The sequence below is a fragment of the Rufibacter ruber genome (assembly GCF_014138425.1).
Classification (GTDB): domain Bacteria; phylum Bacteroidota; class Bacteroidia; order Cytophagales; family Hymenobacteraceae; genus Nibribacter; species Nibribacter ruber_C.
On the sequence record NZ_JACJIQ010000004.1, the window covers coordinates 57,672 to 173,014 of the forward strand.

Consider the following 115,343-nt stretch of genomic DNA (forward strand, 5'->3'; position numbering starts at 1 on the left):
ATTCCCTGTCATCCTGAAAGGATCTTAGTGGCAAGCTAGAAAAGCAGAAGAGCAAACGCTACTACTGTTCGCCCACAAGGTCCTTTCAGGATAACAAAAGGGAAGGATGAAAGGATTGGAACTAGTTAAGCATTTCCGGTAAGTCCCTCTTTGAAGGGGTTAGGGGGATGTTAAGAACGCTAGAGGAACCAGAAGCAAATGCTACACGCGAAAAAGGAATGATTCTCGGGAATGTAATTATCAGCAGAAGAATCATCCCCCTACCCCCCTTCAAAGGGGGACGAAATGCGTGAAGCAGCTTTGAATAAGAACAAACAAAGAATGCCGTTTTTGACCTGTTTTTCTTAAAACAGGCCGAAAACAGAAATACAATTTAATAGCCATTTGCTTATGGTTTACACAAATAGCCAGCAGCAATCAACAATAATTTGAAATGGTAAAAATTACGTTTGATGGCATAGAGGTGGAGGTAGAGGAAGGAACTACTATCCTCAACGCAGCCCGCAAAATTGGCGGTGAGGTGGTGCCCCCTGCCATGTGTTACTATACGCCTTTGAAAGGCAGCGGCGGCAAGTGCCGCGCGTGCCTGGTAAAGGTGGCGGCCGGTTCGGCAAAAGACCCGCGCCCCATGCCGAAGTTGGTGGCTTCTTGCGTGACGCCGGTGCAGGACGGAATGGTGGTGGAGAATACCACTAACCCAGATGTGTTGGCTACCCGCAAAGGCGTGGTGGAAATGCTGTTAATCAACCACCCGCTGGATTGCCCTATCTGCGACCAGGCCGGGGAGTGCGATTTGCAGAACTTCGCGTATGAGCACGGTACCTCGGGCACCCGCTATGAGGAAGAGCGGCGCACGTTTGAGAAAGTAGACATCGGGCCACTTATTCAGCTGCACATGACGCGCTGCATTTTGTGCTACCGTTGCGTGTACACCGCCAACCAGATTACTGATAAGCGCGTGCATGGCGTGTTAGGCCGTGGTGATGCCGCCGAGATTGGAACCTACATTGAGAACGTCATCGACAATGATTTCTCCGGAAACGTAATTGATGTGTGCCCAGTGGGTGCCCTGACAGATAAGACATTCCGCTTTAAAAACCGCGTGTGGTTTACCAAACCCGTAGATGCGCACCGTGACTGCCCTAAATGCTCTGGTAAAACAGTGCTCTGGATGCGCGGAAACGATGTGCTACGGGTAACAGCCCGTAAAGACCAGTACAACGAGGTGCAGGAGTTCATCTGCAACGAGTGCCGCTTTGACCACAAAGACCCGAACGACTGGACCATTGAAGGACCGCGCAAAATTGACCGCGCGTCGGTGATTTCTGCCAACCATTATGAGTTGCCGGTATTGAACGTGCCGGTGGTGCCTAACTTACCAGGCTCTACTGAAGAAGACTTAGAATCCACTCCTTTCAACCTAGGAAGACACGTATAATGGAGCTATCCGTATTATTAATCAAAGCACTTATCATTGTGGCCGTTTTTGGGGTCACGCTGTTGATTGCCACCTACTCCACGTACGCTGAGCGCAAAGTGGCCGCGTTCATTCAGGACCGTGTGGGCCCTAACCGGGCTGGTCCTATGGGTTTGCTGCAGCCGCTGGCAGATGCCGTGAAGCTGTTCTTTAAAGAGGAGTTCGTCCCAGCCAATGCAAACAAGTTCCTGTTTATTGCGGGTCCGTCATTGGCGATGTTGACGGCCTGTATGTCCAGCGCGGTGATTCCTTTCGGGAACACGCTCTACATTAACGGTGAGTACATTCCGGTGCAGGCCATTGAGGTGAACATCGGGATTCTCTACATCTTTGGCGTAGTGGCATTGGGTGTGTACGGCATCATGATTGGAGGCTGGGCATCTAACAACAAATTCTCTTTGTTGGGGGCAATCCGCGCAGCGTCTCAGAACATCAGCTATGAACTGGCCATGGGTATGTCTATCATTGCCTTGTTGGTTCTTTCTGGTTCGCTTTCACTACGCGTGATGGCCGAGCAGCAAGGGCAGGATTTGTTCGGAATCTCGGGCATGAACTGGAACATTTTCTACCAACCGCTGGGCTTCCTGATTTTCCTGGTGTGTGCCTTCGCGGAGACCAACCGCGTGCCGTTTGACTTACCTGAGTGCGAGACTGAGCTAGTAGGCGGTTACCACACTGAATACAGCTCCATGGGCATGGGCTTGTACCTGTTCGCGGAGTACGTGAACATCTTCGTGGCCTCAGCGGTGATGGCAACGCTGTATTTTGGCGGTTACAATTTCCCGTTCATGTATGACCTCGGCTTGCCGCACAACGTGGTGACCATCTTGGGTACCGTGGTGCTGTTCGTGAAAATCCTGTTGTTCATCTTCTTCTTCATGTGGGTACGCTGGACCTTGCCGCGCTTCCGGTATGACCAATTGATGAACTTGGGCTGGAAAATCTTGATTCCGTTGTCTATCCTGAACGTGGTGTTGACAGCCGGTACTATTCTGCTGAAAGACGAATTCTTCAAGTAGCAGACGGAAGGCTTCATTTATAGAAGCCTGACAACCTTTTAACGACTGAATGAGATGCAATCATTAAGTAATAGAGCAAAGAAACTGGAGAAAAAGCCCATGAACCTGTCTGAGAGAATGTATCTCCCAGCCATTTTCCAAGGCTTGACCATTACCATGCGTCACTTCTTCAAGAAGAAGGCGACCATTAAATACCCGGAGGAAACCCGCCCCATGAGTGCGGTTTGGCGTGGTTTGCACGTGCTGAAGCGTGATGAGAAGGGAAGAGAGCGTTGCACGGCCTGCGGTTTGTGTGCGGTGGCCTGTCCGGCCGAAGCCATTACCATGGTGTCTGGTGAACGCAAGCGGGGCGAGGAGCATCTGTACCGTGAGGAAAAATACGCGGTAAGCTACGAGATTAACATGTTGCGCTGCATTTTCTGCGGTCTGTGTGAGGAGGCGTGCCCCAAAGCAGCCATCTTCCTGCAAAACGACAAAGTGGCGCCGGCCCGCTATGAGCGCGATGAGTTTATCTACGGCAAAGACCGTTTGGTAGAGCCGCTTCCTATTGAATTAACGGCACCAGCCCCTACTCGCTAATCACCTAGAAAAACTATGACGGGTAATATTTTTTACTTCCTGACCTTCCTGACCCTGATTGCCGCTGTAGGCGTGGTGGTTTCCAAGAACCCTGTGTACAGCGTTCTGTTCATGATTCTGACCTTCTTCGCACTGACTGGGCACTACATTCTGTTAAACGCTCAGTTTGTGGCAGCGGTGAATTTCATTGTGTACATGGGCGCCATCATGGTACTTTTCCTCTTCGTGATTATGTTCCTGAACATGCGGGAAGACACCGAACAGCATAAGCCCATGCTCAGTAAAATTGCAGCGGCTATTGCCGGCGGTATGATGTTTGTCATCATTATTGCCGCCTTGAAAGACGTGGATACCAACGTGTACCACCCGGCGGTGTTTGACTCGCAGATTGGTCTGGTGGAGAACCTGGGCATTGTCTTGTTCAGAGATTACCTGTTGCCGTTTGAGTTGGCGTCTATCCTGTTGCTGGCGGCTATGGCCGGTGCGGTGATGTTGGGTAAGCGCGAGCCGGGCGAGCGAAATAGATTCTAAGGGTTCTGTAGAACCCCTAAAAAGGACAACTTTATTTGTTGTCCTTTTTTCATGCCGCTTTGGGTGGTATAAAATAGTAACTGCCGTTTTTGGGCTGTTTTCTGAAAAAGAGGCCAGAAACGCAAGTAACCTCACCATAAATCCCTCTCCCGCGGAGAGGGACTTTTCCGCTGAGGCGTTTTGAGGCTGTTTTTCAGAAAACAGCCTCAAAACGCAAAAGAGTACTCCCCTCTCCGTGGGAGAGGGGCTAGGGGTGAGGTCATATTTTATTGTGGATTTACCAAAAAATGGAAATAACTTTGGCCCCTGTTGCAAGGCAAGGCCAATCCCGTTTCTAAGAACGAATAGTAGACATGAACGAAATTCCTGAGGTCATTAGAACCATTCCGCTGAACTTTTACCTGTATTTCAGCACCGCCTTGTTCATTATTGGAGTCATTGGGGTTCTGACCCGCCGCAACGCCATCATTATCTTTATGTGCGTGGAGCTTATGCTCAACTCCGTCAATCTGTTGCTTACGGCTTTTTCAGCGTACCGTTCTGACCCTAATGGGCAGATATTCGTGTTTTTCATCATGGCGGTGGCTGCCGCCGAGGTGGCCGTTGGGTTAGCTATTATTGTAATGATTTACCGTAACCTGCGCACCACAGACATCAATTTCCTGAACAAACTGAAATGGTAAGGCGGGTTTCCCGCTCTGCTGAATCTATAAAGAGTACCGTTCCATTTACGCTTTAACAAATGCAAGAATTTATTTTGCCGGCAAACAACGCTGAGATGACTTGGGTCTGTTTGCTGATTCCGCTCCTGCCGTTCATCGGGTTTCTGATTAACGGCCTGGGGAACCGGAAATTGCCGAAAGGGCTGGCGGGTCTGGTGGGTTGTGCCACCGTCATCGGGTCATTTGCGCTGTCTTTGTTCCTGTTCTTCGGGTTTGAGGGCTACGGAAACCGTCCGTACACCACAGATATCTTCAACTGGATTAACGTGGCGGGGCTTCGCATTCCGTTCTCGTTCCAGATTGACCAGCTGTCGCTCATTATGTTGCTTCTGGTAACGGGTGTGGGTTCGGTGATTCACATTTACAGCGCCGGCTACATGCATGATGACGAGAACTTCGGGAAGTTCTTCGCTTTCTTAAACTTGTTCGTGTTTTCCATGCTCCTGCTGGTGATGGGCTCTAACTACGTGATGATGTTTGTGGGCTGGGAAGGCGTGGGGCTCTGCTCGTACCTCTTGATTGGCTTCTGGAACAAAGTCACTCCGTACAACAACGCCGCTAAGAAAGCTTTCATCATCAACCGTATTGGTGACTTAGGCTTCTTGCTCGGTATCTTCTTAATCTTCATCACCTACGGTAGCGTGAGCTACGGCGAGGTGTTCAACCAAGCTTCTCAACTAAACGAGGTGAATGACGGCATAGTGGTAGCCATTACCCTTTTGCTGTTTGTAGGTGCCATGGGTAAATCAGCGCAGTTGCCATTGTACACTTGGTTACCAGACGCGATGGCGGGTCCAACTCCGGTTTCAGCTTTAATTCACGCCGCTACCATGGTGACCGCTGGTATTTACATGGTGATTCGTTCTAACGTGTTGTACACGCTAGCACCAGATACTTTAGAGGTAGTGGCCATTATTGGTTTAGCCACAGCGTTATTCGCCGCTACCATTGGTCTCTTCCAAAACGACATCAAAAAAGTATTGGCGTACTCTACTGTGAGTCAGTTGGGCTATATGTTCCTGGCGCTGGGCGTGATGGCATATTCATCGTCGCTGTTCCACGTATTGACGCACGCGTTCTTCAAAGCGCTTCTGTTCTTGGGTGCGGGTAGCGTGATTCATGCCATGTCTGGTGAACAGGATTTACGCCGCATGGGTGGCCTGAGAAAAGCGCTTCCTATCACGTTCATTACCTTCTTGATTGGTACGCTGGCCATTTCTGGTATTCCGCCGTTTGCGGGTTTCTTCTCTAAGGATGAGTTGCTGGCGCACGTATTCCAGCACAGCAAAGTGATGTGGGCGTTTGGTCTGTTGACTTCGTTCATGACGGCTTTCTATATGTTCCGGTTGCTGTACCTGGCCTTCTTCGGAAGTTTCAGAGGTACGGAGGAACAACGCCATCACCTGCACGAATCTCCGGCGGTGATGACCATTCCGTTGATTATTCTGGCTATTCTTTCCACCGTGGGTGGATTCATGGGCTTGCCGCCGGTCTTCAGCGAAAACCACATGCTGGCCAACTTCCTGTCGCCGGTATATGAACTGGCCAGAAGAGCGGTGCCAAGTGCGTTTGAAGTGCATCACCTGTCCCATGAACTGGAATACACCTTGATGGCGGTTTCCGTGGCCGTAGCAATTGTTGCTATTATTCTGGCGTACGTGATTTACGGAAAGAAAAGAGCCGTTCCCGGCGAGGAAGGCACTGCCACTGGCCTGCACAAGCTGGTATACAACAAATATTATGTAGATGAACTCTACAATGCTCTGTTTGTAAAACCCATCATGGGCTTGTCTGTGGGCTTGTACCGCTTCGTGGAAAAGGGCATCATTGACCCCATTGTAAACGGATTGGGCAAAGGCGTACTGGGTGGCGGACGTTCCCTGCGTCTGGTGCAGAGCGGGGCCATTGGGTCTTATATCCTGATTATGGTGCTGGGCATCGCGTTAATCTTATTGCTGAACTTTATTATCTGATAGGCCAAACATGTTAACCGCATTCTTAATCTTATGGCCTGCGCTGGCGGCGTTGCTGGTTCTGTTGGTAAAAGGACAGGGCGCCAAGAAAGTCGCGTTTGGCGCGGCGTTGTTGGAACTGGTGGTAGGCGTATGGGCTTGGGTCAACTTTAATCCTACGCTCACTAGTCCGCAGTTTTTATTGAATGAACCATGGGTGGCCTCAGCGGGCATCGCCTTTAAGGTAGGCATGGACGGCATCAGTTTGTTGATGGTGCTGTTGACCGTGTTCCTGGTTCCGTTGATTATCCTGGCCTCTTTCAAGAATGACTACGAGAAACCGTCTTCGTTCTACGCTCTCATTCTGTTCATGCAGACCGGTTTAGTTGGGGTATTCACCGCTCTAGATGCATTCCTATTCTATTTCTTCTGGGAAGTGGCGTTGATTCCCATCTACTTCATTGCCGCACTTTGGGGCGGTGCCGATAGAATCAGGGTCACGTTCAAATTCTTCATCTATACCGTATTTGGCTCGCTATTCATGCTGGCCGCGTTTGTGTATCTGTATTTCCAGACGCCGGGCACGCACAGTTCAGAGGAAGTGGCCTTCTATCAACTGGTTTTAGACTCTGGCACGCAAAGCTGGCTGTTCTGGTTCCTGTTCATTGCCTTCGCCATTAAGATGCCGGTATTCCCATTCCACACCTGGCAACCCGACACCTATACTGAGGCACCTGCCGCCGGTACTATGCTGTTGTCTGGTATTATGCTGAAGATGGGTATTTACGGTGCGCTGCGCTGGTTGCTGCCGGTGGTGCCCTTGGGCGTGAGTCAGTGGGCCGATGTGGCGTTGGTGCTGGCTATCATTGGTATTATCTATGGCGCTATCATTGCCATTCGTCAGCATGACATGAAACGGGTGGTGGCGTTTTCGTCTATCTCGCACGTGGGGCTGATTGCCGCTGGTTTGTTCACGTTGAACGAGCAAGGTTTGCAAGGGGTGATGATTCAGATGCTGAGCCACGGTGTGAACGTAGTAGGTTTGTTCTTCATTATTGATATTATTCAGCGCCGCATAGGCACCCGGGAGATTGCCGCCATGGGCGGAATCACGCAGAACGCGCCGTTCATGACGGTGTGCTTTATGGTCTTGATGCTGGGCGCGGTGGCGTTGCCATTGACCAACGGGTTTGTGGGCGAGTTCCTGCTCTTGATGGGCGTGTTCCGGTACGAAGCCTGGATGGGCGCGGTAGCCGGTATCACCATCATCTTGGGAGCCGTGTACATGCTGCGCATGTTCCAGCGCGTGATGTTTGGCGAGAAAAACGAAATCACTCAGGCTTTCACAGATTTGACCTTCACTGAGAAAGCCGTGCTGGTACCGTTGGTGGTGATGGTGTTCTGGATTGGTTTGCACCCAAACACGTTCCTGAGCATTTCTGAACCAGCCATTCTGAACCTGCTGGAAGTAATCAAGCGCTAAGAATTTAAGACATACAGGAGAAATCACCTGCACATGACATCTATTATACTACTTTCTGTTTTCGGGATAGTGAACCTCTTTCTAGGGTTCATGAAATCTAAAAAAGCGTTGCTTCCGCTGGTGCTGCTGTTCTTGCTGGTGGTGCTGGGCGCAACCGTGTATGACTGGGGCCAGAACAAGACCTTCTTCAACAACATGCTGGCCGTAGACAACTACACCGTTGGGTTCACGGCGGTGATGGTGCTGTCTACTATTTTCATTCTGCCGTTCTCCCGCCGCTACGTGGTGGGCGAAGAAGCCAACCTGGCTGAGTACTACTCTCTGCTTATTTTCTCTCTGGTAGGCGGTGTGATGATGGTGGGGTATGAGAACCTGCTCATGCTGTTCCTGGGCATTGAGATTATGTCCATTCCTATGTATGTATTGGCAGGCGCCGACAAGCGCAATATTCTCTCCAACGAGGCCGCTATGAAGTACTTCCTGATGGGCTCGTTCTTCACCGGCGTGATTCTGTTTGGCATGGCCTTGATTTATGGGGCCACCGGTCACTTCTATTTAGTAGACATTGCCAACGTTGCCAACAACATTGACCCCAACATGGCCCCGTTGCTCCTGATGGGTATTCTGCTGGTGTTGATTGGCATTACCTTTAAGATTGGGGCTGCCCCATTCCATTTCTGGACTCCTGACGTGTACGAAGGTACGCCAACCCTCTTCACCGGCTACATGTCTACCGTGGTGAAAACCGCTGGTATTGCGGCCTTCTACAAACTGATGAACGTGGCGTTCCCGGCGGTGTACCAGGAGTGGTTCCCCACGGTGGTGGCCATTACCGTGCTGACGTTGCTGGTAGGTAACATTGGGGCTGTGGCACAAACCAGCATGAAGCGGATGCTGGCTTACTCCAGTATCTCACACGCGGGCTATCTGATGATTGCCTTGACCGCGTTCAACGACCGTTCTGAAAACGCTATCCTGTTCTACTCACTGGCCTACGGCGTAGCAACTATCGCTGCCTTTGGCGTGCTGAAATACGTAGCCGATGAGCGGGGTTCAGATGACTACTCCTCATTTAACGGCTTGGGCAAAACGAACCCGTTGCTGGCGTTCGTGATGACCGTTTCTATGCTGTCTCTGGCGGGAATTCCTTTAACGGGTGGTTTCTTCGGAAAGCTGTTCCTGTTCTCTGCCGCTTTAGAAAAAGACATGCTTTGGCTGATTGTGGTGGCGGTGCTGATGTCGGCGGTAGGGATTTACTACTACTTCCGGGTGATTATTGCCATGTACATGCGGGAACCGGTAGGTGCGCGTGTAGCCGTTGACCCGTTTGCTGCCTTTACGTTGATTTCTCTGATAGTCTTGACCGTGCTGATGGGTGTGGTGCCTGGCTTGTTCAGTGATTTGCTGTAAGGCTTACCATTTCTAGATAAAAGAGAAGAGGCGCCCTTGGGCGCCTCTTCTCTTTTATGCGTTTTTGGACTGTTTTGGTAAAAGTAGGTCAAAAACAGGTGAGGGAAAAGACAGGCTCACTACGTGTAGCTTCTCCCCTTGAGGGGAGATAAAGAGGGGTGTTGCACAGGAGAGCACACATTGTTAGGCGTACTTATTTTTCTGTGGCGCGGAAGTTATTTCTGTGCCTAACTAGGAAAATCACGGAAGTAACTTCCGCGCCATAGTTGGGAATGCCATGACCAGCAGGTGTAAACACCCCACTAGCTCCCCTCAAGGGGAGAATCTGCACTTAGCTTGCGCTATTATTTGAAACAATCGGGCAGTTGCAATCAGCAATCAAATTCCCGTTTTTGGCCTGGTTTCTGAAAAACAGGCCAAAAACGCACTTACAGACTCATCAGTTCCTTGAACACCTGGCTCTGTCTTCGGCTTACCTCCACTTCCTCGCCACCTCTTAATTGGATCTTGATGCTGCCGCTGAACCAGGGGTTGATCTGCTCAATGTAATTCACGTTGATGATCTGCTGCCGGTTGGCCCGGAAGAACACCTTCGGGTCCAGACGGTTCTCCAGGTAATTCAGGCTTTTTAAGATGCAGGGCCGCTCCTGGTCAAAGTACAGGAATGCGTAGTTGCCGTTTGATTCTATCAGGCGTACCTGTTTCAGGGCCACAAACCAGCACCGTTCGCCGTCTTTCACAAACACGCGGTCTTCCTCGCTCAGCAGCGTAGGGGCGGCGGCAGGTTTAACAGGCTCATGTTTGGCCAGGGCTTTCTCCACGGCCTGGCGCAGGCGGGGCTCCTCAATTGGTTTCAGGAGGTAGTCCAGCGCGTTCTGTTCAAAGGCTTTGAGGGCGTACTGGTCATAGGCGGTGGTGAAGATGACCTGCGGGATGTACTCCAGCGCCTCCAGCAGCTCAAAACCGTTTTTCTGGGGCAGGTGAATGTCCAGGAACAGCAAATCAGGCCGAAGTTCCTCAATCAAAGCAAGGCCCTCCTCGGCGTTTTCGGCTTCGCCGATGAGTTCCAGCTCCGGGAATTTGCCTAACAGGTGCTTCAGTTCCAGGCGGGCCAGCCGCGAGTCTTCAATGATGCAGATTCTCATATTCTCTGTAGGGAAGGGTGAGGGTGGCGGTCACGTGGTGCTCTGACGTTTGCGCCAGGGCAAATGTCCCTGGCTGCTCCAGCGAATGGCCCACGCGCTCCAGCAGCCGTTCTATGCCAATGCCCGCCGGGGTCAAGGCAGTTGGCAACGTTCCGGTATTCTCTACCTGTACCTGCAGATGCCCGTTCTGCCGGTGCAGGGAAAGGTGAATGCGGCCTCCGTCCAGCTGCGTGCCAATGCCGTGCTTGATGGCGTTCTCCACCAGCAGTTGAATACCCAGCGGCGGAATGGCGGCCTGTTTCACAGCGGCATCTACCTGAGAGGAAAACTGCAGCTTCTCTTCAAAATGAATCTTCTCCAAGGCCACGTAATTGTCCAGAAATTCCAGTTCTTCGGCCACGGGCACCAGGTTGTTTCTATTGTAACCAATCACGTACCGCATCATGGCAGAGAGGCGGGTAATCATCTCCCGCGCCTTGCCCTGGTCTTCCAGCACCAATGACCGGATGTTGTTGAGGCTGTTGAACAGAAAATGCGGGTTCAGTTGTGACCGTATGGCCTGCAGCTCGGCTTCCTTCAAAGAAGCCTGCAGTTTCCAGGCTTCCACTTCCTTTTCCTTCCACCGTCTTATTGCCTGAAACGCGAAGTAGATGGTGGACCAGAAGCTTAGAATCACCAGCCCGTTGGCCGCATACATAACCAGGTAACCGAAGCTGAATTCCTGCCACGTGAACAGGCCAATGCTCAGCATGAACACGCACACCAGCAGCTGGCAGATAATAGAGGCCAGCGCATTGTACGCCAGCACCAGCAGCACCAGTCTACCCAGGGGCAAATCAAGCCAGCGGTATTGGTGGCTCAGGTGCCGTTGTAAATGCGTGAGCACCAGAAAAATACCCGTTCCCACAAACTGCACCGCGTACATGCCCGGCTGCTTTTTAAACCACAGGACACTCATCAGGAGGCCTATGCACAGGTAAAAGGTCCAACCAATTGCCTGGCAGACCCAGTACCATTTTTGTTGACGGGAAGTGGTCATCTAAAACTTTGGAATTACTTTTTCAGGAAAGCGTCTATCTGCGCAAACATCCAGGCGGGCTCGTCATACATGATGAAGTGGCGGGCGGTGTCGGCAATTTTGACTTCAGCCGAAGGCAATTTAGCGAATTGCGCGGTATACATGGTAGTGGTCATGTCTTTGGTCACGCCGTACCCTTTGTAGCCGTACCAGGCGCCCAGCACCAACACAGGGGCTTTAATGGTGGCAATGTCTGCGCGCAGGTCTGTGGTGTACATCTCATACATGGCCAGGCCGGTGGTTTGGTAAGCTGATTTTCTGCCCCACTCTATGATCTTCTTAATATGCGCTGAGTCTTTGGCCATAGTGGTGCCGTAGCTGGCTTCCTGCTGCTTTTGCATCTGCGGGCTGGGTGTAGCCATAGATTTGCGGAACTGCTCAGCCATGGGCTTGATGGTCTCTACCGTGGCACCGGGATTTTGGGCGGCCCCAATGAATGGCAAACCATCTACCACCACTGTTTTCCCAAACAGCTCCGGCGCTTTTACATTCAAGGCCAGCACCAAATAACCGCCTAAGCTGTGCCCCACCAGCACCGGTTTCTTCAGTTTGTTCTCCTGCACGTAGGCAATGATTTCATCGCGCATGGTGTTCAGGAAAGGATCAGCTTTGATGGCCGGTTGGCCCGCAAACCCCGGCAGGGTGAGTACATAGCAGGTGTAGTTTTTTTGATAGTGTTGCACGGTTTCATCCCAGACCTCACCCGCAGAGTTCAGGCCCGGGATCAAAATCATGGCAGGGCCTTTGCCCGTCTTCACCACTTTGAAAGAAGGAGTTTTAGCTTGAGCCGTTAAGGTGAGGCACAACAACAGCGCCAGGAGAGAGGTAAGTTTTGCGTTCATGTTTTTATGGGTTAAAGGTTTCTAGTGCGATTGATGGTCACAAAGGTGCACCGCAGCCAGGCACATGAGAAGCAAAATATGATGAGCGGTAATTGCAAAGGGTGAGCGGTGAAGGGGTAATTTGTTGGTGGTGGCTGTTGGAAAGGGGAATGTTCCGTTTTCGGGCTGTTTTGGGAAAAGTAGGCCAATAACGGCTTTTGCCACAGACGCTCGCAGGTCCTCCTGACGCTACGAGGTCAGAATTGGATTTTCAAGTTTCAAGGAAGATGCCGATAACTCTCTACACTTATATATCCCACGCAGCCCCACGCTGGCGCGAGACTAAAGTCTCGTGACATGGGATGAAGCGAGTCTCCAGACTCGCCGGGAGCCAGCGGCTAAAAAAGTAAAAATGGAGTCTGGAGACTCCACTCACAGTGCGGCACGAGTCTGAAGACTCGCGCCAGATTCTTCAGCCATTCAATAAGCCGCCTTGCACAAAAGACCTCGTAGCGTCCGGAGGACCTGCGAGCGTCTCTGTGCCGTTTGCGTTTTTGGCCTACTTTTCCTAAAACAGGCCAAAAACGCAAAACGGGCGAGATCTCCCAGACCTCACCCGTTTTGAACTAAGAACGAACAACTAATAACGAATAACTACGACTTTAGGCGGACGTCAATCTGCAGCTCATCTAACTGCGCCTGCGCGATAGGAGAAGGAGCATCAATCATGACATCACGGCCACTGTTATTCTTAGGGAACGCAATGAAGTCGCGGATAGAATCTGCCCCGCCAAAGAGCGAGCACAGACGGTCAAACCCGAAGGCGATACCCCCGTGCGGAGGCGCACCGTACTCAAAGGCATCCAGCAGGAACCCGAACTGCGCTTGCGCTTCCTCGGGCGTGAAGCCCAACAGGTTAAACATGCGGCTTTGCACGCCACGATCATGTATCCGGATGGAGCCACCACCCACTTCCACACCGTTGATGACCATGTCATAGGCATTGGCGCGCACGGCGCCGGGGTTGGTGTCAATCAGGTCCATGTCCTCGGGCTTGGGCGAGGTGAACGGGTGGTGCATGGCATGGTAGCGGTTGCTTTCCTCGTCCCACTCCAGGAGCGGGAAGTCCAGAACCCACAGCGTGGAGAACGTGTCTTTGTCCCGCAGGCCAAGGCGGGTGCCCATCTCCAGACGCAGTTCATTTAAAGCTTTACGGGTTTTATCAGCGCCGCCGGCCAACACCAACAGCAAATCACCCGGCTGGGCGTTGAAGGCCTGCGCCCACTGCGCTAAATCTTCTGGAGAGTAGAATTTATCTACGCTTGATTTCACGCTGCCGTCTTCCTGCACGCGGGCGTACACCAAACCGGTGGCACCCACTTGCGGACGCTTTACAAAATCTGTGAGTTCATCCAGTTGCTTGCGGGTGAAATGGGCGCTGCCGCTGGCGTTAATGCCCACCACTAACTCGGCATCATCAAACACTTTGAAACCTTTGTTCTTTACCAGGTCATTCAGCTCCACAAACTGCATGGCAAAACGGGTATCAGGTTTGTCTGAACCGTAGAGGCGCATGGCATCAGCATACGTCATGCGGGGGAAGTCTGTTAATTCAATGCCTTTCACGGTCTTGAACAGGTGCTTCACCAGGCCTTCAAAGGTGTTTAGGATGTCTTCCTGCGTCACGAAAGACATTTCGCAGTCAATCTGGGTGAACTCCGGTTGGCGGTCGGCGCGCAGGTCCTCATCTCTAAAGCATTTCACAATCTGGAAGTACTTGTCAAACCCAGATACCATCAAGAGCTGCTTGAACGTCTGCGGAGACTGTGGCAGGGCGTAGAACTCGCCGGGATTCATGCGGCTGGGCACCACAAAGTCGCGGGCGCCTTCAGGCGTAGATTTAATCAAGACCGGCGTCTCTACCTCAATAAAGCCCTGGCCGTCCAGGTAAGAGCGGGTTTGCTGGCCCATGCAGTGGCGCAATTCCAGGCTTTTGCGCACGGGGGAGCGGCGCAGATCCAGATAACGGTATTTCATGCGCAGGTCGTCGCCGCCGTCGGTGTCATCTTCAATCAGGAAGGGCGGCAGTTTGGCGGGGTTCAGGATTTCCAGCGCGGTTACTTTTATCTCAATCTCGCCGGTGGCGATTTTATCATTCTTAGACTCGCGCTCAATCACGGTACCGGTGGCTTTGACCACAAATTCGCGGCCCAGGGTGCGGGCAGTGGCCAGCACCGAGGCCTCAGAAACGCCTTCCTCCAGGCTTAGCTGCGTAATGCCGTAGCGGTCGCGCAGGTCAACCCAAAGCATGCCGCCTTTGTCGCGTGATTTCTGTACCCATCCGGTCAGGGTCACTTCCTGACCAACATTCTCCAGGCGTAATTCGCCGCAGGTGTGTGAACGAAGCATTGTGTCTCTTCTTTAGAACTAAGCTGCAAAGGTACGCATTGTTTTGGGAGTTGATAACAGCGGGCCGGAGAAGGTTGTTGATCTGGCACAGGCTTGTCTATTCCCTTCTTTTAATTTAACAAAATAAAGAATATTATAAATTTAATATATCCTGATAAGAATAGTTTGAATTTATTTGTGGAGCCAAAAGTTCTGGTTTGATTGTTTGCTAACTTTATGCAGAAATGTAGCGCCCCCATACATTAAAATACATTTAAGTTAGAGGAGGGCATTTTATGAAACTTCAGGTAGTGCAGGCAGTTCGCTCTTGGTTCTTGCTTTTTCATTCAAAAAAGAAACATTCAGCTATCTACTACTCAAGTTCAAACTTTTTTGAAAAATATGGTTTTGCTGAGACGTTAACACAGTTGCAAAACCTTTTGTCTGTTCAACATAGACCTGCCTATCAGGTAGAGAGCAGTATTTTCTTTCAAGCCATTCCCTTTGGGGCCACCGTAAGAGAGGTTGTGAAAAAACTGGGGGAGCCGGTTCATACTATGGCCTCTTCTGCAACTGTAGAAGGGCACAGTGCTTTAATCTTCAGGAGAAAAGTAGGAGCGATAGGTGTCACTTCCTGCGTCCATTTTTATGAAGGCAGATTTTTCCTTGCCCAGGAAGTGGTGAGGTATCCTACTGTGATGCAGGCAGACTTCTGTATTGTTTCGGCGGTAAAGGACCTGGCAAGGGTTTGCCTGGAGAGCCTGGGTGCTTCTTCTGTGGTGAGGGGGGCTTGTGGAGCCAGCGTGTCAATAGACCGTTCTGTGTATCTGCGCATTGATTATATCACTGGTGAGCGGCTGGTTTGGCAAAAGCTAACGGGGCAAAGGCAGAAGGAGGCCGGAAAGAGCTTATTCAAAAGCATGGAGTTTTGGGGCAGTCAGCTAATCAAGCAGAGAAGTGAGGTTCCTTTGGGGGAGTAACTTTCCCCCTGGCCTGAACGGGTAACGTGCATACCGTTGCCGTGCTGGCTGAGATAGCTCAAACAGCGCCCCTGCGCCAGGTGTAGAACAGGCTGCCTCCAGGTAACGCATAGTGAAGCAACAGGAGATTGGTTCAGTTGAAGGAGCCCCTGATGGGGAGACAAACGGCATTTAAGAGCTGTTTTCTATAAATCAGATCAAAACAGAGTACTGGAGAGGACAGTGCAACTACGCCGCGTGCCAGTAAACAACCAAGGGAAGAATAGATGTAATAAATCCGGTTGATGTTTTGCACTTTACCGTTGATAAAATAATTGTTAGGTATTTAAGCAAGTATTTATCGGTACTATTTTTATAATATTTGATTTAGCTGCCAGCTCTGAATATATTTGTCTATTGCCTTAAAAAAGTTTCTTTCAGATAACCTGCATTTTTCAAACCAATCCATAAAGCACCAGAGGACATAGCACATGCATCAGTTTTTTACTCTAGTTTTCCAGAAAAACCTTCCATTCCTGAAAGGCAGAAAACGGATGTATTCTGCCAGTTTCACCAAGGACGATTATTTTGAACGGTACAGCTTTGCCGGCACCTTAAACCAACTTCTTAAGGTGCTGCAAGCAACGCCGTCTCCTGTACTGCTTACGCAAGAGAAGGTTTGTTTTCAGAACATTCCCTTTGGCACTTCTTTGAAGGAGGTGGTGAAAGTGATGGGGAAGCCGCAGCATGAGGTATCTGCCCAGGCCGAGGTGCCCGGGCACAAGGCGTTTATTTTTAAAAGGAAAGTGGGCCCCATTGGCGTCACCTCTTGTCTGCATTTCCTGCACGGAAAGTTATTCCTGGCCCAGTGTGTGGTACGGCACCCTTCACCAGAGGAAGTGGCCTATATGGCTTCTGTATTACAGGAGAAGTTTCCGCCCGTGCACCCGCAGGAGGTGAAAACATCTTTTGCGATCTGTGATGGGCTGGGAAACCAGGTGGTGCTGGATCAGACCTCGTACTTACGAATCAATTATATCTGGGCTGATGAAGGAGTAAGATATGCCCTGCATGCGCTAGCCCGCAGGCAAAAGGTTTCTTAAGCCAGGTGTGGCGGGGCAATTTGTTACCCTGCTACGCATGTCTCTTCCTGAAAGGACTATGCAATGACGTTGTGTAGTCCTTTTGCTTTTAGAACCATTCATTCCTGGCGTATGGGCTGCAGAGTATCTGCCAACCCCGAAGCGGTTTCCTGTTTTTTGTAGCGCTGTTACAAGGTTCTAAACCGCATAGGCAGCACCCTGCTCTGGCCAGTGGGGCTTCCAATTCAAATAACCACTAAGTAAGCCGTACCTGCTCTCTGTTTTAGGGCTTGAGCCTGTTTAGTATTTTCTGATCATTGGCGCAAGTGTCTGCTTTTTTGTAGTCTTTTGAAACTATTTGCTTCTGTTTCTGGCCTGTTTTCGCAAAAGAAGAGCCAAAACAGCGACACAAGCGGGTGCTGGCGCCAGTACAGAAGCTATCTAAAGCTCATTTTGGGAAATGCTAAACAGGCTCCTTGTTTAAATTTTGATTTTGCGAGCGAAAATTGGGAGCGAAAGGTTCTGGCGAAGCGTTTTTTGAGCAGCATACGCCCCACTATGGTGCGAGAAAAAGGCAAAGTCAGGTTCTTTTGATACCCGTTTGCAGCGCAAAAGACAAATTTAAACATGCTCTTAGGGCTGTTTTTATGGAAACAGGCTGAAAACAGATTTTTCTCGGGTGCAGCTACCCCAGGCCGAAACTGAGTAAATTTTACGCTACCTGGCTAATGCCTTCTCTCGCAGAAGCTGTAGAGCTCTGGATCACAAAACCTGTAGCCGTAAGCAGGCCTTAAAATTCTCCTACAGCTTTCTTGAAATCCTCTAAGCAGGTGGGGAGAGGCTAACCAATGAACCATGTGGGCCTGCAGTTAATACTTGTTCTAAAATGAGAGGAAAAAATTTTGGCTCATTTTAATAAAAAATTTAACTGGTTTTGCCGGGTTTTGTAGTATGTTAGCAAAATATTGCATCATAAGAGTGGCTTTCAAGGGCAAAGCCAAAAAATGGAGAAATAGATTTGCGCATTCGTCGGGGTAAAAATGATTTTCAACGGGTAAAACGGGGTGATTAACGTCTTTTCAAGTTGATTGAGCCAATTCACGGAATTTTACAGCACTATTTTATGAAAACCATTGCACTTAACTAAAGAATCTCCTTATATTTGTGTCATTCTTGTAACTAGTTGTAATTTTTAGGAGTATAAAAGACTCCTGATTCGCTGGTTAGAGGATTCCCCCGCAGAAGATTGGTTAGAAAAGTCAATAAAAATATCAAGATGATTCAAAATATCAGAATTGTGTTGGCGCTCGTGTGCTTTGCAGCTGTTTCCTTTACTTCAGTTGCTGGCGGTGGCGGAGGAGATGTGGCTAAATCTATGGCCGCCTCAAAAATGCGGGTGAAAGAAATCACCCAGGTGCTGAAGCAAAACCCACAAAATGCTCAGGCATACGCAGACCGTGCGGCTGCTAAGTTGGAGTTGGGCGATGCGTTTGGTGCCATCAAAGATTTTAACGCGGCCGTTGCCATCGCCCCTGAGAATGTTAATTTCCTGCAGGCCCGTGGTAATGCTTTCATCATGGTAGAGGCCTTCAAAGAAGCCTTGAATGATTTCAACGTGGCTCTTTTGAACAACCAATCTGTTGAGCTGATCTATGACCGCGCCGTTGCCAAGTTTCATTTAGAAGATTATGAAGGTGCTTTGAGTGACCTTGACCAAGTGGTTGCCGCGGCGCCAACGCATGACAAAGCCCTTTACAACCGTGCCGTTGTGAAAATGGACATGAAACAGACAGAAGGTGCCATTGCTGACCTGAACGTATTCTTACAGCAGAACCCTAACCATGAGCAAGCCCTCTTTACGTTAGAGCTGGCCAAATCTCAGCTGGAGAAAAAAATAGCGAAGCGATAATTCCATACTTTATATAAAAGCAGAAAGGCGAGATGAAAATCTCGCCTTTCTGCTTTTATGGGCGTAGCTAAATGAGTTGGGCAAAGCATTGGCTGTTTTTGGCCTGTTTTTCTGAAAACAGGCCAAAAACAGAGATTGGCAGGCTTGACTCTGCAACCGAACACCTCAGCGGCCCTACGTGCCACTCTAGAGCGTAGGAGCCAGAAGTTTACTCAGCACATCCCACACCACCACGCCCACGGTCACAGACACGTTCAACGAATGCTTGGTGCCAAACTGCGGAATCTCCAGCACCCCATCAGCGGCCTCTATCACCTCGTCTTCTACCCCAAAGACTTCATTCCCGAACACAAAGGCGTATTTCCCGTCGGCCGCGGGCTGGAAGTGGGGGAGCTCTGTGCTGCCCTCAGCCTGCTCAACGGCCCAAACAGCATAGCCTTGCAGCTTCAACCCCTGCACGGCCTCCAGCGTGGTGGGTACATGCGCCCACTCCACTGATTCGGTGGCGCCCAGCGCTGTCTTGTGAATCTCTTTGTTGGGCGGCGTGCCGGTAATCCCGCAGAGGTAGATCTTCTCCACGGCAAAGGCATCTGCGGTTCTGAAGGTGGAGCCCACGTTGTGCAGGCTGCGCACGTTGTCTAAAACCAGCACCAACGGATTTTTTTGCTTATTTTTGAAGTCCTCCACCGAGTCCCGCTGGAGTTCCTCCATGCTTAATTTGCGCATAGTCAAAAGTGTTTTTCGGCGTAGCCGAAGAATGGAGTGCAAAGGTAACACATTGGGAGGACTGACGCGTTTTTGGCCTGTTTTTCAGAAATGAGACCAAAACCAGCGGCAGGCAAAGGAAGAAACGGGAGAGCCGTTTTTGGCCTGTTTTTCTGAAAACAGGCCAAAAACAGGAAATAGGAAGAGAAAATTCTGACGCGCATTCCGTGCCCCTTTGAAGGGGGTGGGGGGATGACCAAGGCGGTTGAGAGGTGAAAAGCATTAGTTTTACGCCAAAACAGCTGGCAGAAAAGCCATCAGGAACGCCTTTGTCTGCACAAGAAATCAGGCCCCTGCCCCCGTCAAAGGCGGACTGGAGGCGTGATTTTTTCAGAAAGAGCAAAACCAGGCAAAGCCGTTTTTGGCCTGTTTTCTGTAAAACAGGCCAAAAACGCATTAGAAAGAAAAATAAAGAGGTGTCTGATGGGCTAAACCAGGAGCAGAAATTCCAAACGAGCACATCAGTACCTTAAAAATATTAGCACATTACCACCTTGAGTAAATCTGCAGAGTTCAGCGCCACGCCGCTGATGAAACAATACAATGCCATCAAGGCCAAACACCCGGGCGCGCTCCTGCTCTTTAGGGTGGGCGACTTTTATGAGACCTTCGGTGAAGATGCCATCAAGGCCAGCAAGATCCTGGGCATCATGCTCACCAAGCGCGGCAACGGCAGCGCCGCCGAGACAGCCCTGGCCGGTTTTCCGCACCACTCTATGGACACGTACCTGCCCAAGCTGGTGCGGGCGGGGGAGCGGGTGGCCATCTGTGACCAGCTGGAAGACCCTAAAACCGTGAAAGGCATTGTGAAGCGCGGCGTGACCGAGCTGGTGACTCCGGGCGTGTCGTTCAATGACCAGGTGCTGGACCAGAAACGCAACAACTACCTGGCGTCATTGCACTTCGGGAAGGAGCTGATTGGCATAGCGCTGCTGGATGCCTCTACCGGTGATTTCATGCTGGCGCAGGGCGATGCGGGCTACGTGGCGAAGCTGCTCCAGAATTTCGGCCCCGCCGAGGTGTTGTTCTGCAAAGGCAAGAAAGAGACGTTCTTCCAGAGCTTCGGGCCAGATTTCTGCCATTACGGCCTGGACGAGTGGGTCTATAGCTATGACTTTGCGCTGGAGACGCTCACCAAACAGTTCAATACCCAGAGTCTGAAAGGTTACGGGGTGGAAGGCCTCACCGAGGGCATTACCGCCGCGGGCGCCGTGCTGCACTACCTGGCAGAGACCCAGCACCATGACCTGCGCCACATTTCGGCCGTGGGCCGATTGGAGGAAGACCAGTACGTGTGGCTGGACCGCTTCACGGTGCGCAACCTGGAGCTGATTTATCCGCAGCACCCGGAGGGCGTGCCCTTGATTGACGTGCTGGACAATACTATTACACCCATGGGTGCGCGCCTGCTGCGCCGGTGGCTGGTGCTGCCGCTCAAAGACGCGGCGCAGATAAGAAGAAGGCTAGACACTGTGGAAGGGCTGCAGGAACGCCCCGAGCTGCTGCAGGACATCAGCCATTACCTGAAGCAGATCAGTGACCTGGAGCGCCTCATTTCTAAGGTGGCCGTGCGCCGCGTGAACCCGCGGGAGCTGCTGCAGTTGGCGCGGGCGCTGGAGGCCACGCTGCCCATCAAAGAACTGCTGGCGGTGAGCGGCGTGCCCGCCCTGCAAAAAATGGCCGACCAACTGTTGCCCTGTGAACGCATCAGGGACGAAATCAAAGCCATTCTCAAGCCAGACGCGCCCGTGCTCACCAACCAGGGAAACCTGGTGAATGACGGCATTGACGCCGAGCTGGACGAACTGCGGGCCATTGCGTTCTCGGGCAAGGATTACCTGTTGCAGCTTCAGCAGCGCGAGGTGCAGAACACGGGCATTTCATCGTTGAAGATTGCCTATAACAAGGTGTTCGGGTATTACCTGGAGGTGACGCACGCGCACAAAGACAAGGTGCCCGGCTCCTGGATACGCAAGCAGACCTTGGTCAATGCCGAGCGCTACATCACCGAGGAACTCAAAACCTACGAAGAGAAGATTCTGCACGCCGAGGACCGCCTGTATGTGATTGAGCAGCGCATTTTCAACGAACTGGTCTTGAGTACCGCCGAGTTTGTGCCCCAGATTCAGCAGAACGCCAAGGCGCTGGCCGTGCTGGACTGTCTGGCCAACTTCGCGCAGCTGGCCCAGCAGAACAATTACGTGAAGCCAGAGGTGGATGAGAGCACGGTACTGAACATTACCCAAGGCCGTCACCCGGTGATTGAGAAACAACTGCCGCCCGGTGAGCGCTACGTGCCCAATGATATCAGGCTGGATAATGACGAGCAGCAGATCATCATCATCACGGGGCCCAACATGGCGGGTAAAAGTGCCTTGCTGCGACAGACGGCCTTGATTGTGCTCATGGCGCAGATTGGCTGTTTTGTGCCCGCCGAGGCGGCGCAGCTGGGCGTGATTGACAAAATCTTCACCCGCGTGGGTGCCTCAGACAACCTTAGCCGCGGCGAAAGTACGTTCATGGTGGAGATGACCGAGACAGCCAGCATCCTGAACAACCTCTCTGACCGCAGCCTGGTTTTGATGGACGAGATTGGCCGCGGTACCAGCACCTATGACGGGATTTCCATTGCCTGGGCCATTGTAGAGCACCTGCACAACGCGTCCAAAGGTCGGGCCAAAACGTTGTTCGCGACGCATTACCATGAACTGAACCAGCTCACCGAAGATTTCCCCCGCGTGCGGAACTACAACGTAAGCGTGAAAGAGAGCAACGGCAAGATCCTGTTCATGCGCAAACTGGTGGAAGGCGGCAGCGCCCACAGCTTCGGGATACAGGTGGCCCAGATGGCGGGCATGCCCAACAGCGTGGTCATACGCGCCAGCGAAATCATGCACCACCTGGAGCAGGAGAAAATCAGCCATCCGCACCAAGACCCGCAGGAAACCCTAAAAAGCCTGCCCAAGCAGCCGTACCAGCTCAGCATGTTTGAACTCAACGACCCGCAACTGGTGCGCATCAAAGAAGTGTTTGAGAAGCTGGACATTAACACCATTACGCCGGTTGAGGCGCTGCTCAAGCTCAACGAGCTGAAAATGCTGGTAGACAAGAAATAAGGGCCTCGCCCTGGTCCCTCTCCCGCAGAGAGGGGAGCGTGCTTTTCCGTTTTTGGCCTGTTTTGGCGAAAACAGGCCAAAAACGGCATTTACGGGTACTTTCTGGCGCGAATCTCCATACTCGTGGCAAAGGATGAAGCGGGACTCCAGACTCGCCGGGAGGCACTGAAAGAAAACACGGGAGTCTGTAGACTCCACCCACCTTTCGGCGCGAGTCTGGAGACTCGCGCCAGCGTAGCCTAAAAAGGAAACCTTGTTTCTGGGCTGTTTTCAGGAAAACAGCCCGGAAACGCGTGAGGGTAAGAAAAGACTGAAAAATTTTCTGCCTGATTTTCAGAAAGAAATGCGTTTGGTGAAGATTTTTTTATGGGCACCTCTTGACTTTAGAGAAAAAGCGCCTACCTTTGTATCACTAATTCAAACAGCGAGTTAGTAAAAACGCGAAAGTAGCTCAGTTGGTAGAGCGCGACCTTGCCAAGGTCGAGGTCGCGGGTTCGAACCCCGTCTTTCGCTCCAGATAAAAGACGTTGCTTCGGTAACGTCTTTTGTTTATCTACCTACTCCGTTTCTCCTGTAGGAACGGGATGCCGGGATGGTGGAACTGGTAGACACGCAAGACTTAAAATCTTGTGACCATTAGGTCGTGCGGGTTCGATTCCCGCTCCTGGTACGTGAAAAAGCCGCTTTTTTAAGCGGCTTTTTTTATTGGGTCAAACATAGGTCAAACAATTCAGGTTGAATAGTCCAGTTATAAACAATCAATTTTCTGTTATAGGCTCTATTCTGGTGCATCATCTATAAAGCAGTTGCGAGGTAAAATTTGCAACTGCTTTTTTTCATACGACATAGCGCAAGAGAGAGTACCATTGAAGCTTTGTCTCTCAAATGATTAGTTAAATAAGATGATTGGTAAATGACTATCCTTGCAGGTATTCAAGTCAAAGATTATATTTGTTAAGTACCATGCTATTTGTATGCAAGTTATTTGCTTAGAAGAAGAGGCTTTTTATACTCTCATTGACAAAGTAGTTGATAGAGTCAAAGGAAAGAATAACATTCAAGAGGATAAGTGGGTTTCAGGCGAAGAGGCTATGCACAAGCTGCGTATCACTAGTAAAACAACTCTGCAAAAGCTTAGAGACACCGGGGCCATACGCTTTACTCAGCCTGAAAAGAAGATCATTCTTTATGATACAGATTCGATTGAATCTTATCTAAATAAGCATGCGCATAATGCATTATAGTTATGGAAGAGCAGGAAAAAGAAATTTACTTCATCAAAGGTTTTAACAATGGCTATCTGCTAAACATTCACGAGCCGGAGCTATTAGATGGCATACTCAAATCAGGTAATCATAAAAGCGACTATGTGAGGGCAATGGCTCTAGGAAAAAAGCAGCATGAGAAGGAACAGCTCATGGATGAGATGAAGCAGAGCAGGGAGCGGCAAAGAAACATAAAAAGAGGTAGATGAATACTTCTGTTAAAATTAGCCTATTACGTGATCGGGGATTAACTGCTTAGGTGAGGCTGTGCAGTTTTATTTTTAGTGAGTTAGTTTGCAATACCAGAGAGCTCTAATTAATAGGTTTAAAAACAATGCTTTATGACTTTGGTTTGGATACGGCCATTGCCCATCCTTCTTTCATGAAGTTAATCTATGATTATAGGAAATTTTTATCATAAATGTTATAACTAAGTTGGTGTTGAAAAATAAATTGGAAGTAATAAGCGGTTTATTTTACATTAGCTAGAATTACAGCAGGCAAAACAATGGAAGATGATAAGTTTAAGAAAATAGTTGAAAGTTGCCACCTTAACTTCCTTATAGGTTCAGGGGCATCTAGAAATTACTTTGAGACATTAGGGAATGTAGAAAATATTCTAACAGAGCTTTCCGCTGAGCCTGCTTCTAATGAGAAAACGATTGTAGAAGTATCAATCAAAAGCGATTACTTCCAGAAAGCAATATTAGGCAATAGAGGCTTGATTGACAGTGCTTTTGCGACTGACCCTACAGAACTTGCAAATACAAAGCAGAACTATATCGATTTTTTAATAGCTATTAATATTATACTACTTAGGCGAAAAAGCAGCATTATTGGTAAACAAGTAAATTTATTTACAACCAATATGGATATCTTTCTTGATACAACTCTTGAACAACTTAATATTGAATATAATGATGGTTTTTCAGGAAAGCTAAATCCGACTTTCTCCACAAGTAACTATCGCAAAAGTATATTCCAAAAAAGCCCCCATTACGAGAACAAGGCCGAGCTGCCACTTTTTAATCTATATAAGTTACATGGTTCAGTAACTTGGAAAACTGATGCTAATGATATAGTTTTTGATGCAAGCCTAAGCACGTTATCCAAAATCAACAAAGTTAGATTGTCTGGCAAATTGCTATCATCTCTAAAAGATGCCACAGGAAAGGACAAAAAGCTAACTGAGTTGTTCGCTGATGCAAAATCACTGCATATTGACAGTGAGTTTGAAAAATTTATTGCTGCATACCGGCAGCTCGTGATGATAAATCCAACTAAGGATAAATTCGAGACAACAACAATTCAATACACTTACTACGAGCTTCTTCGCATCTATTCGAATGAACTAGAAAAAGAAAACTCTATTTTGTTTGTGTTTGGTTTCTCTTTCGCAGATGAGCATATACGTGAAATTACCAAGCGTGTCGCAAATTCTAATCCTACATTACTGATCTGCATTTTTGCTTATAGCGACAGTTCTAAATTAGATATTGAGGGCAAGTTGCAGATGAATGATTTTAAGTTTCAGAATGTAGAGGTCATCACAAGTGGTGACTTTGCCACATTGAACAAGTCTTGGTTCATTAAATTAGCTCATGAGCTTGATAAAGAATCCTTTGAAAAAAGGAAAGGAGACATAGTTGTAAATGTGACCTTGCCGCCAGCCGTTGTTGCTTGAGATGGAAATAATAGATAGTATCATTAAAGTTGGCGAAGTAATCGCTGTAAGAGGAAGAAGCGTAGAAGTTCGTGTTGATACAACGAAGAACGCATCGCACTTACTCTTTCGTGGCGAGTTATTAAAAAATGTATCAGTTGGTAGCTATGTAAAAATAGCAAAAGGATTTACCTACCTAGTTGGAAAGATTGAAGGCGAATTTATAATTGAAAATAAGTCTGACAATGACCGCATCTATCACAACTACCAAGAAAAAATTAAGCGCGTACTTCAAATTTCACTGATAGGGTACTTAGAAGAAGGTTTATTTAAACAGGGAATAAAAGAATTACCTCTAATAGACAATGAGGTTTCTCTTTTAACTGTGAGCGAATTTAATCTAGTCCACAAATTTGTTCAAACCGGTGAAGAAACTATTACTATTGGTAATCTCGCGCAAGAAAAAACAAAATCAATTGAGTTAAGTGTAGATAGGCTATTCGCAAGCCATATTGGTATTTTTGGTAATACAGGAAGCGGGAAATCATACACATTAGCAAAACTATATCACGAATTAATAAACCGATTTAAAGAAAACAAGAAGTTTCAAACAAATGCCAGATTCTTTGCCATTGATTTTAATGGCGAATATATCAATCCTGATGATACTATTGATGATGACGTTCTGATTGAAGAAAAATACAAATCAGTTTACCGGCTTTCAACCGGAAAAAGCGGTAGCAAAAAAAGATACCCAGTTTCTCTCACAGTCATTAATGACGAACATTTTTGGTCACTAATACTTCATTGCACAGAAAAAACCCAAACTCCATTTGTTTCTAGGACCTTAAAAAATGATTTTTTGGAAAGCAATATCAGGTCGAACTCTGGCTTTTTAAATTTAGTTAAACAGGCATTAGAAACAATAACTACCAAAATAACTCCCAACCAAGAAAAAGGATTGGTTCATAGCTTTCTAGATGAGTTAGCAAAATTTGGTATTATCAATAAAGTAAACGGTCTATCTGCCTTAATTGCAGATTACAAAAGAAACTTGAGTTTCCATTCCGGCAATCGCAATTATTATTATGGAACAACTTACTCTAATACCCCTGCATTTGTGCAGGAAATAATCTATAGAAAAGTAGATGCTCTAACTCCTGATATAACCGAATTGTCAGAAATTCAAGTAATAAGGCTTAAAATATTATTTCAGTTCTATTATGAAATACACAATGGATTTTCAAATAAAGAACACATAGGCCCATTGATGGGAAGACTTGATGATAGGGTTGCGGAACTGGAAAAGGTTGTAAAGATAAAAACTAGCAATGATAGGGTAAATCTTTTAACTGTTGTTTCGTTAAAAGATGTAAATATAAATATGCGCAAGGTTTTGCCTTTGCTTATTTGCAGGCAGATATATGAAGAAAAAAAGCGAGAGGCTAACAAAGAGAAGTACCTTAATATCATTATTGATGAAGCTCATAATATCTTATCTCACTCATCAGATCGTGAAAGTGAAACCTGGAAGGATTATCGTTTAGAGACATTTGAGGAAATTATCAAAGAAGGGAGAAAGTTTGGGGTGTTCTTAACGATCGCTAGCCAAAGGCCATCCGACATCTCAAGTACAATTATATCACAACTTCACAACTATTTTTTACATCGTTTGATTAACAATAAAGATATTGAGGCAGTAGAAAAAACAATTTCATACCTTGATAAAGTTTCTTTTGACTCTTTACCGATACTTCCAAGGGGCAGTTGCATACTGGCTGGATTAGCAGCTCAATTGCCTATTATAATTGAAGTGGGGCGGGTGAATGACCAGTATAAGCCTTTTAATGATACAATGATACTTACTAAGCACTGGCTTGATTGAAATAGTCACATAAACTAATGAAACTAATGAAATTTTGTTTGTCAGTTTTTTAGCAATTTAAAAAAAAGAAGGTTTGTAGAACCCTATGGGAATTGCTTTCGAAGATTGGATAATCATCAACTCAGTTATAATTTAAGAAAAAGGTTTACTAACTTTATAATATAATAGAAAGTTAATAAGAACTTAATGCTAAAACTTTTTCGGTAATGATCTCATTAATTTGAGCTTTCCAAACTGGCGCTTCGTTCTCTCCTCTTAATGTTGTGCAGGATTTTAACAATTCGAGAACATGATTTACATTAATTCTTCCTGATGTAAATATTGCAACGAAAAAGTCTCTAAATTGTTTTAGGGTCAAGGGTATTATATCTAAAGTCATTCGCTCATCATTGGAAGCATACCAAACACCTATTCTAAAGGTTTCTGCAGTATTACTGTCTATCTTATTTGCCATGAAGAGGCCATAAACACTTTTATTAGGATAGCGCGATACAAGATCAGCAACGTGTCTGCGAACTGGCTCACCTTCCGCTGCTTCTTGGCGAGAATTATCTGTAAGTGTTACTTCTCCAACTATAACAAAGTCTTCGAATTCAAAGATGAGGTCTGGGCCTCCACCTGGAGCGGTGCCAACTGGCAAGAAATCCTGATCTATTTTAAAACGGCGAGCCTCATAAGGAGCATTTACTAGGCTGTCAATTGCTAAAAAGGCACGCCACAGAACCCATTCAAAATATGCAGGAGCTTCTGCTTGGGGTACTTCAATTTCTGTTTCATTAGCTAGTGTAAGAGATTTGCGTCTGGTTATTATTAAGTCCATATAACCAACTATTTCTTCCCAATGTGCTACCTGTTGGTCTGCAAACTCTTTTTCTTTTAACTTGAAAAGCTGATCTTCTACTTCATGACGAATATTCGAAACATCAGCGGCAGTTGTGAGTGTTATATCCGGTGGGGAAAATTCAATTCCTTTCGAACGTACTTGATCAATTAAATCCTTTAGTACCTCTAAACCAGTTTCTATATTATCTGTAGGTAATGACGCACCATTAGTAATATTTTTTAAATAATTTAACTCATTTTCAGGAACAGCTTGATCTAAAATAAGCTTTTCTATAAAAACACGTCTTTCCGGTACAATTGAAATTCCTCTTCCTTTGGTTTGAATTAATCCCGTGGCTTTTAAGTAACGGAAATTTGTATCGGCGTAATCAGAGAAAGTATTAGCAGCGTAGTTATGTATTTCTGCAGCTTTAGCTTTTTCCTGCTGATCAAATCTCCTTTTGCTAGATGAATCAAGTCTAGCCTGCCTTAAAGCTAAAATTTGTTCTACAATTTCAGTGATTGGTTGGTTAGAATTTGAAAGCTGTACCACAACGGCCATTTCAATAAAATTCAAGCGACTTTCACCTGTTATGCGCTCTAATTCTAATAAAATGCTTAATGTATGCCTAAGTGGTGAGAATGGCGCAAAGTCATATCCAGACTCTACAGGTGATGGGATGTAAAATGCAGCCAGAGAGCGTAAAAAGCACTCTTGAATAGCAGGAACAGGTTCTGCTTGTATCAAACGCCTACCGTTTGGGGTGATTGCATCTAATAAGCCAAGGTCAGTTTGATTAATTTCTCTGGATACCTCCGGATAAATAAAGCCCAGTTTTTCCAATGCAGAACGCCATTTTCTTCCTACACTGTAAGTTACGTCGCCTCGTAAAGTAACTACCCCTTTTTCTCCTAGGAGATTCATAAAGGCAATTTCCTGGTCACGTCCTCTGAGATTACCCTGCAATGCAGATGATGCTAATGCAATCAAACCATCCCTAAGCCTAAAAGGACTCCTTACTGTTGTGTTACCTAAATGCCAAGGTCTCATTTAATAGCCAACAAATAAATATTCCTGAACATCATTTTTATTATTCCCAACCTTGTTGCCTTGGTTGCCAAATGAGTATTTATAATTCACAGGAATTACATCAACATGGCTTTTGTGCTTGGCTAGCAAGGCAACCATTTCATCAAGGGTAGGTAAACTGTTCGATGAATAAGAAACTAAGATAACACTATTTCGGAAACGCTTAAACAATGCATTGAATGCTTCTGCAGCCCCTTTCCTTGAAGAAAAGGGAGTTGGGTAAGATTTGAATTTTTTTGTAAGGGTATGCTCTTGTATTTCTACTCCCTTCCAATCTCTTGCAATGCCCTCTACAAAGTGATAGCGACGGACATATTCATTATCTGAAAATGGCGAGTAATAAGGCGGATCGATATATACCAAAGATTTTTCTTTTCTTGGTATCAATGTCATGGCATCGCCATTTCGAGATTTATTTTTTTTGCCATTATCAAAGACTGCATTATTAATTGAATTCACCGCTTCCAGAAACTGGCTCTCAAAGGAGAGAAGCAGATCTTTTCTCCCATCATTGTATTTATGGCCAACATAAGTAAAGATTCCTCTTGGTCTTTTCTTTAGGCAGGCTCTTATTAACGCGGCAGTTGCAATAGCATGTTTATATTTATTATTAATCTGTTTGATATTTGTTCTGATTGTATCAATCAGTTTGTTCTCATCATCAGAAAAATATAATCCTGCAAAGGTGCTTTCAACAAAGTGATCTGTTTCAGAATGAGGTTGAAGCAAGGCTATAGCCTCCTTTTCACTTAAAGTAACAGCACTGTTTTCCACCATTGCTTTAGTAAAAGTCGAGGACATGGTCATATAATCATTGCTGATAACTGCCTTGCCCTGGGATTTGAACATGTATCCTACAATTCCAGAGCCAGAAAATAGGTCATAAGCAGTGTCAAAATCGAATTGTGAAGCAATGGCCCAAATTTCCTCCAGCAGCTTATTCTTAGAGCCCATATATCTCGTGGATGGGTATTTCAAAGCCTGGGCAGGGAGTGCAGCTGGGACAAGCTTTAAGTTAAAGCGAGGTTTGGGAGGAATAGTCACAACAACATCTTCACCGGTACGGCCAGTACCGTTACAAGAAATATATCTTTTAGTTGGAATAACTTCTACCTGAAATTTGCCATACTGCTCATGTACCAATGGATGGTTAGAGTTTGTGAGAATTATATGACATCCTAGGTCATGCAAGCGCATTACCTCACTAAATAATTCGTGGTGATCTTCCTCGTAAAACTGTTCCTTGGTATATCGCTTAAAATCAGAATATTCTGATACTGGCAAATATGGAGGATCTAAAAATATAACATCCCCAGGTGCCGCGAACTTTTTCAATACGTCTTTATAATCACCACATACAATTTCCGATTTTCTTAGTAATTGCGATGCAGATAGTAAAGATTTTTTATCAATGATTTTAGGGTTTTTATATTTGCCAAAAGGAACATTGAACTGTCCCTTCTTATTGACCCGATAAAGACCATTAAAGCAAGTTCTATTTAAAAATATCGTGCGGGCTGCAGCTTGATGTGGGCTTAACTTTGTCCAATCCAATGCTCTAGCGGCATAAAAATCTTCTTCTATGTTGTTGAAATGACTTAAATGCTTAATTACTAAATCTACATTGTCAGCAACTGATCTATATAAATTAATTAGCTCAGGATTACTGTCGGCAATAATTGCATTTTTAGGATTTAAAGAGAAATATAAAGCTCCGCCTCCAAAAAAGGGCTCTATATATTTGTTAAAAGAACTTGGTATCTTAGGCAATATGGTGGGAAGCAGTTGAGTCTTGCCACCAGCCCATTTTAAGAGCGGTTTGCATTCAACAAGTTTACTTTTTATTGCAGGCTCGCTCATAATCTTCTTATTACCAATATATTGTAGATTTCGTATATTATACGACATTCTACTTCAAAAAAAGGGATTATTTAGACGATTATCAAGCGTTTCTTTTGCAAGATATTGCTTTATAGGGCTTAGTGAAAGGTGATATCATCGCAAGGGCCTATCAGCCAAAATCTTACGTTCAAAAGATTTTTAGTAAGTGAAAGCAGTGCTTGTTGACAAATGAATAAGAATTATTTAATTTAAAATGATGATTAATTGCGATATATCAAATATTAAGTTTAATAATTTGCAATCCGGCTCGGGCCACCACTGCTTTGAATTTATTCCTAGACAAAATTTAGAAACCTGCTATGTTACTGATATAGCGGGCTTGGCATTTCTGCCCATTAGGAACAATTACCTATATTTATTTGCATGTCCGCATTTTGGGGTACTAAATGGGGTACTTTTCCCTGTTTCCCATAACACGATTCCACACCACGCAACCGAATCAACAGAAAGGAAAGAGCCATGGCTCTTAACTACCTGCAATGCGAAAATGCAAAGCCGCAAGGCAAACCCTATAAACTGACGGACGGCGAGGGCCTGTACCTGCAGGTCATGCCGACCGGCGGGCGCTACTGGCGCTACAAGTACCGGATGCACGGGAAGGCCAGGTGCCTCTCCATAGGCGTGTACCCCGACGTCTCCCTGGCCGGGGCCAGGAAAGCCCTTGCCGCCGCCAAGGAGCAGATCCGGCAGAATATCGACCCCTACCTTGCCCGGCAGGAGCAAAGGCAGCTTGCCCAGTACCAGGCGGCCCAGACCTTCGAGGCCATCGCCCTGGAATGGCACGAGAAGAACAAGGATACCTGGACGCCGCGCCATGCCGCCTATATCCTGCGCCGCCTGGAGCTGCACACCTTCAAGCAGATCGGGCACTACCCGATCAACCAGCTCACCCCCGCCATCATCATGGCCTGCCTGCAGAAGGTGGAGAAAACCGGCCCCGAGATGGCCAGGCGGGTGCTCTCCATGTGCAGCCGCATCTTCCACTACGCCGGGGCGACAGGCCGCGCGGACCGGGATATGACCTTCGGACTGAAACACGGCCTCAGACGCTACACGCAGGGGCACTACGCCTCCATCACGCTGGACGAGCTGCCCGGGCTGCTGGAGGCGATCCACTCCAACAGGGCCAGGCTCTATCCGCAGACCCTGCTTTGCCTAAGGCTCATGCTGCTGACCTTCGTGCGCACTTGCGAGCTGATTGAGGCCAAATGGGAGGAGTTTGATTTCGGCAAAGCCATGTGGACCATCCCAGCCGAGCGGATGAAGACAAGGAAGCTGCACAAAGTGCCCCTGTCCCGCCAGGCCCTGGCGATCCTGCACGAGCTGAAGGAACTCAATGGACGCCGTGAATACGTGTTCCCCAGCATCCCGCGCCCCAGGAAGCCGATGTCCAACGGCACCATCCTCAAGGCGCTGGAGCGCATGGGCTACAAGAACAGGATGACTGGCCACGGCTTCCGAGCCTTGGCGATGGGGGTGCTGAAACAGAACCTCAACTTCCGGCACGAGCCGGTGGACCGCCAGCTTGCCCACGTCCCCCGCAGCAGCGTGGACCGCGCCTACGACCGGGCGGACTACCTGCCCCAGCGCATCACCATGATGCAGGAATACGCCGACTACCTAGACAGCCTCACCACCAACCCGCAACAGCAAAGGAAAAACCATGACAGAACTAACCCCCCAACTACCTACACCCTCAGTTTCGGGATACCTGCGTACCCAGGAGGTGTTGCGTATGCTGGGCGGCATCAGCCTCTCGACTTTCCACAAGGGAATACAATCCGGCCGCTACCCGAAGCCGTACAAGATCAGCGCAAGGCTGAACGGCTGGAAGATCGAGGACATCAACAGATGCATTGAAACCCTGGGCAGCTCCCAAAGCTAACCCAGCAGAGAGCATAACCCACTGGCCCCGCCTGATCAGGCGGGGCTTTTGCATTCCATACGCCAGTGACGTTCTATTTAAGTAAAAATCTTCCGCTTCAACTGGGCCTGGCCTTGCCCTTAGTGCCTATAAGGTTTCCCCTCGCATCCTTTCTTGCAAAGGAAGGGCCGATGGTTTTCACAGTTGATTTAACCGAAGCCGCTCCCGCCTCCAACCATAATTTTCGCCGCCCTTATCGGGCTTCCCCGCCCATCCAAAATTACAGCCGGTTTGGTCACTGATCCTCCGGTTGTCTATCCCCTGTAACCATCAACCCTAACGGAAAAGGAAATCCAATGGGAAACACAGCACCACAGAAACAACCCGGCCCCGCCAACACTCGCCGCGACGTCCACCAACTCGTAACGGACACCATCATCCAACAACTCGAATCCGGCACCATCCCCTGGAACAAGCCTTGGGCCGGGGGAAACAATGCCCTGCCGGGCCTGCCAGCCAATTTCACCACTGGCAAGAAATACCGCGGCATCAACATCGTCCTGCTCTGGTGCTCCTCCATCCAGAACAGCTACAACTCCGCCGAATGGGCCAGCTTCAAACAATGGCAGGAGAAAAAGGAATCCATTCGCAAAGGCGAGAAAGGCAGCCTGATCGTCTACTATGACACCATCGAAAAGGAAGTCGAGGGTGAGGTGCAGAAAATCCCGTTCCTGAAAACCTCCTTCGTCTTCAACAGGTGCCAGCTTGTCAGCTACACCCCGCCCGTACCGGAAGCCAGTACACATGCCGAATGCCTGGTCAATAAGATCGATACGGTGGAACACTTCATCCATAACACAAAAGCGATAATCGAGCATAAGGACGAAGGGGCCTGCTACATCCCCTCTGCCGACAAAATCGTCATGCCCCACCCGGAACAGTTCTTGGAAACGACAAGCTGCACCGCAACAGAGGGCTATTACTCCACCCTGCTGCACGAGCTTACCCATTGGACAGGAAGCAAGCCACGCCTGAACCGCACCGGCGGCAAGAAATTCGGCGACCAGAACTATGCCACGGAAGAATTGGTGGCCGAATTTGGTGCTGCTTTTCTCTGTGCCGGTTTCGGTATCGCCACGATAGAAAAGGGCGACCACGCCGGGTATATTGAGCACTGGCTGAAAGTGCTGAAAGAGAACAAGCACTGCCTGCTCACCGCCGCCAGCGAAGCTTCAAAGGCGGTGGACTACCTGCACACCCTGCAACCGAAAGAATAATTGCTAATCAAATCCAAGCCCTGCAAAAACGCGGGGCTTTTTCTTCAACCATCCCACCGGAAAGGTGACCCCATGAACATTGCCCAGGCAAAGCAAATCCCGCTGCAGATCATCGTTGAGCATCTTGGCGGTCGCTACTCCCACACCGACCGGAAAGGGGAGGTATGGTATTTCTCCCCGTTCAGACCGGGGGAGAAAACAGCCTCCTTCAAAATCAACCCCAAAACCAACAAATGGCATGATTTCGGCCAGACAGGGAGCGGCAAAGCCCAGGGCATCGGCGGGGACGGGCTGGATCTGTGGAGCGATTACCACCACAAAGACCGCCGTTTCGGCATCAAGGAAGCGTTGCAGGAACTGGCAAGGCTTAACCCTTCCGCTTACCAAAAAGGGAATGTTGGCACTAAGAAGGAGCAGGGACAGCACCGGCCAAAGCAACAGCCACCGCGCTACAAAATTTTAAAGATTGCCGACCGCATCACCTTTATCGGCCTGAAAGAGGAGCTGCAGCGCCGCCGGATTTCTTATGAACTGGCAAACTTGTATCTAAAGCAGGGCTATATCCTAGACACGGTGACAGGAAAGAAATATTACGGCATCTTGTTTGAGAATGATAAAGGCGGCTATGAGGTCAGTATTCCTAATCCAAAGCGGCAGGAATGTTTCAAAACATGTATTGGTGCGAAGGCATCAACTTACATTCAGCCGCTAAAAGATTGTGAAAAGGCGGATGTTTTTGAAGGTTTTTGGGACTGGTTGAGTTGGTTAGAAATGAAGAAAATAAAGCATCCGATCCATCACAGCTTTATTCTTAATTCGACTTCCTTAAGTGGTGAAGTATCAGAAAGAATAATCAGTATGAGAGAAAATATTGATTCTGTTTTTCTTTTCATGGATAATGATGAAGCGGGTTTTCAATCAACATATAAAATTGCTGGTTTACTTGATAAAAATGATACAAAAATTGGAAGTTTTGAATATCAGTACAAAAATCATAAAGACTTAAATGCCTATTGGCAAAATCAGAATAGATAATTATTTATAGTTTTGAAATTATGTAGAGATTTATAAAATAGATTAAATTATATGTAAATAAGTAGCAGGACAATTTAAATTATATATTTTCACATATTTTGAAAGCTCCCCTCCTATTTTAAGAGGGGTAGGGGTGGTAAATTTTCGACCAATACTTTTGGATATTTATATCTGTCCATGTACTTATAAGGATTCTTATCCGCCTTCCCAATTTATTCTGATATCAGATAATAAGGCCTTTTTGGAAAATAAGTCGGCGGTTGATACCGCAGGAGCATCACGCTACTTATATCAATTGTGGATAATTGCTTTGCAAGATGATAAGCGGTTTATCCTTTCGGCAGCTTGTTATGCTCAGAAGGCGGTTGAGCATGTTTAGGGTTGCAGCCTGAACCCCTATTTCCTAAATAAAAACGGAAAAGCAGCCTTTATTATGCTGCTTTCTTCTTTAATCAATGAAATCACAATGGATTTGCATACACTCTGTATAGTTTTTATGAATTGAGAATTTGCTTTTTTCTAATGCATCAAAAACGTTATTCAACACAAATTTATTGCTTTCAAACAACTCTTTTATTTTTTTAAGTGGGGTAAACACTCCAAATGGCAGTAACTTTATGTCTGAATTGCAATTTATCACCCCTACGTCCAAATGCCGACCATCTGTTGCATGGCCGTTATGCCCAAATATATCCAAAATTTCACCTTTCCGATTTGGAAATATAATTCCAAACAATACCGCCCCACCACCCCTTGCAACTTTTAGAAAAAAACTTTCTCTTTGAAATGCACGGGTCAAAACAAGTTGAATATTACTAGGTAATAATGCTTGAGCTTGAATTAGATGATTTAGAGCACGCTCATCAACTATAACAGCCGAAGCCATTCCCCTCGGCTTAATCAAGATGTTCTTAAACATACCTGATGGCAGGGTGATATTGTTTGTAGAATTTCTCATCGCCCAAAAACTCGTCCTTGTTTGCTAACTAGGAGCAACTTTACTTTTATGTCCCTACCCAATCCTTCCATAAGTTTTACTCCCCTAACATACACACTAACTCTGGACCATGGGTCATTTTCAAAAAATACCTCTAGGGATCGAGTGCTATTTTTAACGCTGCTGGCAAAGTATTCACTTGTAACCAAAGCACATGTGACACGGTTAGTATTATGAGTCGTTGAATCTTCCACATCTACTTTATCATCTTCATCTAAGGATTCTACAGATGCTTGCATCCAATGCAAGAGTTCTTGCGGATGATTACCAGTTTCAATAATATAACTTGCATGCATTCTGGCAGAATCTTCATGAATGACTGTAATATCACTGAGAGCAATAGCATATTTAAGTGCATAGGGCTCAAAAAGAGTAACTATCTCATGCGTGAGTTGAGAAAGCTTAGGATGCCGCTTTTGTGAGTTTGTAAGACCACTCTTCAGGAACTGTTTTCTAAAAATTCCCTTGTGGTCAAAGGCGATAGATATATAGGGCAAGCTGTTTACTTGCATTCTCAAATCGGAGGCTCGTTTTAAAGCAGCATCGAAAGCCATTAACTGTGGCTCTACCAAGATGCGATTGGTTTCATCCAATGAAACTCTAGAATTACCAGCAAATATTGAAATATTTACTTCACGGCCATTTGATTGTTCTTTTGACGACTGATTATCTTCAACTTTCATTTTTGTATTATTATAGTAAACAATTGTTTTATTTTAATAATAACATGAAATACTATATCTTTATTGTCACCCTAACGTATGTACGTTTAGAAAACTTTCTTTAGATACTGAGCCTATATAGCATCGAATATTTCCTCGAAGCAGTAACCTTTGAGCGTGACAATGTAAGTTGAAAAATCCAGCTTAAGTTCATTTCCTCGCCTGGGTCGAACGTCCCTCCCACCAGATAGGCATAACTCAGAAACTGCCGCTTGACGTCTGGCCAGATGAGGTATACATGGCGGGCAGGGCCGGGTATATCATAAAAGGTGCCTGTCTCATTCGCCCCGTTCTCCGGCTTGGGTCGGGTCGTTTTCGCGCATCCGAAATCTTTTGTAATCCATCATTTCTTGATACATAAAATTTTTGATCGCCTAATTTACAAATAAGGATTCCTATCCGCCTTCCCAATTAATTCAGGTATCAGATAATAGGGCCTCTTCGGGAAATAAGTCGGCGGTTTGCTGCCCATAAAGGCAAAGATATTCTCCCCCGAACTCCTGCGTAATTCATCCGGCGTGACCAGGTCCCGCGAGTTGGACTTGGCATCGATCACCCGGAACCAACTCTTATTGGTCACTAGGTGCGAGGTCTGCCCGATGGTCTTGCTCACATACTCGGCGGTGAAGTTGTCGTTCACCGAGAAGAAATGCCGGATTGTGCTGTTGGCCGTGAAGCTCTCCCAGTTTTCCGCGTAAAGATTCTTGAGCTGGATCAGCGACTGCAGGATGGGCCAGACCGTCACCTCATACCCGGCATAGGTGCTTAAGGCAATTTCGATCTCCGGCAGATAGCCCAGCGCGGCGAACTCGTCCAACAGGAAACACACCCGCTTATTGGGCTTGCGGATCGCCGCCCTCAGGATGGAGGTCACCACCAGGCGCAGCCAGCGCGAATGGCTCTGCAGCTTATCCGCCGGGATGATGATGTACAGTGCCGTGTTGCCGTCCGCGATGCTGTACGGGTCAACGCCGGACCGCATGGAGGCGTCCAGGGCCGGGGATTTCAAAAAATCTGTGGCCTGCAGGACAGAGGATATGATATTGCCGAACGTTTCCTCGCCGCCCTCCATCAGTTTCTTGATCTCGTTTCCGGCGTTGCGGATCACCTCGCCATTGGCCTCGTCATCGCTCACCTGCATTTCTGCGATCAGGTCCAGCCACTGGTCCCCGGTATACCGCACCCACTTCCAGAGCGTGCGCAGGCTTCTGTCCTCCGCCTCCTGGGTGACCGCGATCTGCAGGATGATCCCGGCAATGATGGAACGGGCCGTGTCGGTGAAGAACTTGTTCTTGTCGCCGCTCTCCACCGGCACCAGCATCTCCGCGATCATCTGCGCGTCATCCACCAGGTGCAAACTTGTCTTATCGGCCAGCAAATCCAGCGGGTTGTAGCAGTCCGGTTTCCCCAGCTGCTCCTGCAGCAGCCCCCAGGGGTTCAGCACCACCAGCTCCTTCCCGCTCTCAAACTGGTATCGGGCTGTGATGGCCGCATTCTCCCCCTTCGGGTCAATCACCACCCAAGAGCCCTCATAGCCGCCCAAGCCCAGCAAATTGGGGATAATCAAATTCGTGCCTTTGCCGCCCCGCGTACCGGCCACCGTCAGGATATGGCCCTTGTCGGCGAAGGTGTAGCCGCCCCCGATATAAAAGCCGGACTTGCCCTTGTACTCCACCAGGTCATGTTCGCGGGCCAACCGGGCGGACCCGAACTTGTTGCCCTCGACAAGCTGCTCTTTCACGCCGTGCCGCCACAGCACGAAAAAGAAATAGACCACAAAGGAAAGCACCAGGTTCACGCCCAGATACGTCAGCACCGCCATCGGTGCGATATCCGTCACCTCGACGAAGACATAGAAGACGAAGGCCAGCACAACCAGCACTGCCCAGATCAGGACAGCCCCGATCAGCATGGAGAGCTTCACGATGGCGGGCAGGCGGGCAAACACGGGCAGCCTGTCCAGCGGGAAGACAAACCGCTTGTACCCCCGCGCATAGCCCCACAGCACCCCGGCCAGGGTAACAGGCAGCAGCACCATCCCGATCAGGAACAGCAGCGCCTTGTTTCTGACCTCGGAATGCGACTCCAAGCGGAGAAGCTTTCTCAGCTCCCCCGGCGTCACCCCAAACCTGCTATACGGTAACGGTTCCTGCATATCGCCTTTCCAAGATTTAATTGAACTTAGAAAAGTGCCCCCATATTTCCAAATATTTTTTCTTTTCCCGGCTACACAGCCCAACCAGTAAGTAAGATTAGGGACGCGCTCTTGGTAACTACCTGTAACACTTGACTTTTCCATCCCCGTCCGCTATATTCGATGGAGTTGCAAGACGTGGGTTGTGGCTACAAAAACCTTCGGAATTTGTATCCTCAACCCGTCTTGCAAGGGGGGAGAAATCCCCCGCTTGACCCCCCTTAAAAAATTACAGCCATGTCACGTCCGCAGAAAAGCGGCGACGAGAAACGCACGGTCACCGTCCGGGTGCGCTTCACGCCTGCCGAGAAAAAACAGCTTTGGGAAACCGCCGCAGAGGCGGGGCGTTCCCCCAGTGATTTTATCCGTGCGGCCAGCCTTGGCTGTAAGCCGTTGCGCCCGAAACCCACGCCCGAGCGGGAGGCCCTGATCAGGCTCCAGGCCGAGCTTGGGAAAGTCGGCAGCAACGTCAACCAGATCGCCCATGCCCTGAACACCTGCCTGCTCAACGGCGACCCGGTCTCGGTCCCCGAGGAGGCCATCAGCCGGGCCATGTCCAACGTGGAGATCCTCACCCACGCCATCCAGCTGGAGTTGCGCCATGGTCATTAGGGGCAACACGCGGGGCAATGGCCGCCAGCTCGGGTATTATCTCCTGGCGCAGCGGGACAATGACGGCATCCTCATCCTGGAGGTGGACGGGCGGCCCTTCGCCAGGGAGGATTACCTGCACCAGACCATCTTCGGGATGCAGCTCAACAGCGAGCTCACCCGGAGCGCGAAGGGGCTGTACCACGCGCAGATCAACCCGGCCCCGGCCGAGGCGCAGCGCATGGGCCGGGAGGACTGGCTCAAGGCGGCGGACATCCTGGGCGCGGAACTGGGGCTGGGCAGCCAGCGGCGCATCATCGTGCTGCACGAGAAGAAAGGGCGCACCCATGCCCATGTGGTCTGGGAGCGCTATGACCATGCCACCGGCAAGGTTGTCTCCGACAGCTACAGCCGCCTGGCGCAGGACCGCGCGCGGCAGGAGATGGAGCGCGTCTTCGCGCATGCCCCGACCCCGCGCCGGAACCAGCACCGCCCCGAGCTGAAGGCCGCTTTGACGGAGCTTTGGGGCAAAACCCGGACGGGGGCGGAATTCATCAGGGAAGCGAGAAAGGCAGGCTATATGGTGGCTGCCGGTTCCATGCGCAACCCCTTTATGGTGGTGGACGAAAACGGACGATCTTTTGACCTGGTCCGGCAGCTGAAAGGAATCCGTATAAAGGAGGTGCGTAGCCGGATGCGGGGCGAGAAGCTTATCCCGGAACAAGAAGCGATCGAGCTCATGCGCACCAGACAAGGCGGCTCGTCCGGTAAGTCGGGGCAGCAGGAAGGGCAGGGTAAACAAAACGCTCAGGAAGCAGCCAGCCAGTTTGCGCAGAGCCGTGAGGATATAACCAAGGAAAACAAACAGACCATGCAAGAGCAGGAAGAAGAGAACAGCCAGGAAAAGAAAAAGAGGCTTGCCCGGGAATTCGCAGAATCCAGGGAAAAGGCGACTAAAAAGACAGAGCAGGCGCAGGAAAACAATCTTGAGGAATTCAGGCAGTCGAAAGAGGAGATCACGGGAGAGGAGAAGGAGCAGAAGAAAACCATCGGGCAGGAGTTCACCGAGAACCGGAAGGAAGTGGCCAATGAGCTGACGGAGCGGGAAAAGCGCAAACAGGAGTTTATCGAGGAGATGAAGGAAATCCAGGAGCGGAACCGCCAGAAAAGCAAAGGGCGCAGCTTTGTCATCCTGCTGTTATTTACCTTTAATTTCCACTTCAAAGGTCAGCCGGAGAAGGCGGCATTGCCGGAAAATCCTCTGTATAAAGAACAGCGTATGCTTGCCGTGATAAAGCCCGAAGAGAAGGTAGCATTTCTGCCATGAAAGCAATGCAGCATGACAGATGGGGTAAGCTGAAAGAATTAATCTAGAATGGCGGTATTGCAGTCTCTCTTTAAATTTCAAAGCCCCGACATAGTGCCGGGGCTTTAACCAAAAGAGTCTTGCATAAAAACATTGCTTATTTCTGCCGTGCTTTTCTAGCCGCTTCTTCTGCCTCACGCGCTCTTTTTCTTGCTTCTTCAGCAGCGCGTTCGGCTTTCCTGGCAGCTTCTCTTGCCGCTTCTTCCTTGTTAGCCATCTTGGTTTCGCTTGGGGTAATGCCTACTCTGTCAGCTTTTCGGCCTCCGCTGCCTGATGTCGGGGATTTCGGCGTTATTCCCAGCTGCTTTAAAGGTCATTTCTGACTTCTGGATTATAATAAGTGCATAGAATACGTCCCATTGGCTTTTTAGCGATACAGCGCTTAGGTTTTGATTTACGGTAATATTTCTTTGAGATTAGATGTGAAAATTTATCCAAAAGGCTTGGTTACGGCTTCTTCAACCGAATAATAGGATATACTGTGTTGTCTACTGTTATTTCGCCAAGTAATAAAAATTGATCAGGTGCTTCTCTTAAAATGCTATTAATATTACTATACTGGAATTGGAAAACATAACTGTTGTCAATTCCACCGTTATTGCCAAGGAATTCTATATAGCTTTTAGCTTGATTATTAGTAAAGCTTTTCCAGTGGGCTAAAATTCTGTTATCAGATAAAGTCGTTATATCATTTATATAATTGCTGTAAGTAAACGCTTTAGGGGCATTGAAACTATGGTCAATATCTCCGTCTGGATTTAGACGTGCCATGCCATAATAGTAATAATTAGCGTCACGAATATTAGGGTCTGTAATCCAGGTAAATGCGCCAGAAATAACGATTTTCCCATCTGACTGCACGGTTACTCTTGAAATGGAAGCCGCATAGTTAAACTTTTCTTTGAAATTAAAAGAAAAGTCTACGCTTCCATCAGCGTTCAAGCGAGCAATATCCTGCCTTCTCATATTGTCATCGCCTACTGAGAAAATGCCCGCGATAATAATTTTACCATTTACAAGAGGTACAATAGACCTAAATGCATCACTCGTGCTAGGCACATCATAATTCTTCACATTAAAACCGTTATCCAATGAGCCATCACTGTTTAACCGGAATAATTTTGCTGCAACGTAATTATAAACACTTGAGGTTTTTTCTGTAGTAGAGACTAATACCTTACCACTGGCAGTACGTTGAAAATTGACACTTGCCGGAACTCCAATGTTCGGTTGAACATATGAATTGTCCAACGCTTCGGTAGTTGTCAGCCGAGCAAGAAAAGCCCGTTGTCCTTTAATCGTAAATTCACCGCAGATAAGTACTTTCCCATCTGCCAGAATGAAAATGCCTGAAATGTTCTTTATTATCCAGCTTTTATCTTGATCAATATCAAAACTGCTATCTAGTGAGCCGTTTTTATTTAAGCGGAGAATTTTAATAACAGTTTGCCCATTTGCCGCATAATAACCATCTAGGATAATCTTTCCGTCCGGCTGAACAGCTGCATTAGCTGACGTAAATCCTGTGGCAGCTTTGAAAGTAGGATCATTTATGAGCAAAGCATTGGAGCTGGAGGGCGGGTTCTCGTCTACCGGATTTGGGTTTGGAGTATCTGGAATAGGTTCATTCTCTTCTTTACATGAAGCAAGCACAGCCATGGCCATGAACAAAATGAGGAATTTATACAAGTGACGTTTCATTGTTGATAGGGATTAGGTTGAAATTTAAATGCCGCACCGATACTAAGAAAATCTACAACATAGACTGTTTCAGCCTGTGTGCCGATCATACTACCAGATTACAATTCGCACCCGGTTGGTCACCGCAAAGCGGAAAACTTGATGCGGGGTTTGATCCCATGCCTGCCGGTATTGTTGAGCCTCATTTCCACTATAGACCATCGACCAGTCACCATAAGGATTAAGCATCAAACTGGCGACAAAAAGGAATAGGAGTGCCAAATTATACTAAGCGTTATCTCTGACTGTTTTTCGCCGCCTGGTTGGATCATTGTTTCAGGCGGTTTACCAATGTGCACACAGTGCTGGGGTGCCATCTGCCTTCCCCGCGAAAGGTAGGGACACCCTTCCTGTTAAGTTCTGCCGACACCGCCCGCATGGAGGTGATCCCTCGATTGCGTAGCCGCGCCAGAATAGGCGAGAGTTTCTGCGCGAACTCCTCTGCCGCTTTCCGGTTGGCGGCCGATAGGGCCTTGCCGTTTTTCCCCAGCACCACACCTCTCTTCCTTGCCGCCTCCAATGCCCCCTTAGTCGTCTCGCTGATCCGCTGCCTTTGCTCTTCCGCCACTGCCGCTAGGATGTGGATGGTGAAGCGGTTTGCGTGAGGATTGTCGGCTACAATAATCTCGACGTTCGACTTAACGATACCAGCTATCTGTTCGACATCCCGGCCCAAGCGATCCAGCCGAGCCACAATCAAGGTGGCTTTGCTCTGGCGGCACAACTCCAGTGCCTGGAATAGCCCCGTGCGGTACTTACGTGTGGATTTTACCTCCACTACCTCGCCGAGCATGGTGCACCCGTTTAACTTACAGTAATTCTCTATCATATTCTGCTGGGCTTCCAACCCCAGGCCACTGCGGCCCTGTTTGGTGGTGGAAACTCGGTAATAGGCAAGCACTTGCTTCATTTTGAAAAGCCCGTTTTGTTCAGGGTTTAACGATCGTCTATATTTGAACAGAATTAAACTAAAATCTGCTTCGATTGGATTGGAAAGCAACTGGGAAAGAAAGGGTTATAATTTTTGCCTCTACCGAAATCGTAGGTTTTTGTTTGCGGGTTAACGATGGTTTACTCATGTACAAACTTCCGGTGAAATTTTTTCTAAAAATTATCTAGCACCGGTTGCAGGGTTTAGCGCAGAGAATTTTGAACGTGAGTTTTTGGGCTTGCGTGATGGGCAAAGCTATTATAGGATTGCATTCCTATAACAAAGGAGTGCCATCATGTCTTTGCTTTACCAACTTGCAGAAATAGAGCTTATTTATAGATCAAAGGTCAGTCCTTCTTCCCGCCCAAAGATCACCTGCTCCAGAGATGCCTATAAAGTATTCCTGCAGGCGTGGGACAAGAACAAGCTGGAATTCATTGAACAGGCAAAAATCATGCTGCTGAACAGGGCAGGTCATGTGCTGGGGCTGTGCAACATCTCCACGGGCGGCACCGCTGGGACAGTAGTGGACCCTAAGCAGGTATTTGTCGCGGCCCTGAAAGCGAATGCCTCGTCAATTCTCCTGGCGCACAACCACCCCTCCTGCAGCCTCAAACCTAGCGCGGCAGACATAGCGCTGACAAATAAACTGAAAGAAGCGGGGAGATTTCTTGACATCGCTGTGCACGACCATCTGATTGTCACCAAGGAAGGGTATTACTCCTTCGCGGATGAACTGGGGCTGTGAGCAATACAATTGCGGGTAATCAAAGAACCAAACTAAATGTTTAGAATGTAGCGCGTGCTACGCCCGCCACCTTCCAAAATCAAGGCTTCCAGTTCCAGAAGGTGCTGCAGATCCCGTGTGGCGGTCGCTTTGGAGGCTTTGGTGATAGACATGTATTTTCTCGCGCTCATGCCCCCCTCAAATCCCTCCGGGCCAGCCTCCAGCATCCTATTCACCGCTTTTACCTCCCGCTCATTCAGAAGCCCCTTGAACCGGTCGAAGAACTTTGACTTTTTCAGGATGAAGTCCACCAGCTCGATGGCCTGCCCTTGGGCCTTCAAAGCAATTCCCACGAAGTAGTTGACCCAGGGCGTGATCTCATTGCCGCGTTGCGCTTTCTCCAAAGCCTGGTAGTAAGATCTCTTGTCGGCCTCTATAGTTCTGGAAAGGCTGAGCAGTACCGGGCGGCCCAGAGTCTGTGACAGTGCCTTCTCGGCAATGGCGCGGCCAATCCGCCCGTTGCCGTCCTCAAAGGGGTGGATGGACTCAAAATACAGATGGGCGATGGCTGACCGGACCGGGGCTTTCTTCATTTCCCTTGCCCCGCCAGGTGCCGTGTCGTTGAACCACTGGATAAACCTGCCCATCTCGGCGGGCACACGGGAGGAGGGAGGGGCCTCAAAATGTACCTTCTCTTTACCAAGTGCGCCTGAGACGACTTGCATAGGTTCCCCGTGGCTGCGCCACATGCCGATGTTTATACCTCTGTTCTCTTTCAGGAGCATCCTGTGCCACCCGAAAAGCTTTTCCTCCGTCAGCGCCTCGGCATAGGTGTTCCGGGCATCGGCCATCAGTTCCCCGGCCCCTTGGGCCATCCTGTCCTTGATGGAGCCTGGGGGCTGGGCGAGGCCGAGATGGTTGCGGATGGAAGAAGCCACATCCTTCCGGCTGAGGTACTCGCCCTCAATCTCGGAGGTTTTGATTGCCTCGGCCACCATGATGTCAATGATGGCTTCCGTCTGCATCTTTTCAGGCATTGCCTTCAGTATGCCGCTGACATGTCCTGTCTGCTCGGAAAAACGGAATAGCGCATCCTCGACCTCGCTCAGGCCATACCTGAAATCAGGCCAGTCAGATTGTTGCCAGTTATAGATCATGAGCCGATTATATCCTATATTCGGCTCAAATGTAAAACAAAATTGAGCCGAATAAAACTCTTATTCGGCTCACTGTACATATAGCAGGTTAGGGTAACTAAAAGGCTAACACCGAATCCAAGGCATCATCAGTGTGCTTTGTTGTGAAATTGGATTGATAGCCGATAGTAGTGGTGATGCTGCTGTGGCGGTAGAGCTTCTGCAGGATCTGCACCGGAACCTTGTCACTGGCTATCTGGGCAAAGCTATGCCTAGCTATGTGCATAGTCAAAGGCTTGGTGATACCTGCCTTCAAAGCCACGGCCTCAAGGCGGTTGTTGATATTGTGCAGGCGTGATTTGATCCTGTGCTGGACACTGTATTTATCAGATAGGTTCTCAACTATTTCAAGGTCTGGGAAGACAAGCACCGAATCCCGGCGATATTGCTCCAGCAGTTGCAAAGCCTTTTCCGGGATTTTCAAGGATCCACTTTTGTCATTCTTGCCCATGGAATAGTGCATGCGGCCGTCATGAATATCAGACCAACGGAGGCGCAATACATCCGATACCCGCATTCCCGCCATATAAAATGATAAAAGCCATAGATTGCGGGCGTGATTATCAGCCGCCTTAAGCTGTACTTCTTCCAAGGCTTTGATCTCATCCATGTTCAGACCGAGCTTTGCACTATCGGGAAACTTGATAACGATCTTGCCTTTACCGAAAGGATAGTGCTTGCGGTCGGCAACATTGGCTGCAATAGCTTGGTTAAAAATGGAGCGAATAACGACAAAATAATTGACAGCGGTTCTTTCCGTCACCTTTTTAGAACCTTTAAGCCAGGCTTTAAACCGTTTGAGTGTTTCTGTATCCAGCTCGCTGAAATTCACATCACCGCCCAAAAACTCACGCAGCCGGTTAACCTTGGGTTTGTCATTCGAAAGCCGGTTAAACTTTCCTTCCTTTTCGAGGTTACTCAGATAAATTTCTGCCTGCTTGAAAAATGTGCCTTCTTTTGTTCCTTTAACAGCCTTTTGGATGGTGCGTGCGGAACCGTCTTTTGAATTGGTTTCCAACTCAAGAAGCTTGTCATTGGCCTCCGCTAATTTTTTAGCCAGAAGATTGTTCAATCTTGCTGAATTGGGATGTGATTTTCTGACGCGCTGATTAACCTCGTCCCAATCCTTCTTGAGAACATGGTGCCCCGTGTGCATGATCGAGGTCTTGCGGTCTTTGATAATCTGCAAAGCCAAGGCATGTTCGCCCTGCGCGTTGGATTTATTGCGGAGAATGATTTTGATGGAGGCCATAATGCAAGTCGTATAGGTAAATATACGAAAAATGGGTCAAACATAGGTCAAACAAATGGCGGTTTTTTATGGTTTTATATGAATGCTAGAGTTATCAAAAATGGCTTTAATTGTTAAATAAGCGACATTTTGGTTCATATGAAACCATTCTTTGAAAGACTTAAAATCTTGTTTCCATTAGGAAGTGCGGGTTCGATTCCCGCTCCTGGTACTTGAAAGCCCTGAATCAGCAATGGTTCAGGGCTTTTTTGTTTTCTTGCTAAAGTATTCTGGTTTCTGCATTAGAGGGCTAAAACGCGGGTGTAAGCGGACGCTTGCGACCACGTTTTTGGCTTATTTTTACAAAAAAAGCCTAGTAACAGAAGCTTACTTTTTAAAAGGCACATGCAGACGCTTGTGCCAGGGCCAGAAAGAAAACTCTAAAACATCTTCCTTAGCTATTCAGTGTTTTCCATCAACTTTCTCAAATTATTTGGAAGCCTATAGTTTTTATGAGGTGGTCAGTTAAGAACTAGTTGGGAACAATGGGGAAGTAATAAAAAGTTGGGCTGACGGTCCCGAGGATGGCCGTTTCCTAAGACCGGAAATCAAATGAATAGTGTTACGGCGTTTCTAAGTCAATGGACAGGGAAACCACGTAATTGCGGCCGGGTTCGGGCAAGTTCAGAATGCGGTAGCGGCTCAGGTGGTTGAGGTATTTCCCATTCAGCAGGTTCTGCACCTGAAAGCCCAGCTGCCCCCACTTCTGCTGGCCCAAACGTATTCCGGTAGTCAGGCTCACCAAAGAATACGCGTCTGTTTCCAGTTCATTGCGCTCCACGCGGTGCTGCGCCGCATAATACCCGTAGTTGACTTTGAAGTAACCATTTTGCAGGTAAGTGGTTAGGCGGGGCAGGTTGTACTCGGCATCGGCCTGCAGTGCGAAGGGAGGGGTGAAGGGCAGGGGAAGCTGCGTGGTGCGGTTCTGAGCCCATACGTATTCGGCCGTGAGGCCGAAAGTCAAGGTCTGCAAGAGAAAATATTTGGCCGTGGCCTCGGCCCCCGTGTGCAGCGCCCGGGTCTGCCGGAAGCGGTACAATTGCCCCGCCTCAGCCACAGGGTACAGGCTCCCGTCAATGTTCACCGTGGGAAAAATGCCCGACGGGCTCAGGTAAATGTAGTTCTGGAACAGGTTGAAAAACGGCGTAACCGACAGCTGCAGCCGCTCATTGTCATAGCTCACGGCCACATCCAACTGGTATCCTTGCTCGGGTTTCAACGTAGCATCGCCTTGTTCATACCTAAACGTGCCGTGGTGCATGCCGTTGGCGGTGAGTTCGGCGGCCGCCGGAATCCGGAACGTTTTCCCGAAGTTGGCTTTGAGCCCCCAGCGCTCCGTGGGGTTGCAGGCCACACCCAAAGACCCGCTCCAGCCCCAGAAATCCCGGTTCACGCGCGGGCTCTGCTGAATGGTGGCAAGGTAGCGGTTCTCATAGTAGAAAGTCCGCTGTTCCTCCTCGGCCGAAAGATGGCCATAATCCACCCGCAGGCCGCCGTTGGCGATCCATTTCTTGTGCAGGCGGTATTTGGAGAGGGCGAAGAAACCAACCTGCTGGCTTTTGAAATGAGGAAGCAAAAACTCAAAACCGGCCTGTCGGTTTTTCTGAGCCTGTGCCTGTAAGCCGAAAGTGGGTTCCAGTTTTCCGCTGAAATGCGGAAAGTAGCGGATATTCGCCGTAGCGGTCTGCAGGTCCAGCTGGGTAGCCAGATGGTTGCTGTCTTCTGACGGAGCCCCGTGTACGTGCGGTGCTGAAAGTTCTTTACGGTGGTTGCGCTGATACCCTAAATCTGCCTCCAGCCAGTTTTTGCCCAGTTGAATGTTGCTGTTGGAGATGATTTTGAAATGGTTAATGTCCTGGCTAGGGAAGGCAATGTTGCGGCGGCTTCCGTCTGGTGTGAGCATATACGCCCGTGGTATACCCATGGCCCCGCTGAAAATGCCCACCTGCTGGTTGTAGTTGGAGACAGTCAAATGTGTATAGCCCCAGTTCTTGTTCACGCCCACCGTACCTGAAAAGTGGTTTTCCCGACCGGCCGTGTTCTTGAGCCTCCCGTCATAAATGGGCAGCACGAAGCGGTTGTAGGTAAAGGTCTCAGCGGGTACTTTGTAATCCGCGTAGCGGAGGTGGGTGGCCCTTACCCGGAAAGTGAGGCCGCGGTGGTTCCCTGCGGTGGCGACCGTGGTGCCGTAGGTGTCATTGTTGGAGCGGTAGATGCCGCGTACACTGGCCGTGTAGTGCCCTTCCTGCACTGCCACCGGGTGCGAGATGCGCACCACACCGCCCAAAGCATCAGAACCGTGCATTAAACTGGCCGAGCCTTTCACTATCTCCACCTGCTCCACATTGAACTGGTCAATCTCCAGGCCGTGGTCTGAACCCCATTGCTGCCCCTCCTGCTTAATGCCGCTATCGGTGACCAATACGCGGTTGAAGCTCAGGCCCCGGATGACGGGTTTAGAAATGCCTACGCCCATGTTGATGGCGCTTACCCCCGGCAGTTTCTCCAACGTTCCCATAAGCGAGGCGCCAGCATTTTGATTGATATAGGTTTCATCTGCGGTTTGGGTGAGCACCGAGCTTTCCTGCTGGTTCAGCTGCGCCCCATGGCTCTGCACCACCACCTCCTGCAGTTGCTGGTTAGAGGGCTGCAACGTTAAAGAAACCGAAACAGGTTCCTGCGCCACGGTGACTGATTTGGTGAGGGTGGCATAGCCCACCATGGAAACCTGCAGCCAGTAATGGCCTGGCCTCACCTGGTTCAACTGAAATCTGCCCTGCACATCGGTCTGGGTGCCTTGCAGCGTCTCCTGCAAGTGCACTGAGGCTCCAATTAGTGGCTGGCCCTGCACGTCCTGCACCTGGCCCTTAATGCTTTGCACCGCCTGCGCCGATGCCTTCTGCGGGAAAAAAGCCAGTCCGCATAGCGCTGTGAACAAGGCCAGCAAGATGACCGCTTTTCTCACCCAAGTAGGCTTTTGGTTTATTAAATTCATAGAAGGTGAATCAAAATTTGTGTGCGTTTTCGGGCTGTTTTTTTAAAAACAGCCCGAAAACAGAAGGCGGGTTGAAAGCGGTTTAGGGCTCCACCACTACTTTCAGTTTTTTTGTGACTTTGTTGTTTTTGGTATCAAACACCTCCACCGTGAACTTGTATTCGCCCGTGGGCATGTAAGTCGCAAAAGTGAAAGGAATGCTGAAAGTGGCCTGGGTGCCCGCTGTGGCTGGGAAAAACTGTTGGTCCACGGTAAAAGGCTGGTTGGCCGGGTCGGAGTAGCTGATTTCCACTCGGCCCTCGTTCAACGAAACTGCATCAGTGACGGTGCCGCTGAAGGGAACGGTGCTGCCGCGCTTTACGGTTACGGTTTCTGCCGTGGGGCTGGTCATGGTCAACTGCGGAGGGGTGGTGTCGGTGGGGTTAGAGACATGCACGCTGTAAACCTGAGGAACCGCCTCAGTGCCGGCTTTGTCGGTGGCGTAAAGGAGCAGGTGGTAGTTGCCGGGGGTGGCGTCTGCTGGTACCTCCAGTTCTTCCACCACTTTGTAATCTTTGCCAGTGGCCTCTTTGATGCGCACCACAAACCAGGGCGTGCCCCGGCGTAAGCCGCTGCGGTGGCCGTGGCAGTCAAAGTTGTTGTGCACGTCAATTTTGTACTGTGAGAGCGCCACATCATCAGTGAAGTTAAAGTGCAAGGTGAGCTTGCCGCCTGTGGTCACAGAAAAAACACGGTCCTCAGTATGGCCGCAAACGGTGCCTTTGCCATACTGGGGGGCGCTTTGGATGAGGGTAATGACTGGTTTCTCCGTATCGGGTTTTTCTTGTTCGGGTGCTTCATCGCCACAGGAGGAAAACAGCACAATGCTTAAGAGGAGGAAGGCGAAGTTTTTCATTTGATAACTAGGATTTTAGTGGCTATTGAAATGGCATCAGACTGCAACAGGCAGAGGTAGGTACCTGCGGCCAATTGGGCCGAGGGAAAGTGGGCAACATGCTCACCCACAGTTTGGCGTTTTGGCATCAGTTCCAGAAGAGCGTTGCCCTGAAGGTCTAACAGCGTGAGGCTCACCGTGGATGGGCTTGCCAGGGCATAGCGGAGCTGAATGTCCTGACCGCTCTGAATGGGGTTGGGAGAAGGCGGGTACAGCGTGAGTTGCTCTTTTTGCACAAATTCGTCTTTGATGCCCGTCACGGTCATTTCCACAATGGGAAACAGCGCGAAATGCGTGGCGATGTTGGTGAAGTTCTGGGTTCTGAAATCCACCCATTTCTCATAAGCGTGCTCATGTTGCTGCACCGCGTTGCGCCCGAAGTTCTCAAAATCAGCGCTGGGGCGGCTACCGTTGATGCCGCTGTAGAGGCCGATGGTGTCACCGTCGTAGCCGCCATGGGCGTAATCATGCAGGTCAAAGGTCACGAAGAACGAATCTTGCACGGCAATGGGTGCGTCAAAGGTGGTGGTCATGGCAGCACCGTTCAGCCGCAAATCAGCGTATCGCACGTCTTTGCTGGCCAGCCGGGCGTGGGGCAGTTTATTGGTACCCACGCTGTACACCCTGAAGGAGGCTAGGTTATTAGCATGGGCATACTTACCGCCGTGGTGACTAATGATGCCTATTACTTTGGCGTTTCCACTCACATAATATTTCTCGGCGTACTGTTGGTTAAAGCGGTAGTTCTGGCCGAGCCAATAGCCCCAAGTGCCCGAGTTAGTGTATTTGCGCAGCTCCTGGGGGTGCTGAGGCAGAAGGTTCCTGAGGGTGCGGGTGGTGGTTTGGGCAAGGGTGATGGTGGAAGCCAGTAAGAGGAGTGCTGATAGAAACCACCATTTATATTTTTTCTTCATGGGCTGAAAATGGTAAGATTCCCCACTGCCAATCAGTGGGGAATCAGGTGAATAAGTAAGTTTTATTGAATAACCATGCGGCTAGCCATGCGTTGGTCACCAGCTTGCACGAGTAAGATGTATAGGCCTTTGGCGTTCTGGGGAAGCTGTAGCTCAGTAGCGTGCTCCCCTGTGTTTTTACGGCCCAGCGATTGCTGCAGCACGGTTCTGCCGCTCATGTCCACCAGACGCACCTCCACCTCGGCGGTAACCGCCACCCCGAATTTCACCTGCACTTTGTCTTGGGCTGGGTTAGGGTATGGGGCGTATAGCTTGAGCGAGCCATTGCTTACGTAGTGATCTTTGATACCCGTCACGTTTGAGAACTGCACCACTGGGAACATACCCAGATAGCCACTGTAGTTGAAGCCTGTGCGCATATCATGCCAGACACGGCCCGAGTGGGTATGCGCCCTCACTGCATTACGGATTACCTCATGGTCACTGGTAGGTCTGGTGTGCTGGTATGTAGCAGTGCAAAGTTATCTCCTTCAAAACCGCCATGGGCGTAGTCTGTAAAGTTGAGCGACAGGTAAAAGGCATTCTCTACGGGCACCGGGGCATTGAACGTGGTGGACATGGAGGTTTTATCCACCTTTACCTCTTTGTACCACACGTCTTTTCGGCCCAGTTTACGGCTGGGCAGTCCATCAGCTCCTATGTCAAACACATTGAACTCGGCCACGTTGGGCGACTGGCTGTTCACCTCTCCTGTGTGGTAGCTCACCACGCCTACTACCGCTGCCTTGCCCGAGACCTCAAACCGCTCCGCAAATTCCTCAATGTAGCTGTTTCCCATTCCGGTGAACTGGTAATCAGTCTCCCACCACTCTTTGGCTTTCACCACCGAGTCTTGCAGGGCAATGGTAGAAGCAAAGTTGCGGAGGGTATGCTGCTCAGGTTGTAAGGTGAGGGTGAAAGGGGCTGGACTCTGGTCATTGGCACCCGTGGCATTGTCTGTGAAGCGGTAAACAGCGCCGTTGCGGCCCACGGCCCACCCGTGGTTCAGGTCAGTAAAGGAATGCGCGTACGTGCGGTTGTCTACCTCGGTTTCAGTCCAGGTGTGACCGCCATCGGTGGTAGAGAGAATGGTGCCGTGGCTGTCTCTGCGACCAGTTACCCAACCGCGGTGCGGGCTGGTGAAATGCACGTCAAAGAAATGCGAGACAAAGGCAGGCGGAATGATTTGCAGCCTCCAGGTCTGGCCTCCGTCTATGGTTTTCAGCACGTAATCATGGTCACCCACCGCCCAGCCGTGTTGGGCATCTGTAAAGTGTACCGCGTTCAAGGGTCTGAGGGTGCCGCTGGGTTGGCGGGTCCAGGTCTGGCCGCCATCAATAGATTTGGCAATCACGCCGTTCCGGCCTACGGCCCAACCTGTTGTTTCATTCAAAAAGAAAACACCGTTGTACAGCATGCCCGCTATCCCAAGCGTTTCTGTATGGGCGCGCCAGGTGGTACCGTCATAGCGAAGAATGGTGCCCGCGCTCCCCACCGCCCAGCCTTTGGGCGGAGAAGTACTGCCTGCCGCCCGCTTTAAAAAGAAGACATGGTGTAGGCTGTACTCAGTGCCCTGCGGGTGTGCGGGAAGGGTTTGGGTTTGCCAATTCTGGCCGCCGTCTGCGGTAGCCAGAAGCGCATTGGGGTTTGAAGCCACCACCCAGCCATGCTGGTCATCGGCGAAGGCAACTTTTTTGAAATTGGCTTTGTCCAGAGGGGCAGGCAGGTTAATGTTTTCCCATGTCTCGCCGCCGTTCTGGGTCCGGATGAGGGTGCCCGCGTCACCCACAGCCCAACCGTGGGTCTGGTTCAGGAAGGTTACCCCCATGAGGTTGTGGTAAAGAAAAGCCTGCCGTTTGTTCTGCCAAGTATCGCCGCCGTCTGTGCTTACATACACGGTGTTGGGCGTCATGATGGACAAGGCGATGACCGTTCGGCCATCGGGGGAGACGTCTAAGTATTGGAGATGCTGACCAGGCTGGTCCAGCACTTTGGCCCAGGTTTGGCCGCCGTTGGTGGTTTTGTAAATGTACTGCTGTGCGTCTACCAGAAACCCTACCGTGGCACTTTGAAACTGCATCTGCGTGAAGTTCAGGTTAGGGTTTTGGAGAATATCTTCCGGTAGGGCTGTGATGGTCCAGGTTTGGCCGCCATTGGTGGTGTGCAGAAGCGCCTTGTTGTCGTGGTCCAGTACCCATCCGGTTACGGCATCAATGAAGCTGACGTGGTAGAAGCCGTTACTGCCAGAGGCGTGAACGGGATAGGTAAGGTTTTGCCAGGTGCGGCCACCGTCTACTGTTTTCATGATGGAATTGAGCCCCACCAGATAACCCGTTTGCCCCGCCATGACCAGATCGCTGGCCCACAGGCCTTCGGGGGTATCGGCTTCCGCCCAGGTTTGCCCTTGGTTTTGGGTGTGGTACAGCTTTACTACCCCCTCGTCATAGGTCATCACCAAACCAGATTGCTCACTTATCACCCGCACAAACTGCGGGTAACCCTTGACGGGCGTGGGCAGCGGAGCCCAGGTTTGGCCGCCGTTCTGGGTCTGGTGCAGCTGGCCCGCTTCATTGACGGTCCAGCCGGTAGTGGCATTGAGGAAATGGGAAACCGTGAAATCTACCTCTGCGGGAACATTGGCTGGTAACCAGGTTTGGCCTGAGTTGAGGGAATACAGCGCTATTTTGGGATAGCCCGTGACAAACAGGTGTTGGGCCGAAAGCGCAAAAACCTTGCTGTACTGGTCTGGTTCCCGGCCCCGCTGGTGCTGCCACGTTTGGGCAAATGTTAAAAAAGGAAGTGTGAGGAAATGGAAAAGCAATAGGGGGAAGATGGTTTTGTAGACTATCGGTCTCATGCGTAGCTGAAGTGAATATTCTGGAAATCAATGAAGTAAGTTCCATCTGCTGGTGCTGCATTTTCTGTTTTAGGGCTGTTTTCCGGAAAACAGCCCTAAAACAGAAAATGCAGCACCAGCAGATGGAAGAGGCACGAGAATGTGCTATTCTCTGTGCCGGAATGCCGTATTTACTTTGAGGGCAGGTGAATTTTTGTACGCCTTAGGGATGGTCCCATTCTATGAACCCTTCCTTTGGGACCGCCAGATTTCTCTTGCATCACAAATTGTGCTGCAAGCGGAAACTGGCCGGTGCCGTTCTTGTAAAAAAGTGGCGAACGAATAGGAACCTTACCGCCTGTTGGACAGAAAAGAATGCGCGCAGCCTATCAAGGCAGGAACTGCCTCACAGAATCTACTTGAGAAAAAAGTTATACTTGGGGAGGTGGGGTAGGAATGGCAATGTCCAGTAAAGGGACTTCTTGCTGATAAAGCATGCTGACCTCAGGCGAAGATTCAGCTGTAAGGAGTTCCGGTACAGAAACCGCTTGGGGTTGCATAAAGTCATACACCGGAGAAACCGTTGCCTGCGCCACGGCTTTGGTGCTTTTCTGCTGGATTTCTACTGAATTGGAGATAGTACAGATAGCAGAAAGGTCAGGTGTTTCTGAGCAGTGGTGCAACTCACTGGCCTGGTGGTACAGGCCGTGCAAGGCAGGCAGCAACACCCGCATGCCCAGCAGTAGCTGCAGGAGCATGATGATGGGGATGGCACGGAACACCTTTCTTTTTACCACAACAGAGAGTTCTTATGAGCAGCAACAATGCGTAAAGATAAACGGGTTGGTTTTTTAGAAGCAAATAAATCTAATAATATATTTAGCCGCTAGTTCTTTGTAACAAGCCACTTAGTGCCAGGCATTCAATAGTAGAGCAGTTTATTCGTTCTAAGATAGGCAAGGTGAATTAGAAAATTGGGTCATAACCTCCTTCGTTTCATGCCTTCCTGCTTTAGGGGCTTCCTGCTTTCACCAGCTTTCTACTGCTTCTCTTCTGCCAGCGATTGGTTGGTGCCGGATGCTGCAGATTTGGTACTTCATGATCATGAACAACCAGAAGCTGTTTCATAAATGAAATGAGCTAATCTACTATTCTGTTTTTGGCTTGTTTTCTGAAAAACAGCTCAAAAACAACCGTAAAGCCCCAGAGTATGCCTCAGGTTGTCAAGCTAATAAGAGCTTTAGACTAAATTTAATACTCCTGAACAGGGTGCTTTATCAAAACAAGTTATACTTTTGCGGCGCATCATCTGCGTCAAAGCATCAACAGAAAGTAAATTGGGGAGAAAGCAATCATACCGGTACATGTGCATTTTGGCGCTGCAGGCTCTGCTGTTGTTCAGGGTGGCTGTGCCAGCTTTCCATACCCTCTTGCACGGCCTGGAAGAACCCGCTACCCAAACCTCGGCACTTTGTTCCCTGTCTAAAGCTGCCGCTGAACGGGAAGAACCCAGGCAAGCCGCTCCTCTGACAAAGTCACTTTTGGCAGACATGTTACCAACGCACCTGGAGGAATATACCTTCCATAGTCTGGTAATGGAAGACCCGGTACTTCCTCTTTTTTATGGTATTCATTGGAGCAACAGCTCCTTGCCCATTTTTACACCTCCTCCCCAAGCGTAAGTTTCCTCTTCCTCCAATAGAGGCAGGCTGTGTTGTTTCCATTTCCTTGGGAGCAGTAATTCCTGTGCTTTCCTTTCTTGCCCAGAGGTTGAGATTCATACCTGTGTTCAGAAGCAGCATGGACCCTTTAAGTAAACTTCGGGCCAGCTGTTTCACCTTTTCAATTTAGCGTCCATTTCCGGTTGCGAAAGCCACCAGGAGAGGTGTTTCTGTAGTTTCCTTCCCTTTCTTGCTTAACAGGTCGTGGTGACCGTTGCTCCCCGCCCTGGATTTAAACATCTGAGGATAGCAATGTGGCATGCCCTAAGAAAGGTGAAGAGTTTGGCAGATTTTTCATGCGTAAAAGTAGACAGCAGACTTTTCTTAGAGGAGGTTGGCTGGCCGGGATTTTATTGCTGGCCAGCCTGAGCGGACCCCTGCACGGGTTGGTGGTGGACCACCCCAAAAAACATCATCCTACCGCCAAAGCCTTTTCTGCCACACTAGACCATTGTGCGCTGTGCCATTTCCAAGTGGATGGGGATTGGCCAGGTGCGCCCTGGCTTGGCGTTGTTCCTATTTGCCATAAGCCGCAATGGCGGTGGCACACTGTGTCTCGCTTTGTGGGCGATGCTCCTTCCATACTATATCTAAGGGGGCCTCCTTCGCCTTCTGTACCATGCCTAGCCACAGACCATTGGCTGTTAGCTAGCCCCAATTGTTGACTGTACCAGCCAGTCAGTTTCTATTAATTTTTGAAAATCAATTGTGCCCCTGTGCACTAGACAAGTTATATCATGACCCCATCATATTTAAAGCAATTCCTTTTTTTACTGGTAGTCTTACTCACTTTTACCGCCTGCGGCGATGAGGACGAGGAGGTGAAACCCTCTGAGAAACCATTTGTCATTACTGACCATTTTGTGGCGGGCACCATCACACCGCAAAGCAATTCCTACACCAGCGTCTTTTTTATCTCGCTGCTGGAGAACAACAAAGCGGTGTTTATGGGCACGGGAAACAATCTCACAGGTGACTATACCCTCACCAAAGATTCCCTGATCGTCACCATCTCTGACCCCAACAATTACCGCATCGCCAAGTTCAAGCTCAATGAGAAACGCGAGGTAACCTGGGCCTACTACAAAGCCCTCACCATGGAATACAAAGCCACGGGAAACCTGTTGCCGCTGGCCAAGGAAAATCAATTGGCGGGCAAAACCTTCAAAGGCGAGGAGTTTAAAATGGGGCCTGTGAGCAACCGCCCTAACCTGATGTACAAGTTCAACGCGCAAGGTACGGCCTTTGGCACTGGAGTAGATGCAGCCGCCCTGGATGCCAATGCAAATGCTGTGGAACTCCTCAATAACAGCGCGTTCCGCTACAAAAGTGGCAGCACCACGGAGATTGGCTTCGTGAACGGCAATCAGCTGACTGTGTTCAGGTCCAGCGGCCTGTTCTACTACGGAAACTACACTCAACAATAAGTTAAGACACCAGAAGACATGAAAAATCTAAAGAATACACTTTCTCAACCTGTTGCAGCATTTACAAAAGCTTTGTTTGTGCTGTTGTTTACTTCATTATTGGTTTCCTGCGGAGACGATGACGAAGATGTGGTGCCTGTCGCTAAACCCACCATCACTGAACTGGAAGTAGGTGCGGCCAACAACAAAACCGCTCATCCCGGTATGGATTTCCACCTGGAAGCCACCATTGAGGCCCCTGGCAAAATCCGTGACATCAAGGTGCAGATTACGCCTACCAATTCAGGCAGCGGCTGGACGTTTGTGAAAACCTATACAGGTTACTATGCCGGGTTGAAAAACACCTCTTTCCATGAGCACCTGACGGTTCCTGCAGACGCCGCCGTCAAAGGCTATGACCTCCTCATAATTGTCACAGATGAGCTGGGAAACCGCACCGAATCTTTGTCTACCTTCAACGTGGTCAAAGACGCCACGCTGCCTACCGTGACAAGTCTGAAAATGGAGCCCAGCACGGCGGGAACGCAGGTGAACGTGACAGGTACCGTAAACGCGCCCAACAAAATTGCCACCATTACGGTGCAGGTGCAATCCTCGGCCTGGACCCGGGACTTTACCTTGTCAGACGCTGAATCAGTAGGGAAAACCACCTACGCCCTCAGCAAAAGCATAGATATTTCTGCGGCACCCGCCGGGCATTACCACGTCAACCTGAAACTCACTGACCAGGCGGGTAAAGCCATCACGTACCAGGTGCATTTTGATAAGAAATAGTGCCTGATGAATCAGAATTGATGAGCTTTGGCTATTCGCCAAGATAAGAATGCTTTTAGGGCGGCAACGCTGCTAGTTTAGAAGTTTAAGCTCCTCAAAGGCTAAGTGTCTACCTGTTGTTTTCGGCCTGTTTTCCCAAAAACAGGCCGAAAACAGAACAGGAACATCCTGCTTTACTAAACGTCATTCTAAGGAGAGGCTTCCCTTGGAATGTGCAGGAATATCATCCTTCGGAATGAAAAAATCATCCTCCTGTTAAAGGTAAGGAGAGGAACCCTTCTTTCCTGTTTTCGGCCTGTTTTTGAAAAAACAGGCCGAAAACAGAACGGATACTGGGGGCAGATCAGAAAACACGTACCTACAACGGCTTCTGATTTTCCTGGGAATGGGGCACTTCCAGCTCAATGCTGAAGGTGGTGCCTTGGTTTACTTCGCTTTCGGCCTGTATTTTTCCACCCAATGCCTCTACCTGGGATTTCACCATGTACAGGCCAATTCCTTTCCCGTCTGTATGAAAGTGAAACCGCTTGTATAGCCCAAACAGCTTGTCTTTCTGGCCCACCAGATCAATGCCCAGTCCGTTGTCTGTGAACGTGAGGTGGAGCCGTGCCTGAGAGACGGTGCTTTTTATCTGGATTACGGGCGGCACATGGGGCTGCCGGTATTTAATGCTGTTGGAAATAAGGTTGTAGAAGATGCTGTGGAGGTAGCTCCTCAGGGAAAGGACCTCTTCTGCCGCGGTGAAATCAGTAAGAATTTGTACCTTTTCTTTGGAGATGACAGTAGAGAGCATGGCCTTTATATCCTCTACCAGCTGAGGCAGGTTCACCACCTCTTTTTTCTCATTTACCTCCTGCCGTACCTGCAGGATCTCATTCAGGTCTTTGATTACGCTATCCAGTTTGTTCACAGATGTCTGCAGGCCGTGCATGGCCTTCGGGGTGTCAGCAGGGGCTATGCTCTGGGAAGTAAGCAAATTGGAAAGCCCCATGATGTTGGCCACCGGCGCCCTGAGGTTATGCGAAACAATATAGGCAAACTGCTCCAGGTCTTTATTGCGCTGCAGCAGGTCTGCGGTAATCTGGTCTTTTTCCAGCTGTGCTGCCCGCTCTTTGGTAACATCATGTATGATCCCGGTCAGTTTGATTACTTCATGTGGGGCCGTGATGGTGGCCTTCAGTTCGTTATAGAGGTACCTGATGTCTCCGTTTTTACGCACAATACGGCAATAAAATGAGTTTTTGGTTTTGTGCAGGGTAGAGTACAGGGCTTGGGTAGCATGCTCCAGATCCTCTGGGTGGATAAAACTCAGGAAGTTCTCCAGCCCGGCATTGGTCTGTGAGGGGGTGGTGCCCAGGATTCGGTAAAATTCATCAGACCACATGTCTTCTGTGGTTTGAAAGTTATACTCCCAGCTGCCCAGCTGTGACAGGGCCTGGGCGTCTTTGAGCAGGTTGGTGCTTTGCTCCAATTCCTGCATGGCCAGCAGCAGGGCCTCTTCATTCTTCTTTTTGTCTGTGATATCCTGCCTGATGGCCAGATACTGTCTGGGCTTGCCCTGCTCGTTGAGGATGGGTACAATGGTGGTGGCGGTCCAGTAGAAGGTGCCGTCTTTCCGCTTGTTTTTTATCTCGCCTTTCCAGATGCTGCCAGAGGCAATGGTTCGCCAAAGTCCTGTAAAAAACTCCCTGGAGTGGTGGCCAGAATTGATGAGGCGGTGGTTCTGGCCTATCAACTCTTGGGCGGTGTACTGTGAAATCTGGCAGAAATTATCATTCACATAGGTAATGGTGCCTTTCTGGTCAGTCACGGCCACAATAGAAGACTGGTCCAGCGCGTATTTATAGTCTTCAATCTCTTTAATGTGTGCCTGTACGTCCTGCTGAAGGGAGCTGTTGAGCTGCTGGATTAACTTTTGTGCATTCTTAGATTCTGTGATGTCTACAAAGGCCGTGAGCAGGCATTCTTTCCCGCTCAGATGGACCAGGTCGCCGTGTAAAGAGACTGTACGCACCTCCCCTGACTTGTTCCTGACCTGTAACTCAAGCGACCGGATTGCTTTTTTGGTTTGGAGCTCCCTAATGATGCTGGCGCGGTCTTCAGGGGAGAGCCATAGATTTAGGTCAAGGCTGGACTTGCCAATTAGCTCCTCTCTGGTGAAACCAGAGAACTGAAGGTAGTTATCATTCACCTCTAAGAAATTACCGGTTACCATCTCTGAGATCACCTTCATAATAGGGCTCTTGTAGAAGACCTGGGAAAACAGGAGTTCGCTTTCCTTTGATTTCTCCTGTGCCAGAATAAGGTCTGTGATATCTGTAAAGGCGAACAATAAGCAAGGTTTGTTGTGCAGATGTACTTTGTCCAGATGGAAGGAGAGGTGCCGGATATTGCCGTCTTTATCCCTTGCCTGCACCAGGAAATTCCGCACCTGCCCGTTCTCCTCCAGTTGCTGAATCATCTGTTCCCGCTGCTCAGGGAAAACAAAAATATTGAACTGAGCAGCGGTGCCGCCTAGGGCCTGTTCTCTGGTGTGGCCAAAAAATCTAAGGGAGCTTTCATTGGTGTCTACTAACTGCCTGGTCTCCATATCAACCAGAGACAGCATGATGGGGCTTTGGTAGAACAGGCTGGAGAAGATCTGTTTTTGCTCCTCAAGGCTCTGCTCTGCCTTGCTTCTGCTGATCAGGGCTTTTCTGATCATCAAAAAGCTGCCAATAAAAAAGAGGAGCATGAGTACAGAAAATACCTGGAAGATGGCGAGCGTATTTTCATTTTTGTCTGTGTTGGCCTGGTCATTCAGTTGCAGGCTTTCCCGTTCCTTCTCCTCAATTGTCTGTGCATAGTACCTGATAGAGTCCATGGCGGTAGAAGTCTGAGGATATGCGGCAACAGCGCCCCCAGACTTTTTGCCGGGGCGAAAGAAACGGGTAGCCAGGGCTAGGTACTGGTGGTTTAATGAAATGAGCCGGCGCATGTACAACGCTTCTGCCCTGTCTTGAACCTGTATTCTCTGCAGCTGTTGCAGGTTTTCCTGATGTTGCGAAAGTGCCTGCTCAAACTGGGCCAGATGCTCTGGTTGCTGGGCCGCAGCAAACTTCAGCCTGCCCTCTTCAATTTCATGTAAATTCTGGTAAAGGGACTCTACCGTTTTTAAAACTTGTAAAGAGGCGGTTTCTCTTTTGCTAAGAGAGTAGGTTGACTTAAGGTCTCTATAAACTAACGCGGTAAAAAAAGTGATGCAGAGAAAAGCAACCGAAAAAACCCAAAACACCCAAAAAAGGGTTCGTTTAATGTGCATTACTCACCAAATAGAATAAAAGCTTAAATACAATATGAATCAAAACGCTGCCAGGAAGATGGTGTGATTATTAAAAAAATTAAATAACATGCTAACTAATAGTAGCTTAAAGATAAGGATTTATGTTTCTAAGATCAAAAATTGAGATATTATTAATGCGTTTTATCATGGTGTTACTTGGCTAAGTTCTATTTAGTAATTGAGAAAGAAGGAGACCGAAGATGGTAATAAATATAGTATTTTACAAATATGTTTATCCGCGCAGCATTTTTCTGGACCTGCCGTGGGGGCTGTTCTCTCTTAGAGTAGGAGGCTGGGTTGTATTTTTCAGAATAGGGTAAGCCCGTCTCCTCCTGACATACTTCATGGCTGGTGACGCTGTATCTACAAGGAACTAAAGGGCTTTTTATTTCCGGTAAAGCCGGTGATGGTAGTAGAGACGCCTGGGGTTGGTGCAGTCCAGTGACGTGTATGACGAGGACGGTATTGACCACATCAAAATGATAAAGCCAACTGGGGAGTAGCCACAAAAAGAAGGGTGCGTTTAGGGGCTGTTTTCTGAAAAACAGCCCCTAAACGCACCCTCGGTCTAAATACTCTAGTATTAGGCGTTTACTTCACCACCGCCGTGATAGGCTTGCCCACGGTGCCGTTAGGCGTCTGAATGTGCAGCAGGGCTGCTAGGGTAGGTGCCACATCGGTCATGTAAGTAGGTATATTGGTGCTGCCCGCTTTAATGTTCCAGCCCATGAACAGGAGCGGCAGGTGGGTGTCATAGGGGTTCCAGGCGCCGTGGCTGGCTCCGGTTTTAGAGGTGGTGGCCACGTAACCGGGTTTCAGGAGAATCTGGATGCTGCCGGTGCGTTTGGGGTTGTAGCTGTTGGCAATCTGCTCTCTAATGGTAAATGGCACCAAATGCGCGTTGGCGATGCCCATGTCTACGGCATACATCACCTCGGGCTCCATCTGCAGCTTGGCAACCACGGCTTTTTTAATGAGGTCAATGTCCAGTTTCTTGGCGGCTATCTGGTCCCAGTCAAAGTGCACCTGGTAGCTGGACATGGAGCGCACCAGATTCTCGGCCCCGAAGGTGGAAGCCAGCATTTTGTTCAGCTCGGCCTGCACAGGCTTGGAGTTCCAGTTGCCGCCGTTCAGCTTGTTTTCCTGCGAGTAGCCAATGGCGTGGCCTACGCCGTGGTCAGCGGTGAGGAACACCAGGTACTGCCCTTTGCCTACTTTGCTGTCCAGGAACTTGAAGAACTTAGCCAGATCCTGATCCAGGCGCAGATAGGTGTCTTCAATCTCAATGGAGTTTGGCCCGAACATGTGGCCCACGTAGTCTGTGGAGGCGCAGTTGATGGTCAGGAAATCGGTGGCCTCACCCTGGCCCATGTTGTAACCGTTCACGGCTGCCGAAGCGAAGTCCAGAATGAAGGTATTGCCGTGGGGCGTGGTCCGGAAAGCGTCTTTTTTCTTGGCGTAGGCCGCGGGTAAGTTATGCGGGAAAGTAGTGGTGGTTTCGCCGGGCAGGCGGCCCTCATAGGCTTTGGCGTCTTCGTCGCTGTTTTTGTAGGTGTTGATGGGGTACAGCGTCTGCCAAGGTTGTTTCATGAACTCGGCGGCGCGCTGCTGCTTGTTAAAGTTCTGCACCCACTCCGGCAGCGTAGGCATGTAGAACGTGCTGGTGATAAAGTTACCCGACTCATCATCGAACCAAAAAGCTCCGTTGGCCATGTGCCCGGCGGGCAGAATAGAGGCGCGGTCTTTCAGCGAAACGCCCACCACCTTAGACTGCTTGTTGGTGGCAATGCGCAGCTCGTCGGTGATGGTAGAGGCCAGCAGGTTGCGCGGCGACATCTGCCCTTCAGTGGCGCCGGCGCTGCCCACGGTCTGCACGGTGTTGTCTTCGGTGCAATACACGGTCTTGCCGGTTAATTGGTCAACCCAGCTGTTGCCGGTAATGCCATGGATGCCGGGCACCGAGCCGGTGTAAATAGACGAGTGGCCTACGGCCGTGGCCGAGGGCAGGTAGTTGATGTAGTGGTTCTCACAGGAGAAACCTTCGCGCAGCAGGCGCTTGAAACCGTCTTTGCCGTAGCGGTCATTGAAGCGGTACAGGTAGTCCCAGCGCATTTGGTCAATGACAATGCCCACCACCAGTTTGGGCCGGTCTACTTTGTCTTTGCTGGCTTTGGGGGCGGAGGTGGCCTGGTAACCCAGGTGCAGGAGAAGGGTGAAGAATACTACAAATTTTCTCATGAGGGAATTCATTCAAGAGGGTGTTGGCCTGTCTGTTAGGAGGCAGATGAAGAGCTTAACTTTAAATTTTTTAAAAGTAAGGACAAAATAGTAAAGAATTGAAGCAAGTGAGAACAATATGAAAGGATAATTGTAAGCAAATGGCTGTGGAGTCACCACGGCGAATGCTTTGCCCTAAACTTTCTGACCCGAGGTAGTCACGCCAATTCCTGTTTAGGGGCCGTTTTTCTGAAAACAGCTCAAAAACAGGAATTGGCGTGGAGGAACATCAGAACTGAAATCGGCCGGAAGGCCATTCTTTAAGAGCGGGATTATTGCCGCACCATGGCGCTTTTCTCTTTCTTGGGACCTCTGTTGAAGAATTTGGCTTTCACGCTTTTGGGCGGAAGCAGGGTTTGGATGGCCGCGGCCGCTTCTATGGGCAAATCAGATTCCAGCACATCGGCCCCGGCTTTGAACACATCCTGGTAAGCCTTTTGGCGGGCAGCGGGGTCGGGGAGTTTGTCATAGGTAGGCGCCGCCGAGACCATGCACATCACGCCGCGGGCGTGCAGCAGGTCAATGACTTCCTTCGTTTCGGGTTTTACCTCGGGCCCCACGTAGGCCATGATGCTGCTCCACGGCACGCCCGCTTTCTCGTAAGACTCCAGCTCTTTCTTCGTCTTCACAAACGCCGACATCATGATGCCCTCTATCTGCTCATAGTAGTATTTGGCCTGCTTGGCGTTGTGCACGGTGACCATGACGTGGGCGGCGGCGTTGTGCTCCTTTATCTTTTTCACGGTCATGGCCAGCGGCACGTCTTTTTTGTCAAGGTTCACCACGGTTTTGCCTTTGCTCCATTTAATAACCTCGTCCAGGGTGGGGATGCCGAATTCGGTCACGTTGCCTTCCACGTCTTTGAGTTTGAGTTTCTGTAGTTCTGCGTAGGTGTAATCAGAGACTTTGCCGGTGCCGGTGGTGGTGCGGTCCAGGGTAGCGTCATGCATGAGCACAATCACGCTGTCTTTGGTGAGGCGCGGGTCAATCTCAAAGAAGGCGGGCGTGTGCCGCAGCGTCTCCTCAAACGAGGGAATGGAATTCTCCGGGAAACCTTTCACAATGCTGCCCCGGTGTCCGCTCAAAATGGGCACGTCTTTGCCCGTGTACTTGAAAAACTGGTGCAGCTCTTTGGTGTTCTTGAGGTGGAGATTCTGCAAAGGCTCTTTTTGCTGCGCCAGGCTGGGGTTACCCAACAGCAGAAGCGCGAGGCCTGCCCCAACGGCAGAAACTTGAAGGCGAAAAGATGGCTTGAATAATCGCATAAAGGTCTGGGGTTAGACGGTAAGGTAAGAAAGATGCCAAGAAGACTTCACCTCTCTGGCAGATTTGACTAGAAGATGAATTCCTGCCGAGTTGCGTTTAGGGGCTGTTTTCTGAAAAACAGCCCCTAAACGCTACTGGTGAAAATTCTAGCCGGTAAGCTGTTTTGAATTCTCTGTTGTTCTCTCATTTGCAGCCATTCACGTGTGCGCTATGGGTGGCCGAATTTCTGATTAGCGGCTGTTTTTCTGAAAATAGCCCCGAAACGTGATCACAAGCCGACACTTGCCCCAGAATGGGTTTAGAGGCTATTTTTTGAAAAACGGCCCCTAAACGTAACGGATGGGTTGTGCCGCCAGCGGCCGTAGGCAAGCCAGCTACAGTTTGCTGTTGAGGTGCACCAGGGAAAGCTCGCCCGCGGCATCCAGTTCAAACATGGTCACCGAAGAATTGTCAATCACGAACTTGCGGTAATTGCGCACGGGCATGCCCAGCTTGTAGGCCAGGTAAAAGCGGTTCACGCCATTATGGGCCACCGTGAGCACGTTCCCTGAGGGGTGTTTCTTCACCAGCGATAGATAGAAATCCTCCACTCGGGCAATGACCTCACCTGCCGTTTCGCCGGTGCCGCCTGCTTTGGTCTGCATAGGGTCCTGGCACCAGTCCTGCCAAAGCGCTTCGTTCTCCGGGATGAACTCTTCCTTGCGTTTTCCTTCCCATAACCCGAAATCAGCTTCAATGAGGCGTTCATCTGTGGTCACGGGGAGATCGCCACTGGCCAATTGCGCCGTTTTATAGGCCCGCTCCAGCGGCGAAGAGTACACCGCATCAAACGTCACGTTCTGGAGTTGGGCGGCGGCGAGTTGGGCTTGCTCCAGGCCTTTGGGGGTAAGCGGTAAATCAGTGCGGCCACAGTACCGGTTGCCGTCGGCGTTCCAGGCGGTCTGGCCGTGGCGCAGTAAATAAACGTTAAGCATATTGGTGATCAGTGATGTATCCTTTCTCCTGCAAGATGCGCAAAAATTCGGCGTAACTTTTGGCGTAGGCCTGGCTCAGGGCAGGAGTAGGATGGATTTCTTTTTCTATTTGGGTTAAGGTTTGGGTGGCTTCTTCAATGGAGGTGAAATGCGTTTTAGACGCGGCCAGAATGGCGGCCCCCACGGCCCCGGTCACGTGCCGCATCTTGTAAATGGGCAGGTTGAGCACGTTGCTCCGGATGGTAAGCCAGGCCTCGCTGTTGCTGGCGCCGCCGGCGGTGTACACGGCCTTCACCTCTTCACCGGAAAGCTGCTGAATAAGGTCAAACGCATATTTCTCCACGTAGGCCACGCCTTCCATGTTCGCCACAAACCGCTCTGCCCTTGACAAACCTTCCGGCTCAAAGCTGCGGGCCTGCGGCGCGATGAACGGGAACCGCTCGCCCTGCTGCCGCAAAGGGTAGGCCAAATGCCCCGAAGGAATGATGGCCGCAGCTTGTTCGTTCAACTCGGCTAAATCTTCTTGAAACTCTTTGGTCACCCAGTCGGCGCCGGTGTTGCTGGCCCCGCCCGGCATCCAGTAACCTTCGGGGTGACGGTGGCTATAGAGCCGGTCTTCGGGGTCTTTGATTTGCTGCCGGGTCACGCCTTTTACCACTAAAGTAGTCCCGATGGTGGTGTTCCAGTCGCCCAATTTCACGGCTCCGGAGGCCACCTGCGAGGCGCAGCCGTCGGTCATGCCCGCCACCACCTGTAGAGTAGGAGAAAGACCCAGTTCTTCGGCCAGGGCCGAGTCTAACGTACCAATGGGCGTACCAGAAGGAACCACGGCAGGCAGCCATTCTTTTTGCAGCGGCAGTTGCTCATGAATATAGGCTGGCCAGAAACCTTCCTGCACGTCATAGCCAGATTTGAGGGCGTTGGTATAATCGGTCACAGCCCAAACGCCGCTCAGTTGACCAATGATAAAGTCTGTGGCATGTATCCAGTGGGCTATTTTTGGGGCCTTTTCCGGAAATTGGCCCGAAAACCAGACCATTTTAGACAAGCCGCTGGAAGCGTTGAACCCGGTATAGCCGCTGGGGTGATAGGCCTCGGCTACGCTTTTGCAAAGTTTCCCTTCCGCCGCAGAGCGGCCGTCGCTGTACATGAGGGCATTGTGCAGGGGTTGGTGCCGGGCATCTAAGGGAATCACCGTGCCGGACGTTGACGTCACCGACACTGCTTTGATGTGTGCCAGGTTTATTTGGCCGTTTATCTCCGCTAGTAAAGCTTTTAGCGAACGCTTGCAAGCGGCCCACCACTCCGTAGGCGACTGTTCTTCTCTGGACTGGTTGCTGAGCGGGAAGGCCTCTTCTGAGCTGCCCAGTTGGCTTCCGGCCACGTTCAGCAGCACCACGCGGGCACCCTGGGTGCCAATGTCGATGCCTAAAAAGTATGGGGCGGTCATACTACCGCCTCCTCACAAATGTGTTTGAATGTTTGGCGCGTCCGTTTCCACTCTTCATAAAGAGCAAGGTAACGGCTGTCTTCCTGTGGTTCTACCACCAGAGGCGGGGCCGGTACATAGTTAGACTCCCCTAAGGCTTCATTGCAGATGAGCGCACCACCTACTACGGTGGCCTGGCGGTAGTTTTCGCGCAGATAGACTTTCTTGTGGAGTAGATCGGCTATGAACTGGCGCAGCAGTTGGCTCTGGAACCCGCCCCCGCAGGCCCACACGTATTCCTGTTCCACCGCTGAGATGTCATGCAGCGAGTGGAAGTTCTCCTTGATGCTGCAGGCAATATCCCACAAGGTGGCCCACACAAAGTGCGCCCGGGTTAACGTGTGAGTTACCGGAGCCGGAAAGATGAAGCCGCCTTTGGTGATGGGACCTTTCTCATCGGCTAACAGAGAGCCCAGAGAGGCCACACAGCAAGCTTCCTGTACCTGAGCCAGCTCCTGTTCAATAACCTCGTAGCTTTCATTAGGATAGAAAACCTCTTTCAGACGCTGGTAGTTGAGGCCGGTGACCCCCGCGTTGGTTTCCACGGCAAGAGTATGTTCGTCAATGTGCCGGTTGGTCCAGGAGCGCTCGCGCACATCGGTGATGTACTCATTCACCAGCTTAAAGATGGGGGTAGTGGTGCCGGAGACAATGACTACATCGTCTAGTGCGGGTTGCGTGCCTTTTACGGCCAATTGGGTATCGGCGCCGCCGATGATGACCTGCGCCTCCGGCGAAATCTGGAAAGCCGCCGCCGCCGCTGGGGTAATAGTGCCCAACACGGTGCCCGAGTCTCCCAATGGAGAAAGCAGCGTAGGGTCCAGGTCAAAGATGGCGCACAGCTCAGGAGACCAGGATTTGCGGGCCACATCATAGAGCAGCGTCTCAGAGGCTTGGGAATGTTCATAGCGCGCCACGCCGCTGAGCATGTACTGCGTCCAGTCACTGATGCTCAAAAACGTGCGGGTCTGCTCCCAGAGCTCCGGCCGCCGCTCCCGTACACCTACCAGCTTCAACGCTGAGAACAGCGAAGTTGGGTAACGACCCGCTAGCTCATAAATGTAGCTTTTATCCTGCATGATGAAGTCCCACTCACGGCCCCGGTGGTCAATGTTGGGCAGCCCAATGAGAGAGCCGCCGTCATGGCCAATCAGGACAATGCCCTCGCGCTGGCTGGTGGCCGTGACGGCTTTTACCTCTACATCCGGCGCATTTTCTAGGGCGGTTATAGCCAGCTTGGTAATGACGCTCCACAAGCGGTTGGGATCAAAGAAGATGGAGTTGGGGTACAGCGCATCGGTCTGGTAGGGCATGTTGTCCCGCTCTACGCTCAGCACTTCGCCGTTTTTGGCAGCCACGGCCACGCGTACGTTTCCCGTGCCAATGTCTACAATAATAAATGCTTCCTGTGCAGCCATGTTTGCTTAGCTTTTAACGGCCAGTATTTCTTTGTTTGCCAATTGCTTAATGTTCTTGTCCTCCTTGATGAACCAGGCCACCAGCGCGTCATTCATAATATAGGCATGATGGTCTTCCACCTCAAACGTGGCCCCGGCAATGTGCGGGGTGGCCAGTACGTGCGGGTGGTGAATGATTTTATAGTCAACTTCATCTGGGGGCTCATGGTCAAACACGTCCAGTATGGCGCCTTTGATGCGGTTGTTCTCCAGGGCGTCTAGCAGAGCCTCCCGTTTCACCACCATCGCCCGGGCGGTATTCACGAAGATAGCATCTGGTTTCATGAGCGAAATAAGGCTTTCATCTATCATACCTGTGGTTTGGGGGGTAACCGGTAAATGCACGGACACAATATCGCTGGAAGCGAAGACTTCTTCCAAACTTACTTTCTGGTAATCTGGGTCCGGTGACTCAGTATAAGGGTCATAGAACTGGATGGTGCAGGGGAAGCACTTCACCATGTTGGCAATGCGCTGGCCAATGGCCCCGAAGCCGACCATGCCAATGGTTTTTCCGGCCAGTTCGCTGCCTTTAAACTGTAGGTAAGACGTATGTGCCCCGGCTTCCCAGTTTTCGCCCTCCAGCCAGGCGCAGCCGGCTATGGTATTCCGCATGAAGGTGATCACGTTGGCCACGAACATTTCGGCTACGGCCTGGGCGTTGCGGGCGGGAGTATGGAACACCGGAATATCATTTTCAGTGGCGGTCTCAACGGCCACGTTAGAAGGGGTGCCGCGGCAGACGCCTATAAATTGCAAGTCTGGATATGCGTTGATGACTTCCTTGGTGACATGGTCATGCTCGGTGATGAGCGCGTCGGCTTGGGTTTCCTCTAGCAGACCAATGAGTTCTTCTTCGTTATAAGCGCGGCCATGCGGTTTCCAGGGGCGGTAGATGACTTCGCCAAAGGTTTCCTGCAACACTTGCTGTGCTTTCTCGTGGTAAGGGGCGGTTATTAAAATTCTCATAAGCGTAGTTTAAGTCTCTAATGAATGGTTCTGGAAAGGCCGGCTGGGGGAAGGCGAACCTGCCTGGGGTGAGGGTTTATATGATGACCGATGGGTTTAATTCTTTTTCCTCCTGCCGTATGGGAGCCGCTTCTTCTTTGACCAGATGGGCGGTTTTGGCATTGTCTGGTAAGGTGATGAACTTGGTAAGCACTGCGCTGAGCAGATAGAGGCCAGCCAGAATCCAGACCACTCCTTCGGCCCCGGCTACGCCAATGAACACGCCTACAATGGCCGGGCCCAGAAACACGGGTAACCCAGCGCCTAGATTGAGGATAGCCATGGCGGCGCCTTTGTCTTTCTTTACCAGGGAAGGCACCAGCGCCGAGAGAGGTACGTACCCGGCCAGTAAAGCGCCCCAGAGCACACCGGCCAGCATTACTGCCCAGAAATTACTGCCCATGAGCTGCGGCGCGTAGTAAAACAGTAGGGTGGAAATGGCGCAGCCCACGCCGCCAAACCACATCACGGTGTTGCGCCAGCCCAATTGGTCGCCCACAAACCCGAAGATGAGGTTAAAAGCGATGTTGGCGGTGAAAATGGTGCCCCAGATTTGCAGCCATTCTGTGGTAGAAAAGCCATGTGCCGCCATGTAGGTGGGCAGGAAAACCGGGAAGGCAAATTGCGCCGTGGTGTTAATAACGCGCACCAGTCCGCCTAACAGTACTTTGGGCTCTTCTTTCACAATGGTGAGACCTTTCATGAGTTCCTGGGCTTTGGCCCCGGCGTTGGTATGGCTGGCTTTGAATTTATCTCGGTTCAGGACTAGCGCGAACAAACCGCCCACCAGTACCCAGAAGATAGAGCTCCACATGGTGTTGATATAGCCCAGTTCCTGAATGGCCCAGCTGGAGTAATAAGCGCCCAGTACGTTTAAGCCGCCCGTAAATACAAACCAGAACCAGCCCACGGCCCGGCCCAGTTTCTGCTGCGGACTGCGGTAGGTGATCCAGACCAGAAATGAGTAGGCAAACAGCGGGTACCCAAAGCCGCGCAGGGCGTAGGTGAACAGCATCATGGGGAAGTTCAGGTCAGTCATGCCGTAGCCTACAAACCCGATGGTGCCCGCAATGTAAAGGAGCAAGCCCCAGGCCATGGTTTTCTTAGCGCCATAGCCTTCGGCCAACACCCCGGAGAACCAAGACGAGATAGCGATGGTGACGCCATACACCGTAAACAAAGACGCCGATTGCTGGATAGACATGCCGTGCTCCAGCAGGTACGGGCTCAGCCATCCCTGTTCCAGGCCATCGCCCATCATGAAAATCAAAATACCTAAGTACCCCCATCTCAATTGGCTCGGGATGCCGGCTTTGTCCAGGAGGGAGTTGCCTGCTGTTGAATGGTTTTGCATGTCTTTTCTGTTTAGGCTTACGGATTGATTTACTTCTATTTATTTAAGCGTAATAATTCCGGGATACAGCATGCCTTCTGCGGCGGGGAGTTGCAGGCCCAGTAGTTTGGCGGCCAGCGGGGCAATGTCTACCAGTTCCATCTCTGAGATGACCTGGCCTTTCTTAAAACCGGCCCCATACCCTATAAAGCCGGTTTGGATGTCTGGGAAATCTGGGAAGTAGCCGTGCGTGCCGCCCTGTGAAGAAGTGAAGGCCTGGCTGGTGTGGGAGTTCCCGAAGGAGATGCCAGGTACGGGAGCTAATGCCAGAACCGCGTTAGGATCGGCCCCGGCTTGGAGTAGTTCTTGCCGGCTCAGCACCCTGAACAGCTTCTGCTGGCTTTGGGGCAACGCCGCTAATATCTGCCGCACCTGCTGCAGGGTCTTCTTGTCGTTCTTGTCTTTTAAGTGAAGAAAGGTGGAGCCACTCGCCGATTTGAACTGGGCTTTCCAGTCATCTTTCTTGAGGTCTTTGATCAGTCCGGCCTTGGCCAGCCACACGTTGGGATTGATGTTGGTGTGGCGGTCCACAAAGCCGTGGTCCCCGGTTACAATTACCGCCGTCTGGTTTTTGATTCCGGCCTTTTCCAATGACTCCAGAATGAACCGGATGGCATGGTCTGCCCCGGCTACTGCTTTTCTGACGTTTTCGCCGTGGCGGCCCTGGGCATGTTCCGCGTGGTCTACCGCCGCCAGGTGCACGGTGGTGAAGTTGGGTTTGTATTTCCTGAGCAAGTAACCGGCCATGCGGGCCACGTTGTCATCCATGCTCAGGTAATCTTTGTCCAGGTTGAAGTCGTGAGCTTCCAGCTTTCCGGTGGCATTCTGCTCCAGTTCTGCCCAGAGACCGGGTGTGCCGTTCTTGGCCGTAATCTCCCGCCGGTCTGAGTTGCCGATGGGCCAAATATCTGGGATGTTGTAATCTATGGGGGCGCCCGCTGTTACCGGCCAGAGCACGGAGGCCGAGGTGAGGTTGGCTTGTCGTAATGCATCCCAGATGGTGGGGCTTTTGATGGCGCTGTACTCCCAGTACCACTTGCCGGTGGCACCCTGGGGCTCAAAAGGGTCATTGTAGTAGATGCCGTGTTTGGCGGGTTTTACTCCGGTTACCAGCGTGGTGTGTGACGGAAACGTAACCGTGGGGAAAACCCCGTTCACCCCTTTGGCATGCACGCCACCGGCCGTCATCTGTTGCAGGGTCACCGCTCCCCAGGAGGGATCCAGGTAAAAGTCTGGCCGGAAACCGTCAATGGTAATCAATACCACGTGCTTGGCGCCCTGCCCTAAGGCGTGGAGGCAGAAAGAGGCAGCAAACAGGACCGTGAAGATGAATGGTTTCATGTGACAGGGGTGGAGGTCAGGAAATAGCAATGGCAAGGATATTTCTCTCTTCAAGCTTTCTGCCTGAGTATGCCTTCGCGTTGCCGGGTTGTCAAACTTTTACTGGTAAGGCTTTTCTTTTCTAAAATTTGATGAAGTAGTAGTGTAGGACGTGGGTTATTCAAATAAATGAAATTTAATTAAATTAAACAAAAGTAAAGTATATGTAAATTAACTTAAGTGAGAAAATTAAATCTTGAAAGCGAATTACAAGGCGAAAAGCTTTGAGTAGAGCAGTTGTTAAGAGCATAGGGGCAATAAAGTGCTGTGGTAAGGGAAGACGCACTAGGTAGATAGGCCGGGCATACTTTCAATAGAAGTCAATCTGGGGTAGCGGCAATTCCAGATTCAGGGATCAGGCTTTATGTGTTAAGTGATTCAAACCAGGTATGCCTGAATGTTAGCCAATTATGCTCAGCGCCTTTTATCCGCTTGGCTATATGGGTTATAAAAGAATATCGGCGGAGACGAAATAGTGGTCGCTGGGGAACTGCCCTTTGATCTTGTCTTTGATGATGGTTGACGCCAAGGCTTTCACCGGGCCTTTGGTATAAATGAAGTCAATCTTCTTGCTGTTTTTTTTGGCTTCTTCGCTTTGGAAGCCGTGCGCCGTCACGCCTGGTTCGGTTGGGCCATTTACCTCGGTGTAGGAGTCCTTCCAGTTAGCTTCTCTGATGGCATTGTGCAGGGTGTTGTCCATGCCTGCGTTGAAATCGCCGGCAAGGAGTTGGGGGAAATTGGCGGGATATTGGGCAGCTTCCTCCAGGAGTAGCTTCGTCTGCTTTTCCCGGGCTTCCTGTGCCTTGTGGTCCAGGTGGGTGTTCACTACCCTGAATTCCTTGCCCGTTTTCTTTTCCCGGAGCCGTACCCAACTGGCATTGCGGGCGCGCGCCGTGTTCCAGGAGAGGCTGCCGCCCAGAAGCGGTGTCTCTGACAGCCAGAAGGTGCCACCAGTGATCAGTTCATAGCGGGCGGTGGAAAACAGAATTGGGTTTTTGGCGATGCCGTGGTAGCCCGTGGGGGTTGCATCCATCTCAGGTCCGTCAAACCCGAAGAGCTGGTGCCCGGAGAAAGCCTTTCTGAAGTCATCAGACTGCACTTTTATCACTTCCTGCAGGCAGAGAATGTCAGGTTTGTGGTTTTTAATGACCTGCAGGCAAATGTCGCGGCGCTGGGGCCAGCCCACGCCTTTGGCCTCGTCCTCGGGCAGGGCTACCCTTATGTTGCAACACAGCACTCGGTGCGTATTGCTGCTCTTCTTTTCTACTGCGGGTGCCAATGCCCAGCTCAATTGGCTCAACCAAGGGGCGAGGGCGGCTAAGCTGGCGCCTTTCAAAAAGGTTCTTCTGGAGGTCATAAAGTGAGAAGCTGTTACTGGGGAAAGTCTTGTGTATTTTGCGTTTTAGGCCTGTTTTTCCTAAAACAGGCCTAAAACGCAAGGTGAGGTAATGGGAAAAGTACTCCTTGAAGGAAATGAAAGCTGGTGAAGAAGCGCAGTCTCCCTTAATGAAGGATAGCCTAGGTTTCTGGCGTTGCCTGCGGTAATATTTTCTGTTTAGGGGCTATTTTCAGAAAAATAGCCCCTAAACAGAATGCTTTGATTACGCTTCCTGCATTTCCTGCACTGGGGCCGGCCTCAGGTAGGCGCCCGTAGCCAGTAGTTCTTCCTGCAGTTGCTTCACGTCAATTTGTGACGGCGCCACGCCCGCTCTCACCGCAATCTTGGCAGCCCGGCCCGCAGCCTCGCCCATGGCCATGCACGGTGCCATCACCCGTATCGCCGACATGGCTTCATGGGTGGTGGAGATGCAGCGGCCCGCTACCAGCAGGTTTTCTACTTTCTGTGGCACCAGTGAACGGTACGGAATGTCATAGCAATCACCGCACCACTCCAGGGTGCAGCCGCCGCCCTGCGGGTGGTGGATGTCCAGGGGGTAGCTGGCCACGGCCACGGCGTCTTCAAAGCGGCCGCAGCTGAGGATGTCTTCCTTGGTCATGACGTACTGGCCCACAATGCGGCGGGTTTCGCGTATGCCCAGGAACGGTGCCATTTTGGCGAAGTAAGCGTTTTCAAAGCCCGGTACATACGCGGTAAGGTATTTCTGGATCTCAATCACCTGGCGGCGTCCTTCAATTTCACCATGCGAAAGGCTGGCCGGGTTGGTGCCGTCCACGCCGTTGATGCGGGTCATGTTCACCCACACTTCGCCCTTGCGCAAACCCGTGATCAGAATGGTTCTTTCCACGGGCAGGTCAAAACCGGCGTCGCGGGCTTGTTGCATGAGGTTGCGCATGCCTACCACAATAAACTGGTGGTTCTGCCCGAAATACTCCGCCGGGATAAAGTCTGTGAGGTAGGTGCGGGGTTCCTGGGCGATGCTCATGCGCAGTTTATCGGTGTCTACGCCGGCCAGGCAGAACATGAGGGTAGGAGGCTGGGCGCCGCCGGTTTCATTGCCCTGCTCACAGGGTACGCCGGCTTTGAAGGCCACATCGGCGTCGCCGCTGCAGTCAATCACGGTCTTGGCTAGAATAGCCTCTCGGCCCGATTTACTTTCAATCACCACGCCCCGCAGCTTGTCTCCGTCCATGACCACATCGGCAAAAAACACATAGAGCAGTACATTTACGCCCGCTTCGGTGAGCATGTCCAGGGCGGTATTTTTCACGGCCTCCTGTTCTACCAAGGTAAGGCTCATGTGCAGGGGGCAGGGGCGGTGTTCGCTGGCGGCGTCTTGGGTGGCCAGGCGGTCTATGAATTTCTGCGGAATGCCTTTGATGATCTGGTTGCCTTTCTGGCCAAGGAAGCCCAGGATAGGCAAACCAATAGTCATGTTACCGCCCAGAAAACTGCGGCTGTCAATGAGGGTTACGTTGAGGCCATCCTCGGCGGCAGCCAGGGCAGCGGTGATGCCAGACGGACCTCCGCCTACCACCAATACATCGGTTTCCAGACGTACGGGCACGGTTCTGGCGGGTTCGTTGACTGTTAAAAGATTCTCATTCATGGTACTTACACGTTAAGCGTTAATTCTGAAGTATTTACTTGAGGAGCGTGGGTAGGGCTTGGTTCACTGCCGACAGATACCTTGGCTTTGGGTCTTTCAGGGCGCACCATGGTCCAGAGCACCAGTACTGCCAAAGGGTGCAGCAGCGCCATGGAAATGAAGATGCGCTCGGCGCCCAGGGTGCCCAATAGCTGGCCCACGAAGTAGTTGAACACCACCGCGCCGGCCGCCCCAAAGCCGCCCGCAATGCCCAATACGCTGGCCACATTGTTGACCGGGAAGGCCTCTGCCACCACCACGCTCACGGTGAACAGCCAGCTGAGGCAGGCCATGCCTACAATACTGAAGATGAATAAAGTGACGAAGGGATTGGGGATGTATGGGGTGAGCACGCACAGCGGCGCCAGCACGGCCACGCTGGTGAGCATGATCTTGCGGGCCATAAGCGGTTGTTTACCCTTCTTTACCAGACGGTCAGACCACGCCGAGGTAGCGATAGCACCCAGGTCTGCTACGAGAAACGGAATCCACCCAAACATGCCCATCTGCTGCAGAGACAGACCAGACTCTTCCTGCAGGTAGCCCGGCAACCAGAAAAGGCAGAAATACCACACAGGGTCGCTGATGAACCTGATGAGCAAAATGCCCCACAGGGTGCGAGTGCCCCACAATTGTCGCCAGGTGAAGGCGGTGCTGTCTGCGGGGTTGCCGGTGCCTACGGCCTCGCGGGCTACTTCTGCGGGTGGCTCGCGGTAAATGAAAATCCACAGCACAGCAATGGCCAGCCCCACCGCTCCGGCCACCAGAAACACAAACTGCCAGTTGAACGCTAGCGCCAGCCAGGCCACCAAAGGCGGCGCAATAATGGCGCCAATGGAGCTGCCCGCCACGCAGAGGCTGTTGGCGGTGGCCCGCATCTTGCCCGGAAACCAGATGGTGATGACCCGTAGCTGCGCCGGAAAGTTGGTGGGCTCGGCCATGCCCAACATGCCCCTGAAGAAGGTGAACTGCCCAATACTCTTGGAAATGCCGCCGCCCAAACACGCCAATGACCAGCCTATGATCCCGAAGAACATGGTCAGTTTAGCGCCAAACCGGTCTACCAGCCAGCCCGTGACCGGGTACATAAGCGCATAGCACACCGTGAAAATGTTCACGACTACTGCATAGCCAGAGTCATCTAAGCTAAACTCCTCTTTCAAAACTGGTTTGAGAATGGAGAGGATCTGGCGGTCAAAGTAATTGAAGACAATGGCCAGGAAAATGACCAGGATGATAAACCATCGTCGCCGGTTAGGGGGAAGCAGTGAGGCCATGGGTGCTTGGGGATTTGTTTGTTAGGTTCAGGTGTTGGTGGTGTGTTAAGTAGTTGCTTTCGGTTTTGCCATAAATGAAAGTAGATAGCTCTGTAAATAAAGAAAATTTAAATTTTTTAAACAAATTTAAAAATGGATAAAGATTCATAAAATATAATCAGGCATCTAAGATTGCAAGTGGTGTCATGGGGAAGTAGCGTTTTTGTGTGACTGATCAACAGATGAGCCTTGCATAGCTGTATGCGGTTTGGTGGTAGCCTCACGTTTTCTACGCTTGTTCCTTGTTGGTTTGATCTATGGAAGAGCACTCAAAAAGTTAAGCCTTTGCGTTTCTGGGCTGTTTTTCAAAAAACAGCCCAGAAACGCAAAGGCTTAAACAGATGTGCCTAGACTAGCGTGGCCTACATCTTCTCATAGACAGCAAAATCATCTACGCTTAACCTTCCATTGTTTATGGACGTGTTATTGGTTGTTCCTAAGCCAAGTTTGTTAATCCTGAATCTAACTTTGCCCTGAATGTCCATGGTGTAGGTGATGGTTTTGGCTACTGAGTTGGCATCTGTGATATTAGGTCCATAGGCTTTCCAGGTTTTGCCATCATCAGTTGAATACTCCAGACGGAAGGTACTGGAGGCATCTGTGTAATAGGCGCCATAGGAGAAAGAAACTTTAGAAGCTCCGTTCAATACATTAAATTCCATTTGCAAGTAGGCCGAGGAGCTTAGATTCTGCTGGAAACGTACCGCTTGCAGGCCCGGCAGGCTGAACCGGTCTCTGCCGGCGGTAGGGCCTAGCAATGCCTGGGTGAAACGCCATTTTCCGGTTTTCAGATCAAGGGTGGCGGGGGAGGTGTAGGAGGTTTTAGTGGGGCCTTCAAAAGTCTCGGGAAAGCCTTCATAGACAGGGCCACCCACGTCTACTATGTCGTTCAGGTTGCGGGGCCATAGCCTTGTTTTGGGTGCTTCCTCTGGGGTGGCGGCATAGGGCATGGCAATGCCCGTGAATGTGGCGCTGGCCGGGAGCCTGGTGGTGGCAAACGTGGCCGAGGCTTCTGTGTTTAGTTCAATGGTGTCTGTGCCGTCAGTAAGATCCTTGACGCCGGTGTAGGTGTCAGTGGCCGCCGGATTGGGTTTGATGGCGCCAGCGTACACCCGCACTAAAGTGGCTTCGTAATTCTCTGGGAGGCTGTCCAGCAGATAGGCCGTGACGTTGATAGGTATTACGGGTCTGTTGGTGGCTACCTTGGTGATGCTGCCGGGATTGATTCCTTTGAGCTGCAATGCTCCGTTGACTTTGGTCAGGACAGCGTTTTCTAAATTTTCAATTAAGATAGAATCACCTAGGGAGTAGTTGGCGGCGGCATCGCCTAAGTGCAAAGTAATGCCCTTGGTCAATCCTTTCTTAAAGCTTTGGAGCACGAGCGTGCCAGGTGTAACATTGCCATTGGCGTAATCTGAGATCACGGTGCCCCTTACCTGGTAGGCCTCCTTCATGTTCTGCCGGGTTAAGACCACGTCTTGCCCCTGGTAGAGCTTGCGAATGTCCTGAATAGCAATGACGGGGCTTAGGGTGCCCTTCTGGTCGTCATAGTTTTCATATTCGCAGGAGGTCCAGGTGCCCAGTGCGAGCAAGGCTGCTAAGATCTGATATATTCTTTTCATGTGACGTTCTCGCTAAGATGTAAATTAGATTTGCTTAAGGCCGTTGCCACCATACTAATGTATTGATGTCATCTGGGCCTTGGCTGGCAATGGCGGCATCCAGGTTGTTTTTGTTTGTAGACTGTAGCACAATAGGGTAGATCATGCGGGCCGGCATCTTGCCGCCATTTTCATGCCCTTGCCCCACTGGCAGAACAGGATGACCGGTGCGGCGGTATTCAAACCACTGCTGGAAATCTGTGTAGAACAGCGCATAGTATTTCTGAAGGTGAATTTTCTCCAGTTTGTCTTCCAGGGCCAGTGCGTCATCCCAAGCCAGTTCTTCTTTGGTCAGATAGTCTGTGGGTACGGTAGCATTCCATTGTGTGATGCCGCTGGTGATCCCGGTCTCATAGTAGGTTTTGGCTGAGGTGGTGATCCAGCCGCGGGTGGCGGCTTCGGCTAAAATGAATTGGGTTTCAGCATAAGTCATGATGTTCCCTAAGCGGTTGTCTGAAGCGAGGGTGGTGACAGGCTGTGACCTGGGAGTGACATTCATATTCATTGGGTAGCCTCCTGGAATCCCTTCAAATTCACCATTGGAGATAGTGGCCCAGATGGGGAGTCGTGGGTCTGACCACTCTTTCAGGTTGTTAATGAAGAACTGGGTGTATTTTACTGCGTACCAGTCAGCGGGGCGCCACGTGGCGAAAGGGTTGTCATAAGGGGCGGTGCCTGTCCAGTTGATTCGGGCGCCGTCTGTATTGGCAGTCATGATGGGGTAAGTGGCCGCTCTGGTTTCCGCTATCTCCTTAAACTTCTCTACAACTGTTTTGTCATTGACCATGGGTTCAGATGTTTTGTTGGAGAGGCGCAGGAGCAGCCTGAGATACATAGAGTTGCCCAGTTTTCGCCAGTTGGCGGCTACACCGCCATACACGGGGTCGGCGCTGGTTTCAGCGGCCGGAAGATTGGGGGCAGTGGTTAAAAGGGTATTCGCTTCCTCCAGTTTCTGGAACATGTCAACGTAAATGTCTCGCTGGGTGTCAAATTTGGGCAGGAATAGGCGGTCTTTCCCCAAGCTGGCTTCTGAATAAGGGGCGTCGCCATACATGTCCGTGATGAGAGAGGTAACCCATACCTGGCAGATCAAGCCAATGCCTTTATAGGTATTGCCAGCCAAATCTGAGGCAGTGATTCTGATTCTCTCGGCGCCGCCTTTATAGACGTCTTTAAAGTTGGCCAGCTGTATGTACCAGTTGTTCCACATGTAGGTTGACTCACTGCTCCGGATGTCATACCTGAAAATTTTGCCTTCCACGTCTCCCATGTTGATGTGGTCCTGCATGAGCTCATTGTTGATGCGCTGAGCCCGGTTCATGTTCTTTTTCAGGACATCAGTAATGGCGGGTGCCAGCAGGGTTTGCGGAAGCGCGAATTCGCTGGCGTTGGGGTTCTGTGCCAGGTCCATGAAGTCATCTGTGCAGGCTGGGCTGGCGGCCGTAAGCAGGCAGAAGGCGTATATAAACGGTTTCTTAAATTTCATGTCTTGTGAAATTAAAAGCCAATGGTGATGTTCAGTCCAATTGTTCTGGTAGAAGGGAGCTGGGCGTTCTCAAAGCCCTTTTCAATGGACCCTCCGGCCAGTGAGCCGAATTCAGGGTCGTAAATTGGCCAGGGGCTCCAGATGTACAGGTCACGTCCGTAGATGCCAATAGAGGCTTTCTCCAGGCCAATGCGCTTGTATAGGGATGCCGGCAGTGTGTAATCAATGCGGGCCTCACGTAGTTTAAGAAAGTCAGTGCTGAAGGTGTTGCCTTCAACATTCTCGCGGCCGGCATGGGCTACATAATAGGTGGTGATGTTCTCTGTGATGACGTCATTGGGGCGGTAGGTGCCGTCTAAATTGCCTTCTGCGTCTCTGTTTGCGATCACGCCTTTGCCCACAATGCCATTGTCGCGGCCAGGCAGGGTAGATTTAATTTTGCCTAACTCTGTGTTGATGGCATTGGTCATGGAATAGGCAGAGCCGCCTACCTGCCCGTCTACCAGAAAGCTAAACCGGAATTGTTTGTATCTAAACTCGTTGCCCAGGCTGGCCTTCCAGTTGGGGTTGGTGTGACCCAGGTAGATGGGTTCCTGGGTTTGCAGCGGATAGCCGTTCTCGTAGATGATCTGGCCGTCTGGGGCCCGTTGATAACCAATGCCATAGATGGCATCCATTCTGCCGCCTACCCTGGCTTCTACAGCACCCCGCTGGCCGGTCTGCAGCTGCAGTGAAGGCAGGTCATCAGTGAGGGAAAGTACTTTGTTGCGGTTGGCAGAGAACGTGGAGAACGCTTTCCAGTTTAAGCCTTTCTTGCTTTTAAGCAGAGTGGCGTTGGCTTCAATCTCAATACCCTGGTTGCGCACTTCGCCTGCATTGATCACGGCGGCATTTAAACCGGTGGAGCGGTCAAGTCCTGCGGTGAGAATCTGATCTTTGGTGCTGCCACTGTACATGGTCAGGTTGAAACCAAGTCGGTTTTTAAGGAAGCGCATTTCAAGGCCGGCCTCGTAACTGGTAGTGTAGAGAGGTTTAAGATTTTCATTAGCCAGCGTGGTCTGGTTGGCTAACGCGCCCGGGAAGCCGGTAACAGGGTTATAGCCAATAAACGTCTGATATGGCGTATTCCGGCCGCTGCCTACCCCGGCAAATGAACCTCTCACTTTCATGTAAGAGATAGCAGAAGGGAAGCGCAGCATTTCAGAAACAATGGCGCTAACGTTCACAGATGGATAAAAGAAGGAGACGTTTCTGGTGGAAGTGGTGGTGGCCAGCACGCTGTTCCAGTCATTGCGGGCGGTTACGTCCAAAAACAGGTAATCATTAAAACCAAAGGTGGCCAAGCCGTAGAGGCTGTTGATCACAAAGCTGCTGCGGTAGGGGATGGCCACAGGGAGGTCTCTGCTGTTGGCAAGTTTGAAGATTTGCGGGTAGATTAAGTTCTCCGCCCGTATTTCGTCACTCATATATTCATTAGCTAGGTGGCTGCCCCCCGCAGAAACTGAGAAGTCAATCTTGCTATTAAGGATCTTGTTGTATTTGAGGAGGAAATCACTGTTAGACTCTTGGGAATAAATGTTCTGTGAGACAAAGCGCCCTAGTTTGAAGCGCTCAGTATCAAAGGGCCTTTGTTGGGTTCTTTTGTCATGGGCAAAGTCAATGGCTGTGCGCACCATCAGGCTCAGTTCTTTGGTGAAGTTATAGGTAGCGTTGATATTACCGGTAACCCCGTTGCGGTTTTGCCCATTGAGCATTTCATAGGAGATAAGGTACGGGTTGTCTGGCAAGCTGCTGAAGGGGTAGTTCTGCTCTATTCCTGCACGGTTGTTCTTCCAGTAGTTTTTGAGCCAGTTAAGGTCTCCGTTGGGAACCCAATAGCTGGTCCAGTACATGACAGTTTGGTTGTTGTAGCCAATGGCGGGCAGGTTGTCTGTAGACTTGTTGGTGTAGTTGATCTTGGTAGCAATCTGCAGTTTCTCATTCACTCTGTGGCTGGCTGATAGAGCAACTGTATTGCGCTTGTAGCCCGTATTGGGCATAACCCATTCATTGTGCAGGTTGGTGTAGGAGAATCTGACGGCAGTATTGAGGTTGCCGCCGTCCAGGGTGACAGTGTTGGTGAACGTTTTGCCAGTCTGGAAAAAGTCTTTAACGGCGTTAGGATAGGCTACCCACGGGGTGCGTTCTTTGCCGGTGGTCTGCGTTATGGGGTCAAACTGGAAATATTTCTGTCCTTCAAACTTTGGTCCCCAGGCAGAGCTGGTGGAGCGGGTGGTAGGGCCGTCTGCGGTGGCGCCCCATGAGTAGTATTGCTGCCCGTCCAGTCCCTGTCCGTACTCGTATTGCCAGTCTGGCCACCGTGAAATTGTTTCAATAGAGGAGTTGGAGTTGATAGTGACGCCTATGCCTTTTACGCGGGAAGTGCCTGATTTGGTGGTGATCACGACCGCGCCGTTGGCGCCTCTCTGGCCGTAGAGCGCGGCCGCCCCGGGGCCTTTCAGCACCGTCACGGTTTCAATGTCTTCCGGGTTGATGTCGTTTAGGCCATTTCCGAAATCTACAGGCTGGTCGCCCCCGGCAGAGCCGGTCATGCGGCCGCTTCCGTTGTTGATTACTACCCCGTCAACAACAATCAACGCTCCGTTTTCTCCGGTGAGGTTGCTTTCTCCCCGTAGAATGATGGCGTTGGAGCCGGCAGGACCCGACCCGGAGCGGGTTAAATTCACCCCGGCTACTTTGCCAGATAAGGCGTCTGTCCAGTTGTTAGACAGGGATTCTGTCAGTTGCTCGCCCTGCACCGTGGTAGCTGAGTAGCCCAGGGCTTTTTCTTCCCTTTGAATCCCCAGGGCTGTTACCACCACTTCATTCAAGGTCTGGGAGTCTTCTTCCAGCACAATGGTGAGTGTGTTGGTTTCCGGAAGACTCATTTCACGAGTTTTAAAGCCAATGTAGGAGAAGATGAGGGTGCCCTGGTTGGAGGGAAAGGTGAGGCTGAATGTGCCGTCTGTGCCGGTGGCGGTGGCAATAGAAGTGCCTTTTAACAGAACAGTAACGCCAGGCAATGGCTCGCCGGAGCTGGAGGTGATTTTTCCGGTAATGGTTCTGTCAGGGGTTTTCTTTGCCAGTTGGCTTTGCCTGGGTGGTTGCTGGCTGGCCAGGGTTTGGCCATTTGCCGGTTCTATGTAGCCGGAAAGCCAAAGCACCAATGCCAGGGGTGGTAGCTTGAGTAAAGTTTTGTACATAGTTGAAAGAGTTTATGAAATGGAAAAGGGCCTGGTATGCATTTTAGAAATTTACATGTGTGAGAGAGGTTTTTCGTTCAGCAATAGGGCGTGTGTAGCCCAGTCGTGCAGAGGCTGCCGTCATAATTCTATAATGTTCCGGTAAGGGTTAAGAGGTAATGGCGCTCTGAGTGTCACAGCCAAACACCTGACTTCCCCCAGTGCCAAGACTGCTGTGGGTGGCAAGTGTTGTGAATTTGGTAAAATGGACCCCTTAAATGGATGTCTTGTTTCAAAGAAAGAAAATTTAATTTTATTAAACAAAAATTTATTAAATATAAGTTAAAGAAAGCGAAGCAAGTTGTGATTTAAAATGCTGGAACCTTATAAAGCACTTACAGGAGTTAAATCATACGTGGTGTTGCCGGCAGAAAATGGGTAATAAAAAATGAACATGATTGCAGTTTTTTCTTGATAAAGAGCTTTAACAGAGAATAAAGGCATGGTCTCTGCGTTGGTGTCAAGACTATGATGGGGTAAAAGTAGTAGGAGGAACAAAAGCTTTAAGCATACTTTCAGTTATCAAATAGTTAATAATTTGAAAACGTTTTTAACTTTACATGAAAGAAACAGCTATGCCTTGTTAAAAGGTGGGCATGATCTAAGAGAAGAAAAATGAATATTACTGAAAGGCATCAATTGATATTGCAGCGGCTCCAGGAGAACGGCAAAGTGGGTATTCAGGAGTTGAGTGATTTGATGAAGGTGACAGGGGTAACCATTAGGAAGGACTTGAAGCTGCTGGAAGATAAAAGCCTGCTGTTCAGGACGCAGGGGGGCGCTTCCATCACCAATCCCTACACCATAGAGCGACCCATCAACGAGAAAGAGTTTATGCGGGCCGAGGAGAAGCAAAAGATTGCCAAAGCCGCGCTGGAGCTCATTGGGCAGCATGATTCTATTATTATTGGTTCTGGTACTACGGTTTTCCAGTTGGCGCGCTGCCTTTACCCCAGCAAGCACTTAACAGTGATTACGCCTGCCGTGCGGGTGACCCTGGAGCTCTGTGCCCGGCCTAATGTGGAAGTGTTGCAACTAGGCGGAGTAATCAGGCCTAATTCCTCTTCTGTGGCGGGAGCCTACGCCGAAGGAGTGTTGGAGGATATTGCCTGTGGCACCCTGTTTTTGGGGGTAGATGGGATTGACCTTGACTTCGGGTTTTCCATTACCAACCTGGCTGAGACAAGCCTGAATCAGAAAATGATAGAGTCTGCGCAGGTAATTGCAGTCCTGGCTGATAGCAGCAAGTTCGGACGCAGGGGGTTGGGCCGTGTGTGTCATCTGGAGCAGGTGCAGTACGTGGTAACAGACAGCGGGGTGCAGCCCGGCATGGTGGAGCAGCTGGAAGAGCGGGGGATTAAAGTAATTATAGCCAAGTAGAAGGCTGATCTGCTGCCTGAACGCCCTATGTCTTCTTTGAGAGAGCATAGGGCGTTGCTATTGTTGGGTAATAGAGCCCTCTTTGCGTTTTTGGGCTGTTTTTGAAAAAACAGCCCAAAAACGCAAAGAGGTTGCTGTGGAAGATTGCTGTTTAACCCAAGTTCTGATGCTTGCTGCCCTGCTGTGATAACCGCCCTGCCCTTTCAGAGAAGGGCATTTTCCTGCCGCTTTTGCAGATGATTCCCCTCTTGTGATGGCAACTTTAATAAATTTCAACTTGAGTTATTTAAACAGAGGCACGGTGAATTGGCTGTCCTCGTCTTCCTCCCACAGATGGTTGCCGTTGGCCCGGGGGGCCATGGTGCGCACGCTAATAGTTTGTGCTTTCAGGTCAAATTTCATTAGGCGCATGAGGCCGTTTCCGCCGTTGCGCTTGCCTGGTTCACTGGTCCTGGACTGGTAATCTGCTAAGAAAGACTTTATGACGTTGCCGTTGAACTCGTCGCGGCGCAGGCCTTCTCCGGAGCGGTGGCCGGAAAGCATCATGAAAACGTTGGGAAACTTCTTGAACCGCTCGTAAATGCTCTTCCCTTGCGGGGTAAACTTGCTGGGGGTGCTGTTGTTGCCCGTGCCGGCAACCTCATTGCTCTTGCTGCCGGCAGGGCGGGCCAGGATGCTATGGCTCACAATGATGGCTTTGCGTTTGGCATGTTTGGTTAAAATGCTTTCGGCCCAGTCATGCACCTCCTTTTCCAGCGCAGCGTTGTATTCACTGTCTCCGGGTTCATTGTATTCCAGGTAGAGCACCAGAAAATCCAAGCCGCCGGTCGAAAATAAATCATAATGGTTGTCATTACTGTCTGAAGAGCCGTGGGCGCCACCGTAATAAGGGCGGGGCTCAAAATGTTTGCGCCCAAAGAATTGTTCAAAACCTACCCGGGTGCTGCTGTCGGTGGGGTTTCCGTTGGGAGTCTGGTCGTGGTTGCCTACTGCCACCCCGTAAGGAATACCATAGGGGAGGCCCTTGGTGGGTGCTTCCAGTTGGTAGAGAACCTTGCGGGCGCGGTCCCACTCCTCGGGTTTGGCCCTGCCGTGGTCTACTATATCGCCTACGTGGGCCACATACGCAATTTTCTCGGCGGCTTGATTTTGTTTGATCCACTTGATCTGTTCCTCAAACATTTCCATGGTGCCGCCATGCTTGAGGGCGGTATAATATTGGGTGTCTGGCAACACTACAATCTGGAAAGAATTTTCATCAGCTGCCTTTTCTACCTGAGTAGATTTGCAGGCAACAAGGCTCATGCAGAAATAGAAAGCAAGGGATAAATGTTTCCTGAAAAAAGCTTGTGCGGTTTTTGTCATGTTATGGTTGGTTAAAAAAATGCAGAGCACAGGGAGTCGCCTGGGTGGGGAAATGAAGGGGTGGTGGCGTTTTTGGGTATGCAAGCCCTGGTGCGTAGTTGGCAAGGGCAATGCGGTTAATGTGAAGCCGGTTTTGCGGATTACAGTTAGAGGAGTGGCGGGTATAGCTATTCATTGCTTGGCTTCTGCAAGGGAGAGCCAGGGAGGCTGTCTCGTAAATGCCTGATGAAGGTGTACGGTTCTGCACGGGTAGAGATTTTTCTCTGTTTTCGGCCTGTTTTCCTGAAAACAGGCCGAAAACAGAACAGAGTCTTCAAGATTTAATTTAGGAAATAGCTTCTGCCGTTAGGTCATTTTTGGGTGTGCCATGCCTGTGATTTTTAGTTTAAAAGTAGGGGCATGCCCAGTCTTGTTCCACTGTGTTCAATTGTTTGGTAAGAATAAGAGGAAATATAATTAAATAAAAATAAATATTTTTAAAGCTGTGCTGCTTCTGCTTTAGAAATGATGGAGACAGATAGATTCTAGTTTGCTGAGACAGGCCTTGTGAGGTCTAAATTTTGCTTTTATGCTGTAAACCAGCCTCGCAAGAACCGGGCTTTGCCTATTTGCCCAACAGCGCTGCCATGCTGTCCAATAAGTGCTGCGCCAGAAACGAATGCGGTGATCTTCGCCGGCTGTTAAACCAAATTTTCATAGGCTCTTAGGGCTGTGGCTGGAATACATAGAAGGCTTTTGTCTTCTGGGGCAAGAAGTTAAATCCACTTGAACACCTTCTTCATCCAGCCCAGCTTCTTCAGGTACGGCGGGTACCGCAGCGGCAGGTCTGGCCAGAACGGTTTTTTTAACACACTTTTCTGGTGGGAGAACGCGTCAAAGCTGTACTTGCCGTGGTAGTTGCCCTGGCCGCTGGGGCCCACGCCGCCAAAGGGCAGGTGCGGGTTGGCCAGATGCGACACGGTTTCATTGATACAAGCCCCGCCCGACGACGTTTGCGCCAGCACCTGCTCCTGCGCCTTTTTGTCTCTGGAGAAAAAATAAAGGGCCAGCGGCTTGGGCTGCGCATTTACCTGCTGAACGGCTTCTGACAGCGTGTTGTACGTAAGCACCGGCAGCAGGGGGCCAAAGATCTCTTCCTGCATCACGGCATCCTGCCAGGAAACGTTGGTGAGCAGGGTGGGGGCTATGTACCGTTCGTCTGCGTCTGTTTCGCCGCCCGCGAACACTGTGCCGCCCAGCAGAAGCTGGCTGAGCCGCTGGAAATGCCGGTCATTGACAATGCGGGCGTAGTCTGGGCTTTGTTTGGGAGAGGTGCCGTAAAAATGGGTGAGGGCGGTTTTCAGTTCTTCCAGCAGCGGTTGCTCAATGCTTTTGTGCACCAGCAGATAATCTGGGGCCACACAGGTTTGCCCGGCATTGATGAACTTGCCCCAGGCAATGCGCCTGGCCGTTACCTTCAGGTCAGCGGTCTCATCTACCAGACAGGGGCTTTTGCCGCCCAACTCCAGCGTGACCGGGATGAGCTGCTGGGCGGCGGCCTGGGCCACAACCTTGCCTACAGGCACGCTGCCCGTGAAGAAGATTTTGTCAAACGGCAGGTGCAGGAGCTGCTGGCTTGTGTCTGCCCCGCCTTCCACCACAGTGAGGTAGTCATCTGGGAAATACGTGCGCAGCAGTTTGGCTGTTACGGCGCTGGTGGCCGGGGTAAGCTCAGACGGTTTCAGAATGGCGCAGCAGCCGGCGGCAATGGCGCCAATCACCGGAGCCAGCGTGAGTTGAAACGGGTAGTTCCACGCCCCAATGATCAACGCCACCCCATACGGCTCCGGGTAAATAAAGTCTTTGGAGGGGTAGTTCAGGAAACTGGAGGGAACGCGGCGGGGCGCCATCCAGTTTTTGAGGTGTTTCCGGGTGAACCTGATTTCAGCTAGCAGTATGGCCATCTCGGTGGCGTAGGTCTCAAAGGCAGGCTTGCCAAAATCTTCGGCCAGGGCCGAAGTGATGGCCTGCTCCTCCTCAATAATGGCCTGCTGCAGCCGTTGCAGCATCTGGCTTCTAAAGGCATAGGTGCGCGTATGGCCCGCATGAAAGAAAGCTTTCTGCCGGTTAAGTAAAGTAGAGAGGTCCGTCTGGTACGTCATGGTAGGTCCGTGTCAAGAGGGTAAGATAGTGACAATACGCGGGTTGGGGGAGAAAGGGCGGTAAACTTCTCAGCAGGCGCGGCAGAGGGGGCAGGGAAAGTTTTTGGGCAAGAGTAGGGGAATTTCGTTTTTAGGCTATTTTTGCGAAAACAGCCCGAAAACGGGAAAAACAAATAAAAGTTTTCACGGAAATTGACCGCCATTTTGGGGGGTGGCTTCGTAAAAAGGAGACCGCCAACGGCAGGGTCCTAACACTTATTTAACAGCGACTAAAACAGTACAAAGATGGCACCACGCGGCAACTATGATGACGAATACGGCTATGATGAGGATGACTTCAAGAATAGCCATTTTGATGATGAGTTCTCCTTTGATGATGACGAAGATGAATTTGCAGACGGGAAAGGCGGTTTTGGTCCAGATGACGATGAGGAGGTAAACCTGCCGTATGAGGGGGAGCTGTTCAACGAGATGCTGAGCAAGCTGCACGGTACCCTGATCATGTACGGTGAGGATGATGCCCAGATGATGGACCTGCAGGCCGAGTTGCTCAAGGTAGACATTGACAAAGGCACAGATGCCGTTGATGACATGTTCTACCTGGAGGAGGCCAGCCTCATTGCCAAGGTCCTGAAGAAGTACAGCGCCGTCTCCCCTAAGATAAAGGAGATCCATGACAACTTCATGAAAGACATTACCCGTTTCAGTGATGAGTCTGCTGAAGGGCACGTAGGAGACTACTACCTGGAAGACGAAGAGTAAAAGCGGGTGGCACGTCAGGGATTTCTGTTTTCGGCCTGTTTTCCGGAAAACAGGCCGAAAACAGAAATCTGTTATCCCCTTGCATTTTCGGCGGAGCCGCCTCCTAACCATATTCTTAAATAAAAAAGCAGGCCTCAGAAAAGGCCTGCTTTTTTATTGGGTGTGTGCTCGCTTAACGCGTGTTTAAAATCTGACTTTTGCGCTGCAAACGGGGGCAAAAGAACCTGACCTCCCGGTTGCCTCGCACCATGCGGTGCTCTGCTGCTCAATGAATGCTGTAGAAAAACCTTTCGCTCCCCGTTTTCACTTGTAAAATCAATTTATAAACAAGCGTTTAGCGTTTTATCACCTTTAAGGTAGTGTCTGTGGCAGCGCTTCTTACTTTTATAAGGTAGGTGCCCACTGCTACCTTGGAGAGATCAAGTTTCTGAACTGAGGCCCCTGGCACCTCCTGGGTTTCTACCAGTCTTCCGTCTAGCGCGTGAACCGTTATGGTTACCCTGGCGGCGGTTACTGCCGTCAGGTCCAGGTTTACCACGTCACTGGTGGGGTTGGGGTAGAAGCTCACCTTCACCTGGGCCACGGGCACGGCGGTAGCCTTCACAGAGATGACCTTGCTGTACTCATACTTGCCGTCATAGTCTACCTGCTTGAGGCGGTAGTAGGCGGTGCCGGTGAAGGCGCTCTTGTCAAGCAGGCTGTAGCTCATCTTCTGGTTGGTGGTGCCGTTGCCGGCCACCTTGCCCACGGTGCTGAAGTTCCTGCCGTCTGCGCTGCGCTCCACCAGGAAGTAGTCATTTTCTTTTTCAGAAGCGGTTACCCAGCTCAGCAGCACGCCCTGCGCCTGAGACTTCGCTTCAAAGCTCACCAGCGTGACCGGCAGCACGGTGGTGGCACTTGAGGAACGGAAAGCGTACTCATTGTCTGAGCCGGTCTGCATGGAAACGGTATGGCCGCCGTTGTCTGTGTCAAACAAGTCAACTAATCCGTCATGATCTGAGTCATGGTAGTAGCTGGAGGACTTGTTTAAGAAGGCTGGGTAGCCGTCTTTCAGTTTCAGCCAGTTGGGTACTGTGCCAGTGCCCATGTCTGAATTCACGTACCAGCCTTTGCCATTCAGCTCCTCAAACAGAGTGGCGCGGGCCTTGAGATCATCAAGAGACATGCCGTTTCCGTTGTCATCAAACGCCTCTACATAGTCTTCTGACAAATCATTGTCACTGTCTCTGTCAAGGTAATCTGGCGTTTTGTCTTTGTCTGTGTCTATGGGCACAATGGCAATGCCGCCAGTAGTAGGGTCATACGCATCATTAAGGCCGTCAAAGTCACTGTCAGAACCTGAGCGGAAAACATAGCGGGCTGTGGCCTGTGCCTCCAAGTTGTCTGAGATGCCGTCATTGTCAGCATCCAGGTCTTCATAATCCTGCTGGCCGTCTGCGTCTGAGTCTGGGTTAGGCAGGATAGACACTCCGCTATTGTTGGCTGTTTGGGCGGTAACAGGAATCCCGTTGGCACTCACTGCTCCTTTAAAGATTCCGGCAGCAGCATCATAGAGAGTGCTGGAGGGAACAATGCCTCTATTGGCCTCTACGGCATTGGGTATGCCGTCTCCGTCAATGTCAATGTCAAACTCGTTGATGAGGCCATCCAGGTCTAAGTCAAATGCATCATTGGCTTCATCATTGTTCTTGTCCTGGAAAACCCCAAAGACAGGGTGCACGAAATCAATGTCCAGAAAATTAGGAATGCCGTCATTGTCTGCGTCGCCTAATGGGGACGTGGCACTGTCAAGACGAGGGTTGAAGACCCCATCATTGTTGGCATCTAAGTCCTGGGCATCTGGAACCCCATCGTTATCCCAGTCATTAGAGATAGTGAAAGTAACAGTGCTTTCTGAGACACCGCCAACGGCATCAGATGTTTCAATGGTAAGGGTATACGTACCCGGTACCAATGCAAATCTCTTATCAACTTCAAGCTCACCATTGGTGCCAAAACGCAAGCCGGCCGGTAAAGCACCATTGATAACCCTTGCATTCAGGATTACCCCGTCTGGGTCACTGGCTTCAGCAATATGGTCACCAGACTTAAGGGCAAACATATGCTTGCTGGTAAACAAGGATGTATAGGTTGCTTCACGGTCAACAGAGGTAATGTGCACAACTGTGCTGTTGTTGCCATTCTGAGTGTTTCCGCCGTTGGGGTCAAATTCGTTTGCGGTGTATTTGTAGCCTAAGCTGTTCAAGACGCCAATGGTGGTGGGCTCTACCAGCAAGGTAATGGTTTTTGACTCGTTCACCCCCATGTTTCCAATGATCCAGAGGCCTGTGGCGATATCAATGCTGGTGCCGGCTGGCGTAACTGAGCTGCCAGGTACCAGCTTCAGGCCGGGGGCAACCCCAGCTGCCAGTACTACGCCGGTGGCCGGGTCTGGACCCAGGTTGGATGCCGTAATAGAGACCAGATACTGGCCGCCTACATAGTAGGGGCCGCTTGCTACATTGCTGCTGAGGGCAATGTCTGCCGTGGCAGATCCTTGAATGCTCGCCGTCTGGCTGTTATTAGAGGCTATATTGTCATATTGGTTAGAGGCCACTACGGCAGCAGTGGTAGAATAAGCGGTGGCCATTTGTGGTTTAACCGTGATCACCAACGTTTGGGCATTCGCAGCGCCTGGCAGAAGGTCAGAACCTAGGGTCCAGCGGCCAGTGGTGGCGTCATAACTGCCAGAGCTGGCTGTTGCGCTCACAAAGGTTAAACCAGCCGGTAGTTTGTCTTCAATCACCACCCCTGTAGCCGCGTCTGGGCCGTTGTTCTGAACTTTCACGGTGAAGCTGGTTTCCTGGCCATTGTAGAAGGTAGGAGACGCAGCCGTGTTGGTGACCGCTAGCTCGGCCACTGGCAATACGTTCAGCAGTGCCACTGCCCGGTTGTTTTCAGTGATGGGGTCATAATGGGTTTGGTTTGTAATGCCGCCCCCTAGAAACAAACGGCCATTAGCGTTTGGAATCCCCTTTAGCTCCAGTGTTTTAGATTCTCCTACAGCCAATGTTCCCACATGCCACATACCAGTGGCCATGGAGTAGGTGGTGCCGGCTGGAACAAATAAGCTGGAGGGGATAAAGGTGATGGTGCCGGTACGGGTATCCATGCCTTGTAAATCAGTTGCCACATCTGGGCCGTTGTTAGTGACGGTCATCCGGAAAGTAGCTTCTGTTAGGTTGTGGTAATAATTACCAGAGGGATCATTGCTGGTCACCGTGAGAAAGGTTGACACCTCAGCCGTTTTGCGCACAACAACAGCGGTAGAGGCGGAGTTGTTAGAGCTGACATTGTCTGTTTGAGCCGGTGTGCCGGTGCGGCTAGCGGTAAAGGTATAGGTTTTGTCTCCGGTCACAGAGGCATCCACATTAGGGGTTCCGGTTACAATCAGTTCAGCAGTGGTGCCGGCCGCCAGAGAGGGGATCTCCCACACGCCGTTGGTGTAAGTGCCTACGGTGCCACTGGTGCCGGTAAAGGTAAACCCTGCCGGAAGCGCCGCGGCAATGGTCACATTGGTGGCTGCGTCTGGACCCGCGTTAGAAACTACAATCTTAAAAGGGATGGGCTCTTTGGTATAATAGTCAGTCTTAGGCGTAGATACGGCAACGGCAATGTCTGCGGTGACCACACCGCTACCAGATCTGATACTGTTTGAGGCGCTGTTGTTTGAACTTACATTGTCATACTCTGTATGGGTCTGCGTTGCGGTGGTGGTGATAACGGCGCTCTGGTTGATGGTGGCGGAAATGGTCATGGTGGCGGTTGCGCCGCTGGCCAAGGTGCCTACATTCCAGGTAAGGTTTCCGGTGGTGGCGTCAAAGGTGCTGGTACCAGTAGAAATAGTCCTGCTGTTGTAGGTCAATGAAGCGGGTAAATTGTCTGTTACCACCACATTGGTAGCGGCACTAGGCCCATTGTTGGTTACCTGCACGGTATAGGTGACCGTTTCGCCATTGGCGTAGGTGCTGCCAGCAGAGGGTGTAACAGTATTGGTCACGGCCACATCTGCGGTTGCTTTTACCGTGATGGTGCTGGAGGCGGTATTGTTGCTGCTCTGGTTGTCAAACTCAGCATGGGTCTGGGTAGAAGACAGGGTATAAGTGCCGGTATTGGCGGCTTTAGCATACACGGTCAAGGTCTGGGTAGCGCCGGTAGCCACGGTTCCTACTGTCCAGACACCCGTAGAGGCGTTGAACGTGCCTAAACTGGCACTGGCACTCGTGATGGTCAAGCCAGCCGGAATCTGATTGGCAACCGAAACAGTGGAGGCGTTATTAGGGCCGTTATTAAGTACTTTAATGGTAAACATGACCTCTTCATTCTGGCCGGGGTTGCTGACCGACACAGTGCTGGTCACGGCCACATCTGCAGAAGGGGCTACTGTGATAGTGGTAGAGGCAGTATTATTGTTGCTGTTCTCATCTAATTCAAACCCGGTACGGCTGCCTAAACTGGCCGTAGTGGTGATGGAGCCTGAGGTAAGGGTTCTCGCCACCAGGGTTAGCGTTTTAGTCTCATTCAGGGCCAGCGACCCTACGGTCCAGGCACCGGTGGCGGCATCATAGCCTGCAGGAGCGGCGCCTTCTAACGTTAAGCCAGCGGGCAGTTTATCTGTAACCACCACCCCTGTTGCCGTATTAGGGCCCAAGTTCTTAGCCGTCACGGTATAGGTGACCAATTCCCCGTTGTTATAAGCGGTTTTGTCACTTACATTCTTTACCTCAATGTCAGCGGCGGCCTGCACGGTAATGGTGGCGGTGGCGCTGTTGTTAGAGGCCACGTTGTCAGGCTCAGTGTGTGTCTGGGTGGCAGTGGCAGAAATGGTGCCCAATACCAACGGTTTGGCAGTGATGGTTAAGGTCTTGGAGGCTCCTATGGCCAGGGAACCCACATTCCAGACACCGGTGCTAGGGGAGTAGTTGGTTGCGTCTGAAGAGCTTACAAACTCTAATTTGGTTGCGTCCAACTTGTCTGTTACCTGCACGTTGCTGGCGGCAATAGGGCCGTTGTTCGTCACCGTAACGGTGTAGGTGAAAGACTTGCCAATAGTGTACGGCGCAGTGGCGGCGGTGTTGGTTACCGCTACATCTGCGCTGCAGTCATAGTTGAACGTGGCAGACTGAGTGGTAGAGGCGGTATACCCGTACGTCCAGGTGTTAACGGTTTTTAAATCCCCGGCCGTGGTAGAGGCAGATCCCCAGCGGTGCACACCAGCGGTAGATACCACCCCAAAGAGTTCTGTCTGCGGGGCCGGAAAAGAAGTAGTAGGCAGGTTGGAGTCATCCCAGAACAGGAGGGCATTGTAGTTAGAACCCGCAACCGGTCTCACGTCTTCTACCCTGAAACCGTCTGCGTTGGCCTCAGCATCCCACACCGGGAAATGCACGGCCGCACTGTTGTTCCGGAAGAAGTAATTAAGGGTGGTGTTTCTGGCTACCACCTGGCCCAGGCCGTTGAGGCCGTTCCATTCTACGGTGCGGGCACCCTTGGCCCCGGTTGACTCTAAAAGCACGTCAGCAGTACCGGCTTGGTAGCCGTCAACGCCGTTCAGGTTGATCAAGACCACAAAAGTGCTGCTTTCAGTGGTGTTCAGGTTAAAAACAGACTTGCCGCCTCCCGTTGCGGTGTTGCAGCTGGAGGAGATGCCTACGGTAAAGGTGGGGGCGTCAGCACTGGGCCAGATGCTGGGATCTGGGTTGGTTACGAAGTTGGCGTATTCTGGGTAGTCTGTCTGGCTGAGCTGTGATTTCCTTCGCGCTGTATAGGTACTGCCGGCGGCTGTGGTAGAGCCAAAGCTGTTGGTCACAAACCGGAAGAAGTTCTGTGGGGCAATGCCTGCCAATTCAATTTTCTTTACAAAGAACTTGCCCGGCTGGTCAGCGCTCGGGATCAGGGGGAACATGTTGAAATCTTTGGAGAACACATTGCTGGTGCCGCCCGCAGAGAACGACCACAGCTTACTGCGCATGCGGCCCTGGCGCTCCACACCCGTTCCGTCAATGACGGTGAAATCCCAGAAGTCATACACAGAGAACCGGCGGCCATCATCGGTCCAGCTGGATTCACCTACCTGGGTGAACTCCACCCAGTAGTCCTGGTCTGCGCCGGTATTGTTCGTGATGATGAGCGGCTGGTAGCCCCCAGTGTTGCGGGCTACCCCGCTCCATGTATAAGACGGGCCAATAGATGACTGCGAGGCATCATCAATCACACCCGCCTGGTTGGTGTTGAGCAGCATGTGCCGGGTAGAATTCTGGTTGCGGGTCAAGGTGGTCTGCTGCACAATGATCCCTGCCGGGTCTGTGGCAGACGGGCGCCTCACGGTAAGCACCAGGTCTGCCTGGTTGGCAGTGGTTTGGTCATGAATGGTGCGGTGTACCCCGTATAACAGGTATTCACCGGCTTTTACTCTAATGGTAAGCCGGTGGTCATCTGAATACGCAGAGCCGTTTCTGGTAAACCCGTAGGGCTTTAAAAAGCTAAGGGAAGTAATGGCCACCCCAGTGGCGCTGGGGAAGTTGGCATCATGGGCCAAATAGCCCGCTTTGTCGTTCAGCGTGCTGGTGAGCGTTGCGGTTGACTTGTTTGGGGTAAGTTGCTTTGAGCCTTCACCGTACATGGTGAAAGGCAACAGGAGCAAAGCGAAAACGAGTAAACGGAGATAGTGTGCCATATACTTCTTGTGATTAAAGATTTCTGTTCTGCCTTTGGCGAAGGCTGCCGCACAATTCAACTTCCAGAATGGCCGGTAAAGGCACCTTTCAGTTTCCCTAGACAGGGCAAAATTGAACATTTAGTTTGTGGCAGCTGGTTGGTTTTCGGTCAAACCAAGGCTGGTCACGATGAACAGAAACTGGTTTAGGCAGAGCCAAGGGACTACCCGATGAACACTCGGTTTTGGACGGTGAGTAAATAAACCCCTCAGAAGAGTACTATAATCAAATGGGTATTGTGCCTTTCTGCGTTAAATCTTTGAGGAGTTTGCGGAAAGTATCATATATCTATATGGTTCATTCTATATATAGATATTCTAGTAGTGCCGCTGGCCAGTATGCAGGTGAAAGTGATTGGGCAAAGAAAAGAGGCAGGTGTCTTTCTCTGGAAGGAGCGCGGTGTTTGGTTGGGTGTGCCTGATTCTACAAGAACTGCGTTTGCAAACTAGACGTTTGTCAATGCGAGGGCGAACGCTTCTGTTTTAGGGCTGTTTTCACGAAAACAGCCCTAAAACAGAACGGGTAAAACAGAGTGGTAGGGGGAGGCAAAGGCGCGGGGCAGAAATTTTTGAAACACCGGACGCTTCCTAATATAAGGGGTAGGTTTGCTCTATGTGCCCCAGATTTCCTACCTTAGCTTTTTAACTTTTTGAAATGCAGACCGACGAACTTACATACCAGGAGAGAATTCGGGAGCACCAGCTTAAGATCAAGCAGGTGTTCAGAGAGATGGGCAAGGTGGTGGTAGGGCAGCAGTATATGGTGAACCGCCTGCTCATTGGCTTGTTTACCAACGGGCATATTCTGCTGGAAGGGGTGCCAGGTTTGGCCAAAACCTTAACTATTAATACGCTCGCCAAAGTACTGCACCTTGATTTTCAGCGCATTCAGTTTACGCCAGACTTATTGCCCTCAGATTTGGTGGGCACCATGATCTATAACCAAAGCTCCAGCGCCTTTGAGGTAAAGAAAGGCCCCATCTTCGCCAATCTGGTGCTGGCAGATGAGGTGAACCGCTCCCCCGCCAAGGTGCAGAGCGCGCTGCTGGAGGCCATGCAGGAGAAGCAGGTGACCATAGGCGAGAAGACCTACCGGCTGGACCTGCCCTTTCTGGTGCTGGCCACCCAAAACCCCGTGGAGCACGAGGGGACCTACCCGCTGCCGGAGGCGCAGGTGGACCGCTTCATGATGAAAGTCTACGTTGATTATTTGTCTAAGGCAGATGAACTGGAGGTTATGCGCCGCATGTCTAACCTGTCATACACCAGCACGGTCAACACCATTCTCACCAAGCAGGACATCTTTGACATCAGAAACGAAATCAACCAGGTGCAGATTTCAGAGACCCTGGAGCGGTATATTATTGAGCTGGTGTTTGCCACCCGTAAGCCGGCAGATTATGATTTGACTGATTTTGCCCAATACCTCCAGTTTGGGGTTTCGCCGCGGGCGAGCATTGCCCTGAACCTGGCCGCCAAAGCCGTCGCTTTCTTTGATGAGCGGGACTACGTGCTGCCAGAAGACATTAAAGAGATTGCCTCAGATGTGTTGAGCCACCGCGTGATTCTCAACTATGAGGCCGAAGCCGACAACGTGAAGACCAAAGACTTTGTAGAAGCCGTGCTCCGCAAGGTGCCCATTAGTTAAGACACCTTCCTTTATAAACAGAAAAGACAGCCTTTGGGCTGTCTTTTCTGTTTTGGGGCTGTTTTGGCCAAAACAGCCCCAAAACAGAAAATCTATTCACCGTGACTTTGACCTGTTTGGTGGCGCTGTAAATTATTAGACTGCCGTTTTTAAGCCTTTAACCTGTAGAAACCGGGGCTGGTCTAAAGTTTCTGTACAGGATCACACTTCCGTCTACCTTTGAATCACAAACCCCGCAAGAACTATCTGAATCATGAAAAACTTTACCCTTGCTCTCCTCTTGACACTTTCTGTTGCCGGCACCTCTATGGCAAAGGATCGTCCGGGGGCAAAAGGGAATACCACTATCCTGTCGCAGCAGTTTTTCAACTCGCTAAAGTTGACAGAGATGCAGTTCATCAGGATCAAGAATCTGGAGAAGGTGCGGGAAATGGAGTTGAGAGAGGCAGAAGCAGTGGTAGCCAGTGATGATTTGGCCTTGTACGTGGCAGACATTGACATCAGGTTTGAAGACAGTCTGTTAAAGTTGCTAAGGGTTGATCAAAAGGCGGCATATCTTGAGTTCAAGATGGCTACCCAGAAACAAGAGGCAGTAATGCAATAATGAGTTTATAGTTTGGATGAACCTTAGGGCACCCGTATGGGTGCCCTTTGTGTTTTACAGGATTTGCCATGTGAGGGAGGTTGCAAAATAGAGCCCCATACTGCCATGGACAGGAACAGTAGCAGGGTTTTTCTGTTTTGGGGCTGTTTTTCTGAAAACAGCCCCAAAACAGAAACTCTTTTAAGCTGGTTATAGGGTTCCCTCTGGTGGTGGTAACAGGAAAATGAAAAAGCCCGCCATTGCTGGCGGGCCCCCTGCCCATGAGAGACTAAGTCATGGGCAAAGTGATTGGTCATCTTTATTTCTCACCCATATTGATGGCCAACCTTTTCTTTAGACAGATTAGTAGTCAGTGTTTTTAGGGTCAAAGTTGGCCCATCCGGCTGTCCAGTCCTGACCGCTTGCGAAGGCGCCAATGTATGTGCCCGTAGTAGTAAAGAAGCTTGGCATGCCTGTGAAGGAAGCGCCTGTCTGCAGTTGCGTACCAATTGAGAAATTAGGACGGGTTGTCTGGTTGAAAGAACCTGAGATGCCCAAGGTAGCGTTGTCTGCAATAACTTGATTTGCTTTGGCAGTTGCGTTAAACCAGGTGGCTACGTCATAGGTTCCACCTGACTCAACTGTCAGTGCTTTGCCGGCTGGTACTCCTGAGATAACTGTATTTTGGATTTTGAGGGTGCCGGCGGTTGCATTTGCCTGCGTTTTGGTGCCGTCTAATAAGAGACCAACCGGCCAGCCTGCAAAGAGAGAATTATAAACAGAGATGTTGCTGTTTCTTCTAATGTGCATTGCTCTCTTGAAGTTGGTATTTACAGTGGTGTTGGCCGTGGCCAGTGGGCCAAACAAGCTTACATTAGAAAACACGGCAGAGGTTTTTGGGGTGTTGTCTGTGCCGTCTGCGTCTCCATCAGACTCAAAGCCGTTAGAGCCAGAGGCATCTGCTGAAGCTGGGTCAGAGATACCTAACAGGTACTGCATGTTTCCAGAGTAGCCATTGTCTGTGTCAAACATATCATCTACCGTCTTATAAGCAATCAGGTATTTCGCGTTTACGGTACCTCCAAACATCTCATAAGAGTCATCACCGCAGAAAGAGACCTGGATGTGGTCAATTTGTGTGCCGTTGCCTACCCCTCCAAGGGTCAGGCCGTTAATCTCATTGTCTGGTTGGAAAGCAATACCAGGGAACTCAATGCGCACATAGCTCAGCACGCCAGAGTTGTCAGCGGCGTTAGTGCCACCATAAGGACGGTTCACACCGCCTTCAATTTTTGCCTTCTCACTTGGCAGGTTAATGGGTGCTGCTCCTAAGATGATGATGCCGCCCCAGTCACCGGGGTTGCGGTTTCCCTTAGCTTGGTTGGAGGTAAAGACAATTGGGTTCTGCGCTGTACCCTGAGCCATTATTTTGGCACCGCGTTCAATGATCAACGTTCCCATTGATACTTTGTCCCCTTTGATCACCGTACCAGGCTGAATGGTAAGCGTGGCCCCAGCTTTTACGTAGACAAAGCCTTTCAGCAGATATTTCTTATTTGAGGAGAAGGTTACGTTCTCATCTGTTGAGCCTTCAATTGTAGCTACACCGTTCGCTTCTGTTACGGTGAATTGTTCTTTTGGAGTGGTCTCGCCACCGTTGTCATCATCCCCGCAGGCGTAGCCAACGAACATCACTGCAAAAAGGAGAGCGAGCTGTTGTAATTTTTTCATTTGTTTTCGTTTTAGTTAAATGGGTATTGTGGTTAGAATTTGTAAGTGATGCCAAGGGTAGAGTAAGAGCCTCTCTTAAAGTCTTGCACAGTCTCGTCAATGCCTGTGATCTTAGAATCTTCATTTGAATCCTGGATCAAGCGAACCTTCTGGTTCAGGATGTCCTGAATACCGGCCTTCAGTTCAAAATGCTTTCCTAAGCCCTTGGTTACTGAGAGGTCAAGAATGTTGCGAGGCATTTCATAGATGGTGGGGTTGGCATAAGAGCCTACAGCCCATACACGCTGGCCTACCACGTTGTAAAGGAGGTTGACTTGCAACTGGCGGTCTGAATCCTGATAATACAGACCCGCATTTACCACGTAGGGTGACTGACCCATCATGGGGCGGGAGGTATTCTTTAGCCCAACAGCAGCTTCTTCAGAAAGCTTCACGTCACTTTTGATCAATGAAGCGTTTAACAGGATAGAAAAGCGGTCTAAGAAAGGAGAGGCTGTGAGGCCGGTAAGAGACTTGCGGGCCTCAAGTTCAACCCCGTAAGTAGTGGCGCTGGGAGTGTTGGTATAGGTCAGCGAGTTGCCCATGTTGGTGACCTCAAAGTATTTCTCAATAGGGTTGATGAAGTACTTCCCAAAAACACCCACTGATAAAAGTTCTGTCTGTGATGGGTAGAACTCGTACCGCAGATCAGCATTATAAATGGTGGAGGTTTTCAAGGGTGCCCCAGACTCTTCAAACAAAGTAATGAAGTTGTAGTAGCTGAAAGGGGCCACCTCCCTGAATTGAGGGCGGTTAAGGGTAATGCTGGCGCCAGCCCGTAGCATAGACCGTTTGTTAAACTCAAAGGTCATGTTGGCAGACGGCAATACCCGTAATACCTTGTCTTCAAACGTATATACTTTGCTGAGGGCGTTAAGGCTTTCCAGGTTTTGGTTGTTGTACTCCAGACGGGCGCCTCCAGAAATTGAGAGTTGCTCAGTTATAGGCATTGCCCCCCCCACGTATCCGGCTATGAGCATATTAGAAGCCGTGTAAGAATCTGTTGGGTTTGTGCCCTCTACAATTGACCAGCCAGTGGTAGGGTTGATGTTCTGTTCAGCAAACACCTCATTTAATGGAAGGTAAATGAGATTGTTGTCAAACGTGTTGGTGTTAGAAGGCCGGTAAGAAAGGAAGCGCGCGTCAAAGTCGCGGTTTTTCTTCTCAACATAGAAGCCTGCTCTGATTTTAGGGGCGTTTTCTGAAAGTGAGTCAGCCGGGTTGAACTTATGCTCAATCTGTGCAGAAGCGGTATAGGTATGTTCATTCAAGTCTGAGTAGAAACGGCCGGCATCTGCCAGGGAGGGTGTCTGCTTATAGGCTACTGCAAACTTGTCATTTGTGCCAATGTCACGCTGGGTGCGCAGGCGGCGGTAGTCAGGCTCATTGCGGTTTGTATAAGAGTAACCGCCAATCCAGGTAACGGTTGTCTTCAAATTGTTAATCTCATGGGTTCCCTGCAGCTGGCCGGCATAGATGGAGCGGCTTTCATACCGCAGAGCATAGTTTTGTTGCTCTAGCCCATTTGCGTATTCAAAACCTCTTCTGTAAAGAATTGAATTAGAACCCAGCTGGTTGAATAAGTTGCTGAATTCAATTCTGTTGCGGTTGTTCAAACGGGCAGTCCAGTTATGCAGAATGCCAAGGCGGCTGTTTTGAGTTGAGGTCTCATCTATATAAATGAAGTTTAAAGGGCTTTTCCCGGCAGACTCATCAAAGTCAAGATATTTGACACGGGTTCCTGAGGTGAACAGGCGGGTATTGCTGTAAGAAATGGCAGTCACATTACTGAACCGGATATCTTTCACATCCAGCACACGGGTCATGCCTACAGAAAACCGCATGTCTGGAAGCGCCTTGCCTGGGTCTCCTGTCCAGGTGTTCGGCAGCTGGCGGCCCATCTCAGTTAACTGCTCAGGTTGTTTCTGGTTAATGTTTCCTTGAAAGCTGGAAGGGAGGGCACGGTCACCGTTATCAAAGCCTAAGAAATCTGTATTGCTGCCTGGCGCTGAAAGGAAGTTGCCAAAGGTGGTATTGCCGCGGTAAGAAGCAGAGATGCCAATACTGGTGGTGTTCTCATCTGCGAAGTTTTTTGTATACACCTTGATGACCCCTCCCCCAAAATCGCCCGGAAGCTCAGGAGACCCGTTCTTGTAGATCAAGATGCGGTCAATCACGCTGGTAGGTAACACATCAAAGGAGAAGGCGCGGCTGTCTGGTTCAGTGCTTGGGGTGAGGGCGTCATTCAACATCACCGTGTTGTAGCGCTCGTTCATTCCCCTGATCACAATGTAGCGGTCATTCATGATGGTCACGCCCGGAATCCGTTTCACGGTCTCGGCGGCGTCCCGGTCAAGCGATTTGGCAATCTGCTCCCCAGAAACCCCACTTACCACTACTTCACTCTGCTTTAGCTCATTAATGAGTGCAATGTCTGTGTTCGTCTGCCGGGTGCCCACAATGGTCACCGCATTGAGGCTGGTGCTGGCCGTTTCTTCTATCTCAAAATCTACCGTGGTAGTTTTGCCCGGCTCCACTTTGATGTTCTCATAGGTGGCCTGCTTGTAAGAAACGTAAGAAACGGTGATTTTATACATGCCTGGCTGGGTCTTTAAGTTGAAGCTGCCGTCAATGTCTGTGTTTGCCGCCGTTCCGGTTCCTGTGATAAAGACAACGGCCCCAATAATAGGTTCGCCGGTTTTTTTGTCCTTAACTTTCCCTGCCAGGGTGCCTTGCTGGGCATAGGTAAAGCCCGCGGTGAGAAGAAGGGAGAGGGTGAGTAGTAACGATTTCATTTGGTAACTTTTAGTCTCGCTGCAAAACTAGAGCGACCACTTTACCCCATGATTAACCCGTTATTAATCTATTGTTAAGCTGAAAGCTGAAATATTACCTGAATGTTAACAGCCTGCCTGCCCCTTGGCTGTGGCCTTTTAAAAGCTGTTTTTGGCCTGATTTCCTAAAAGTAAGCCGAAAACGGCCCCATGTCATGTTGATTCATGAGTAAAATCATCTCCCTGCAATCATTTGTGTTGTACCTTTGCCCAAAATTTAGACCGTGCTGCTCAAAGAGGTAACATATTTAATGCAGAAAGACTTTGTGCTGGAGTGGCGGCAGAAGTATGCGTTTAACGGCATGCTCCTGTACGTGGGCAGCACGGTGTTCATCTGCTATTTGAGTTTCAGCCTCCGGTTTGGGGCCCTGGAGGTGCCGGTGTGGAACGCCCTGTACTGGATCATTCTGCTGTTTACAGCGGTGAACGCTATTGCCAAAGGCTTTGCGCAGGAAAGCCGCGGGCGGCTGCTCTATTATTATAGTGTGGTGAGTCCGCAGGGGGTGATTGTGGCCAAGATGCTGTACAATGCGGCACTCATGCTGGTGCTGGCGGTGTTGTGCTTCGGGTTTTATGCGGTGGTGATTGGGAACCCGGTGCAGGATGTGCCCATGTTTCTGCTCACCATTCTGCTGGGCGCGCTGGGGTTTGCCGCGTCGCTGACCATGATCTCAGGCATTGCGGCCAAAACCGCCAACACAGGAACACTGATGGCGGTACTGAGTTTTCCGGTGATGGTGCCCATGCTGCTCATGCTCATGAAGATGTCTAAAAACGCCATTGACGGCCTGGACCGGTCTCTAAGCCTGGACGAAGGGCTGGTACTGCTGGCCATCAATATGATTGTGGTGACGGTGTCTTACATTCTGTTCCCATATTTGTGGCGCAGCTAAGGCAAGCAAAGCCCAGGTTGTGCGTTGGTAAGGAGTAGAGAAGGGGGCTGAGGCGCTCTGTTCAACAGGGCAGAAAGTAGTTTTACTGGAAATAAAGTCTTGTAAATAGACTTCTGAATAAATAGAAAAGGAATGAAACTAAGCTGGTGGAAATGGCTGACCGTTGCCTTGCTGCTGTACACAGTGGTGGTGGGGTTGCTGAGTGAGGTGCCACGCCTCGCCATTCTGAATGAAACCATCCGGAACCTGTACTTCCACGTGCCCATGTGGTTTGGCATGATCCTGATCTTGCTGGTGTCAGTGGTGTACTCTATTAAATACCTGCGCAACCCGCTGCTTAAGAATGATATTGTGGCGGTAGAGGCCGCCAAAGTGGGCATTCTGTTTGGCGTGCTGGGTATTGTGACCGGCATGGAGTGGGCACGTTTCACGTGGGGCGAATTCTGGAGCAATGACCCTAAGCAGAACGCCTCTGCCATTGGGCTGCTGATCTACTTCGCCTATCTCATTTTGCGGGGCTCTTTTCAGGACCACCAGCAGCGCGCGCGCATCAGTGCCGTGTACAATGTGTTTGCCTTTGCGGCCTTGATCCCGCTGTTGTTTATCTTGCCGCGCCTCACAGACTCGCTGCACCCGGGCAACGGCGGCAACCCCGGTTTCAACTCCTATGACCTGGACAGCCGCCTTCGGGCCGTGTTTTATCCGGCCGTGATAGGCTGGACCCTGCTGGGGGTTTGGGTGGTGACCTTACGCACCCGCTTAGAAGTACTAAAGCAACGGTTCTATGAAAATGCATAAATGGATTCTGGTGCTGCTCCTCACGTGGGTGGCCGCTTTCTCAACCCCTGCTCAGGCACAGCCGCAGGAAACCAACACGGTAGAGTTTTCCGCGCAGGCGCCAAACGCCTCTTCCCCAGAAATGGCTGATGTCATGCGCCGTGACGGTAAAATCTACATTGTGGTGGCGGTGCTGGTGACGGTGCTGCTGGGGGTGCTGTTCTACCTGATCAGCCTGGATAAGAAGATTGGGAACCTGGAGCGGCAGTTAAAGCAATAATTTCTGTTTTGGGGCTGTTTTTCTAAAAACAGCCCCAAAACAGGAGAAGAATTTCTACTTAGGTAGAAAAATAGGTGCGCAAAGCGGATTTAAAAGTAAAGAAGCATTGTTCCATCATCGGCGAAAGCCATCATACTTATTACAAGATGAAAAGAATACACATTATTGGGATTTTGGTGATTGCCGTGGCCATTGCCATTATCATGTCCACCGCCTCAGATGCCAGTGTCTATGTTCCGTTCAATGAGGCCAAAGCCCGCGCCCAGGAAGGCGACAACACCAAGGTGCACGTGGTAGGCCGCTTGAAAAAAGATGCCAAAGGCCATATTGTGGGAATGAAATATGACCCGGTGCTGGACCCCAACTACTTCTCTTTTGTGCTGGTAGATACCAACAGGGTAGAGCAGCAGGTAGTGTACTACAGCCCCAAACCGCAGGATTTTGACCGCTCTGAGCAGGTGGTCATCACCGGCAACATGCAGGGCGCTACCTTTGTGGCAGACAAGATCCTGCTGAAGTGCCCTTCTAAGTACACTGAGAACGAGGTGAAAGTAGAGACGGCAAGCCTGTAAAAAAAGTTCTGAGTCGTGAGTTTTGAGTCCTGAGTAAAATCAGGCCATGCTTCTGTACTCAACATTTTTCTTGAATAATAAACAGAGTGGAACGTTTTGGTTTTGGGTGATCTGACTCAGAACTCAAGACTCAGAACTCAAGACTATTACAAATGGTTAATACTTTGATAGGTGATTTAGGTCACTACAGTGTGATTCTCGCCTTTGTGGCGGCGCTGGTATCCTCCCTGGCGTATTTCTTCTCTACCAACGCGGCTGAGCTTTCAGCAGAGCATGCCTCCTGGCGCAAGTTGGCCCGTGGCGCCTTCTATGTGCACGTGCTGGCGGTATTGGGCATTGTGTTCTGCCTTTTCAATATTATTTACGAGCACCGGTATGAGTACCATTACGCGTGGAGCCACTCGTCTAACCACCTGCCGGTGCATTACATGATTTCCTGTTTCTGGGAGGGCCAGGAGGGCTCATTCCTGCTCTGGATTTTCTGGCACGCACTGCTGGGGCTGGTGCTGATCCGGTTTGGGAAGAAGTGGGAAGGGCCTGTGATGGCGGTTTTCTCGTTTGTGCAGCTGTTCCTGACGTCTATGATCCTGGGCGTGGTGATTGGTGACCTGAAAATTGGTTCCTCTCCGTTCATTCTCATGCGTGACTTCATGACAGAGGCGCCCGTGTTCCAGATGGACCCCAACTTTGTTCCCAAAGACGGTACCGGTCTGAACCCGCTCCTGCAGAACTACTGGATGGTGATTCACCCGCCGGTGCTGTTCTTAGGCTTTGCCGCTACCCTGGTGCCGTTTGCATTTGCCATGGCTGGCCTTTGGCGCAAAGACTTCTCTTCCTGGACCAAGCCTGCCTTGCCTTGGGCGCTGTTTGCCGCCGTGGTCCTGGGTATTGGAATTATGATGGGGGCCTACTGGGCCTATGAAACCCTGAACTTTGGCGGCTACTGGAACTGGGACCCCGTGGAGAACGCGGTATATATACCATGGCTGGTGCTGGTGGGGGCTATTCACACGCTGTTGGCCTACCGCAAGAGCAGAACCGCGCTGCGGGCTACGTTTATCCTGTTCATCACATCGTTCCTGTTAGTCTTGTACGCTACTTTCTTAACGCGTAGCGGTATCTTAGGAAATGCCTCTGTCCACTCGTTTACAGACCTTGGCCTTTCTGGCCAGCTGTTCACTTATTTGGCGGCATTCCTGGTGCTCTCAATAGGTTTATTGATGTACCGTTGGAAGAAAATCCCGGCTACAGACAAAGAGATTGCTACGTATTCTGGGGAGTTCTGGGTGTTCATTGGCGCCGCTGTATTGTGTCTGGGAGCCTTCCAGGTGCTGTTTACCACCTCCATCCCGGTGTACAACTCATTCATGGGCTTCATTGGCGTGAAAACCAACGTGGCCCTGCCCGCAGACCAGATTCAGCACTACACCAACGCGCAGCTGTGGCTGGGTGTGGCCATTGCCATTCTGTCTGGTACGGGGCAGCTGCTTTGGTGGCGCAAGCAGAACGCCGGTGAGAAGCTGTCTCAGGTGTTCATGCTGCCGTTGATGCTCACGTTCCTGTTCACCAGCCTGATCCTGCTTCTGGGCAAGCTTGGGGTACTGGATAGAATTGACACGCCTAAATACATTGTGTTGCTGATCACCGCGCTTTACGCCATCTTCAGCAACCTGTCTATTGTGTTTGGGGTGCTCAGAAAGCGGGTTTCCATTGCCGGTGGTGCGGTGGCACACATTGGGGTGGCGCTCATGCTGCTAGGGATTCTGTTCTCAGCGGGCTACTCTAACATCATCTCCAAAAACATGTCAGGCATGGTGTATGCCCGTGAATTTGGTGACGAAATCAACCGGGACAATGTGCTGCTCTGGAGAAACGCCCCCACAGACATGGGCCCGTATACGGTAACTTACAAGGGGCAGTATCTGGAAGTAGAAGGCCTGCCGGAGTACGTAAACAAGCAGCAGCTTTTCAGGATCGCAGATGAATTCAAAGCCATTGCCCGCGGTCCGCTGAAAGACGGGGACAAAGTGGTGTACACAGCCGGTGACACCGTGAATATCTATCCGGAGAACACGTATTACCAGGTAGAATATAAGAACCGCGAGACCAAGGAAGCCTTCTTGTTATACCCACGGGCACAGGTAAACCCTGAAATGGGGCTGTTGGCCTCACCAGATATCAAGATGTTTGGCACCAAAGACCTCTACACCCACGTATCTACCATCCCAGACCCGGAAGAGGAGAAAGAGTGGAGCGAGCTGAAGGAGTACAAGGTCAAAATGGGCGACACCATCTTTGTGAATGATTACGTGGCGGTGCTGCACGGCATTGAGCCAGCCAAAGACACCCTGCTGCTGAACCTGGGGCCAAATGATGTGGCGGTGCAGGCAGACATGCAGGTGTTGGGCGAGAAACGCACCTACCACGCGCACCCCATCTATGCCATCAGAGACAAGATGGTGGGGCGCGTTCCAGAAGAAATTGAGGACCTGGGGCTCCGTATCATGCTCATGAACATTGACCCTGAAAACGGCGAGTTTACCATTGGCGTGAATACCACCCAGAAAGACTACATCATTCTGAAAGCCATGGAGAAGCCGTTCATCAGCATTCTCTGGATTGGTACCTTGGTGATGAGCCTCGGGTTTGTGATGGCCATAGTGCGGCATTACAAAGACGGAAAAAATAATCCTGTGTCAACGCTAACCGGAAAAGGAGCCGCCGTTAAACGCGAGAAACAGTTGGTTTAACCTTTCTTCTAAGTTTATAAAACAAGGCCTCGGAGGTTTACTTCCGGGGTCTTTTTTTGTGCTTTCCGTTTTTGGCCTGTTTTGGGCAAAACAGCTCAAAAACGCAAAAGCGGCATTCCCTCTCCCGGGGGGGGGAGGGCTAGGGAGCAATACTGGCTATGAAACAAGGGCAGTTGGCGCAGACGCACGTAGGAGCTGCGCACGCTACGAGGTCTTTGAGCAGTTGATGAGGATGGATTGCTAAAATTTGAATTTGGAAATAGAACTGGCGCGAGACTGAAGTCTCGTGACTTGGGATGAAGCGAGTCTCCGGACTTGCCGGAAACCACAAGGAGATAAACGGGTGTCTGGAGACTCCGCCCATCCATCGGCATGAGTCTGGAGACCCGGGCCAAGTGTAAATTGTGGCGAAAGGCTTGCTTATGTATATCAGCACCTACAACTTGAACAGCATTTTCCCTCATCCTACCCTTCTCCCAGGGGGAGAAGGAACTCCGCAGATGCGTTTATGAGCTGTTTTGGCTAAAACAGGCCGAAAACGCAACTTCCATCTCAACTAAAGCCAAGAGGCCGCAGAAGCTGTTATCTTAGCGCCGTTTCAAATTCAGGATTAAGCATGAAAATAGGCATTATTGGCGCAGGGAACGTGGCCACGCATCTGGTAAAGGGGCTGGTAAAGGCTGGTGAAGAGGTGACGGTGGTGTACAGCCGTACCTTGGGCTCTGCCCAGGAACTGACACAGGCTCTTCCTTCGGCGGCAGCCACAGATTCCCTGGATTTCCTGAGCGCGGCTCCCGCCGATGTCTATTTGATAGCGGTGCCTGACCAGGCGGTTCAGCCAGTCTTGCAACAAGCCGTTTTTCCGCCGGAGGCGCTGGTGGCGCATACGTCAGGTACGTTGCCGCGGGAGGCGCTCAGCACTTTAACAGGTGTAGAGACGGGTGTTTTTTACCCGCTGCAGACGTTCAGTAAGGAGAAGGAGGTAGATTGGGCGCGAATTCCCATCTGTGTGGAGGCTTCTTGTGACGCAGCAGAAAACCAATTGCTGAACCTGGGGCGGGCTCTGAGCCAGCAGGTGGTGAAAATGGCCGGGGCAGAGAGAAAGCAACTGCATGTGGCAGCAGTGTTTGCGTGTAATTTCACCAACCATCTGTGGGGGGTGGCGCAGGAAATTTTGCAGAAGGCGGCGCTGCCGGTAACCCTGCTGCAGCCATTGGTGCAGGAAACTATGCACAAGGCGTTTCAATTCAACCCTTTTGAGGTGCAGACCGGGCCGGCCCAGCGCGGGGACCAGGACACCCTGGAGGCCCATCTGCGTTTGCTGGCGCAGACGCCGCAGTACCAGCAGCTTTACCAGGCCCTCACCGCCAGTATTCAAACTACAGCTGGCCAGAAAGCAGATGCGGGCAAGGCGGTGGGTAACCCTTAGCCGCCGCCGCAGTAAAGTAGGAGTAAGCGTGTTTTTTCTGTTTTGGGGCTGTTTTTCAGAAAACAGCCCCAAAACGGCAAAGCTGGTGCGGGAGAAGGCGATGGTTTGGGTGTCTGATTGGGTCCTGTTTCCCGGTTCCCTTAGGGAAACCGGCTGTTTTGATTAGGGCGCGGCTATGCCTACCTTTGCACCTTTAAAGAATACTGACATGAAAGTTGTTACTATTACATATAAGTTTGTAGACGGCAAGCCAGATGAGACCCATTTGGGGGCAGAGGGCGAGTCAGTGCTGGACGTGGCCCTGAACAATGGCATACAGCTGCAGCACAACTGCGGCGGGGTGTGCGGCTGCAGTACGTGCCATGTCTACGTAGAAAGCGGCATGGATGACCTGCCCGAGATCTCAGATGCCGAGGAGGATTTCATTGACCGTGCCGTGAACCCCAGAATCAACTCGCGCCTGGCCTGCCAGTGCGTGGTGCAGGGAGGCCAGGATCTGGTCATCACTATTCCCAAGCAGGACTTCCTGGGGCATTAATCTGTAGTGGTTAGGCATTGGAGGTTCGTGATTTGTTTTTCAGGCGAAGGAACTCCCCCCAGCACTACCAACAAACAACTATCAACTATTAACGAAAGAGAATATGAGTAATCTATATGAACCCCCTATGAAGTGGAGCGACCATGAAGACATTGCCATGGCGCTGTATGAAAAGTTTGGGGATGAGTTTGGCGAAAGCAAAATCTACCGCATCCGGTTCACTGACCTGATGGAGTGGGTCTTATCCCTGCCAAATTTTGAAGGTACCCGTGAGCAGGCCAATGAGGGGCATCTGGAGCAGATTCAGGCCAAGTGGGTGTATGAGTGGCGCGATAACCAATAATAAACATCACGTTTAAATTCCTGTTTTCAGCCTGTTTTTCAGAAAACAGGCCAGAAACAGGAATTTTTTCTTTCCATTCCTTCGGAAGCATACCTATGCAAGCACTTCCAGACTTCAGAAACATCACCACCTTTATCTTTGACGTGGACGGCGTCATGACAGACGGCACCCTGCTGTGCTTCTCAACGGGTGAGCAGGCGCGGGCTTTTAACATCAAAGACGGGTACGCCATCAGGCATGCGCTTAAAAAAGGCTACCGGGTGGCCATCATCTCTGGCCGTAACGAGCCGGGGGTGCGCAAGCGCCTGGAGTCACTTGACATCAAAGACATCTACCTGGGTGCAGAAGACAAGCTGGATGTGTTCCAGAACTACCTGTACTACCACGGCATTGACCCGGAGGCGGTGCTCTACATGGGTGATGACATGCCAGACCTGGAGGTGATGCAGCACTGCGGCATCTCTGCCTGTCCCGCAGACGCCGCCATAGACATCTGTGACATCAGTCAGTACGTGGCCACCGCAGAGGGCGGAAAGGGTGCCGTGCGCGAGGTCATTGAAATGGTGATGAAACTGCAAAAACGCTGGTAGCGTGGTTAAAACCGTATTTATACTTGTTTTTTAATTATTGTAAAGAAAGTTTGCTTTTTGGATAATAATCATATATTTACAGAATCATTCACTATTTCATTTTTTAAATTTTTATGAAAACAGGAACTGTTAAATTCTTCAACGAAGGCAAAGGCTATGGCTTTATCACAGAAGAAGGCACCAATGAGGATTTCTTCGTACACATTACAGGCCTCAATGGTATCCAGATCCAACAGCACGACAAAGTAGAGTTCGACACCAAAGAAGGTAAAAAAGGCATCAACGCGGTTAACGTGAAGAAAATCTAACACCTTTACGCATCATACTCATTTTGTAAACTCATCTAAAAGCCCCTGCCACAGGGGCTTTTTTCGTTTTGTGCGGGACAACGCGTAACTTTAAGTTCAACCGCGCTCAGCTTGTGAAGAACTTTCTCTCCCTCATCCGGTTTCCTAATCTAGTGATCATGCTGCTGGCCCAGCTGCTGGTGCGCCAGTATCTGGTTTTTCCGGAGCGTACGTGGGATCAGGCAATTTCCTGGCCGTTTCTGGTCTTACTGGTGGCAACCCTGTGCGTGGCAGCGGCGGGCTATATCATCAATGACTACTATGACCTGAAGATAGACCGCATTAACAAGCCAGACCGTATTGTGGTAGGCAAGGGGCTTTCCCGCAGAAAGGCCATGATGATACACCTCTATCTATCGGCGGCAGGGGTATTCCTGGGTATTTTACTGGGCGTGCGGGTGGGCGTGGTCATGTTTGGGGCGGCAATGTTGTTGTGGGGCTACTCTGCCCAGTTCAAGAAACGCCCCTTTCTGGGCAACGCCACCATTGCGCTGCTGTCGGCGGCCATGGTGCTGGTGGTGCCGCTGCAGGCAGACAAGGCCACGCTGGCGGTGTGGGCGTACGGGGTGTTTTCTTTTCTGATATCCTTGATACGTGAGATCATCAAAGACATGGAAGACGTGCAGGGAGACGCCTCCTTCCGGTGCCGTACCCTTCCCATTGTGCTGGGAATCCCAAAAACAAAGTGGGTGCTCTACCTGCTGCTGGCAATATTTCTGCTGTTTACGCTTTATGTAATCACAGAGCGCTGGCACGAACCTCTGTTTGCCATGTATTTGTTTGTGGGGGTGGTGTTGCCAACGGTAGTGTTGTTGAGACAGCTGTATTATGCAGACCGGAAGCGGGAGTTCACGCAACTGAGCTGGCTCTGCAAAGGGATTATGGTAACCGGTATCTGTTCTATGCTGGTACTGCATTAGCGCTTAATAAGCTTTTGGAGGGGCAGGCAAAAATTTGCCGCGAAAGGTGCTTCTGCAGCACTTTGGGGCAGCATAGCCGCGCTGTGGCGGGAGAAAAGGACAAAGGCAGGTTTTGCTCCTTGCCAATTTGCCGCGCATAAGACAAATGTAACTACACCCTTTGCCGTTTCTGGCTTGGTTTTTAAAAAGTAGATCTAAAACGCAGAGGCTCTCTGTATCTTTGCCTATGATGGCTACCTCTTTTTCAAGATTCGTCTTTACGCTCGCCTGCCTGTTGGGGAGCTTCTGGGCGGTTGCCCAGTCAACCGGGCTGCCGTTAGGCGGCTGGCAAGTGCATGTGCCTCATAACAGGGCCAAGGCCATAGCTGAAACCCCCAATGCCATATATTGTGCCACTGAAGATGGTTTTTTCAGGCTGGTCAAAGCAGGCAACGCGTTGCAGGTGCTTTCCAGGAATGACGGCTTCAGTGATGTGAACCTGAGCACGGTTAAATATGATTCAGTAACGGCTACGTTGATTGTGGCTTATGAGAACACCAACCTGGATCTGGTCAGAGAAGGCAAGGTGGTGAACCTGACCGAGCTTCTCAGAAAATCAATGCCCGGGGTGAAGGTGATTCACCACCTGTCTACCCATGAGAAGAAAGCCTATTTGGCAACCTCTTTCGGGCTGGTGGTGCTGGATCTGGTGAAACTGGAGATCAAAGACACCTACAGCAATCTGGGCGAGCAGGGGGAGCTGGTAGAAGTGTTCTCTTCTGCGGTGCTCAATGACAGCCTGTACATCACCACCTCCAGGGGCGTCATGGGGGCAAGGCTTTCCAGTACCAATCTATTGGACTATAAAAGCTGGCGGAGGTTTGGCCCGGCGCAGGGGCTGCCCTCTGGTGTGGGGGCGAGTGGCAGCAAGACTATAGCCGCCTTGGGCGGAAGTGTCTACGTGGGCGTGAATGAAAGAGGCGTTTACCGGTTTAACGGCGTGGTCTGGTGCAAAGCCTCCTTTTCAACCTCAGACAACCAATTCCAGTCAATGGAGTCAAACGGCCGCAGGTTGGTCATTGCCAGTACCCGTGAGGTGGTTGAGGTGACTGCCGCAGGGCAGGTCACGGTGAAGGCTGACCCATTGCTTCAGGATCTTCGCATGGCCATTCCGGCCAGGGAGGGCGGCCAATGGGCGGCCAGTTACCAGAACGGGTTGGTACGTGTTTCAGCCAGTGCCATAGAAGCTTTTATGCCCAACGGTCCGGCTTATGTAGAGGTGTTTGGGGTCTATGCTGAGCCAACTGCCTTTACCGTATTGGGCGGCGGGTACAGCCAGGCTTACTTGCAGCGCGGCTCTATGACCGGCTTTTATCAGTTGCAGAACGGGCAGTGGAAAAATTACAGCGGAAACATCTCGCAACAGATTCCAAGGAACCTGCGGGATCTGGTGGCCGCCATCAGAAACCCCGTTACGGGCAAATTCTATATTGCCGCCTACGGCCTGGGGCTGCTGGAGTGGAACGGCGATGAGGTGACGCTGTACAACAATGCCAACAGCCCGCTGCTTAGTTCCCTCTACCCCCAAGACCGTGAGTATATAAGAGTTACCGGGCTGGCGGTTGACCCGGCCGGGAGCCTGTGGTTAGTCAACCGGAACCAGCAGCCTAACAGCCCCGGTATTTTTGAGCTAAAACCTGACGGCACCTGGACTGCTCACACCTTAAGAGGCTTTGGGTTGGGCAGTAACCTGGATAAGATTCTGGTAGATGACATGGGGTATAAGTGGGTAACCACCAGTACCAACGCCAGCGGTGCCGGGTTAGTGGTGTATGATGATGTTACCGGAGACTACAAGTATATTGGTTCCGGAGGGACCGGTGGTTTGCCAAGTGCGCAGGTGTTTAGCCTGGCCCTGGACCAGAATGGTGACGTCTGGGTGGGGACCGGCAACGGGGTAGCGGTGTTTACCAGTTCAGCAGATCTTTTTACGGCCGCCTACGCAGGCGCTTATCTGCCAATTTATGAACGTAGACCGCTGCTGCAGGGGCAGATCATCAGGAGCATAGCCGTTGATGGCGGTAACCGCAAATGGATAGGCACTGATACAGGGCTGTGGCTGTTCAACGAGACAGGGGAGGAGCTTATCTCTAACTTTACTACCAGGAACAGCCCCTTGCCGTCAGACAAAATCATTGGTATTTCCATTAACCATGCCACCGGTGAGGTGCTGGTGGGTACTGAAGGTGGGGTTGCCATTTACCGCGGAACCGCCACTAAGACAGAAACCCTGAAAGACAACTGTTTACAGGTGTTCCCCAATCCTGTGCGGATAGGTTTTACGGGAAGTATTGGTATTTCTGGCGTACCAGATAATGGTTGGGTAAAGATCACAGACATAGCGGGCGTGCTGGTTTATGAGGGAAAGCCTGCGGGCGGGACTTTCGCCTGGAATGGCTTGGATTACAAGGGCAGAAAAGCAAAACCGGGCGTCTACCTGGTCATGGCTGCCTCATCAGATGGCGGGCAAACCTGTGTGACCAAGGTGGTGATTCAATAGCTCCTGCAGTTGGCTTGGTGTAAGTCTGTATCCTTCCTGTGGCAAGGCTATTCCCGCTATACCTCTCAGAGTGCCTGAGGGCTAACATGCTCCTGGCCGTTACGTATTGGTTTTATTACCCCAAATATTATGCTGGT

The 115,343-nt window shown here is 50.5% G+C and carries 82 protein-coding genes and 2 tRNA genes (1 of these 84 only partly in view); 43 read left to right on the top strand and 41 right to left on the bottom strand.

The window, feature by feature from the left end; genetic code table 11:
• Nucleotides 1–433 precede the first annotated feature (433 nt).
• The 8 genes from FHS90_RS05920 to FHS90_RS05955 all read left to right on the top strand — a co-directional run bounded on the left by FHS90_RS05920 (nucleotide 434) and on the right by FHS90_RS05955 (nucleotide 9,173).
• On the top strand, nucleotides 434–1,438 hold the full coding sequence (locus FHS90_RS05920) for an NADH-quinone oxidoreductase subunit G (RefSeq protein WP_182512344.1): 1,005 nt from the start codon (nucleotides 434–436) through the stop codon (nucleotides 1,436–1,438).
• A complete protein-coding gene (nuoH, locus tag FHS90_RS05925) occupies nucleotides 1,438–2,496 on the top strand; it encodes an NADH-quinone oxidoreductase subunit NuoH (RefSeq protein ID WP_182512345.1) in 1,059 nt (352 codons plus the stop codon). Before FHS90_RS05920 ends, nuoH begins: the two co-directional genes overlap by 1 nt.
• 54 nt (nucleotides 2,497–2,550) lie before the next feature.
• Nucleotides 2,551–3,075 carry a NuoI/complex I 23 kDa subunit family protein gene (locus FHS90_RS05930; RefSeq protein ID WP_066835059.1) on the top strand — a complete coding sequence of 175 codons (525 nt, stop codon included), beginning with the start codon at nucleotides 2,551–2,553 and terminating at the stop codon, nucleotides 3,073–3,075.
• A 15-nt stretch (nucleotides 3,076–3,090) separates the two neighbouring features.
• A complete protein-coding gene (locus FHS90_RS05935; protein ID WP_182512346.1) occupies nucleotides 3,091–3,606 on the top strand; it encodes an NADH-quinone oxidoreductase subunit J family protein in 516 nt (171 codons plus the stop codon).
• A gap of 353 nt (nucleotides 3,607–3,959) precedes the next feature.
• A complete protein-coding gene (gene nuoK, locus FHS90_RS05940; protein ID WP_182512347.1) occupies nucleotides 3,960–4,289 on the top strand; it encodes an NADH-quinone oxidoreductase subunit NuoK in 330 nt (109 codons plus the stop codon).
• A 59-nt stretch (nucleotides 4,290–4,348) separates the two neighbouring features.
• Complete coding sequence (nuoL, locus tag FHS90_RS05945; protein ID WP_182512348.1) at nucleotides 4,349–6,301, top strand: NADH-quinone oxidoreductase subunit L; 1,953 nt, start codon at nucleotides 4,349–4,351, stop codon at nucleotides 6,299–6,301.
• A gap of 10 nt (nucleotides 6,302–6,311) precedes the next feature.
• The gene (locus FHS90_RS05950; protein ID WP_182512349.1) at nucleotides 6,312–7,763 is read left to right on the top strand and encodes a complex I subunit 4 family protein; all 1,452 of its coding nucleotides are present in this window, start codon (nucleotides 6,312–6,314) and stop codon (nucleotides 7,761–7,763) included.
• A 33-nt stretch (nucleotides 7,764–7,796) separates the two neighbouring features.
• A complete protein-coding gene (locus tag FHS90_RS05955) occupies nucleotides 7,797–9,173 on the top strand; it encodes an NADH-quinone oxidoreductase subunit N (RefSeq protein WP_182512350.1) in 1,377 nt (458 codons plus the stop codon).
• A gap of 428 nt (nucleotides 9,174–9,601) precedes the next feature.
• On the opposite strand, the gene FHS90_RS05960 is transcribed toward FHS90_RS05955, so the two are convergent.
• From FHS90_RS05960 to aspS, 4 genes are all read right to left on the bottom strand, one after another.
• Complete coding sequence (locus FHS90_RS05960) at nucleotides 9,602–10,318, bottom strand: LytR/AlgR family response regulator transcription factor (RefSeq protein ID WP_182512351.1); 717 nt, start codon at nucleotides 10,316–10,318, stop codon at nucleotides 9,602–9,604.
• On the bottom strand, nucleotides 10,299–11,357 hold the full coding sequence (locus FHS90_RS05965) for a sensor histidine kinase (protein ID WP_182512352.1): 1,059 nt from the start codon (nucleotides 11,355–11,357) through the stop codon (nucleotides 10,299–10,301). The genes FHS90_RS05960 and FHS90_RS05965 overlap by 20 nt, the downstream gene beginning before the upstream one ends.
• Nucleotides 11,358–11,371: 14 nt before the next feature.
• Nucleotides 11,372–12,238: an alpha/beta fold hydrolase gene (locus FHS90_RS05970; protein ID WP_182512353.1), complete on the bottom strand. Its 867-nt coding sequence runs from the start codon at nucleotides 12,236–12,238 to the stop codon at nucleotides 11,372–11,374.
• 633 nt (nucleotides 12,239–12,871) lie between these two features.
• The gene (gene aspS / locus FHS90_RS05975) at nucleotides 12,872–14,626 is read right to left on the bottom strand and encodes an aspartate--tRNA ligase (protein ID WP_182512354.1); all 1,755 of its coding nucleotides are present in this window, start codon (nucleotides 14,624–14,626) and stop codon (nucleotides 12,872–12,874) included.
• Nucleotides 14,627–15,045: 419 nt separating this feature from the next.
• Here aspS and FHS90_RS05980 point away from each other — a divergent pair, with 419 nt between their 5' ends.
• The 3 genes from FHS90_RS05980 (at nucleotide 15,046) to FHS90_RS05990 (ending at nucleotide 18,555) form a co-directional block, all read left to right on the top strand.
• Complete coding sequence (locus FHS90_RS05980) at nucleotides 15,046–15,585, top strand: hypothetical protein (RefSeq protein ID WP_182512355.1); 540 nt, start codon at nucleotides 15,046–15,048, stop codon at nucleotides 15,583–15,585.
• Nucleotides 15,586–16,118: 533 nt separating this feature from the next.
• Nucleotides 16,119–16,667, top strand: coding sequence for a hypothetical protein (locus FHS90_RS05985; protein WP_182512356.1), 549 nt, complete (start codon nucleotides 16,119–16,121; stop codon nucleotides 16,665–16,667).
• 1,255 nt (nucleotides 16,668–17,922) lie between these two features.
• Complete coding sequence (locus tag FHS90_RS05990; RefSeq protein WP_066835082.1) at nucleotides 17,923–18,555, top strand: tetratricopeptide repeat protein; 633 nt, start codon at nucleotides 17,923–17,925, stop codon at nucleotides 18,553–18,555.
• 186 nt (nucleotides 18,556–18,741) lie between these two features.
• Here FHS90_RS05990 and FHS90_RS05995 read toward each other — a convergent pair whose 3' ends face one another.
• Nucleotides 18,742–19,281, bottom strand: a complete 540-nt coding sequence (locus FHS90_RS05995) for an RNA methyltransferase (protein ID WP_182512357.1) — start codon at nucleotides 19,279–19,281, stop codon at nucleotides 18,742–18,744.
• 569 nt (nucleotides 19,282–19,850) lie between these two features.
• On the opposite strand from FHS90_RS05995, the gene mutS reads away from it, so the two are divergent.
• The 7 genes from mutS (at nucleotide 19,851) to FHS90_RS06030 (ending at nucleotide 27,249) form a co-directional block, all read left to right on the top strand.
• On the top strand, nucleotides 19,851–22,436 hold the full coding sequence (mutS, locus tag FHS90_RS06000; RefSeq protein ID WP_182512498.1) for a DNA mismatch repair protein MutS: 2,586 nt from the start codon (nucleotides 19,851–19,853) through the stop codon (nucleotides 22,434–22,436).
• Nucleotides 22,437–22,876: 440 nt separating this feature from the next.
• Nucleotides 22,877–22,952: transfer RNA gene (locus FHS90_RS06005), tRNA-Gly, on the top strand.
• Between the two features lie 70 nt (nucleotides 22,953–23,022).
• A tRNA-Leu gene (locus tag FHS90_RS06010) sits at nucleotides 23,023–23,106 on the top strand.
• 304 nt (nucleotides 23,107–23,410) lie between these two features.
• Nucleotides 23,411–23,680, top strand: coding sequence for a helix-turn-helix domain-containing protein (locus FHS90_RS06015; protein ID WP_182512358.1), 270 nt, complete (start codon nucleotides 23,411–23,413; stop codon nucleotides 23,678–23,680).
• Between the two features lie 2 nt (nucleotides 23,681–23,682).
• Nucleotides 23,683–23,910 (top strand): hypothetical protein, encoded by a 228-nt coding sequence (locus FHS90_RS06020; protein ID WP_182512359.1) that lies wholly within the window; start codon nucleotides 23,683–23,685, stop codon nucleotides 23,908–23,910.
• A gap of 299 nt (nucleotides 23,911–24,209) precedes the next feature.
• A complete protein-coding gene (locus tag FHS90_RS06025) occupies nucleotides 24,210–25,385 on the top strand; it encodes a hypothetical protein (RefSeq protein ID WP_182512360.1) in 1,176 nt (391 codons plus the stop codon).
• 1 nt (nucleotide 25,386) lies between these two features.
• Nucleotides 25,387–27,249: an ATP-binding protein gene (locus FHS90_RS06030; RefSeq protein WP_182512361.1), complete on the top strand. Its 1,863-nt coding sequence runs from the start codon at nucleotides 25,387–25,389 to the stop codon at nucleotides 27,247–27,249.
• Nucleotides 27,250–27,421: 172 nt separating this feature from the next.
• On the opposite strand, the gene FHS90_RS06035 is transcribed toward FHS90_RS06030, so the two are convergent.
• Together FHS90_RS06035 and FHS90_RS06040 are read right to left on the bottom strand one after the other, a co-directional pair.
• Complete coding sequence (locus FHS90_RS06035) at nucleotides 27,422–29,062, bottom strand: AlwI family type II restriction endonuclease (protein ID WP_220482999.1); 1,641 nt, start codon at nucleotides 29,060–29,062, stop codon at nucleotides 27,422–27,424.
• A 60-nt stretch (nucleotides 29,063–29,122) separates the two neighbouring features.
• Nucleotides 29,123–31,021 carry a Dam family site-specific DNA-(adenine-N6)-methyltransferase gene (locus tag FHS90_RS06040; RefSeq protein ID WP_182512363.1) on the bottom strand — a complete coding sequence of 633 codons (1,899 nt, stop codon included), beginning with the start codon at nucleotides 31,019–31,021 and terminating at the stop codon, nucleotides 29,123–29,125.
• 501 nt (nucleotides 31,022–31,522) lie between these two features.
• Between FHS90_RS06040 and FHS90_RS06045 the strand changes: the two genes are divergently transcribed.
• The 3 genes from FHS90_RS06045 (at nucleotide 31,523) to FHS90_RS06060 (ending at nucleotide 35,239) form a co-directional block, all read left to right on the top strand.
• Nucleotides 31,523–32,923 (top strand): tyrosine-type recombinase/integrase, encoded by a 1,401-nt coding sequence (locus FHS90_RS06045; protein ID WP_246386721.1) that lies wholly within the window; start codon nucleotides 31,523–31,525, stop codon nucleotides 32,921–32,923.
• 360 nt (nucleotides 32,924–33,283) lie between these two features.
• Nucleotides 33,284–34,204 (top strand): ArdC family protein, encoded by a 921-nt coding sequence (locus FHS90_RS06055; protein ID WP_182512365.1) that lies wholly within the window; start codon nucleotides 33,284–33,286, stop codon nucleotides 34,202–34,204.
• Between the two features lie 72 nt (nucleotides 34,205–34,276).
• A complete protein-coding gene (locus tag FHS90_RS06060; RefSeq protein WP_182512366.1) occupies nucleotides 34,277–35,239 on the top strand; it encodes a DUF8464 domain-containing protein in 963 nt (320 codons plus the stop codon).
• 448 nt (nucleotides 35,240–35,687) lie between these two features.
• Here FHS90_RS06060 and FHS90_RS06065 read toward each other — a convergent pair whose 3' ends face one another.
• From FHS90_RS06065 to FHS90_RS06075, 3 genes are all read right to left on the bottom strand, one after another.
• A complete protein-coding gene (locus FHS90_RS06065) occupies nucleotides 35,688–36,158 on the bottom strand; it encodes a hypothetical protein (RefSeq protein WP_182512367.1) in 471 nt (156 codons plus the stop codon).
• A gap of 35 nt (nucleotides 36,159–36,193) precedes the next feature.
• Nucleotides 36,194–36,919: a hypothetical protein gene (locus FHS90_RS06070; protein WP_182512368.1), complete on the bottom strand. Its 726-nt coding sequence runs from the start codon at nucleotides 36,917–36,919 to the stop codon at nucleotides 36,194–36,196.
• 418 nt (nucleotides 36,920–37,337) lie between these two features.
• Nucleotides 37,338–39,047, bottom strand: coding sequence for a type IV secretory system conjugative DNA transfer family protein (locus FHS90_RS06075; RefSeq protein ID WP_246386724.1), 1,710 nt, complete (start codon nucleotides 39,045–39,047; stop codon nucleotides 37,338–37,340).
• Between the two features lie 342 nt (nucleotides 39,048–39,389).
• On the opposite strand from FHS90_RS06075, the gene FHS90_RS06080 reads away from it, so the two are divergent.
• Entirely contained in the window at nucleotides 39,390–39,764 is a 375-nt protein-coding gene (locus FHS90_RS06080) for a plasmid mobilization protein (RefSeq protein WP_182512370.1), read from the top strand.
• Nucleotides 39,754–41,070, top strand: coding sequence for a relaxase/mobilization nuclease domain-containing protein (locus FHS90_RS22260; protein WP_220483000.1), 1,317 nt, complete (start codon nucleotides 39,754–39,756; stop codon nucleotides 41,068–41,070). Before FHS90_RS06080 ends, FHS90_RS22260 begins: the two co-directional genes overlap by 11 nt.
• Nucleotides 41,071–41,556: 486 nt before the next feature.
• Here FHS90_RS22260 and FHS90_RS06090 read toward each other — a convergent pair whose 3' ends face one another.
• The gene (locus FHS90_RS06090; protein ID WP_182512371.1) at nucleotides 41,557–42,810 is read right to left on the bottom strand and encodes a delta-60 repeat domain-containing protein; all 1,254 of its coding nucleotides are present in this window, start codon (nucleotides 42,808–42,810) and stop codon (nucleotides 41,557–41,559) included.
• A gap of 307 nt (nucleotides 42,811–43,117) precedes the next feature.
• The gene (locus FHS90_RS06095; protein WP_220483001.1) at nucleotides 43,118–43,849 is read right to left on the bottom strand and encodes a recombinase family protein; all 732 of its coding nucleotides are present in this window, start codon (nucleotides 43,847–43,849) and stop codon (nucleotides 43,118–43,120) included.
• 226 nt (nucleotides 43,850–44,075) lie between these two features.
• Here FHS90_RS06095 and FHS90_RS06100 point away from each other — a divergent pair, with 226 nt between their 5' ends.
• Nucleotides 44,076–44,528 (top strand): JAB domain-containing protein, encoded by a 453-nt coding sequence (locus tag FHS90_RS06100; protein WP_182512372.1) that lies wholly within the window; start codon nucleotides 44,076–44,078, stop codon nucleotides 44,526–44,528.
• Between the two features lie 32 nt (nucleotides 44,529–44,560).
• Here FHS90_RS06100 and FHS90_RS06105 read toward each other — a convergent pair whose 3' ends face one another.
• The 8 genes from FHS90_RS06105 to FHS90_RS06140 all read right to left on the bottom strand — a co-directional run bounded on the left by FHS90_RS06105 (nucleotide 44,561) and on the right by FHS90_RS06140 (nucleotide 55,509).
• Nucleotides 44,561–45,664, bottom strand: a complete 1,104-nt coding sequence (locus FHS90_RS06105) for a Fic family protein (RefSeq protein ID WP_182512373.1) — start codon at nucleotides 45,662–45,664, stop codon at nucleotides 44,561–44,563.
• A gap of 97 nt (nucleotides 45,665–45,761) precedes the next feature.
• Nucleotides 45,762–46,955: a site-specific integrase gene (locus FHS90_RS06110; RefSeq protein WP_182512374.1), complete on the bottom strand. Its 1,194-nt coding sequence runs from the start codon at nucleotides 46,953–46,955 to the stop codon at nucleotides 45,762–45,764.
• Nucleotides 46,956–47,556: 601 nt separating this feature from the next.
• Nucleotides 47,557–49,989, bottom strand: coding sequence for a TonB-dependent receptor (locus FHS90_RS06115; RefSeq protein ID WP_182512375.1), 2,433 nt, complete (start codon nucleotides 49,987–49,989; stop codon nucleotides 47,557–47,559).
• Between the two features lie 82 nt (nucleotides 49,990–50,071).
• Nucleotides 50,072–50,884: a DUF4625 domain-containing protein gene (locus FHS90_RS06120; RefSeq protein WP_182512376.1), complete on the bottom strand. Its 813-nt coding sequence runs from the start codon at nucleotides 50,882–50,884 to the stop codon at nucleotides 50,072–50,074.
• Nucleotides 50,881–51,837 (bottom strand): T9SS type A sorting domain-containing protein, encoded by a 957-nt coding sequence (locus tag FHS90_RS06125; protein WP_066835086.1) that lies wholly within the window; start codon nucleotides 51,835–51,837, stop codon nucleotides 50,881–50,883. The genes FHS90_RS06120 and FHS90_RS06125 overlap by 4 nt, the downstream gene beginning before the upstream one ends.
• Nucleotides 51,838–51,899: 62 nt before the next feature.
• Nucleotides 51,900–52,295 (bottom strand): T9SS type A sorting domain-containing protein, encoded by a 396-nt coding sequence (locus tag FHS90_RS06130; protein ID WP_182512377.1) that lies wholly within the window; start codon nucleotides 52,293–52,295, stop codon nucleotides 51,900–51,902.
• Nucleotides 52,296–52,306: 11 nt separating this feature from the next.
• Nucleotides 52,307–54,733: a WD40/YVTN/BNR-like repeat-containing protein gene (locus tag FHS90_RS06135; RefSeq protein ID WP_182512378.1), complete on the bottom strand. Its 2,427-nt coding sequence runs from the start codon at nucleotides 54,731–54,733 to the stop codon at nucleotides 52,307–52,309.
• A 410-nt stretch (nucleotides 54,734–55,143) separates the two neighbouring features.
• On the bottom strand, nucleotides 55,144–55,509 hold the full coding sequence (locus tag FHS90_RS06140; RefSeq protein ID WP_066838737.1) for a hypothetical protein: 366 nt from the start codon (nucleotides 55,507–55,509) through the stop codon (nucleotides 55,144–55,146).
• Nucleotides 55,510–57,170: 1,661 nt separating this feature from the next.
• On the opposite strand from FHS90_RS06140, the gene FHS90_RS06145 reads away from it, so the two are divergent.
• Entirely contained in the window at nucleotides 57,171–57,860 is a 690-nt protein-coding gene (locus FHS90_RS06145) for a hypothetical protein (protein WP_066838731.1), read from the top strand.
• Between the two features lie 84 nt (nucleotides 57,861–57,944).
• On the top strand, nucleotides 57,945–58,634 hold the full coding sequence (locus FHS90_RS06150; protein ID WP_182512379.1) for a DUF4625 domain-containing protein: 690 nt from the start codon (nucleotides 57,945–57,947) through the stop codon (nucleotides 58,632–58,634).
• A 358-nt stretch (nucleotides 58,635–58,992) separates the two neighbouring features.
• Here FHS90_RS06150 and FHS90_RS06155 read toward each other — a convergent pair whose 3' ends face one another.
• The 15 genes from FHS90_RS06155 to FHS90_RS06225 all read right to left on the bottom strand — a co-directional run bounded on the left by FHS90_RS06155 (nucleotide 58,993) and on the right by FHS90_RS06225 (nucleotide 83,952).
• A complete protein-coding gene (locus tag FHS90_RS06155) occupies nucleotides 58,993–61,611 on the bottom strand; it encodes a PAS domain-containing sensor histidine kinase (protein WP_161947797.1) in 2,619 nt (872 codons plus the stop codon).
• A gap of 936 nt (nucleotides 61,612–62,547) precedes the next feature.
• On the bottom strand, nucleotides 62,548–64,194 hold the full coding sequence (pafA, locus tag FHS90_RS06160; protein WP_182512380.1) for an alkaline phosphatase PafA: 1,647 nt from the start codon (nucleotides 64,192–64,194) through the stop codon (nucleotides 62,548–62,550).
• Nucleotides 64,195–64,505: 311 nt separating this feature from the next.
• Nucleotides 64,506–65,498, bottom strand: coding sequence for a glycerophosphodiester phosphodiesterase family protein (locus FHS90_RS06165; protein ID WP_182512381.1), 993 nt, complete (start codon nucleotides 65,496–65,498; stop codon nucleotides 64,506–64,508).
• A 375-nt stretch (nucleotides 65,499–65,873) separates the two neighbouring features.
• On the bottom strand, nucleotides 65,874–66,473 hold the full coding sequence (locus FHS90_RS06170) for a histidine phosphatase family protein (RefSeq protein WP_182512382.1): 600 nt from the start codon (nucleotides 66,471–66,473) through the stop codon (nucleotides 65,874–65,876).
• On the bottom strand, nucleotides 66,466–67,923 hold the full coding sequence (locus FHS90_RS06175) for an FGGY-family carbohydrate kinase (RefSeq protein WP_182512383.1): 1,458 nt from the start codon (nucleotides 67,921–67,923) through the stop codon (nucleotides 66,466–66,468). Before FHS90_RS06175 ends, FHS90_RS06170 begins: the two co-directional genes overlap by 8 nt.
• Entirely contained in the window at nucleotides 67,920–69,380 is a 1,461-nt protein-coding gene (locus FHS90_RS06180) for an FGGY-family carbohydrate kinase (protein ID WP_182512384.1), read from the bottom strand. The genes FHS90_RS06175 and FHS90_RS06180 overlap by 4 nt, the downstream gene beginning before the upstream one ends.
• Before the next feature lie 6 nt (nucleotides 69,381–69,386).
• The gene (locus tag FHS90_RS06185; protein ID WP_182512385.1) at nucleotides 69,387–70,388 is read right to left on the bottom strand and encodes a 2-hydroxyacid dehydrogenase; all 1,002 of its coding nucleotides are present in this window, start codon (nucleotides 70,386–70,388) and stop codon (nucleotides 69,387–69,389) included.
• 76 nt (nucleotides 70,389–70,464) lie between these two features.
• Nucleotides 70,465–71,781, bottom strand: coding sequence for an MFS transporter (locus FHS90_RS06190; protein ID WP_182512386.1), 1,317 nt, complete (start codon nucleotides 71,779–71,781; stop codon nucleotides 70,465–70,467).
• A gap of 39 nt (nucleotides 71,782–71,820) precedes the next feature.
• Nucleotides 71,821–73,161 (bottom strand): alkaline phosphatase family protein, encoded by a 1,341-nt coding sequence (locus FHS90_RS06195; protein WP_182512387.1) that lies wholly within the window; start codon nucleotides 73,159–73,161, stop codon nucleotides 71,821–71,823.
• Between the two features lie 484 nt (nucleotides 73,162–73,645).
• The gene (locus FHS90_RS06200) at nucleotides 73,646–74,557 is read right to left on the bottom strand and encodes an endonuclease/exonuclease/phosphatase family protein (RefSeq protein WP_182512388.1); all 912 of its coding nucleotides are present in this window, start codon (nucleotides 74,555–74,557) and stop codon (nucleotides 73,646–73,648) included.
• Nucleotides 74,558–74,801: 244 nt separating this feature from the next.
• Nucleotides 74,802–76,208, bottom strand: a complete 1,407-nt coding sequence (locus FHS90_RS06205) for an FAD-dependent oxidoreductase (protein WP_182512389.1) — start codon at nucleotides 76,206–76,208, stop codon at nucleotides 74,802–74,804.
• 5 nt (nucleotides 76,209–76,213) lie between these two features.
• Entirely contained in the window at nucleotides 76,214–77,524 is a 1,311-nt protein-coding gene (locus FHS90_RS06210; RefSeq protein ID WP_182512390.1) for an MFS transporter, read from the bottom strand.
• Between the two features lie 401 nt (nucleotides 77,525–77,925).
• Nucleotides 77,926–79,185: a DUF5689 domain-containing protein gene (locus tag FHS90_RS06215; RefSeq protein ID WP_182512391.1), complete on the bottom strand. Its 1,260-nt coding sequence runs from the start codon at nucleotides 79,183–79,185 to the stop codon at nucleotides 77,926–77,928.
• Nucleotides 79,186–79,219: 34 nt separating this feature from the next.
• Nucleotides 79,220–80,710 carry a SusD/RagB family nutrient-binding outer membrane lipoprotein gene (locus FHS90_RS06220; RefSeq protein ID WP_182512392.1) on the bottom strand — a complete coding sequence of 497 codons (1,491 nt, stop codon included), beginning with the start codon at nucleotides 80,708–80,710 and terminating at the stop codon, nucleotides 79,220–79,222.
• 11 nt (nucleotides 80,711–80,721) lie between these two features.
• Complete coding sequence (locus FHS90_RS06225) at nucleotides 80,722–83,952, bottom strand: SusC/RagA family TonB-linked outer membrane protein (protein WP_182512393.1); 3,231 nt, start codon at nucleotides 83,950–83,952, stop codon at nucleotides 80,722–80,724.
• A gap of 654 nt (nucleotides 83,953–84,606) precedes the next feature.
• On the opposite strand from FHS90_RS06225, the gene FHS90_RS06230 reads away from it, so the two are divergent.
• Nucleotides 84,607–85,371, top strand: a complete 765-nt coding sequence (locus tag FHS90_RS06230) for a DeoR/GlpR family DNA-binding transcription regulator (protein WP_066839631.1) — start codon at nucleotides 84,607–84,609, stop codon at nucleotides 85,369–85,371.
• Nucleotides 85,372–85,428: 57 nt separating this feature from the next.
• Here FHS90_RS06230 and FHS90_RS06235 read toward each other — a convergent pair whose 3' ends face one another.
• The 3 genes from FHS90_RS06235 to FHS90_RS06245 all read right to left on the bottom strand — a co-directional run bounded on the left by FHS90_RS06235 (nucleotide 85,429) and on the right by FHS90_RS06245 (nucleotide 88,877).
• Entirely contained in the window at nucleotides 85,429–85,647 is a 219-nt protein-coding gene (locus FHS90_RS06235; RefSeq protein ID WP_182512394.1) for a hypothetical protein, read from the bottom strand.
• Nucleotides 85,648–85,653: 6 nt separating this feature from the next.
• On the bottom strand, nucleotides 85,654–86,676 hold the full coding sequence (locus tag FHS90_RS06240) for a metallophosphoesterase (RefSeq protein WP_182512395.1): 1,023 nt from the start codon (nucleotides 86,674–86,676) through the stop codon (nucleotides 85,654–85,656).
• An 815-nt stretch (nucleotides 86,677–87,491) separates the two neighbouring features.
• Nucleotides 87,492–88,877 carry an aldehyde dehydrogenase gene (locus FHS90_RS06245; RefSeq protein WP_182512396.1) on the bottom strand — a complete coding sequence of 462 codons (1,386 nt, stop codon included), beginning with the start codon at nucleotides 88,875–88,877 and terminating at the stop codon, nucleotides 87,492–87,494.
• 285 nt (nucleotides 88,878–89,162) lie between these two features.
• On the opposite strand from FHS90_RS06245, the gene FHS90_RS06250 reads away from it, so the two are divergent.
• On the top strand, nucleotides 89,163–89,639 hold the full coding sequence (locus tag FHS90_RS06250; RefSeq protein WP_066839404.1) for a hypothetical protein: 477 nt from the start codon (nucleotides 89,163–89,165) through the stop codon (nucleotides 89,637–89,639).
• A 334-nt stretch (nucleotides 89,640–89,973) separates the two neighbouring features.
• On the opposite strand, the gene FHS90_RS06255 is transcribed toward FHS90_RS06250, so the two are convergent.
• Entirely contained in the window at nucleotides 89,974–96,354 is a 6,381-nt protein-coding gene (locus tag FHS90_RS06255) for a T9SS type A sorting domain-containing protein (protein ID WP_182512397.1), read from the bottom strand.
• A 694-nt stretch (nucleotides 96,355–97,048) separates the two neighbouring features.
• Between FHS90_RS06255 and FHS90_RS06260 the strand changes: the two genes are divergently transcribed.
• On the top strand, nucleotides 97,049–98,041 hold the full coding sequence (locus tag FHS90_RS06260; RefSeq protein ID WP_182512398.1) for an AAA family ATPase: 993 nt from the start codon (nucleotides 97,049–97,051) through the stop codon (nucleotides 98,039–98,041).
• Nucleotides 98,042–98,294: 253 nt separating this feature from the next.
• Nucleotides 98,295–98,645, top strand: coding sequence for a hypothetical protein (locus FHS90_RS06265; RefSeq protein ID WP_182512399.1), 351 nt, complete (start codon nucleotides 98,295–98,297; stop codon nucleotides 98,643–98,645).
• A 342-nt stretch (nucleotides 98,646–98,987) separates the two neighbouring features.
• Here the strand turns inward: FHS90_RS06265 and FHS90_RS06270 are convergent, their stop codons facing one another.
• Together FHS90_RS06270 and FHS90_RS06275 are read right to left on the bottom strand one after the other, a co-directional pair.
• Nucleotides 98,988–100,355 carry a beta-helix domain-containing protein gene (locus FHS90_RS06270; RefSeq protein ID WP_066837935.1) on the bottom strand — a complete coding sequence of 456 codons (1,368 nt, stop codon included), beginning with the start codon at nucleotides 100,353–100,355 and terminating at the stop codon, nucleotides 98,988–98,990.
• 32 nt (nucleotides 100,356–100,387) lie between these two features.
• Nucleotides 100,388–103,189, bottom strand: coding sequence for a TonB-dependent receptor (locus tag FHS90_RS06275; protein WP_182512400.1), 2,802 nt, complete (start codon nucleotides 103,187–103,189; stop codon nucleotides 100,388–100,390).
• 290 nt (nucleotides 103,190–103,479) lie between these two features.
• Between FHS90_RS06275 and FHS90_RS06280 the strand changes: the two genes are divergently transcribed.
• From FHS90_RS06280 to recO, 13 genes are all read left to right on the top strand, one after another.
• Entirely contained in the window at nucleotides 103,480–104,121 is a 642-nt protein-coding gene (locus tag FHS90_RS06280) for a heme exporter protein CcmB (protein ID WP_066837952.1), read from the top strand.
• A gap of 132 nt (nucleotides 104,122–104,253) precedes the next feature.
• Nucleotides 104,254–104,919, top strand: coding sequence for a cytochrome c biogenesis protein CcsA (gene ccsA / locus FHS90_RS06285; RefSeq protein WP_066837932.1), 666 nt, complete (start codon nucleotides 104,254–104,256; stop codon nucleotides 104,917–104,919).
• A complete protein-coding gene (locus tag FHS90_RS06290; RefSeq protein ID WP_241499083.1) occupies nucleotides 104,906–105,178 on the top strand; it encodes a CcmD family protein in 273 nt (90 codons plus the stop codon). Before ccsA (FHS90_RS06285) ends, FHS90_RS06290 begins: the two co-directional genes overlap by 14 nt.
• A gap of 146 nt (nucleotides 105,179–105,324) precedes the next feature.
• Entirely contained in the window at nucleotides 105,325–105,750 is a 426-nt protein-coding gene (locus tag FHS90_RS06295) for a cytochrome c maturation protein CcmE domain-containing protein (RefSeq protein WP_066837948.1), read from the top strand.
• A gap of 152 nt (nucleotides 105,751–105,902) precedes the next feature.
• Entirely contained in the window at nucleotides 105,903–108,500 is a 2,598-nt protein-coding gene (gene ccsA, locus FHS90_RS06300; protein ID WP_066837929.1) for a cytochrome c biogenesis protein CcsA, read from the top strand.
• A 616-nt stretch (nucleotides 108,501–109,116) separates the two neighbouring features.
• The gene (locus FHS90_RS06305) at nucleotides 109,117–109,929 is read left to right on the top strand and encodes a Rossmann-like and DUF2520 domain-containing protein (protein WP_066837925.1); all 813 of its coding nucleotides are present in this window, start codon (nucleotides 109,117–109,119) and stop codon (nucleotides 109,927–109,929) included.
• 208 nt (nucleotides 109,930–110,137) lie between these two features.
• Nucleotides 110,138–110,467 (top strand): 2Fe-2S iron-sulfur cluster-binding protein, encoded by a 330-nt coding sequence (locus FHS90_RS06310; RefSeq protein WP_082893747.1) that lies wholly within the window; start codon nucleotides 110,138–110,140, stop codon nucleotides 110,465–110,467.
• 103 nt (nucleotides 110,468–110,570) lie between these two features.
• Nucleotides 110,571–110,810, top strand: a complete 240-nt coding sequence (gene iscX, locus FHS90_RS06315) for a Fe-S cluster assembly protein IscX (RefSeq protein WP_066837922.1) — start codon at nucleotides 110,571–110,573, stop codon at nucleotides 110,808–110,810.
• A gap of 95 nt (nucleotides 110,811–110,905) precedes the next feature.
• Nucleotides 110,906–111,400 (top strand): KdsC family phosphatase, encoded by a 495-nt coding sequence (locus tag FHS90_RS06320; protein WP_066837920.1) that lies wholly within the window; start codon nucleotides 110,906–110,908, stop codon nucleotides 111,398–111,400.
• 113 nt (nucleotides 111,401–111,513) lie between these two features.
• Entirely contained in the window at nucleotides 111,514–111,708 is a 195-nt protein-coding gene (locus FHS90_RS06325; protein ID WP_066837916.1) for a cold-shock protein, read from the top strand.
• Between the two features lie 113 nt (nucleotides 111,709–111,821).
• On the top strand, nucleotides 111,822–112,667 hold the full coding sequence (locus FHS90_RS06330) for a geranylgeranylglycerol-phosphate geranylgeranyltransferase (RefSeq protein WP_066837913.1): 846 nt from the start codon (nucleotides 111,822–111,824) through the stop codon (nucleotides 112,665–112,667).
• A 226-nt stretch (nucleotides 112,668–112,893) separates the two neighbouring features.
• The gene (gene porZ / locus FHS90_RS06335; protein ID WP_182512401.1) at nucleotides 112,894–115,206 is read left to right on the top strand and encodes a type IX secretion system anionic LPS delivery protein PorZ; all 2,313 of its coding nucleotides are present in this window, start codon (nucleotides 112,894–112,896) and stop codon (nucleotides 115,204–115,206) included.
• Between the two features lie 129 nt (nucleotides 115,207–115,335).
• On the top strand, nucleotides 115,336–115,343 hold the start of the coding sequence (gene recO, locus FHS90_RS06340) for a DNA repair protein RecO (protein ID WP_066837907.1). The gene runs 703 nt beyond the window's last position; only the first 8 of its 711 coding nucleotides appear in the window; its start codon is at nucleotides 115,336–115,338; its stop codon lies off the right edge, out of view.

Excerpts from the sequence above, each read along its gene's own strand:
- FHS90_RS05920 (WP_182512344.1), top strand. The coding sequence starts at position 434 with ATGGTAAAAATTACGTTTGATGGCATAGAGGTGGAGGTAGAGGAAGGA.
- nuoH (WP_182512345.1), top strand. The coding sequence starts at position 1,438 with ATGGAGCTATCCGTATTATTAATCAAAGCACTTATCATTGTGGCCGTT.
- FHS90_RS05930 (WP_066835059.1), top strand. The coding sequence starts at position 2,551 with ATGCAATCATTAAGTAATAGAGCAAAGAAACTGGAGAAAAAGCCCATG.
- FHS90_RS05935 (WP_182512346.1), top strand. The coding sequence starts at position 3,091 with ATGACGGGTAATATTTTTTACTTCCTGACCTTCCTGACCCTGATTGCC.
- nuoK (WP_182512347.1), top strand. The coding sequence starts at position 3,960 with ATGAACGAAATTCCTGAGGTCATTAGAACCATTCCGCTGAACTTTTAC.
- nuoL (WP_182512348.1), top strand. The coding sequence starts at position 4,349 with ATGCAAGAATTTATTTTGCCGGCAAACAACGCTGAGATGACTTGGGTC.
- FHS90_RS05950 (WP_182512349.1), top strand. The coding sequence starts at position 6,312 with ATGTTAACCGCATTCTTAATCTTATGGCCTGCGCTGGCGGCGTTGCTG.
- FHS90_RS05955 (WP_182512350.1), top strand. The coding sequence starts at position 7,797 with ATGACATCTATTATACTACTTTCTGTTTTCGGGATAGTGAACCTCTTT.
- FHS90_RS05960 (WP_182512351.1), bottom strand. The coding sequence starts at position 10,318 with ATGAGAATCTGCATCATTGAAGACTCGCGGCTGGCCCGCCTGGAACTG.
- FHS90_RS05965 (WP_182512352.1), bottom strand. The coding sequence starts at position 11,357 with ATGACCACTTCCCGTCAACAAAAATGGTACTGGGTCTGCCAGGCAATT.
- FHS90_RS05970 (WP_182512353.1), bottom strand. The coding sequence starts at position 12,238 with ATGAACGCAAAACTTACCTCTCTCCTGGCGCTGTTGTTGTGCCTCACC.
- aspS (WP_182512354.1), bottom strand. The coding sequence starts at position 14,626 with ATGCTTCGTTCACACACCTGCGGCGAATTACGCCTGGAGAATGTTGGT.
- FHS90_RS05985 (WP_182512356.1), top strand. The coding sequence starts at position 16,119 with ATGTATTCTGCCAGTTTCACCAAGGACGATTATTTTGAACGGTACAGC.
- FHS90_RS05990 (WP_066835082.1), top strand. The coding sequence starts at position 17,923 with ATGATTCAAAATATCAGAATTGTGTTGGCGCTCGTGTGCTTTGCAGCT.
- FHS90_RS05995 (WP_182512357.1), bottom strand. The coding sequence starts at position 19,281 with ATGCGCAAATTAAGCATGGAGGAACTCCAGCGGGACTCGGTGGAGGAC.
- mutS (WP_182512498.1), top strand. The coding sequence starts at position 19,851 with ATGAAACAATACAATGCCATCAAGGCCAAACACCCGGGCGCGCTCCTG.
- FHS90_RS06015 (WP_182512358.1), top strand. The coding sequence starts at position 23,411 with ATGCAAGTTATTTGCTTAGAAGAAGAGGCTTTTTATACTCTCATTGAC.
- FHS90_RS06020 (WP_182512359.1), top strand. The coding sequence starts at position 23,683 with ATGGAAGAGCAGGAAAAAGAAATTTACTTCATCAAAGGTTTTAACAAT.
- FHS90_RS06025 (WP_182512360.1), top strand. The coding sequence starts at position 24,210 with ATGGAAGATGATAAGTTTAAGAAAATAGTTGAAAGTTGCCACCTTAAC.
- FHS90_RS06030 (WP_182512361.1), top strand. The coding sequence starts at position 25,387 with ATGGAAATAATAGATAGTATCATTAAAGTTGGCGAAGTAATCGCTGTA.
- FHS90_RS06040 (WP_182512363.1), bottom strand. The coding sequence starts at position 31,021 with ATGAGCGAGCCTGCAATAAAAAGTAAACTTGTTGAATGCAAACCGCTC.
- FHS90_RS06045 (WP_246386721.1), top strand. The coding sequence starts at position 31,523 with ATGGCTCTTAACTACCTGCAATGCGAAAATGCAAAGCCGCAAGGCAAA.
- FHS90_RS06055 (WP_182512365.1), top strand. The coding sequence starts at position 33,284 with ATGGGAAACACAGCACCACAGAAACAACCCGGCCCCGCCAACACTCGC.
- FHS90_RS06060 (WP_182512366.1), top strand. The coding sequence starts at position 34,277 with ATGAACATTGCCCAGGCAAAGCAAATCCCGCTGCAGATCATCGTTGAG.
- FHS90_RS06065 (WP_182512367.1), bottom strand. The coding sequence starts at position 36,158 with ATGTTTAAGAACATCTTGATTAAGCCGAGGGGAATGGCTTCGGCTGTT.
- FHS90_RS06070 (WP_182512368.1), bottom strand. The coding sequence starts at position 36,919 with ATGAAAGTTGAAGATAATCAGTCGTCAAAAGAACAATCAAATGGCCGT.
- FHS90_RS06080 (WP_182512370.1), top strand. The coding sequence starts at position 39,390 with ATGTCACGTCCGCAGAAAAGCGGCGACGAGAAACGCACGGTCACCGTC.
- FHS90_RS22260 (WP_220483000.1), top strand. The coding sequence starts at position 39,754 with ATGGTCATTAGGGGCAACACGCGGGGCAATGGCCGCCAGCTCGGGTAT.
- FHS90_RS06090 (WP_182512371.1), bottom strand. The coding sequence starts at position 42,810 with ATGAAACGTCACTTGTATAAATTCCTCATTTTGTTCATGGCCATGGCT.
- FHS90_RS06100 (WP_182512372.1), top strand. The coding sequence starts at position 44,076 with ATGTCTTTGCTTTACCAACTTGCAGAAATAGAGCTTATTTATAGATCA.
- FHS90_RS06105 (WP_182512373.1), bottom strand. The coding sequence starts at position 45,664 with ATGATCTATAACTGGCAACAATCTGACTGGCCTGATTTCAGGTATGGC.
- FHS90_RS06110 (WP_182512374.1), bottom strand. The coding sequence starts at position 46,955 with ATGGCCTCCATCAAAATCATTCTCCGCAATAAATCCAACGCGCAGGGC.
- FHS90_RS06115 (WP_182512375.1), bottom strand. The coding sequence starts at position 49,989 with ATGAATTTAATAAACCAAAAGCCTACTTGGGTGAGAAAAGCGGTCATC.
- FHS90_RS06120 (WP_182512376.1), bottom strand. The coding sequence starts at position 50,884 with ATGAAAAACTTCGCCTTCCTCCTCTTAAGCATTGTGCTGTTTTCCTCC.
- FHS90_RS06125 (WP_066835086.1), bottom strand. The coding sequence starts at position 51,837 with ATGAAGAAAAAATATAAATGGTGGTTTCTATCAGCACTCCTCTTACTG.
- FHS90_RS06135 (WP_182512378.1), bottom strand. The coding sequence starts at position 54,733 with ATGAGACCGATAGTCTACAAAACCATCTTCCCCCTATTGCTTTTCCAT.
- FHS90_RS06145 (WP_066838731.1), top strand. The coding sequence starts at position 57,171 with ATGACCCCATCATATTTAAAGCAATTCCTTTTTTTACTGGTAGTCTTA.
- FHS90_RS06155 (WP_161947797.1), bottom strand. The coding sequence starts at position 61,611 with ATGCGCCGGCTCATTTCATTAAACCACCAGTACCTAGCCCTGGCTACC.
- pafA (WP_182512380.1), bottom strand. The coding sequence starts at position 64,194 with ATGAGAAAATTTGTAGTATTCTTCACCCTTCTCCTGCACCTGGGTTAC.
- FHS90_RS06165 (WP_182512381.1), bottom strand. The coding sequence starts at position 65,498 with ATGCGATTATTCAAGCCATCTTTTCGCCTTCAAGTTTCTGCCGTTGGG.
- FHS90_RS06170 (WP_182512382.1), bottom strand. The coding sequence starts at position 66,473 with ATGCTTAACGTTTATTTACTGCGCCACGGCCAGACCGCCTGGAACGCC.
- FHS90_RS06175 (WP_182512383.1), bottom strand. The coding sequence starts at position 67,923 with ATGACCGCCCCATACTTTTTAGGCATCGACATTGGCACCCAGGGTGCC.
- FHS90_RS06180 (WP_182512384.1), bottom strand. The coding sequence starts at position 69,380 with ATGGCTGCACAGGAAGCATTTATTATTGTAGACATTGGCACGGGAAAC.
- FHS90_RS06185 (WP_182512385.1), bottom strand. The coding sequence starts at position 70,388 with ATGAGAATTTTAATAACCGCCCCTTACCACGAGAAAGCACAGCAAGTG.
- FHS90_RS06190 (WP_182512386.1), bottom strand. The coding sequence starts at position 71,781 with ATGCAAAACCATTCAACAGCAGGCAACTCCCTCCTGGACAAAGCCGGC.
- FHS90_RS06195 (WP_182512387.1), bottom strand. The coding sequence starts at position 73,161 with ATGAAACCATTCATCTTCACGGTCCTGTTTGCTGCCTCTTTCTGCCTC.
- FHS90_RS06200 (WP_182512388.1), bottom strand. The coding sequence starts at position 74,557 with ATGACCTCCAGAAGAACCTTTTTGAAAGGCGCCAGCTTAGCCGCCCTC.
- FHS90_RS06205 (WP_182512389.1), bottom strand. The coding sequence starts at position 76,208 with ATGAATGAGAATCTTTTAACAGTCAACGAACCCGCCAGAACCGTGCCC.
- FHS90_RS06210 (WP_182512390.1), bottom strand. The coding sequence starts at position 77,524 with ATGGCCTCACTGCTTCCCCCTAACCGGCGACGATGGTTTATCATCCTG.
- FHS90_RS06215 (WP_182512391.1), bottom strand. The coding sequence starts at position 79,185 with ATGAAAAGAATATATCAGATCTTAGCAGCCTTGCTCGCACTGGGCACC.
- FHS90_RS06220 (WP_182512392.1), bottom strand. The coding sequence starts at position 80,710 with ATGAAATTTAAGAAACCGTTTATATACGCCTTCTGCCTGCTTACGGCC.
- FHS90_RS06225 (WP_182512393.1), bottom strand. The coding sequence starts at position 83,952 with ATGTACAAAACTTTACTCAAGCTACCACCCCTGGCATTGGTGCTTTGG.
- FHS90_RS06230 (WP_066839631.1), top strand. The coding sequence starts at position 84,607 with ATGAATATTACTGAAAGGCATCAATTGATATTGCAGCGGCTCCAGGAG.
- FHS90_RS06240 (WP_182512395.1), bottom strand. The coding sequence starts at position 86,676 with ATGAGCCTTGTTGCCTGCAAATCTACTCAGGTAGAAAAGGCAGCTGAT.
- FHS90_RS06245 (WP_182512396.1), bottom strand. The coding sequence starts at position 88,877 with ATGACGTACCAGACGGACCTCTCTACTTTACTTAACCGGCAGAAAGCT.
- FHS90_RS06250 (WP_066839404.1), top strand. The coding sequence starts at position 89,163 with ATGGCACCACGCGGCAACTATGATGACGAATACGGCTATGATGAGGAT.
- FHS90_RS06255 (WP_182512397.1), bottom strand. The coding sequence starts at position 96,354 with ATGGCACACTATCTCCGTTTACTCGTTTTCGCTTTGCTCCTGTTGCCT.
- FHS90_RS06260 (WP_182512398.1), top strand. The coding sequence starts at position 97,049 with ATGCAGACCGACGAACTTACATACCAGGAGAGAATTCGGGAGCACCAG.
- FHS90_RS06265 (WP_182512399.1), top strand. The coding sequence starts at position 98,295 with ATGAAAAACTTTACCCTTGCTCTCCTCTTGACACTTTCTGTTGCCGGC.
- FHS90_RS06270 (WP_066837935.1), bottom strand. The coding sequence starts at position 100,355 with ATGAAAAAATTACAACAGCTCGCTCTCCTTTTTGCAGTGATGTTCGTT.
- FHS90_RS06275 (WP_182512400.1), bottom strand. The coding sequence starts at position 103,189 with ATGAAATCGTTACTACTCACCCTCTCCCTTCTTCTCACCGCGGGCTTT.
- FHS90_RS06280 (WP_066837952.1), top strand. The coding sequence starts at position 103,480 with ATGCAGAAAGACTTTGTGCTGGAGTGGCGGCAGAAGTATGCGTTTAAC.
- ccsA (WP_066837932.1), top strand. The coding sequence starts at position 104,254 with ATGAAACTAAGCTGGTGGAAATGGCTGACCGTTGCCTTGCTGCTGTAC.
- FHS90_RS06290 (WP_241499083.1), top strand. The coding sequence starts at position 104,906 with ATGAAAATGCATAAATGGATTCTGGTGCTGCTCCTCACGTGGGTGGCC.
- FHS90_RS06295 (WP_066837948.1), top strand. The coding sequence starts at position 105,325 with ATGAAAAGAATACACATTATTGGGATTTTGGTGATTGCCGTGGCCATT.
- ccsA (WP_066837929.1), top strand. The coding sequence starts at position 105,903 with ATGGTTAATACTTTGATAGGTGATTTAGGTCACTACAGTGTGATTCTC.
- FHS90_RS06305 (WP_066837925.1), top strand. The coding sequence starts at position 109,117 with ATGAAAATAGGCATTATTGGCGCAGGGAACGTGGCCACGCATCTGGTA.
- FHS90_RS06310 (WP_082893747.1), top strand. The coding sequence starts at position 110,138 with ATGAAAGTTGTTACTATTACATATAAGTTTGTAGACGGCAAGCCAGAT.
- iscX (WP_066837922.1), top strand. The coding sequence starts at position 110,571 with ATGAGTAATCTATATGAACCCCCTATGAAGTGGAGCGACCATGAAGAC.
- FHS90_RS06320 (WP_066837920.1), top strand. The coding sequence starts at position 110,906 with ATGCAAGCACTTCCAGACTTCAGAAACATCACCACCTTTATCTTTGAC.
- FHS90_RS06325 (WP_066837916.1), top strand. The coding sequence starts at position 111,514 with ATGAAAACAGGAACTGTTAAATTCTTCAACGAAGGCAAAGGCTATGGC.
- porZ (WP_182512401.1), top strand. The coding sequence starts at position 112,894 with ATGATGGCTACCTCTTTTTCAAGATTCGTCTTTACGCTCGCCTGCCTG.